General features: G+C 28.8%; 115 protein-coding genes (1 of these 115 running past the window's edge). 72 read left to right on the top strand and 43 right to left on the bottom strand.

The window, feature by feature from the left end:
* The 5 genes from Q0617_RS10425 to Q0617_RS10405 all read left to right on the top strand — a co-directional run.
* On the top strand, positions 1 to 220 hold the end of the coding sequence (locus Q0617_RS10425) for a phage replisome organizer N-terminal domain-containing protein (protein ID WP_298753194.1). Its footprint begins 533 nt before the window's first position; 220 of the gene's 753 nt are visible here — the last part of the coding sequence; the start codon falls outside the window, past its left edge; its stop codon occupies positions 218 to 220.
* A gap of 86 nt (positions 221 to 306) precedes the next feature.
* A complete protein-coding gene (locus Q0617_RS10420) occupies positions 307 to 1,764 on the top strand; it encodes a hypothetical protein (RefSeq protein WP_298753192.1) in 1,458 nt (485 codons plus the stop codon).
* A 224-nt stretch (positions 1,765 to 1,988) separates the two neighbouring features.
* Positions 1,989 to 4,148 carry a type I restriction-modification system subunit M gene (locus Q0617_RS10415; RefSeq protein ID WP_298753191.1) on the top strand — a complete coding sequence of 720 codons (2,160 nt, stop codon included), beginning with the start codon at positions 1,989 to 1,991 and terminating at the stop codon, positions 4,146 to 4,148.
* A gap of 1 nt (position 4,149) precedes the next feature.
* The gene (locus tag Q0617_RS10410) at positions 4,150 to 5,388 is read left to right on the top strand and encodes an AAA family ATPase (RefSeq protein ID WP_298753190.1); all 1,239 of its coding nucleotides are present in this window, start codon (positions 4,150 to 4,152) and stop codon (positions 5,386 to 5,388) included.
* Positions 5,375 to 8,509, top strand: coding sequence for a type I restriction endonuclease subunit R (locus tag Q0617_RS10405; protein ID WP_298753188.1), 3,135 nt, complete (start codon positions 5,375 to 5,377; stop codon positions 8,507 to 8,509). The genes Q0617_RS10410 and Q0617_RS10405 overlap by 14 nt, the downstream gene beginning before the upstream one ends.
* Positions 8,510 to 8,530: 21 nt before the next feature.
* On the opposite strand, the gene Q0617_RS10400 is transcribed toward Q0617_RS10405, so the two are convergent.
* The 3 genes from Q0617_RS10400 to Q0617_RS10390 all read right to left on the bottom strand — a co-directional run bounded on the left by Q0617_RS10400 (position 8,531) and on the right by Q0617_RS10390 (position 11,210).
* Positions 8,531 to 9,121, bottom strand: coding sequence for a hypothetical protein (locus Q0617_RS10400; protein ID WP_298753187.1), 591 nt, complete (start codon positions 9,119 to 9,121; stop codon positions 8,531 to 8,533).
* 10 nt (positions 9,122 to 9,131) lie between these two features.
* Positions 9,132 to 10,313: a site-specific integrase gene (locus Q0617_RS10395; protein ID WP_298753186.1), complete on the bottom strand. Its 1,182-nt coding sequence runs from the start codon at positions 10,311 to 10,313 to the stop codon at positions 9,132 to 9,134.
* Between the two features lie 207 nt (positions 10,314 to 10,520).
* Positions 10,521 to 11,210, bottom strand: coding sequence for a response regulator (locus Q0617_RS10390; protein WP_298753184.1), 690 nt, complete (start codon positions 11,208 to 11,210; stop codon positions 10,521 to 10,523).
* A 90-nt stretch (positions 11,211 to 11,300) separates the two neighbouring features.
* On the opposite strand from Q0617_RS10390, the gene Q0617_RS10385 reads away from it, so the two are divergent.
* Genes Q0617_RS10385 through Q0617_RS10375 form a run of 3 tightly spaced genes read left to right on the top strand, consistent with a single transcriptional unit; the run spans position 11,301 to position 19,083 of the window.
* Complete coding sequence (locus Q0617_RS10385; RefSeq protein ID WP_298753182.1) at positions 11,301 to 13,181, top strand: 7TM diverse intracellular signaling domain-containing protein; 1,881 nt, start codon at positions 11,301 to 11,303, stop codon at positions 13,179 to 13,181.
* Positions 13,182 to 13,240: 59 nt separating this feature from the next.
* On the top strand, positions 13,241 to 17,419 hold the full coding sequence (locus Q0617_RS10380; protein WP_298753180.1) for a GLUG motif-containing protein: 4,179 nt from the start codon (positions 13,241 to 13,243) through the stop codon (positions 17,417 to 17,419).
* Entirely contained in the window at positions 17,416 to 19,083 is a 1,668-nt protein-coding gene (locus tag Q0617_RS10375; RefSeq protein ID WP_298753178.1) for a ShlB/FhaC/HecB family hemolysin secretion/activation protein, read from the top strand. The genes Q0617_RS10380 and Q0617_RS10375 overlap by 4 nt, the downstream gene beginning before the upstream one ends.
* A gap of 62 nt (positions 19,084 to 19,145) precedes the next feature.
* On the opposite strand, the gene Q0617_RS10370 is transcribed toward Q0617_RS10375, so the two are convergent.
* From Q0617_RS10370 to Q0617_RS10360, 3 genes are read right to left on the bottom strand one after another with little or no spacing between them, the layout of a single operon-like run.
* Positions 19,146 to 19,727: a hypothetical protein gene (locus Q0617_RS10370; RefSeq protein ID WP_298753176.1), complete on the bottom strand. Its 582-nt coding sequence runs from the start codon at positions 19,725 to 19,727 to the stop codon at positions 19,146 to 19,148.
* Positions 19,724 to 21,523, bottom strand: coding sequence for a sensor histidine kinase (locus tag Q0617_RS10365; protein WP_298753175.1), 1,800 nt, complete (start codon positions 21,521 to 21,523; stop codon positions 19,724 to 19,726). The genes Q0617_RS10370 and Q0617_RS10365 overlap by 4 nt, the downstream gene beginning before the upstream one ends.
* Positions 21,516 to 22,172, bottom strand: a complete 657-nt coding sequence (locus Q0617_RS10360; protein WP_298753172.1) for a response regulator transcription factor — start codon at positions 22,170 to 22,172, stop codon at positions 21,516 to 21,518. Before Q0617_RS10360 ends, Q0617_RS10365 begins: the two co-directional genes overlap by 8 nt.
* A 206-nt stretch (positions 22,173 to 22,378) precedes the next feature.
* Here Q0617_RS10360 and Q0617_RS10355 point away from each other — a divergent pair, with 206 nt between their 5' ends.
* The 4 genes from Q0617_RS10355 to Q0617_RS10340 all read left to right on the top strand — a co-directional run bounded on the left by Q0617_RS10355 (position 22,379) and on the right by Q0617_RS10340 (position 26,325).
* Complete coding sequence (locus Q0617_RS10355) at positions 22,379 to 24,760, top strand: cytochrome C (protein ID WP_298753170.1); 2,382 nt, start codon at positions 22,379 to 22,381, stop codon at positions 24,758 to 24,760.
* Between the two features lie 108 nt (positions 24,761 to 24,868).
* Positions 24,869 to 25,510, top strand: coding sequence for a thioredoxin fold domain-containing protein (locus tag Q0617_RS10350; RefSeq protein ID WP_298753168.1), 642 nt, complete (start codon positions 24,869 to 24,871; stop codon positions 25,508 to 25,510).
* The gene (locus Q0617_RS10345) at positions 25,510 to 25,983 is read left to right on the top strand and encodes a thioredoxin fold domain-containing protein (RefSeq protein WP_298753166.1); all 474 of its coding nucleotides are present in this window, start codon (positions 25,510 to 25,512) and stop codon (positions 25,981 to 25,983) included. The genes Q0617_RS10350 and Q0617_RS10345 overlap by 1 nt, the downstream gene beginning before the upstream one ends.
* Entirely contained in the window at positions 25,984 to 26,325 is a 342-nt protein-coding gene (locus Q0617_RS10340) for a hypothetical protein (protein ID WP_298753164.1), read from the top strand.
* 21 nt (positions 26,326 to 26,346) lie between these two features.
* On the opposite strand, the gene Q0617_RS10335 is transcribed toward Q0617_RS10340, so the two are convergent.
* Genes Q0617_RS10335 through abc-f form a run of 3 tightly spaced genes read right to left on the bottom strand, consistent with a single transcriptional unit; the run spans position 26,347 to position 30,066 of the window.
* Positions 26,347 to 27,603, bottom strand: coding sequence for a GGDEF domain-containing protein (locus Q0617_RS10335; RefSeq protein ID WP_298753163.1), 1,257 nt, complete (start codon positions 27,601 to 27,603; stop codon positions 26,347 to 26,349).
* Between the two features lie 16 nt (positions 27,604 to 27,619).
* Positions 27,620 to 28,063 (bottom strand): GatB/YqeY domain-containing protein, encoded by a 444-nt coding sequence (locus Q0617_RS10330; RefSeq protein ID WP_298753161.1) that lies wholly within the window; start codon positions 28,061 to 28,063, stop codon positions 27,620 to 27,622.
* 44 nt (positions 28,064 to 28,107) lie between these two features.
* Positions 28,108 to 30,066 carry a ribosomal protection-like ABC-F family protein gene (abc-f, locus tag Q0617_RS10325; RefSeq protein ID WP_298753159.1) on the bottom strand — a complete coding sequence of 653 codons (1,959 nt, stop codon included), beginning with the start codon at positions 30,064 to 30,066 and terminating at the stop codon, positions 28,108 to 28,110.
* 134 nt (positions 30,067 to 30,200) lie between these two features.
* Here abc-f and Q0617_RS10320 point away from each other — a divergent pair, with 134 nt between their 5' ends.
* The gene (locus Q0617_RS10320) at positions 30,201 to 30,722 is read left to right on the top strand and encodes a hypothetical protein (protein WP_298753158.1); all 522 of its coding nucleotides are present in this window, start codon (positions 30,201 to 30,203) and stop codon (positions 30,720 to 30,722) included.
* A gap of 558 nt (positions 30,723 to 31,280) precedes the next feature.
* Here the strand turns inward: Q0617_RS10320 and Q0617_RS10315 are convergent.
* From Q0617_RS10315 to Q0617_RS10300, 4 genes are read right to left on the bottom strand one after another with little or no spacing between them, the layout of a single operon-like run.
* The gene (locus tag Q0617_RS10315) at positions 31,281 to 31,433 is read right to left on the bottom strand and encodes a hypothetical protein (protein ID WP_298753157.1); all 153 of its coding nucleotides are present in this window, start codon (positions 31,431 to 31,433) and stop codon (positions 31,281 to 31,283) included.
* 59 nt (positions 31,434 to 31,492) lie between these two features.
* Positions 31,493 to 33,736 (bottom strand): adenylate/guanylate cyclase domain-containing protein, encoded by a 2,244-nt coding sequence (locus Q0617_RS10310; RefSeq protein ID WP_298753156.1) that lies wholly within the window; start codon positions 33,734 to 33,736, stop codon positions 31,493 to 31,495.
* 13 nt (positions 33,737 to 33,749) lie between these two features.
* A complete protein-coding gene (locus tag Q0617_RS10305; protein ID WP_298753155.1) occupies positions 33,750 to 34,646 on the bottom strand; it encodes a cation diffusion facilitator family transporter in 897 nt (298 codons plus the stop codon).
* A gap of 3 nt (positions 34,647 to 34,649) precedes the next feature.
* Positions 34,650 to 35,822, bottom strand: a complete 1,173-nt coding sequence (locus Q0617_RS10300; RefSeq protein ID WP_298753153.1) for a pyridoxal phosphate-dependent aminotransferase — start codon at positions 35,820 to 35,822, stop codon at positions 34,650 to 34,652.
* A gap of 79 nt (positions 35,823 to 35,901) precedes the next feature.
* Here Q0617_RS10300 and Q0617_RS10295 point away from each other — a divergent pair, with 79 nt between their 5' ends.
* Positions 35,902 to 36,489 carry a SprT family zinc-dependent metalloprotease gene (locus Q0617_RS10295; RefSeq protein ID WP_298753152.1) on the top strand — a complete coding sequence of 196 codons (588 nt, stop codon included), beginning with the start codon at positions 35,902 to 35,904 and terminating at the stop codon, positions 36,487 to 36,489.
* Here Q0617_RS10295 and Q0617_RS10290 read toward each other — a convergent pair.
* Complete coding sequence (locus Q0617_RS10290; RefSeq protein ID WP_298753150.1) at positions 36,476 to 36,862, bottom strand: DUF721 domain-containing protein; 387 nt, start codon at positions 36,860 to 36,862, stop codon at positions 36,476 to 36,478. The genes Q0617_RS10295 and Q0617_RS10290 overlap by 14 nt on opposite strands.
* On the opposite strand from Q0617_RS10290, the gene Q0617_RS10285 reads away from it, so the two are divergent.
* The 14 genes from Q0617_RS10285 (at position 36,863) to Q0617_RS10220 (ending at position 48,722) form a co-directional block, all read left to right on the top strand.
* Entirely contained in the window at positions 36,863 to 36,991 is a 129-nt protein-coding gene (locus Q0617_RS10285) for a hypothetical protein (RefSeq protein WP_298753148.1), read from the top strand.
* Complete coding sequence (gene nadB / locus Q0617_RS10280) at positions 36,988 to 38,439, top strand: L-aspartate oxidase (protein WP_298753146.1); 1,452 nt, start codon at positions 36,988 to 36,990, stop codon at positions 38,437 to 38,439. The genes Q0617_RS10285 and nadB overlap by 4 nt, the downstream gene beginning before the upstream one ends.
* Complete coding sequence (gene nhaD / locus Q0617_RS10275) at positions 38,439 to 39,830, top strand: sodium:proton antiporter NhaD (protein ID WP_298753144.1); 1,392 nt, start codon at positions 38,439 to 38,441, stop codon at positions 39,828 to 39,830. The genes nadB and nhaD overlap by 1 nt, the downstream gene beginning before the upstream one ends.
* 84 nt (positions 39,831 to 39,914) lie before the next feature.
* Entirely contained in the window at positions 39,915 to 40,112 is a 198-nt protein-coding gene (locus Q0617_RS10270) for a hypothetical protein (protein WP_298753143.1), read from the top strand.
* A gap of 91 nt (positions 40,113 to 40,203) precedes the next feature.
* Positions 40,204 to 41,739 (top strand): glutamine-hydrolyzing GMP synthase, encoded by a 1,536-nt coding sequence (gene guaA / locus Q0617_RS10265; protein WP_298753142.1) that lies wholly within the window; start codon positions 40,204 to 40,206, stop codon positions 41,737 to 41,739.
* A 169-nt stretch (positions 41,740 to 41,908) separates the two neighbouring features.
* Entirely contained in the window at positions 41,909 to 42,505 is a 597-nt protein-coding gene (locus Q0617_RS10260) for a hypothetical protein (RefSeq protein ID WP_298753140.1), read from the top strand.
* Between the two features lie 434 nt (positions 42,506 to 42,939).
* The gene (locus tag Q0617_RS10255) at positions 42,940 to 43,767 is read left to right on the top strand and encodes a transporter substrate-binding domain-containing protein (RefSeq protein WP_298753137.1); all 828 of its coding nucleotides are present in this window, start codon (positions 42,940 to 42,942) and stop codon (positions 43,765 to 43,767) included.
* A 15-nt stretch (positions 43,768 to 43,782) separates the two neighbouring features.
* A complete protein-coding gene (locus Q0617_RS10250; protein ID WP_298753135.1) occupies positions 43,783 to 45,027 on the top strand; it encodes a GGDEF domain-containing protein in 1,245 nt (414 codons plus the stop codon).
* 119 nt (positions 45,028 to 45,146) lie between these two features.
* Positions 45,147 to 45,383: a CopG family transcriptional regulator gene (locus Q0617_RS10245; RefSeq protein WP_298753133.1), complete on the top strand. Its 237-nt coding sequence runs from the start codon at positions 45,147 to 45,149 to the stop codon at positions 45,381 to 45,383.
* Positions 45,376 to 45,645, top strand: coding sequence for a type II toxin-antitoxin system RelE/ParE family toxin (locus Q0617_RS10240; RefSeq protein ID WP_298753131.1), 270 nt, complete (start codon positions 45,376 to 45,378; stop codon positions 45,643 to 45,645). The genes Q0617_RS10245 and Q0617_RS10240 overlap by 8 nt, the downstream gene beginning before the upstream one ends.
* 154 nt (positions 45,646 to 45,799) lie before the next feature.
* Positions 45,800 to 46,048 carry a ribbon-helix-helix protein, CopG family gene (locus Q0617_RS10235; RefSeq protein ID WP_298753129.1) on the top strand — a complete coding sequence of 83 codons (249 nt, stop codon included), beginning with the start codon at positions 45,800 to 45,802 and terminating at the stop codon, positions 46,046 to 46,048.
* A gap of 365 nt (positions 46,049 to 46,413) precedes the next feature.
* On the top strand, positions 46,414 to 47,274 hold the full coding sequence (locus tag Q0617_RS10230) for a DMT family transporter (protein ID WP_298753128.1): 861 nt from the start codon (positions 46,414 to 46,416) through the stop codon (positions 47,272 to 47,274).
* A gap of 212 nt (positions 47,275 to 47,486) precedes the next feature.
* Positions 47,487 to 47,834 (top strand): DCC1-like thiol-disulfide oxidoreductase family protein, encoded by a 348-nt coding sequence (locus tag Q0617_RS10225; protein ID WP_298753126.1) that lies wholly within the window; start codon positions 47,487 to 47,489, stop codon positions 47,832 to 47,834.
* Between the two features lie 72 nt (positions 47,835 to 47,906).
* Positions 47,907 to 48,722 (top strand): DUF1853 family protein, encoded by an 816-nt coding sequence (locus tag Q0617_RS10220; protein WP_298753124.1) that lies wholly within the window; start codon positions 47,907 to 47,909, stop codon positions 48,720 to 48,722.
* Between the two features lie 54 nt (positions 48,723 to 48,776).
* Here Q0617_RS10220 and Q0617_RS10215 read toward each other — a convergent pair whose 3' ends face one another.
* Positions 48,777 to 49,253 (bottom strand): hypothetical protein, encoded by a 477-nt coding sequence (locus Q0617_RS10215; RefSeq protein WP_298753121.1) that lies wholly within the window; start codon positions 49,251 to 49,253, stop codon positions 48,777 to 48,779.
* A 223-nt stretch (positions 49,254 to 49,476) separates the two neighbouring features.
* Here Q0617_RS10215 and Q0617_RS10210 point away from each other — a divergent pair, with 223 nt between their 5' ends.
* From Q0617_RS10210 to Q0617_RS10200, 3 genes are all read left to right on the top strand, one after another.
* A complete protein-coding gene (locus tag Q0617_RS10210; RefSeq protein ID WP_298753119.1) occupies positions 49,477 to 50,805 on the top strand; it encodes a sulfite oxidase in 1,329 nt (442 codons plus the stop codon).
* A gap of 10 nt (positions 50,806 to 50,815) precedes the next feature.
* On the top strand, positions 50,816 to 51,175 hold the full coding sequence (locus Q0617_RS10205) for a cytochrome C (protein ID WP_298753116.1): 360 nt from the start codon (positions 50,816 to 50,818) through the stop codon (positions 51,173 to 51,175).
* A 136-nt stretch (positions 51,176 to 51,311) separates the two neighbouring features.
* Positions 51,312 to 51,659, top strand: a complete 348-nt coding sequence (locus Q0617_RS10200; RefSeq protein WP_298753114.1) for a hypothetical protein — start codon at positions 51,312 to 51,314, stop codon at positions 51,657 to 51,659.
* Positions 51,660 to 51,674: 15 nt separating this feature from the next.
* Here Q0617_RS10200 and Q0617_RS10195 read toward each other — a convergent pair whose 3' ends face one another.
* Positions 51,675 to 52,733, bottom strand: coding sequence for a CNNM domain-containing protein (locus Q0617_RS10195; protein ID WP_298753112.1), 1,059 nt, complete (start codon positions 52,731 to 52,733; stop codon positions 51,675 to 51,677).
* A gap of 201 nt (positions 52,734 to 52,934) precedes the next feature.
* Here Q0617_RS10195 and Q0617_RS10190 point away from each other — a divergent pair, with 201 nt between their 5' ends.
* Positions 52,935 to 53,081, top strand: coding sequence for a hypothetical protein (locus Q0617_RS10190; RefSeq protein ID WP_298753111.1), 147 nt, complete (start codon positions 52,935 to 52,937; stop codon positions 53,079 to 53,081).
* A gap of 152 nt (positions 53,082 to 53,233) precedes the next feature.
* On the top strand, positions 53,234 to 54,313 hold the full coding sequence (locus Q0617_RS10185; protein WP_298753110.1) for a methyltransferase: 1,080 nt from the start codon (positions 53,234 to 53,236) through the stop codon (positions 54,311 to 54,313).
* A 48-nt stretch (positions 54,314 to 54,361) separates the two neighbouring features.
* On the opposite strand, the gene Q0617_RS10180 is transcribed toward Q0617_RS10185, so the two are convergent.
* A complete protein-coding gene (locus Q0617_RS10180) occupies positions 54,362 to 54,580 on the bottom strand; it encodes a cold-shock protein (protein ID WP_298753109.1) in 219 nt (72 codons plus the stop codon).
* 294 nt (positions 54,581 to 54,874) lie between these two features.
* On the opposite strand from Q0617_RS10180, the gene Q0617_RS10175 reads away from it, so the two are divergent.
* From Q0617_RS10175 to Q0617_RS10150, 6 genes are all read left to right on the top strand, one after another.
* Positions 54,875 to 55,564: an adenosylcobinamide amidohydrolase gene (locus Q0617_RS10175; protein ID WP_298753107.1), complete on the top strand. Its 690-nt coding sequence runs from the start codon at positions 54,875 to 54,877 to the stop codon at positions 55,562 to 55,564.
* 26 nt (positions 55,565 to 55,590) lie between these two features.
* Positions 55,591 to 56,157, top strand: a complete 567-nt coding sequence (locus Q0617_RS10170; RefSeq protein WP_298753106.1) for a pentapeptide repeat-containing protein — start codon at positions 55,591 to 55,593, stop codon at positions 56,155 to 56,157.
* A gap of 99 nt (positions 56,158 to 56,256) precedes the next feature.
* Positions 56,257 to 57,492, top strand: coding sequence for a permease (locus Q0617_RS10165; protein ID WP_298753105.1), 1,236 nt, complete (start codon positions 56,257 to 56,259; stop codon positions 57,490 to 57,492).
* A 134-nt stretch (positions 57,493 to 57,626) separates the two neighbouring features.
* Positions 57,627 to 57,830 (top strand): DUF3185 family protein, encoded by a 204-nt coding sequence (locus Q0617_RS10160; RefSeq protein WP_298753104.1) that lies wholly within the window; start codon positions 57,627 to 57,629, stop codon positions 57,828 to 57,830.
* Between the two features lie 11 nt (positions 57,831 to 57,841).
* Entirely contained in the window at positions 57,842 to 58,093 is a 252-nt protein-coding gene (locus Q0617_RS10155) for a GlsB/YeaQ/YmgE family stress response membrane protein (protein WP_298753102.1), read from the top strand.
* Positions 58,094 to 58,321: 228 nt separating this feature from the next.
* On the top strand, positions 58,322 to 58,609 hold the full coding sequence (locus tag Q0617_RS10150) for a ferritin-like domain-containing protein (RefSeq protein ID WP_298753101.1): 288 nt from the start codon (positions 58,322 to 58,324) through the stop codon (positions 58,607 to 58,609).
* A 72-nt stretch (positions 58,610 to 58,681) separates the two neighbouring features.
* Here the strand turns inward: Q0617_RS10150 and Q0617_RS10145 are convergent, their stop codons facing one another.
* Entirely contained in the window at positions 58,682 to 60,055 is a 1,374-nt protein-coding gene (locus tag Q0617_RS10145) for an NAD(P)/FAD-dependent oxidoreductase (protein ID WP_298753097.1), read from the bottom strand.
* 144 nt (positions 60,056 to 60,199) lie between these two features.
* Between Q0617_RS10145 and Q0617_RS10140 the strand changes: the two genes are divergently transcribed.
* Positions 60,200 to 60,889 (top strand): EAL domain-containing protein, encoded by a 690-nt coding sequence (locus tag Q0617_RS10140; RefSeq protein ID WP_298753094.1) that lies wholly within the window; start codon positions 60,200 to 60,202, stop codon positions 60,887 to 60,889.
* 117 nt (positions 60,890 to 61,006) lie between these two features.
* Positions 61,007 to 61,687, top strand: coding sequence for a superoxide dismutase (locus Q0617_RS10135; RefSeq protein WP_298753093.1), 681 nt, complete (start codon positions 61,007 to 61,009; stop codon positions 61,685 to 61,687).
* Positions 61,688 to 61,731: 44 nt separating this feature from the next.
* Here the strand turns inward: Q0617_RS10135 and Q0617_RS10130 are convergent, their stop codons facing one another.
* Together Q0617_RS10130 and Q0617_RS10125 are read right to left on the bottom strand one after the other, a co-directional pair.
* Positions 61,732 to 62,334, bottom strand: a complete 603-nt coding sequence (locus tag Q0617_RS10130) for an HD domain-containing phosphohydrolase (protein ID WP_298753091.1) — start codon at positions 62,332 to 62,334, stop codon at positions 61,732 to 61,734.
* 17 nt (positions 62,335 to 62,351) lie between these two features.
* Complete coding sequence (locus tag Q0617_RS10125; protein WP_298753089.1) at positions 62,352 to 62,744, bottom strand: hypothetical protein; 393 nt, start codon at positions 62,742 to 62,744, stop codon at positions 62,352 to 62,354.
* Positions 62,745 to 62,857: 113 nt separating this feature from the next.
* Between Q0617_RS10125 and Q0617_RS10120 the strand changes: the two genes are divergently transcribed.
* The 8 genes from Q0617_RS10120 (at position 62,858) to Q0617_RS10085 (ending at position 69,311) form a co-directional block, all read left to right on the top strand.
* Positions 62,858 to 63,742 (top strand): EamA family transporter, encoded by an 885-nt coding sequence (locus Q0617_RS10120; protein WP_298753087.1) that lies wholly within the window; start codon positions 62,858 to 62,860, stop codon positions 63,740 to 63,742.
* Between the two features lie 74 nt (positions 63,743 to 63,816).
* Positions 63,817 to 64,770 (top strand): hypothetical protein, encoded by a 954-nt coding sequence (locus tag Q0617_RS10115; RefSeq protein WP_298753085.1) that lies wholly within the window; start codon positions 63,817 to 63,819, stop codon positions 64,768 to 64,770.
* A 68-nt stretch (positions 64,771 to 64,838) separates the two neighbouring features.
* Positions 64,839 to 65,126, top strand: a complete 288-nt coding sequence (locus tag Q0617_RS10110; RefSeq protein ID WP_298753083.1) for a hypothetical protein — start codon at positions 64,839 to 64,841, stop codon at positions 65,124 to 65,126.
* Between the two features lie 162 nt (positions 65,127 to 65,288).
* Positions 65,289 to 65,567, top strand: coding sequence for an RNA-binding protein (locus Q0617_RS10105; RefSeq protein ID WP_298753081.1), 279 nt, complete (start codon positions 65,289 to 65,291; stop codon positions 65,565 to 65,567).
* A 93-nt stretch (positions 65,568 to 65,660) separates the two neighbouring features.
* Positions 65,661 to 66,578, top strand: coding sequence for a class I SAM-dependent methyltransferase (locus Q0617_RS10100; protein WP_298753078.1), 918 nt, complete (start codon positions 65,661 to 65,663; stop codon positions 66,576 to 66,578).
* Complete coding sequence (locus Q0617_RS10095) at positions 66,575 to 66,796, top strand: cysteine-rich CWC family protein (protein WP_298753076.1); 222 nt, start codon at positions 66,575 to 66,577, stop codon at positions 66,794 to 66,796. The genes Q0617_RS10100 and Q0617_RS10095 overlap by 4 nt, the downstream gene beginning before the upstream one ends.
* 80 nt (positions 66,797 to 66,876) lie before the next feature.
* On the top strand, positions 66,877 to 68,115 hold the full coding sequence (locus Q0617_RS10090; RefSeq protein ID WP_298753074.1) for an OFA family MFS transporter: 1,239 nt from the start codon (positions 66,877 to 66,879) through the stop codon (positions 68,113 to 68,115).
* A gap of 71 nt (positions 68,116 to 68,186) precedes the next feature.
* Positions 68,187 to 69,311 carry a hypothetical protein gene (locus Q0617_RS10085; protein WP_298753073.1) on the top strand — a complete coding sequence of 375 codons (1,125 nt, stop codon included), beginning with the start codon at positions 68,187 to 68,189 and terminating at the stop codon, positions 69,309 to 69,311.
* A gap of 1 nt (position 69,312) precedes the next feature.
* On the opposite strand, the gene Q0617_RS10080 is transcribed toward Q0617_RS10085, so the two are convergent.
* Entirely contained in the window at positions 69,313 to 69,939 is a 627-nt protein-coding gene (locus Q0617_RS10080; protein ID WP_298753072.1) for a tRNA-uridine aminocarboxypropyltransferase, read from the bottom strand.
* Between the two features lie 137 nt (positions 69,940 to 70,076).
* Here Q0617_RS10080 and Q0617_RS10075 point away from each other — a divergent pair, with 137 nt between their 5' ends.
* The gene (locus Q0617_RS10075) at positions 70,077 to 70,775 is read left to right on the top strand and encodes a hydrogenase-4 component G (protein ID WP_298753071.1); all 699 of its coding nucleotides are present in this window, start codon (positions 70,077 to 70,079) and stop codon (positions 70,773 to 70,775) included.
* On the opposite strand, the gene Q0617_RS10070 is transcribed toward Q0617_RS10075, so the two are convergent.
* Positions 70,772 to 71,833, bottom strand: a complete 1,062-nt coding sequence (locus Q0617_RS10070) for a CNNM domain-containing protein (RefSeq protein WP_298753070.1) — start codon at positions 71,831 to 71,833, stop codon at positions 70,772 to 70,774. The genes Q0617_RS10075 and Q0617_RS10070 overlap by 4 nt on opposite strands.
* A 189-nt stretch (positions 71,834 to 72,022) precedes the next feature.
* Between Q0617_RS10070 and Q0617_RS10065 the strand changes: the two genes are divergently transcribed.
* Positions 72,023 to 72,382 (top strand): flagellin, encoded by a 360-nt coding sequence (locus Q0617_RS10065; protein WP_298753069.1) that lies wholly within the window; start codon positions 72,023 to 72,025, stop codon positions 72,380 to 72,382.
* Here Q0617_RS10065 and Q0617_RS10060 read toward each other — a convergent pair.
* From Q0617_RS10060 to Q0617_RS10045, 4 genes are read right to left on the bottom strand one after another with little or no spacing between them, the layout of a single operon-like run.
* Positions 72,375 to 72,680, bottom strand: coding sequence for a DUF309 domain-containing protein (locus Q0617_RS10060; RefSeq protein WP_298753067.1), 306 nt, complete (start codon positions 72,678 to 72,680; stop codon positions 72,375 to 72,377). The genes Q0617_RS10065 and Q0617_RS10060 overlap by 8 nt on opposite strands.
* Complete coding sequence (gene uvrA, locus Q0617_RS10055) at positions 72,677 to 75,490, bottom strand: excinuclease ABC subunit UvrA (protein ID WP_298753065.1); 2,814 nt, start codon at positions 75,488 to 75,490, stop codon at positions 72,677 to 72,679. Before uvrA ends, Q0617_RS10060 begins: the two co-directional genes overlap by 4 nt.
* A gap of 43 nt (positions 75,491 to 75,533) precedes the next feature.
* Positions 75,534 to 77,066 carry a PAS domain-containing sensor histidine kinase gene (locus Q0617_RS10050; protein WP_298753063.1) on the bottom strand — a complete coding sequence of 511 codons (1,533 nt, stop codon included), beginning with the start codon at positions 77,064 to 77,066 and terminating at the stop codon, positions 75,534 to 75,536.
* A complete protein-coding gene (locus Q0617_RS10045; protein WP_298753061.1) occupies positions 77,044 to 79,008 on the bottom strand; it encodes a mechanosensitive ion channel family protein in 1,965 nt (654 codons plus the stop codon). Before Q0617_RS10045 ends, Q0617_RS10050 begins: the two co-directional genes overlap by 23 nt.
* A 99-nt stretch (positions 79,009 to 79,107) precedes the next feature.
* Between Q0617_RS10045 and acnA the strand changes: the two genes are divergently transcribed.
* Both acnA and Q0617_RS10035 read left to right on the top strand, forming a co-directional pair.
* Entirely contained in the window at positions 79,108 to 81,594 is a 2,487-nt protein-coding gene (acnA, locus tag Q0617_RS10040) for an aconitate hydratase AcnA (protein ID WP_298753059.1), read from the top strand.
* 68 nt (positions 81,595 to 81,662) lie between these two features.
* Positions 81,663 to 82,892 (top strand): DEAD/DEAH box helicase, encoded by a 1,230-nt coding sequence (locus tag Q0617_RS10035; protein WP_298753057.1) that lies wholly within the window; start codon positions 81,663 to 81,665, stop codon positions 82,890 to 82,892.
* Here the strand turns inward: Q0617_RS10035 and Q0617_RS10030 are convergent.
* Genes Q0617_RS10030 through Q0617_RS10000 form a run of 7 tightly spaced genes read right to left on the bottom strand, consistent with a single transcriptional unit; the run spans position 82,885 to position 89,004 of the window.
* On the bottom strand, positions 82,885 to 83,619 hold the full coding sequence (locus Q0617_RS10030) for a sulfite exporter TauE/SafE family protein (RefSeq protein WP_298753055.1): 735 nt from the start codon (positions 83,617 to 83,619) through the stop codon (positions 82,885 to 82,887). The genes Q0617_RS10035 and Q0617_RS10030 overlap by 8 nt on opposite strands.
* Positions 83,619 to 84,383, bottom strand: a complete 765-nt coding sequence (gene cysE, locus Q0617_RS10025; protein ID WP_298753054.1) for a serine O-acetyltransferase — start codon at positions 84,381 to 84,383, stop codon at positions 83,619 to 83,621. Before cysE ends, Q0617_RS10030 begins: the two co-directional genes overlap by 1 nt.
* Positions 84,376 to 86,184, bottom strand: coding sequence for a biosynthetic arginine decarboxylase (speA, locus tag Q0617_RS10020; protein WP_298753349.1), 1,809 nt, complete (start codon positions 86,182 to 86,184; stop codon positions 84,376 to 84,378). Before speA ends, cysE begins: the two co-directional genes overlap by 8 nt.
* Positions 86,184 to 87,407 carry a histidine--tRNA ligase gene (hisS, locus tag Q0617_RS10015; RefSeq protein ID WP_298753052.1) on the bottom strand — a complete coding sequence of 408 codons (1,224 nt, stop codon included), beginning with the start codon at positions 87,405 to 87,407 and terminating at the stop codon, positions 86,184 to 86,186. Before hisS ends, speA begins: the two co-directional genes overlap by 1 nt.
* Positions 87,400 to 87,966 carry a dTMP kinase gene (gene tmk / locus Q0617_RS10010; RefSeq protein WP_298753049.1) on the bottom strand — a complete coding sequence of 189 codons (567 nt, stop codon included), beginning with the start codon at positions 87,964 to 87,966 and terminating at the stop codon, positions 87,400 to 87,402. Before tmk ends, hisS begins: the two co-directional genes overlap by 8 nt.
* The gene (coaD, locus tag Q0617_RS10005; protein WP_298753047.1) at positions 87,957 to 88,451 is read right to left on the bottom strand and encodes a pantetheine-phosphate adenylyltransferase; all 495 of its coding nucleotides are present in this window, start codon (positions 88,449 to 88,451) and stop codon (positions 87,957 to 87,959) included. Before coaD ends, tmk begins: the two co-directional genes overlap by 10 nt.
* Complete coding sequence (locus Q0617_RS10000) at positions 88,444 to 89,004, bottom strand: UbiX family flavin prenyltransferase (RefSeq protein WP_298753046.1); 561 nt, start codon at positions 89,002 to 89,004, stop codon at positions 88,444 to 88,446. The genes coaD and Q0617_RS10000 overlap by 8 nt, the downstream gene beginning before the upstream one ends.
* A 237-nt stretch (positions 89,005 to 89,241) precedes the next feature.
* On the opposite strand from Q0617_RS10000, the gene Q0617_RS09995 reads away from it, so the two are divergent.
* From Q0617_RS09995 to Q0617_RS09925, 15 genes are all read left to right on the top strand, one after another.
* Positions 89,242 to 89,883, top strand: a complete 642-nt coding sequence (locus Q0617_RS09995; RefSeq protein ID WP_298753045.1) for a recombinase family protein — start codon at positions 89,242 to 89,244, stop codon at positions 89,881 to 89,883.
* An 82-nt stretch (positions 89,884 to 89,965) separates the two neighbouring features.
* Positions 89,966 to 90,598 (top strand): hypothetical protein, encoded by a 633-nt coding sequence (locus Q0617_RS09990; RefSeq protein ID WP_298753044.1) that lies wholly within the window; start codon positions 89,966 to 89,968, stop codon positions 90,596 to 90,598.
* A 104-nt stretch (positions 90,599 to 90,702) separates the two neighbouring features.
* The gene (rplI, locus tag Q0617_RS09985) at positions 90,703 to 91,149 is read left to right on the top strand and encodes a 50S ribosomal protein L9 (RefSeq protein WP_298753043.1); all 447 of its coding nucleotides are present in this window, start codon (positions 90,703 to 90,705) and stop codon (positions 91,147 to 91,149) included.
* Positions 91,150 to 91,152: 3 nt separating this feature from the next.
* Positions 91,153 to 91,689 carry an ATP-dependent protease subunit HslV gene (hslV, locus tag Q0617_RS09980; RefSeq protein ID WP_298753042.1) on the top strand — a complete coding sequence of 179 codons (537 nt, stop codon included), beginning with the start codon at positions 91,153 to 91,155 and terminating at the stop codon, positions 91,687 to 91,689.
* Positions 91,690 to 91,694: 5 nt separating this feature from the next.
* On the top strand, positions 91,695 to 93,023 hold the full coding sequence (gene hslU, locus Q0617_RS09975) for an ATP-dependent protease ATPase subunit HslU (protein WP_298753040.1): 1,329 nt from the start codon (positions 91,695 to 91,697) through the stop codon (positions 93,021 to 93,023).
* 56 nt (positions 93,024 to 93,079) lie between these two features.
* Positions 93,080 to 93,382 carry a hypothetical protein gene (locus Q0617_RS09970; protein WP_298753039.1) on the top strand — a complete coding sequence of 101 codons (303 nt, stop codon included), beginning with the start codon at positions 93,080 to 93,082 and terminating at the stop codon, positions 93,380 to 93,382.
* Positions 93,346 to 94,167, top strand: a complete 822-nt coding sequence (locus tag Q0617_RS09965) for a TatD family hydrolase (RefSeq protein WP_298753348.1) — start codon at positions 93,346 to 93,348, stop codon at positions 94,165 to 94,167. Before Q0617_RS09970 ends, Q0617_RS09965 begins: the two co-directional genes overlap by 37 nt.
* Before the next feature lie 37 nt (positions 94,168 to 94,204).
* Positions 94,205 to 95,581 carry a lytic transglycosylase domain-containing protein gene (locus Q0617_RS09960; RefSeq protein ID WP_298753038.1) on the top strand — a complete coding sequence of 459 codons (1,377 nt, stop codon included), beginning with the start codon at positions 94,205 to 94,207 and terminating at the stop codon, positions 95,579 to 95,581.
* A gap of 166 nt (positions 95,582 to 95,747) precedes the next feature.
* Positions 95,748 to 96,377: a septal ring lytic transglycosylase RlpA family protein gene (locus Q0617_RS09955; protein ID WP_298753036.1), complete on the top strand. Its 630-nt coding sequence runs from the start codon at positions 95,748 to 95,750 to the stop codon at positions 96,375 to 96,377.
* Between the two features lie 11 nt (positions 96,378 to 96,388).
* Positions 96,389 to 96,961, top strand: coding sequence for an imidazoleglycerol-phosphate dehydratase HisB (hisB, locus tag Q0617_RS09950; protein ID WP_298753034.1), 573 nt, complete (start codon positions 96,389 to 96,391; stop codon positions 96,959 to 96,961).
* Positions 96,958 to 97,455: an HAD hydrolase family protein gene (locus Q0617_RS09945; RefSeq protein WP_298753033.1), complete on the top strand. Its 498-nt coding sequence runs from the start codon at positions 96,958 to 96,960 to the stop codon at positions 97,453 to 97,455. Before hisB ends, Q0617_RS09945 begins: the two co-directional genes overlap by 4 nt.
* Entirely contained in the window at positions 97,446 to 97,979 is a 534-nt protein-coding gene (locus tag Q0617_RS09940; protein WP_298753032.1) for a hypothetical protein, read from the top strand. Before Q0617_RS09945 ends, Q0617_RS09940 begins: the two co-directional genes overlap by 10 nt.
* Positions 97,976 to 98,503: a lipopolysaccharide transport periplasmic protein LptA gene (lptA, locus tag Q0617_RS09935; protein WP_298753031.1), complete on the top strand. Its 528-nt coding sequence runs from the start codon at positions 97,976 to 97,978 to the stop codon at positions 98,501 to 98,503. Before Q0617_RS09940 ends, lptA begins: the two co-directional genes overlap by 4 nt.
* Positions 98,503 to 99,111, top strand: a complete 609-nt coding sequence (yihA, locus tag Q0617_RS09930; RefSeq protein WP_298753030.1) for a ribosome biogenesis GTP-binding protein YihA/YsxC — start codon at positions 98,503 to 98,505, stop codon at positions 99,109 to 99,111. Before lptA ends, yihA begins: the two co-directional genes overlap by 1 nt.
* A complete protein-coding gene (locus Q0617_RS09925; RefSeq protein WP_298753028.1) occupies positions 99,101 to 99,562 on the top strand; it encodes an N-acetyltransferase in 462 nt (153 codons plus the stop codon). Before yihA ends, Q0617_RS09925 begins: the two co-directional genes overlap by 11 nt.
* Positions 99,563 to 99,575: 13 nt before the next feature.
* On the opposite strand, the gene Q0617_RS09920 is transcribed toward Q0617_RS09925, so the two are convergent.
* The gene (locus Q0617_RS09920) at positions 99,576 to 100,997 is read right to left on the bottom strand and encodes a FecR family protein (protein WP_298753026.1); all 1,422 of its coding nucleotides are present in this window, start codon (positions 100,995 to 100,997) and stop codon (positions 99,576 to 99,578) included.
* 9 nt (positions 100,998 to 101,006) lie between these two features.
* Positions 101,007 to 102,320, bottom strand: coding sequence for a tetratricopeptide repeat protein (locus tag Q0617_RS09915; protein WP_298753025.1), 1,314 nt, complete (start codon positions 102,318 to 102,320; stop codon positions 101,007 to 101,009).
* 200 nt (positions 102,321 to 102,520) lie between these two features.
* On the opposite strand from Q0617_RS09915, the gene Q0617_RS09910 reads away from it, so the two are divergent.
* Positions 102,521 to 102,982, top strand: coding sequence for a cyclic nucleotide-binding domain-containing protein (locus Q0617_RS09910; protein ID WP_298753023.1), 462 nt, complete (start codon positions 102,521 to 102,523; stop codon positions 102,980 to 102,982).
* Between the two features lie 4 nt (positions 102,983 to 102,986).
* Here Q0617_RS09910 and Q0617_RS09905 read toward each other — a convergent pair whose 3' ends face one another.
* The 5 genes from Q0617_RS09905 to fliP all read right to left on the bottom strand — a co-directional run bounded on the left by Q0617_RS09905 (position 102,987) and on the right by fliP (position 109,244).
* Complete coding sequence (locus Q0617_RS09905; protein ID WP_298753022.1) at positions 102,987 to 104,651, bottom strand: efflux RND transporter permease subunit; 1,665 nt, start codon at positions 104,649 to 104,651, stop codon at positions 102,987 to 102,989.
* Between the two features lie 8 nt (positions 104,652 to 104,659).
* Positions 104,660 to 106,204, bottom strand: a complete 1,545-nt coding sequence (locus tag Q0617_RS09900; RefSeq protein WP_298753021.1) for an efflux RND transporter permease subunit — start codon at positions 106,202 to 106,204, stop codon at positions 104,660 to 104,662.
* On the bottom strand, positions 106,201 to 106,965 hold the full coding sequence (locus Q0617_RS09895) for an efflux RND transporter periplasmic adaptor subunit (RefSeq protein ID WP_298753019.1): 765 nt from the start codon (positions 106,963 to 106,965) through the stop codon (positions 106,201 to 106,203). The genes Q0617_RS09900 and Q0617_RS09895 overlap by 4 nt, the downstream gene beginning before the upstream one ends.
* Before the next feature lies 1 nt (position 106,966).
* Complete coding sequence (locus tag Q0617_RS09890; protein ID WP_298753017.1) at positions 106,967 to 108,316, bottom strand: TolC family protein; 1,350 nt, start codon at positions 108,314 to 108,316, stop codon at positions 106,967 to 106,969.
* Positions 108,317 to 108,515: 199 nt separating this feature from the next.
* Complete coding sequence (gene fliP, locus Q0617_RS09885) at positions 108,516 to 109,244, bottom strand: flagellar type III secretion system pore protein FliP (protein WP_298753015.1); 729 nt, start codon at positions 109,242 to 109,244, stop codon at positions 108,516 to 108,518.
* A 141-nt stretch (positions 109,245 to 109,385) separates the two neighbouring features.
* Between fliP and Q0617_RS09880 the strand changes: the two genes are divergently transcribed.
* The 3 genes from Q0617_RS09880 to Q0617_RS09870 all read left to right on the top strand — a co-directional run bounded on the left by Q0617_RS09880 (position 109,386) and on the right by Q0617_RS09870 (position 111,923).
* Positions 109,386 to 110,132 carry a transporter substrate-binding domain-containing protein gene (locus tag Q0617_RS09880; protein ID WP_298753014.1) on the top strand — a complete coding sequence of 249 codons (747 nt, stop codon included), beginning with the start codon at positions 109,386 to 109,388 and terminating at the stop codon, positions 110,130 to 110,132.
* Between the two features lie 135 nt (positions 110,133 to 110,267).
* Positions 110,268 to 110,651: a PAS domain-containing protein gene (locus tag Q0617_RS09875; protein ID WP_298753013.1), complete on the top strand. Its 384-nt coding sequence runs from the start codon at positions 110,268 to 110,270 to the stop codon at positions 110,649 to 110,651.
* Between the two features lie 15 nt (positions 110,652 to 110,666).
* Entirely contained in the window at positions 110,667 to 111,923 is a 1,257-nt protein-coding gene (locus tag Q0617_RS09870) for a methyl-accepting chemotaxis protein (protein WP_298753012.1), read from the top strand.
* A gap of 7 nt (positions 111,924 to 111,930) precedes the next feature.
* Here Q0617_RS09870 and mrdA read toward each other — a convergent pair whose 3' ends face one another.
* The 3 genes from mrdA to Q0617_RS09855 form a co-directional block, all read right to left on the bottom strand.
* On the bottom strand, positions 111,931 to 113,709 hold the full coding sequence (gene mrdA, locus Q0617_RS09865; RefSeq protein WP_298753011.1) for a penicillin-binding protein 2: 1,779 nt from the start codon (positions 113,707 to 113,709) through the stop codon (positions 111,931 to 111,933).
* A gap of 498 nt (positions 113,710 to 114,207) precedes the next feature.
* Entirely contained in the window at positions 114,208 to 114,486 is a 279-nt protein-coding gene (locus tag Q0617_RS09860) for an EscU/YscU/HrcU family type III secretion system export apparatus switch protein (RefSeq protein WP_298753010.1), read from the bottom strand.
* 1 nt (position 114,487) lies between these two features.
* Positions 114,488 to 115,343 (bottom strand): flagellar hook-length control protein FliK (locus Q0617_RS09855; protein ID WP_298753009.1); only part of this gene is annotated, 856 nt, incomplete at its 5' end.

Here is a 115,343-nt window from a genome sequence, read left to right as displayed (position 1 = left end):
ATTTATTAAACTACACTCTGGAAAATTTAAATTTAAAGTACCTTATCCCAATCCCATGAGCTTAAGTTTTATAGAAGGAACAGTTCTTCAATTAAAAGAGAATGGATATCTACACAATACTACAATAAAAAAAGATTTGAATAAAGAACAAGCATTTAATGTGTGGGATTACCTTTATGCTAATAGAGATTATCTCTTGACTCAATTATCAGAGAAATAAACTTACTAACCTCTCACTAAAGTGAAAGATTATTAAGTTCAAGGGGTACGTCGCCCCCCTTAAAAAACCCCAAAAGAAGGATTTGTTTGCAAAAGAAAAAAGTTCAAATCAGATTTCAAACTTCTTCATCTGCAATAGGAAATGTTAATCATGATTTTCGATTAAGCAAACCAAACTATCTTCGTGATGATATGTTTCACAATAAATGGGATAATTTATATTTTAACTTTAATCCACATGAGGTTAAAGGTTGTATTAAAAAATCATATTCTGAATATAACCAGTTGTATAAACAAAAGCATGGAAGAAACTTGCAAAAAGGTAAACAAAGTGATCTGTTAATTGGAGTAATAACTTTGAGTCCGATAGTTAATAGTTGGTTAAAAAAAGGACAAGTTTCAAAAAAAGAACTAGAAAAATGTTTCAATGAATCTATACCTAAAATTCAGGAAAAGATAAATGATATTTTAGGGAACAAATTAGAACTATTTTCATACGTGATTCACTATGATGAGAAAACACCACATCTTCATTTTTCTTTTTCTAATCATACAAGTTCAGGTGAGAGTGGCTTTTATAATATAAAGTTGTCAAAGCGATTAAACGAATTTCAAGATGTAGTAGCAGATGTTTTCAAAGAAATAGGTTTAGAGCGGGGTGATAGAAAATCTCTAACAAAACATATGTCTGTTCGACAGATGCATCAAAAAGAACTGACACAACTTCAAAAAAAAATTAAAACTTTACAATCAAGAAAAAAGATTTTAAAAAATGAGGTTGAAGATAAAAAGCAGTTAAAAGAAGAACTTGATGAGATTGATAACATTATTCGAGAAAAAAGAAATATTATAAAAGATTTAAAATTAAAAAAAGACAATTTAGAAAATGAGCTAACGGAGATTGATAATGAAAAACCGTTGCTACAAAAAAAAGGTACTAAAGTTTATCCAACTGATGAAATTATTGAGGAAGCAACTAAAAAGAAATTTGGTATAAAAACACTCGATGAAAATATTATTCGAAAATATTTTGATTTTTATAATGAACAAATAAGACAATATAACGACTTTAAAGATGAAGTTAATGGACTAAACCACCCTAGAGACTTATTAAGAATTAATAAAAAACTAGAAAAAGAAAATGAAAGTATAAAACAAAAACAATCTGATATTGAAAAAAATTATGTTACCAAAGAAACTTATCATAAATTACAACGAAACTATAATGATTTAGTTGAAAAATATAAAGAGTTAGATTTAAAGGAAAAACAATCACAAAGCTTTTTAGGTCTAAATCAACTTTTAAATGCTGATGTTCAAACTTTGAGAAATGAATTATTATTATATAAAGCAAAAAATAAATTATTAACTGAAAAGTTAGAGGTACTAAACAATATGCAGGATGAACACAAACGCATGGATAGTCTATTAACAAGATTATCTGATTATTTAAATTGTGATGATACATTATTAGATATTGAAAACAGTGTTAAACAAGTTTTAGAAATAAAAGATAATAAAACTAGTAGAAAGAGTAAACTATGATTTTAGTAGTAAAAGAGCTATTATCAATTTTCACTAAAAAGAAAACACTAAAAAATGATGAAGGTTTATATTTACTATAGTAGAAGATTAGTAAGTGTAACATAAATAGAGGTGAGTTTTAGAGGAGTGAATTTATGAAACCAAAAAATATTTTTAGATAACATCAGGATATTAGACAATATCTAGTAAAATAACATACTTAAAAATAATAAGGAATTATAACAATGACAAGTACACAACAACGAGCAGTATTACAGCGCCAAATATGGCAGATAGCAAATGATGTAAGAGGCTCTGTTGATGGATGGGACTTTAAACAATATGTATTGGGTACCTTATTTTATAGATTTATTAGTGAAAACTTTACAAGCTATATTGAGGGTGGTGATGAGAGTATTGATTATGCAAACCTTCCTGATGATGTAATTACACCAGAAATTAAGGATGATGCTATTAAAACAAAAGGTTACTTTATTTATCCTAGTCAACTTTTTGTAAATATTGTAAATAATTGTGATAAAAATTCTGACTTAAATACTGATTTAAAAGATATATTTATGAGCCTAGAAAATTCTGCTAATGGATATGACTCTGAAGACGATATAAAAGGGTTATTTACTGATTTTGATACAACAAGTAATAGACTGGGGAATACAGTAGCTGAAAAAAATAGTAGACTTTGTTCAGTTCTAAAAGGTGTGAATAGATTAAAACATGAAGATTATGATGATAGAGAGATAGATTTATTTGGAGATGCTTATGAATTCCTTATCTCAAATTATGCAGCTAATGCAGGTAAGTCTGGTGGGGAATTTTTTACACCTCAGAGTGTGTCAAAACTTTTATCAAAACTTGCAATGCATAGTCAAGATACAATAAATAAGATTTATGATCCTGCTGCAGGTTCTGGTTCATTATTACTTCAGGCAAAAAAACAGTTTAAGAATCATATTGTAGAAGATGGTTTTTTTGGACAAGAGATAAATCACACTACTTATAACCTTGCACGTATGAATATGTTTTTACATAACATAAACTATGATAAGTTTAATATAGCTCTTGGAAATACATTAACAAATCCATATTTTATGGATGATAAGCCTTTTGATGCTATCGTGTCTAATCCTCCATATTCTGTTAAATGGATTGGAAGTGATGACCCAACATTAATCAATGACGATAGATATGCACCAGCTGGTGTTTTAGCACCTAAGTCTAAAGCTGATTTTGCTTTTGTATTACATTGTCTTAACTATTTATCTCCTAAGGGAAAAGCTGCAATTGTTTGCTTCCCTGGTATTTTTCATAGAGCTGGAACAGAGCAAAAAATAAGAAAATATCTTATAGATGGAAACTATATTGAGAGTATTATATCCCTTGCACCCAATCTATTTTTTGGAACACCCATAGCTGTAAATATTTTAGTATTGGCAAAAAATAAAAAAGACACAAAGACACAGTTTATAGATGCAAGTGGTCTTTTTAAAAAAGAAATCAACAACAATATATTAACAGATAATGAAAACCTCAATAGTCTAGGTCATATTCAACAGATACTTGGAATGTTTGAATCTAAAGAAGAAATTGAATATTTAACTACAAATGTTGACATGCAATTAATATCTGAGAAAGATTATAATCTATCTGTTAGTTCATATGTAAAAGCAAAAGATACAAATAAAAAAATAGACATAGCTAAATTAAATCTTGAAATTCAAGAAACAGTTTTAAATATAGATAGGTTAAGAAATGAAATAAATAAGATAACTTTAAAAATAGGAAATATTGATAATAATACTGCATTAATAGAAAAACTACTTCAAGATGAGGAAGTTATATGGGAAAAATTAGGAGATATAGCAGAATATGAACAGCCGACTAAATATCTTGTTACATCAACAAATTATAATGACAAGTTTAAAACCCCTGTTTTAACAGCTGGTAAAACTTTTATTCTTGGCTATACAGATGAAATAGATGGAATATATAAAGCGTCAGAAAATCCTGTAATTATTTTTGATGATTTTACAACAGCAAATAAATGGGTTGATTTTGACTTTAAGGCTAAATCGTCAGCGATGAAAATGATTACATCAAAAAATGCATCAAAAGTTTCATTAAAATATGTTTACTATTGGTTAAATACCCTACCAAGTGATTTGACTGAAGGTGACCATAAACGACAATGGATTAGAAATTTCTCAAATAAGTCAATTCCTATTCCAGATATAGATATTCAAATTAAAATTGTTGAGATTTTAGATAAATTCATGGAACTGACTGATAAATTAAGTAAAGAACTAAAAAAAGAATTGGATATAAGGAATAAACAATATAGCCATTATGGTAGTTCACTTTTCCCTAAAAAAGATATAAAGGTATAAAATGGGAAAGATACTAGAAGAAATTGCTCAAGACCTTAAAGACTCTCAAAAAAAAGTACAACTAATCTATGCTTTTAATGGTACTGGTAAAACACGTTTATCACGTAAATTTAGATTATTAGTTGATCCAAAAGATACAGAGGCTGAACAAGAAGAATCAGGTATGAAAGTAATGTATTACAATGCTTTTACCGAAGACCTTTTTTATTGGGACAATGATTTAGATGCAGATACCAATCGAAAGCTGATAATACGCCCTAACAATTTTACAAAATTGGCATTGAAATTTTTGAAAGACCAAGGGTTAGATAATAATATCGTAACCAATTTTCAGCATTTTACCAGCGATTCTATAACACCTTTTTTTAATGAAGAGTATACTGCTCAAGATAAAAATGGAGAAGATATTGTTATTAAGGCATATTCAGAGGTAACATTTTCAATAACAAGTGGTGATGACCAAGGTTTGCCAAATATTAAAGTTTCTAAAGCAGAAGAAAGTAATTTTATATGGTGTGTATATTATAGTTTACTAGAAGAGGTAATTGAGACATTAAATGAAACGGATATAACTAATCGTTCAACAGATATATTTAATCAGTTAGAATATGTATTCATAGATGATCCAGTAAGTTCATTAGATGACAATCATCTCATAGAGTTAGCAGTTAATATTTCAAAATTGGTTAAAAACAGTAGGTCAAATCTTAAATTTATAATAACAACGCACAATCCATTATTTTATAATGTAATATCAAATGAACTTAATAATGGTATACGTAACGAACATTATGTCGAAGGTGAAACTAATGAAGGAATAGAAAAGTGGATTTATAAAGAAGATAAATCTATAAAGTACCGTTTTAATAAACACAGCGATGGTAAATTTAGTTTAACCATACTTGGTAGGAAAACTCCTTTTTCATATCATCTGGAACTTCTTTCAGAGATCAAGAAAGCTATTAGTGATAATCAAATAAAAAAGTATCATATTAGCTTTATGAGAAATATTTTAGAAAAAACTGCTACTTTTTTAGGGTATCCTAAATGGGAAAAATTACTACCTGAAAATGACCCTTTTGCTAACCGTATTTTAAATCTTTCTAGTCATTCTGCACATGCTGGTGAAGAGATTAGTGAAGTTCAAGAGAACGATAAAGAGAAGTTGATTGAATTAATTGAATTTTTAAAAACTGAATATAAATTTTTAGATCAAAGTGAATCAAATGACACAGCATAAAATAATAGCAGAATCAAACAACTTTATCGTTTTAGATAAATATACTAAAATAGATCAAGAGGGTAGCTCTTATCAAAATGAAGCTGACTTAGAAAATGAATTAATAAGTGATTTATCGAACCAAGGTTATGCTTTCTTACCTGAACTAAATAGTCCTGATAAAATGTTAGTAAACGTAAGAGAACAGCTACAAGAACTTAATAAAATGGAATTCTCTAATAATGAATGGAATCGTTTTGTAGAGGAATATTTAGATAACCCAAGTGATAATAGTATAGATAAAACTCGTAAAATACATGATGATTATATTTATGATTTTGTATTTGATGATGGGCGTATTAAAAATATATATTTACTAGATAAGTCAAGCATAGCAAGAAATAAAGTCCAAGTAATAAAACAATTTGCTCAAAAAGGAACTCAAGCAAATAGATATGATGTAACTATTTTAGTAAATGGTTTGCCTTTAGTTCAAATAGAACTTAAAAAAAGAGGAGTTGCCATAAGAGAAGCTTTCAATCAAGTACATAGATACTCAAAAGAGAGTTTTAATAGTGATAATTCACTTTTTAAATATTTACAAATTTTTGTTATTTCAAATGGTACAGATAGTAGGTATTTTGCAAATACGACTAAAAGAGATAAAAATAGTTTTGATTTTACTATGAATTGGGCAAAAAAAGACAATAAACTCATTAAAGATTTAAAAGATTTTACTGCAACTTTTTTACAAAAAAAGACTTTACTTGATATGCTTATCAATTATTGTGTATTTGATGTAAGTGATACACTACTTATAATGAGACCTTATCAAATTGCAGCAAGTGAGAGAATAATATGGAAAATTAAAGGTGCTTATGAAGCTAAAAAATGGAGTTCTTTAGAGGGGTTTGGTTATATCTGGCATACTACAGGGAGTGGAAAAACTCTTACAAGCTTTAAATCTGCAAGATTAGCAACACAGCTTGACTTTATAGAGAAAGTATTTTTTGTAGTAGATAGAAAAGATCTTGATTATCAAACAATGAAAGAGTACCAAAGGTTTTCACCTGATAGTGTAAACGGAAGTGAGAATACAGCAGGATTAAAAAGAAATATAGATAAAGAAGATAATAAAATAATTGTAACAACCATTCAAAAACTTAACAATCTTATAAAGAGTGAAAGTGATTTGGAGATTTATAATAAACAAGTTGTGTTTATCTTTGATGAAGCCCATAGAAGTCAATTTGGGGAAGCTCAAAAGAACTTAAAGAAGAAATTTAAAAAGTTTTATCAATTTGGATTTACAGGAACACCTATTATTGCAGGGAAAAATGCTTTAGGAAGTGAAAGCACTGCAAGTGTATTTGGAAGAGAATTACATTCTTATGTAATTACTGATGCTATACGAGATGAAAAAGTTTTAAAGTTTAAAGTAGATTATAATGATGTAAGACCACAGTTTAAAACTCTTGAAAATGAACAAGATGAACAAAAACTAAATAGTTTTGAAACTAAGCAATCATTTTTACATCCTGTAAGAATAAATGAAATAACTCAGTATATTTTAAATAATTTTAACTCAAAAACACATCGACTACAAGTAGGTGCAAATGGTTTTAATGCTATGTTTGCAGTAAGTAGTAAAGCAGCTGCAATGTTATATTATGAAGCTTTTAAAAACTTACAAAAGAAAAGTGAAAGACCTTTAAAAATCGCTACTATATTTTCATATTCTGCAAATGAAGAGCAAAATGCTATTGGAGAAATTGAAGATGAGAACTTTGAACCATCTGCAATGGATGCAAGTGCAAAAGAATTTTTAAGTATGGCTATTCATGACTATAATATAATGTTTGGAACAACTTATGGAGTTGAAAGTAAAGAGTTTCAAAATTACTATAAAGACCTTGCTAAAAGAGTAAAGGGTAAAGATAACAATGGAATTGCACTTAAAAAAGAAGAAAAGGTTGACTTACTAATTGTTGTAGGAATGTTTTTAACAGGTTTTGATGCACCTACATTAAATACATTATTTGTAGATAAAAATCTTAGGTATCATGGATTGATGCAAGCATATTCAAGAACAAATAGAATATATGATGCTACAAAAACCTTTGGTAATATAGTAACTTTTAGAAACTTAGAAGATGCAACAGTTGAAGCGATTACTCTTTTTGGTGATAACAATACTAAAAATGTTGTTTTAGAGAAAAGCTATGATGAATATATGGATGGGTTCACCGATCCAACATCGGGAGAAGCAAGACGTGGGTATTTGGATATTACTAAAGAATTAGAACAGAAATTTCCTAATCCTGATGAAATAGAAAGAGAAAAAGATAAAAAAGAGTTTGCTAAACTTTTTGGTGAGTACCTAAGAGCTGAGAGTGTACTACAAAACTATGATGAGTTTTCTGCATTAAAAGCATTACAAGATTTAGATGTAGATGATAATCAAGCAGTTGAAGAGTTTAAATCTAAACACTATTTAGATGATGAAAAATTTGAAAATCTGAAAAATGAGAAAATACCATCAGAGCGTTTAATTCAAGACTATAAATCAACTTACAATGATATACGAGAGTGGATAAGAACTCAAAAAGCTTCTAATGAAAAAGAAAGTTCTAATATTGATTGGAACGATATTGTATTTGAAGTTGATTTATTAAAATCTCAAGAGATAAATCTTGATTATATTTTGGAATTACTACATGACCATAATAAAAAAATTAAAAATAAAACAGCATTACTTGAAGAAGCAAAAAGAATGCTTCGTGCAAGTGTAGATAATCGAGCTAAAGAGAGTCTAATAGTAGATTTTATTAACCAAGCTAATTTAGATGAAATAGGTGATAGAGCTAATTTTATTGATAATTTTTATAAGTTTGCACAAGCTAAACAACAAAAAGAAGCTGATGAATTAATAGTTGAAGAAAACTTAAATGAAGAAGCAACAAAGAGATATATTATGACATCACTTAAGCGTGAATATGCAAGTGAGAATGGAACAGAGTTAAATTCAATATTACCTAAAATGAGTCCGTTAAATCCTCAATATTTAACTAAAAAACAAAGTGTATTTCAAAAAATAGCTTTATTTGTTGAGAAGTTTAAAGGAGTGGGTGGACAATTATAATTTAATTTTATAATAAAAAATTTACTGATAATAAATAACAACCTTAGAATTTTGAATGTATTCTGAGGTTGTTTCCCAAATAATCTCACAGTTATCACCAACAATATCATGTATCTTTTCCATAGGCTCATTTATTGAGAATATTGATAATTTAGGCTTAAGAATAAAATGTATGAAAATTGACTTTGTATTTTTTAGTTCATTGATATTTATTCTATTAATTGTACAAATGATTTTATTTATAGATTTAGTTCTATTAAATATATTATTGAAATCTATTTCAACATCACTTTTCTGATTCGTTAAATATGTGTAGTCAGTATCAATTTTAAATAGAGATATTAAATTGGTAAATACTTCTTTAGTATAAATTATATGTTCTATACTATTATCAATTTCTTTTTTATATTTCATATTTTTCTGCTTTGATTGTTTATCTTCTTGATAGAAACATTCAGTACATTTATAATCAAAACTATCTTTTAATACAACAGCTTTAATTTTACATTTAGGGCATGACCAGTTCATATATTTTGACTTTGATGCTTTTGTATAGATATCTTGAATTGTTCTTTCAAGGTTCATATTGTATTTATAGTCGTTATCGTACATATTTATATCCTTAAATAATTCTATCCAAAGCTTTAACTGCTCTAGAAGCTTGTTCTTTAGATTTAGTAACATACCTTTGTTCAGTGACAAGTATTGAACTGTGACCTAGCATTCTACTTACATCTGCAACAGCTACTTCATTTTGAAGAAGGGTAGTGGCTAACATATGTCTTATATCATGTAATCTAAGTCTTGGTTTTCCAAGTGTATTTAAGAGTCTTTGGAAATGCCATCTTGGAGTTTCTTTTGTATAGTTAAAAATTTTAATATCAAGAATATCATTTAATTCAATATGATTTAGTGTTGCTTGTTCTTTGATTGCATTTAATAATGTATCATCTAATTCAAATACTAACTCTTTTTTACCTTTTGCTCTACCTGCAGGAATTTTAAATGTTTTTGCAGATAGATTTAAATCTGAATATTTTAAATTTAATACTTCTGAAATTCTTCGACCAGTAAGTAGAAATAAAAAAATATTTCTTATTTCAGGAAATTGATAATATTCATTTCCATCTACATTTACTAAACTATAATGTCTCATTGCTTTTATTATAGTTCTTGTATCATCTAATGCAAGGGTATAATCAATTTTATTATCAACTTCAGGTATTTCTAGTAAAGACCAGTCTAAATTTAGTGGTTTTAAAAATGTTTTTAAATTTAGTGCTAAAAGTTTTACTGTTGCCGGTTGTCTTTTACCTATTAGTTTATTTACTTGCTTTTGCACATCATAAACAGTAATTGAATTATAAGGCTTATTATGAAGTTCTTTTGAATGAGTTAATAGATTTGTCGAATAATTTTGAATTGATGATTCTCGTAGAGATATGCTCTTTTGTTTTATGTATAATTTTGCTTGTTCTAAAAATGTATTTGATTCAATATTGTTTTCAGTATATTTTTCTCTAAGTGTACCTTTTGTTGCAAGTTTTTTCTTTAATGATTCTCTTGATGCAGATACTAAGTCAATTGATTTCTTAAACCCTATGTCTTTTGTATTGAAATAAAATACTTTTTTACTTGCTTTACCATTGATTTTAAGTCTTAGTTGAAGTTTATAATTACCATTAATATATTTATTTGCTTCAATAACTGATGTTATATCTTTTACAGCATCATTAGTGTCAACTGCAAGTGAAATACCAGTACAATTTGAGTTACTTAGTTTTACTCTAATATATTTTTCCAAAGGTACACCTTTTAATAAGTACACTTTAAAGTACACTTTTTTATATATAAATATATCAAAGTATATGAAAAATATTTTTAAATAATCCTTTAAATAGACAATCTTACGGTGTATATATCAAAATATATAAAGAGGTATATCCTTATCCAATATTATATAGAATTGGTCAAGAGAAATTAATGGAATCTAATAAGTAATAACTGAAATTTATTGTATATCAGGGGTATTTATCTTTAGAGTATAACCTACACCTTTTATAGTTTGAATATCTAGCTCTGGTACTTTTTTTCTTAGTCTAAAAAGTAATTGTCTTCTATTTTCATCATATGTTGTATTCTCATGCCATAATGTTAAATCTATATATTCATTGGATATTACACTGTTTTTATTTTGTATTAGTATATATAAAAATTGTTCTTCTTTTTTTGTTAGAGTTATCTCTTTATTATTTTTCAATAAAACTTTATTTTGCACATCATAAACATATTCATTATCAAGTTTAATTGATTCAATTTTATTATTAAGTCCAAAACGAAGAGAAGCTAGTTTTACTTCTCTAAGAAGGTGAGCATCCAAATATGGTTTTACTATATAACCTGTGAAATTGACGCTAGCAGCATCGGAGAGTGTTGTATCATCGTGGTATGATGTTAAAAATATAACTGGAACATTGAAGTTTTTTTGAATAAGTTTTGCTGTTTCAATACCATTTAGTTCACCTTTGATATTGATATCTGCGATGATAATATCAACATGCTCTTTAAACATTGCCTCTAAAGCATTTTCACTTCTACTTGCAATAGCAACTACATGGTATCCTGCCCATTCTAATGTTCTTTTCATCTTTTGTGCAGTTAAAGTTGTATCTTCTATGATTAATATGTTGATTTTTTTCATGTAAGTATTTTATCACTTCTGCGTTATATTTATCGTTATATTGTAAAAACATTACTTTTTTTATGTTAGAATTTTGAAAAAAAGAGTCTTATGCGTATTCCTATTATTTTATTAGTTTTTTTATATATAAATTTACAAGCAACTATTTTGGTCAATACACCAAATAATATAGACCTTCTCCCCAACTCCAAAATATACCATGATATTGGCAATCACGAAACCATAAACACTATTTTAAATAAAAATGATAAATTTATTACAACAAATAAAAAAGTTGTTGATTATTGTATTTTAGCTCCTGAAGGTGTATGGATAAAATTTCAACTTCATAATCCCACATCAAAATTGATAGAAAAGAAAATTAGTTTCGGAAATATCTTTTTAGAAGAAATTGAGCTTTATGAAATAAAAAACCAAAAAATAGTATCTAAAAAAACCACTGGATTTTATCGCCTTGGAAAATTTGATGGTAGTGTTAAGCTTAATGTTTCTACAACTATTGAGCCAAATAGTACACAAAATTACTATCTTCATGTAAAAAATGAAAAACTCTCTTTGTGGTTCAATCCAATACTTCATGAAACAAAAGAGTTCAGTAAAGAAGATACAGCTAAACAAGTAATTTGGGCACTCTTTTTTGGTGGGATATTATCTCTTGTTTTATATAATATCTTTTTATTCATATTTACAAAAGACAAAATCTATTTGTATTACTTTTTATATCTTATTGCTACACTTTTACAAAGCGAATTTTCTATATATATAAGACTTTATTTTTTTCCTATGGATGATATTGAATTTGTTAAAAAAAGTTTAAATTTTAATCTTTTTTATGCAAATATTTTTGTTACTTTTACCATGACACTTTTTATCAGACATTTTTTAAACACAAAACTTTATAAAAAGATTGATTTTTCTTTAAAACTACTTATATATATTATTCCTGTATATTTTGTTTTACAAATCTTTGACATTTTTACTATTCCACAGGTAATTCTTTTTCAGTTTGTTACTCCATATTATTTTTTATGGATTGGTTTTTATGCTTTATATAAGAAAAATCCTCAAGCAAAATTTTTCTTATTGGGCTGGAGTTTTGCTCTTTTAGCTTGGTTATCACTATTTTTCAAATTTTTGGGACTAATTCCTGAAGAGTATGTATTTACTTATACCTTTGAAACTCTTATTATGGCAGAGGTTATTTTATTTGCTATATCATTAGCGTATCGTATCAAAAGATTAGAGATGAAAAAAAACGATTTAACCAAGTCACTTTTAATACAACAACAAAATGAATCTAACCGTTTAGAAAAAATTGTAAACATCAGAACTCAAGAGTTAAATAACGAATTAAAACAAAATGAACTCCTGCTAAAAGAACTACATCATCGAGTAAAAAACAACATGCAATTTATCACTTCTCTCTACGCACTTAAACTCAATGATAACAATGATAAACATATCCAAGAAAAACTTTATGATGTAGAGAGAAAAATCCATGCTATGAGTATCGTACACCAGATGCTTTACAATCAAAAAAATCTTGTAAATATTGATGCAAAAGAGTATTTTGAAAAAGTTTTACAAAATATAAAAGATAGTTTCGAGCTAGAAAATATCACATTTGAACTTGATATAAACTCTTTTTTAGACACAGAAGAGGCTATTTATTGTGGTCTTATAGTAAATGAACTAGTTACAAATGCTATCAAGCATGCTTTTGATTCAAAAGGAGGAATCATAAAAATTTCACTAAATAATGTAGATAATGGAACCTTACTAGAAGTTTCAGATAATGGTATTGGAAAAACTCATAATACAAATGCAACCTTTGGTGAGATGATGGTAGAATCACTTGCAACTGAGCAACTAGAAGGAGATCTTCAAATAGTAGTTGATCATGGAACACATATTTCTTTATGGTTTAAAAATAAAATACAAAAAAGTAACGGTGAAAGTAACGATAGCTAAATATAATACTTGAATATAAGAAAGGAGAAAATAAATTCTCCGTATTCAAGGAAAATAAGATGAAAGCAAACCTAAATTATAGTTCCCGTTTTAGAATCCTAAAAGGTGGGAAAGTAAGTCTAGTAGTAAGTGCACTTCTAGGAGGTCTAACTCTAAGCTTTGCAGCTCCAAGTGGTGGAGTGGTAACTTCAGGCTCTGCTACTATTTCTCAAAATGGAAATACAACAAATATAAACCAATCCACCTCCAAAGCTAGTATAAACTGGAATAAGTTTAATATAGCTTCCCATGAAACAGTAAACTTCAATCAACCAAATGTAAATAGTATAACTCTCAATAGAGTAATAGGAAATGAAAGAAGTATCATAGATGGTGCTTTAAATGCCAATGGTCAAGTTTGGATATTAAACTCAAATGGTGTACTCTTTGGTAAAAATGCTTCAATTAACACTGCAGGACTATTAGCTACAACTAAAGATATCTCAGATACTAACTTTCAAAATGGAAACTATACTTTTACAGGAGATTCAACAGAATCTGTTATCAACCAAGGTACTATAAAAGTTAAAAATAATGGTTATGTAATCTTTGCTTCTAATGAAGCTAAAAATAGTGGAACTATAGAAGCAGTAAAAGGAAGAGTACAACTCACATCAGCAGATGAATATACTATAAATCTAAATGGTAACTCTTTAATAGATCTATCTGTAGATAAAGGAACTTTAGATGCCCTAGTAGAAAACTCAGGAACTATACTAGCAGATGGTGGAGAAGTATATCTAACTACCCATGCAGTAGATGAACTCTTGAGAGGTGTAGTAAATAATACAGGAATCATAGAAGCAAACTCACTAGATGGAATAAACGGACATGTGGAACTATATGCCCATGGGGGAACTGCAAATATAGCTGGAACTATAAAAGCTAAAGGTGGGTTTGTAGAGACTTCAGGAAAAGAGCTAAGTGTTGCATCTACAACTTTAGTAGAAGCTTCAAAATGGCTACTAGATCCTACAGATATTGTTATAGAATCAACAGGTGGAAGTGATATAACAGGAGCTAGTGTAAGTGCAACTGCTATAGAGTCTAACTTAGCTACAACAGATATAGAACTAAAAGCCGATAATGATATTACTGTAAATGAAAATATCACTTGGGGTGAAGCTACAAAGCTTACATTAAGTGCAGGTAATGAGATATATGTAAATGCTATTATTGAAAATACTAACGCTACTAATGGTGGAGTTTACTTTAATGCAGTTAATAGAAATGCAGCAATAAAGTTTGATGCAACAACTGGAAAAGTAATCATAAATAATATCAATCAACTCCAATGGATAAGTCAAGCTTTAAATGGTAGATATGAATTAGGTTCAAACATAGATGCTAGTGATACTACTACTTGGAATAGTGGAGCTGGATTTAAACAAATAGGAGATAACTCTACAGATAATATAGATACAAGATTTACAGGAGTCTTTGATGGTAAAGGTTATGTTATAGATGGCTTGTATATTAATAGAGGTGGTGAAGATTATGTAGGATTGTTTGGTCGTACTGGAGCAACTATATCAAATATAGGACTTACTAATGTAGATATTACAGGAAGGGATTATGTTGGAGGATTAGTTGGGTTCAATGATTCTTCTACCATCACAAACTCATATGCTACAGGAAAGGTAAGTGGAGATACTTTTGTTGGAGGATTAGTTGGAGTGCATTATTCTTCTACCATCACAAACTCATATGCAACAGCTACCGTAACTGGAGATACTCATGTTGGAGGATTAGTTGGATTGAATTATACTTCAACCATTACAAACTCATATTCTACAGGAGATGTAAGTGGAAATATTCATGTTGGAGGATTAGTTGGAGGGGATAATATTAGTAATTCGTCAATTACAAACTCATATGCTACAGGAAAAGTAACTGGAAATGGTAATGTTGGAGGATTAGTTGGAGACTATCATTCTTCAACTTCAACCATCACAAACTCATACTGGGATATAGACACCACAGGTCAAACAAATGGAGTAGGACTTGGAAGTTCAGCTGGGGCTACAGGAATCTATAGCTCAACAAATACGAAAAATGCTTTCGATGAAGCAACTTATGCAGGCTTTGACTTTACAAACACTTGGTTTATGATAGAGGGGGAGACAAGACCTTTTTTAAGAAGTGAATACTCTACTACTATCACAAATGACCATCAACTCCAACTTATGGCTATGGATTTAACAGCTGATTATGTTCTAGCAAATAATATAAAATACACAGGCGATATGTGGAGCTCTAAAGGGTTTGATTCTATAGGAGATAGTGCTACATACTTTCAAGGAAGCTTTGATGGTAAAGGTTATGTTATAGATGGTCTTTATATCAATAGAGGTAATGAAAATTATGTAGGGTTATTTGGGCAGAATTGGTCTTCAAAAAGTATCTCCAATTTAGGACTTACTAATGTAGATATTACTGGAAAGAATTATGTTGGAGGATTAGTTGGAGATTCTTTTAGATTAACAATTAACAATTCCTATGTCACAGGTACTATAAATGGACATGATAGTGTTGGGGGGTTAATTGGATATGGATATAATAATAATTCTATAACAAACTCCTATACTTCTGTGGATATTACTGGAAATGATGGTGTAGGTGGCTTATTGGGTGAAGCTCATACCAGTAGTATTTTTTCCATAAGTAATTCATATACTACTGGTACTATAAATGGACATGATAGTGTTGGAGGATTAGTGGGGATTTTAAATTCTGGCTCTATAAGTAACTCTTACTCAACAGCTTCTGTATTTGGAAGTGGAAATAGGATAGGTGGTTTAGTTGGATATGAATATGCTTCCACAATAAATAACTCCTACTCTTCAGGAGATGTTACTGGAAATGATCAAGTTGGAGGATTAGTTGGGGCTAGCCCTTCATCTGCAGGTCTAAATTTAAGTAATTCTTATGCTACAGGAGAGGTCTCAGGTAATACGAACGTAGGAGGATTAGTTGGTTCTCTGTATTATACTAGTACTATAACAAACTCATACTGGGATATAGACACCACAGGACAAACAAATGGCGTAGGAGGTGGAAGTTCAGCTGGAGCTACAGGAATCTACAGCTCAACAAATACAGTAAATGCTTTTGATAAAGATACCTATGCAGGCTTTGACTTTACAAATGATTGGATCATCTATGAAGGTCATACAAGACCACTTTTAAGAGCTTTTATGACAGAAATTACTGTAAAAGCAAATGATGCTACAAGAACTTATGATGGAACAACTTATAATGGAAGTGCAGGTGCAACTTACCCAAGTTCTTCTTATGATAGTTCTTTAGTAAATGGTACTTTAGTTTATAGTGGTACTGATTTAAAAAATGCAGGTACATCTACAATAGATATAGATGGTTTATACTCTTCTCAACAAGGGTATATTATAAACTATGATACAGGAACTTTAACTACAAATAAAAAAGATATCACAGTAACTGCAAACTCAAATACTACTACTTATAATGGAACTGTACACAACATAAGTGGATTTACCGCAAGTGGTTTAGTAGGTGGAGAAACTGTTGCTGTACTTGATGGAGTTACAGGAGATAGTGTAAGTGGTAAAAATGCAGGAACTTATAATACAAACCTAAGTGGTACAGATGAAAACTATAATTTAACTTTTCAAAATGGAAGTTTAGATATCAATAAAAGAGCCTTAACCTTAGAAGCAAAAAAAGATTATGATGGAACAGATAACCTCACAGGCTTTGTAAACTTTGGAAATCTTGTAGGAGCTGAGACATTAGAGTATACACAAGCAAAAGCTAATTCGAGTAATCCAATAGCAGATAACTTTATAAAAGAGATAACTTTACAAGATGGAGAAAATGGTGGACTAGCTAGTAACTATGAACTTCCTTCTTTGCTAGCATATTCAGCTAATAATAGTGTTCAAATAGGAGATATTCCTGTTGTTCAAACAACACCTGATTTAAGTACGATAGTTTCAAATATAGTAAATAAAACAGTACTGACAAATAAAGATATAGAAACATTACTAAAAAGTGGAATAGATATAAAAACAATCTTACAACAACTAGATACTAATGAACTAGCACTCATCCCCGGAATTGTAATGAAAGTATTAAATGGTGGGATAAATCTTCCCTTTGGAACTAAACAACAGTTTAATTTAAATCAAGAAAGTGAAGAAGAAGAAAATACAATATGAAAAAAACATCAATACTATTAGCGACAACATTAAGTCTGTATTCAGCACCTATACCAAATATCGGTGATGTTGTAAAAGAGGTAAAACCTCCAAAGATAGAAAAGAAAAAAGAGGTTCTACCTGTACTTCAACAAGAGAGTGATGAGTATAAAAAAAGTTTTGAAGATGGTAAAAAAGTATTTATCAAAAGTTATTCAATAAGTGGAAATACACAACTAAGCACTAAAAAACTACAGACTATTTTAAAGCCTTATGAATCAAAAGAGTTGAGTTTTAAAGAGATTCAAAAAATAGTTAATCTTATTACTAAAGCCTATAGAGATGAAGGCTATTTTATAGCAAGAGCTTATATACCTACTCAAGATTTACAAGCACAAGATGGAGTACTTAAAATAGCAATTATCGAAGGGAGCTATGGAGAGTTTAAACTAGAAAACAGTTCATTAGTCAAAGATTCTATCTTACAAGCCAAACTTGATGTTGCAAAAAACAAAGAAGCAATAGCTATAAAAGACTTACAAAGGGCATTGCTTTTAATCAATGATACTCCTGGGGTAAAAGTAAGTAGTACAAAAATTGCTGCTGGAAAAGAAGTGGGTACAAGTGACTTTATAATAGGAACACAAGCCACTGAACCATATAATGGTTATGTTATTGGGGATAATTATGGTTCAGATTATACAGGTAAACATAGAGTTATGGCAGGAGTTGATATCAACTCCCCTTTTAAAATAGGAGATAGAATCTCTTTATCTGCTTTGAGTTCTGAAAATATGGGTTTATTAAATGGAAGAGTAGGGTATGGATTTCCCATATATGAAAACGGATTGAGGGGAGAAGTAAGTTACTCTAAAACTACTTATGAATTGGGAGATAAATATGAAAACCTTGATGCTTTAGGAAGTGCTGATAGTTTTGTAGCTTTATTTACTTATCCGATTATTCGCTCAAACGGTGAGAATTTAAATACATACTTAAGAACATCATATAATAAAATGAATGATGAGATTAGAGCTACTTCATCAAATGTAAAAAAGAATACAGTAGTTTCTAAAGTTGGAGTTGACTATTTAAAAAACCATCTTATTTTTGGTAAATATTCACAAACAAAAATAGATACTTCTCTTAGTCTTGGTAGATTGAATTTTAATAATTCAGTTGATAAAGCAGATGATGAAGCAGGAGCAAATACAAATGGAGGATTCTCAAAAATAAATATTGAATTAGAAAACAATACTTTACTTAATGAGAAAATAAATTGGAAAAATAAACTTCAACTTCAATATGCTCTTGGAAATAAAAATCTAGATGGAAGTGAAGATTTGAGTTTAGGTGGTATCAATGGGGTAAAGGTATATCCTTCAGGAGAAGAGAGTGCTGAAAATGGATATATTTATAGCACTGAGTTAACTTATACTTTACCTTCATTTAATGACTTAAATTCAAAAATTGGAATGTTTTACGATGTGGGAAGAGTATATATGAGTAGAAACATCACAAATGATAAAAGTAGAACTTTGCAAGATATTGGACTAAGTTATAGTGCTTCTTATAAAAGTTTTTTTATGAATACTCACTTATCACATAAGCTTGGAGCTGCTAAAGTTACTAGCGAAAACGATTATAATACTAGATTTATGTTTCAACTTGGTATGAGTTTTTAATTTTTGTTTTGATATCTTGTTTATTAAAATTAAAACAATAGAAGGAAGAAAGCAGTTAACTCTTATTTAGAACACTCTATGAATTTATTTACTTGTTTAGTATAATCTTTTAACCAATATTTTATTATAGTTCCATCTAATTGTGTTGCATCACTTTTAACACCATAAATAAATACAGAAAAAGAGAAGTACTTTTTCTTGTATTTAAATAAAGTTTGTTCTGGTATAAGTTTCATCTCATAGCCATCTTCTATCCAGTCATTCCAAAAGCCTTCAAAATCATTATTAATCTCTTCGGCTATATTTATATAGTCGTATTTATATAAGTTTACAAAGGCAATACTTAACTCATCTATCTTGTTATTTTTTAATTTATATGAGAATAGTCCAGTTTTTTTTGGATAAATTTGCTCTTTATTTTTTATATACTCATTTAAATATAAATCTCCTATTTTCTCAAATCCTAATTCTTGTATCTTTTTTTTGTCATCTGAAAAAAGTTCTAGCTCTTTTAAGTTATTTTGGATAAGGTCTTGTAAATATGTGGGAGAGTTATAAAACTTTGAAGGATTGAAATAATCAGCACACCCATTTGCATATGAATATATATTTAATAAAATAAGTAATATTATGTATCTAATCATTTGCCATCTTTTTTAAGTAATATAGTAAAAATAGCGCCATTCTGACCATTTTCAAGTGTTAGTTTTCCATTCATTTTATCTTCAATTATTGCTTTTGAGATATATAGTCCAATACCTGTCCCTTTTGTCTCTTTTGTAGTGAAATATGGATTAAATATCTCTTCTTTTAAACAGCTAGCGACTCCTCCTGCATTGTCACTTACTTCTATTTTTATTTGTTCTTCTTTATTACAAATATTAATATTTATCTCGCCATCAAGTACTTTTTTATCATCAATTGCATCTTTTGCATTTATAATTAGATTCATCATCACTTGGGAAAACTCATTTTTATTTCCATTTATAATAACTTCTTTTTCACAATTTATATAGAGTTTGATATTGCTGTGTTCTAAAACTGCACCAATAATCTTTAATACATTTTCAATAGCATCTTTAACTCTAAATTTAGATTTTTCTACATCTTTTTTATAAAAATCTTTAAAGTTGTCAATTGTATTTGACATAAACTCTATTTGATAAAGTGAATTTTCCATTCCATCTTGAAACATCTTATCACTCATTTTGTTTTTACTTTTAAAAGCTTTTAGGTTCTGAAGGGTTAAGGATAATCTAGTTAATGGATGTCTCCATTGATGGGCAATATTTCCAATCATATCACCTAATTCAGCTAATTTACTCTGATTTTGTAACAATCTATCTTTTTTGGCAATTTCCAAAGTATTCATCATAACTTTTGTATCAAGACTTGTTGCTAACTCATGGAGTCTATTGGCTTGTAGAACAACCAACTCAAATATATTTTTTAATGCATTTGTAAATATTATTGTAAAAAATAAAGACATAATTATTGCAAAAAATAAAATAGTAAAAATCATCTTATTATTACTCTCTTTTACTTCTTGAATTGATTCTTCTTTTTCAAGCATTATCATTTTTATTATTTGATTATCTGAAATCAAAGGTTGAATAAAAATATTATCATGAAAAATAAAATTACCTTTTGTTGTATTTATACTTTGTATTAAGTCTAACTCAAAATCCTCTTTAATTGTTCTTTTTGTATCATAATTAGACCAATTATATTTACTATTTTTATGTCTAAAATAATAACCATCTTCATCTATTAAATAGATATCATATAAAGAAGATTTTGTAATAGCATCAAGTAACTCTTCCATAAAAATATTTATTATTAAAATCCCTTTGAATTTATTATTTATAATCATTGGAGTGGCAATTCTAACTACAGATTTAAAGGGTATTTCTATCTTTTGGTGTTCAATATTTAAATCTATTTTTGAAAACCAAGTATCCCCTTTTTTTAGTTTTGATACTTCTTTAAAGTAATATCTATTTGATTTATTTTGTAAAATTAAAGACTTATAAGGAATTTTTGAGTGCTTATCCCTATCAAATCTTAAAACTTCTAAACCATTTTCATCTATATAACGAATTTGCATATACTCTTTATTTGCTTCCATTATAGTAATTAGCAATAAATCAATATAATATTTATATTTACCCTTTTTTATATACTCTAGAAAATATTCGTTTTTTGCAATTGCTTGGATTTCATCTTCTCTTGAGTGAAAGAAGTTATAGAAAATATCTTTTTTTTCATTACTTTGTAGTTTTATTTCACGTTCAAATTTATTTGCAGCTAAGCCATCAGAAAAAAACATATGAATGGTTATGATTGAAGTAATTAAAATAATTGTAAAAACAATATATGAAATAAAAAGTTTTAGCCCAAAATTCTTATTTTTTTTTGATAATTCTTTAATTTCAATCATATTTTTCTATCTTATAACCTGAGTTTCTTATATTTATTATAAAATTTTCTTCAAGTTTTCCTCTTATTTTTTTTATTTTTGTTCTAAGTGTATTATCACATATGTCACTGCCGTCCCATACGTAGTATTTGATAATTTCTGGATTCATAATTGTTCCAATATTTTTTACTAAAATATATAATAACTCTTTTTCTTGTTGGCTCAAATCAACTGGATTGTTTTTAAAGAATAGTTGCATTGTATGAAGATTAAATTTATAGTTTTTTGTTAGTTTAATATCCTCTTCTCCCATAGTTTTATATAATATTTGATTTATTCTTAGCTCTAATTCTTCTAAAATAAAAGGCTTTCTAATATAGTCGTTACAACCAAGTGAATAAGCCTTTTGTACATGAGAAATATCATTTTGTGCAGTTATGTAAATTGCAGGTGTTTTAATACCATCTTCTCTAATATTTTTTAATGTTTCAAAACCATTTTTTTTAGGAGTGTTTATATCAAACAAAAAGATATCATAATTTTCTAAAATCGCATTTTCAAGTAGGGATTCTCCATCTAAATAATAATCAACTTTATTCCCATCTAACTCAAAATAATTTTTAATAGATTGACATATAAACTCATCATCTTCTAATAATAGTAGTTTCACTTTTATCCTTTTAGGTAAAAATCTTTTTATTGTTTCCAAATAATTATTATAATCTACTTTTATAAAAATGTTTTAATAAAGAATAAAATTTAATATTTAATAAAAAATTGTAGATTTTTAAATTAAGCACTTTACAAGCACTTTACTTAGTTAAGATTTTAAATAATTGAGTTAAATATTACTCAATAAATTTAAAAGGAGATATGATGAAAAGCTTAGTTCGTGTTCTTACTAAGACAGGATTGTTCATATGTTTCATTTCTTTCAATTCACTTTTTGCAGCTGAACATGCAAAAGGTATGGCGGAAATGGATGCTGTATCTGGCGGAGATTCTTGTATTAAATGTCATAAAGGCATTGAATCAATTAGAGATGAAAAATCAGATATGATGCAACAAATTGTAGCAATGGGGCAAAGTCTTGGAGATAGTGCTGGTTGTGTAGTTTGTCATGGTGGTAATCCAGAAAATGGGACTGTTAAAGGTGCCCATTCAGGTGCTCCAAAAGCTCATGCTGGTGGGTTAGCAGAGTTTGTAAGAGATCCAGGTTCTATTTGGATTGCAGATAGAACTTGTGGTGTTTGTCATGCTGATACAGTTGCAAATACTAAAAAAGCACTTATGGCAACTGAAGCTGGTAAGATTCAAGGTAATTTACACTCATGGGGTACTGAACCAACAAAAAAAGTTCAGTTTGCTAATTATGATGTAAAAGATGAAGATGGAAAAGAGCCTGTTTGGGGAACAAAAGTATATAAAGACTACATGGTTAAGATGATAGATAAATATCCTGACCAATTCCCAACAGAACTTAAACAGCTTCCATTACCTGCTTCTGGACCAGAAGATTTTGCAGGCAAATCTGAAGATGAAATAGCTTATATGGCTAGTATTACTTATCAAAGAGCAGATTGTCAAAGATGTCATATTGGTGTTAGAGGTAGAAAAGGTAGAGGTGACTGGAGAGGTATGGGATGTAGTGCCTGTCATATTCCTTATGCAAATGAAGGTATTTATGAAGGTAATGACCCAACAATAAATAAAAAAGAAAATGGTCATTTATTAGTACATATGATTCAAGGTACAAGAGAAGCTAAAGTTAAAACACCATCAGGTGCAGAATTTAGTGGTATTCATCCAGAAACTTGTAACTCTTGTCATAATAGAGGTAAAAGAATTGGTGTTTCTTATGTTGGTTTAATGGAACAACCATATGGTTCTCCTCTAACTGAGGGTGGAAAATCTCAAAGTAAAACACATGGTAAACGATATAAACACATAAAAGAAGACTTACACTTTGAAGCTGGAATGACTTGTCAAGATTGTCATACTTCAGTTGATATGCATGGTGATGGAACTCTATTTGGTACAACACTAGGTCAAGTTGAAATTGAGTGTTCAGATTGTCATGGTACAAATGATAAATATCCATGGGAATTAGAAATTGGTTATGGTGAAAAGTTTGATATTGCTACACCTGAAGGTAATAGAGGCTTATCAAATGAACTTCCTTTTTGGATGACAAGAGGTACTGTTTATGACAAAGAGGGTGGGTATTTATTATCTACACGTGGAAATCCACTTGGAAATGTTGTTAAAAAAGAGGGTGAAAATAAAGTTATCGCTCACTTAGCAAGTGGAAAAGATTTAGAAGTGCCTTTATTGAAATATAAAGCTGAAACAAAAACTTATAAATCTAAAGATGCACAAGTTGCAATGGGTGACGTAAAAGCACACATGGAAAACTTAGAGTGTTATTCTTGTCACTCAGATTGGGCTCCACAATGTTATGGATGTCATGTTAAAGTTGATTATACTCCTGGTAAATCATCTACTGACTGGATAGCATCAGGGTCAACAAACTTTTTAAATGGAGAGACAAGTGAGTCTGTCTTAGGAACAAAAGGTAAAAAACTATTTGGTAAACCTAGTGAAACTAGATCTTATCTAAGATGGGAAGACCCAATTTTAGGTATCAATGGTGAGGGACTTGTAACTCCTATCATTCCTGGTTGTCAAGTTACATATACTGTAATTGGACCTGATGGTAAAACCTTGATTCTTAATAAACAAGCAAGAGTTCCAGATGGACCAAATGGTTCAATGGTTTCAGGGACTGATATGTCACCTGTACAACCACATACTTCTGGAAGAAAAGCTAGAACTTGTGAATCTTGTCACTCAAATCCTAAAACATTAGGATATGGTATTCAAGATGGACAATTTATGCAAAAACAAGATAAAGATTTGTATATGGATTTACAAGATTTAAGAACAAAAGAGATTGTACCTAAAAGTAAAACTGTTCAAATGGAAGGTATTCCTGGTATGAATTATGACTGGTCTCAAGTAGTAACAAGAGATGGGAAACAATTACAGACAGTAGGAACACACTGGCCAGCATCAAGACCTCTTGATCAAGACCAAAGAGAGAGAATGGAAAAAACTGGACTTTGTATGGGATGTCACCAAAATATGTCTAATAAACAAATTTGGGATAAACTAAATACAGATAAAAAACTTAATGTAACAGAACACATTAATAAAATGCATGAAATAGCTAATAAAGCAGCAAAAGCTACTAAATAGTATTCATGGATAAGTAAGGAGAAGAGAGTTTATCTTTCTTCTCCCTGTAGTTAAACTTATATTAATTAAAGTACAATTAATATAAGTTTGATTAGAAAAAGGATTTAAATGAAAATAAGATTTTTAAATAAAGTTGTTATGAGTTCATTGTTTGCATCTGCTATTTTATTAACAGGTTGTAATGAAACAAGTACTGAGGCAGAAGTAGTAAAAGATACTAAAGATGTAGTTGTAAAAAAAGAAGAAACAAAAGTAACATATACAAAACATGATGAAGTTGTAAGTAGTACATTTAAGGATGTTGCAAAAATAGCTCCAGATGGAAAATATATGTTGATTATTTTTGGAACTAATACAGACCCTTATAGTGATAGATTAAAGGCTGATGTAAAAAGCTCTGATGAATTAACTAGTAAAATAAAAAATGATTTATCATCATATTATTTAAAAGCACATGAAAACTTAAGACATAAACTTTTTCATGAGGGTGAGTATATGGATGTTGATACAAAAACCATGATTTCTATTTATGGAGTTGATGTAACACCTACACTAATCTTTACAGATAAGCAAGCAAAAGCAATAATTGTAGTACCTGGATATATGCCTACAAAACAGTTTATTGAAACTATAAAATTTATAGAAAGTAAAAAGTGGGAAGGTAAAGATAGGAAAAATGGTGAAGTTTACCAAGCACTTAGAGACTTTTATATAGAAAATGGAATAGATGTTAAGAAAAAGGAAAACTAATGAAAAAACTTTTACTTATTGCATGTTTACTTTTAAGTTCTATTTTTGCAGAGGATATCTTAAAAACTGACAATAAATTAGTTGCAGAAGGCAAGGGTGTTATTTTTATATTTGAGAGTAATAGTTGTCCTTATTGTGAACTTTTAAAAAAAGATTTTAAAGAAAATACTCATATGCAAGAGTTGGCAAAAGAGTTTAATATCTATTTAATAAATAGAGAAAATGAAAAAGATTATATAGTAGGAAAAACACAAAGAAAAGAGACTACTACAACACTTAGAATGACATTTGCTGCAAAATCGACTCCCAATATAGTAATGTTTGATAAACATTGGAATAGAATATTTCAACTTCCAGGTTATGCACATCCTGCACAAATGATTACTTTTATGACTTTTATAAAAGGTTTACATAGTGGTAAATATAAAACAGATGAATGGCAAAAATATTTAAAAGATAACGGAGTTTCATAGGTGAAAAAAATAAGCCTACTACTTTTTCTTTTTATAAATAGTTTATTTGCAGAGATTGTATGGCTAGATGAAGCACATGTAAGACTAAACTGGGAAGAGGCTATGCAGTATTGTAAAAAACATAATGCAAAGCTACCTTCAAAAAAAGTTTTTACAGAACTTTGGATAAAAAACAACAGAGCTTCTGATATAGAAGGATTTAATCTCTCTGTTTCATACTGGACAAGTGATGAAGTAAAAGATAATAAATTGGCTGCATATCCTTTTTATTTTATGATAGGTAGAGATACTTGGTATTATAAAAATGATAGATATGGAGTAAGATGTATTCAGGAAAAATAGCTAAGAAAAAATACTAGAAGATTAAATAACTGTTTGATCTTCTAATATAATTTTATTTCTTCCACCATTTTTTGCTTCATATAAAAGGATATCTGCTTTTTGTAGTGCACTTTCATAAGTTTTATGGTCATTTCTAAGAACAACACCTGCTGAAAAAGTAACTTTTATTTTTTTATTTTTATAGTTAAAACTATTTTCATTTACAATTGCTTTGATTCTTTTTAGGTATTGTAAAACTTCTCTTCTAAGTTTATATTCAACTGTGGCTACAAACTCTTCACCACCATATCTAGCTAAGATATCATTTTCTCTAGTTTGACTTTTTAGTATTTTTGAGAAGGTTTTTAAAACAGTATCTCCACCATCATGTCCATAAGTATCATTAATATTTTTAAAATGGTCAAGGTCAAAGAAAACTATAGCGTATTGGATATTTTCTCTTTCAAAATTTTTGTCTATCATTTTGATTTCAGTATCATAAGCTCTTCTTGTAAGTAGTCCTGTCAAGTGGTCAATAACAGCCTCTTTTTTAGCTTCTATTAGTTGAGATTCTAAAACTTGTACTTTATTTTCTAATACTTTTACATGGTCTTCACCAGTAGACAGTTTTTTATTTACTTCATTCATCTCTGATTCAATATTTGTAGCTGCATTTATCAGTTTATTTTGTAGGGCCACTAACTCTGAAGCACTACTTTCTTTTAAATCTATTGATTCAAGTTCATCTTTGATATTTGTTACATTTGTTGAACTATTTTGGTTATTGTTAATTGCTTCTTTTAAATGCTTACCCATAAGAGTTACTAGTTTTGCAATATCAGCTGTTTTTTCTTTAAGGAGGTTTTGATCCGTTGCAAATCTATTTTCTAAAAGTTTTTGCATCTCTTTTTGAATATCTTCTTCAAAAATAAGTTCAGGAGAATCCCCAATTTTAATAGAGAAGTTTGTTAACTGTTCATCAAGGTGAATATTGATTGATGGTGATAAAGCTTGCTTGATAATAGAAGCTAAAGTTGAAACATTTTGTATATGAACTCTTTTTAAAAGTAGTCCAATTAACTCTTCAAAAGTTTCAACGTTGTTTGCTTTTAGCTCATCTTGTTCTGGGGGAGTTAATTTGCTAACTAACTCTTTAAATAAGTTACAATCGTCTATTTTTTCATTTTGACTTTTTGCTACATTGCAAAACTCTTTATTATATTCATTTGGAGTAGGTTGTACTTTTTTATCTTTTAGTACTTCTAATGTTTTTGCAGCAATCTTCTCAATATTTGTCATGAGTTTTCCTTATAATTTATGCTAAAAGCTTTTTTACCATTTCACTTATTCTTTTTCCATCAGCAACACCTGCAAACTTTTTACTTGCAGTTCCCATTACTTTTCCCATCTCTTTTATTGAAGTTGCTCCAACTTCTGATATAAGCTCTTTCATTCCAGCTTCTAACTCTGCATCACTTAATTGTTGTGGTAAATAAGCTTTGAAAATATCTATTTGCTCTTGCTCTACTGCAACTAGGTCATCTCTATTTGCATTCTTATATTGAATTGCTGCTTCTTCTCTTTGTTTTATACCTTTTTGAATAAGTTTAATAACATCTTCATCATTTAAATCTTTTCTTTCATCTACTTCAATTTGTTTGATCATTGTATTAATAGCTCTTATTGAATCTCTTTTTACAATCTCTTTTGATCTCATAGCATCTTTTAAATCTGACTTAAGTTGTTCTTTTAAACTCATATAACATTCCTTATAAAATTTATAATTTAAACTATTGTAGCAAACTAAGAGTTAAAACTCTCTATCATTTCTTCTAGTTCTAGGTACCTTTCCACTTTTTTCTCATAAATACTATTTGTCTCTTCTAACTCTTGAGAAATAGCGACAATACCTTTTTCTTCATAGCAAGAAGGAGTTGATAAGCATTTATTGATTTCTTCAATTTTTAGCTCTAACTCTTCAATCTCTTTTGGTAAGTTATCATAATCTCTTTGGTCTTTATAACTTAATTTTGTCTGTTTTTTAGGTGTAGAGTTTTTTGTTTGATTGTTTTCTACTTTAGTAAACTCTTTATCTAACTCACTTAAATCTTTTAGCTCTTTCTCTATTTCAAGGTATTCAGTATATGGCTGAAAAGATTCAAATATTTGTCCATCATGTCCTTTAAATACAAAAAGTTTTTTAGCAATTTTATCTACAAAATATCTATCATGAGATACAAATATAAGTGCCCCTTGGAAGTTTTGTAAATACTCTTCTAGGATATTAATAGTTGGAATATCTAAGTCATTTGTAGGCTCATCTAGAACCATACAGTCTATATCTTTAGTGAAAAGTAGGGCAAGGGCAACTCTGTTTTTTTCTCCACCACTTAGTACTCCAACTTTTTTATCTAAGTACTCCCTTGGAAATAAAAAGTTTTTTAAGTATCCATAAACATGTAGATTTCTTCCATCTGCTAAAACAACTCTATCTCCACCATTTGGACAAAAAGTTTCCATAAGATTTCTATTATCATCTAACATCTCTCTTTGTTGGTCAAAGTAGCCTATTTTGAAATCACCCTTTTTAAAGCTTCCACTATCAACTTGAAGTTTATCCATAAAGATTTTTAGCATAGTAGACTTTCCTGTACCATTTGGTCCTACTATTGCTATGGTGTCTTTTTGTAAGATTCTTGCTGTAAAGTCTTTTATTAGTAGTTTATTTCCAAGTGTTTTTGATATGTCATCTAGTTCAAAAAGCATTTTTCTTTTATTTTGTATTTTTGCTTCTTCACTACTATTAAATGCTTTTTGTTCCCTTTGAAGTTCTACACTCATCTTTTTGATAAGGGATGGATTTGATTTAGCTTTTTTCTTTAAATCAAAGTACTCTGATTTTCTTCTTTCATTTCTTTTTCTTCTTGCGCTTATTCCATGTTGCATCCAATAGGCTTCTCTTTTAACCATTCGAATTAGGTTGTGGTGCTCTTTTTCCATGTTTTCTAGGAGTTGTTGTTTTTGTTCTAGATAGCTTGTATATCCACCTTTGAACTTTCTTATTTCACCATTTTCTACTTCAACTATCTCCGTTGCAATATTATCTATAAAATATCTATCATGTGAGATAAAGATAAGTGTGAAGTTATTTTTGATAAGTAACTCTTCAAGAAACTCTACCATATATACATCAAGGTGATTGGTAGGCTCATCTAGTAGTAAAACATCAGGTTTTCGTAAAAGTAGTCCTGCAAGACTTACTCTTCGCTGTTCTCCTCCGCTTAAAAGATTTACATCTTTATGTTCAAACTCTTTTAGCTGAAACTCAATCAAAACTCTCTCAATAAGATTGTCCAAGTCCCAAGCATTGTGAAACTCTAAAAAAGTAGCTAGTTCACTTTGTCTATGCAAGAGTGTTTCATTTTCATAATCAGTTACAAGTTTTTGTGATATATCTTCATACTCATCTTTAGCACTTTTTACTTCTACAAGTTGTTCTTCAATGGCATCTCTTACCATCAAATCAGCTTTGAATTTTGGCTGTTGGGCTAGCATCTCTATTTTAAGAGACTTATCTATAGCCTTCTCTCCACTATCAACTTCTACTTCACCAGTGATGATTTTAAGAAGGGTTGATTTTCCTTGACCATTTTGTCCAATGACAGCGATTCTTTGTCCTTGGTTTAGTGTAAAGTTTACATTTTTAAGTATTACTTTGATGTCGTATTGTTTTGAGATGTTTTGTAAGTCTATTAGTGCCATATGAGTTTTGAAATCCTATATATTGTTTATTATTTAAGGTAGATATAGTATCTAAAAATCTGTTATATACTGCTTTTAGTTTTTATTGAGATATTGGTTATAATATTATTATGTAGAAATAGGAAATAATATTAATGAATAAATTGGTCTTTGATTCAAATATAATAGATTATTGTTGTGAGTTAAGTTTGAGAAAAAGTTTTTTTGAAAAGTTAGATATTGAAATTTGGGTTCCAACCTATGTGAAAAATGAGATATTTAATTCTAAAAAAGAAAAGCTTATAAATAAACTATTAGAAATAGAATTTAAAAAAATTGGTTTTTTTGGTTTTGCTGATAATCCAAATGCAGTAGGTTTTGGACAAGGTACTTTTTATTCAAAAGAATATGATGAATTTATAAATTATAGTGAAGAAAAGCATATAAATGACAGATTTATTGCTTTACTATCAAAAATAAATAATGCAATTTTTATAACAAGTGATAATAAAATATTTAAAGATGCTTGTATAAATAATGTAAGAGCTTTATTTATAACAAAAAACGAAAAATCTTATAATAAAGCAATACAATATAGCGAACATGTATATTTTAATTTAAATTGGACAAAACAAGAATTTAGAAAGTTAATAAATGAAGATTTGTTATTTAAGTAAATTTTTATAAACACCTAAAGGTCTTCGCATCTCTTACTTTGTGTGGACAAAGTAAGCAAAACCACCAACAGAGTTTCAAAGCCCTTTGGGTTCCCTCACTTATTATTTTTAATTTCTAGCTTGCGGAACTCACAAAAAAGAGTGAGTTTATCACTCTTTTTTATTTAAACAGTCCTCAGCTTTTTCCGAAATGAAAAATAAACGTTCGGCTTTTGCAAATGTTGGAATTAAAGGTGGGATAAGGACATTTGCATTTTTGATTTGATTAGTCTTTTTTCTTTTTCTTGTGTTACTTAGCTAATAATAGTTTGAACTTTTCTTCTTTCCAGACTTTGATGAAGCCGGAAGTTAGATGTTTATTTTCGGTTACGCCCGAAACTGTTTGAGCGTTAAGAAGAGTGCTAAATGCACTCTTTAGTGAGTTTTGCAGGGCAGGAAATAAATATATAACTGTAGGGGAGCTTCGCATTCATCAACTCGTCTGGTTGCTTTTTATCTTACTTTTTACAACTAAAAAGTAAGAAAGCGGAGACTGCTAAGTCTTCAAGAGGGGATTTCCTAATCAAACTTCTTAAAATCATCATCCTCACTACCATCTTTTTTTCTATGCTTATACTTCCACATAGTAATAAAGTATCTAACACTAACAAGACTTAAGAAAAAAGCTATTATAAACATAGCAAGATAGATTAATGCAAAAACTATTTCCATTTTTTATCCTTTCTATATCCTTTTTTCTTAGTATAACAAAAATTTTAAAAGATTGAAAATTATCCTTTTGTAGTGTGTATAAAGACTCCATTAAAATCTGTTGGAGGCTCTTCAATATAGTGTTCACATCTTTCTATATAAATATCATAAATATTTTTATTTGATTTATCTTCCCAGTTGTTCACATCTTTAAAAATCTCTAAAGCTTCTTTGAATTTTGCAGTTTTATAAAGCTCAATTGCTTTGTGATAAAGTTCAAGTTCGTCTTTAAGTCTTTGTTTTGATGTTTTGTAAAGCTTATGTTCACTTTCGTCCCTATCATAATCATGAATTTGCCATATTGCAATAGGTTCACTTTTCCCTTTTACAGTCACTAAATCTATAAATCGATATATATAACTACCTGTTAGTTGCTCTTTTGTAAAGCTTGAAATATTACATTTTGAGTTATAGTATTTACAAAGTGATTCAAGTCTTGCACCTAGGTTTACAGGGTCACCAATAACAGTATAATCACTTCTTTGGCTACTTCCCATCTCTCCTGCAACTGCAACACCAGTATTTAATCCTATACCAATCTCTATGGGGTCAACACCCATCTTATCACTCATTTTTACTGTGTTTTCAAATCTTGGGTCTTGTCTTACTTTTTTATTTAGTTCATCTATTAAATGAAGTTGATTTAGTGTTGCTACTACAGCTCTTTCTGCATGGTCAGGAACATTTCCAGGTGCATTCCAATATGCCATTATGGCATCCCCAATAAATTTATCAACTGTACCTTTTTCTTTTATGATTATATCAGTCATTGGGTCCATATATTCATTTAGAAACTCAATTAATACAGTTGCATTAGGCATAGACTCAGATATGTTTGTGAAGTTTCTTACATCACTAAAAAATACTGTAATCTCTTTTTGAGTAGCTGAAAATGTACTATTATCTGGGTCTAATAAAAGACTATCCATAACCTCTTTTGATACTTTAGAAGCAAATTTCTTTTTGATTGCTTCTTCTTGTTTAATCTCAAAAAAGTAATCAAGAAGTGTAGCAATAACAGCAGCTGCAACAATTGTAACCAATGGATAAAAGATATTAAAAACTAAGCCTTCAGTAAATAGAGCATAATAAACCCCATATAGTGTAGTTCCTAAAAATATCATAGTAATAACAGGATTGTACCAAAAAGGTGTAAAGGTGATAGCTAACATAACCACAATTGATAGGCCAAAAATAATTGCTAAGTTTGCACCATCAATCCATGATGCTTTATATATGAAGTCACCAGTTATGATATTGTCTATAACATTTGCGTGAACTTCAACCCCAGGATATACTGACTCAAAAGGAGTTGCTCTTAAGTCAAGTAGTCCAGCAGCAGAAGTTCCTACTAATCCAACTTTTCCTTCTATATATTCTTTGTTAAATTTATCATTATATATATCTAAAGCAGAAATATATTTAAAATTTTTCTCTTTTCCCCTAAAGTTTACTAATATCCTACCATGTCTATCTGTTGGAATAGTGATATTATTTAACTTTACATTTTTAACACCATATGGGTCATAATTAATATCAACTCTTTTTGTATCAGTGATAATTCTTAATACTTCTAAAGCTAAAGATGGATAGATAGCATCATCATATGAGATAATTAAAGGTACACTTCGTATAATCCCTGATTCATCTGGGATATTATTAAAAAAACCACTAGAGTATGCATTGTCTTGAACTATTGGGATATTTAAAATAGTACCTGTTGCAGTGATAAGATAGTTTTGTTCAGGGTTCTTATTTCTCTCTACAAATATAGCAGGAATAGAAGGAGCATTTTTACTTACGTGTTCATTATCTTTTTCTAGTTCAAACTGATAACCCAAGATTGTAGGTGTTGAGGCAACTGTTTTTGCAAATATTTCATCATAGTTTGGAATATTGTCCATTTTTACATTGTATTGATTAAAAATCTTATGGGGTGATGTTCTATCTTCTTCTGCGAAAACGACGTCAAATGCGATAAGTCCAATTTCTGCATTTGTAAGGTTTTCAAGTATTTTTGATATTTTATCCCTAGACCAAGGCCATTGACCTAAGGTTTGTAAAGATTTTTCATCAATATCAATTATAAAGACTGTTTCATTATTTGGTATTTCTCCTCTTATTTTAAAGAGTGTATCCCTTAAGTTACTATCAAAAGATTCAGGGAGTTGTGGAAAAAATATATAAGTAAAAGATAAAAATATTGAAAGTATTATAGATAGACCAGAGTATAAAAGTGTTTTTTTTATAAATTTATTTCTCATTATGTTTATTTACTTAATGTAAATCATGCTCCTCGTCATTTGACTCGAAGTCATCATAGGGATCCATATGAATATTGATTATCCAATTTTTCTCTTTGTCTATTTTCCTAATCTTATTCTCTATCTTATCTGAAATTTTATGAGCTTCCATTAATGTGATAAGACAATCAAAGACTAAATGCACTTCTACAAATATTCTATTTCCAACTTCTCTTGTTTTTAGTAGATGTAGATTATTTACTCTCTCTTCAGACATAAGTATTTTTTCTATTTGTTTTACTGTTGTTTGATCAACTGCTTTATCAAGTAAAACTAAAATACCATCTTGGATAAGTTCATAAGCAGAGTATATAATATATAATGAAATCCCTCCACCAATAATTACATCAATTATCTCATATCCTGTAAAGTTTACCAATAATAAAGAAGCCAATACGGCAACATTTGAGTATACATCTGTTTTATAGTGTAGGGCATCAGCTTTTATAACCATACTGTTTGTTTTTTTAGATACATAGTTTAGATATATTACTAAAGAAATAGTTATAACTAAAGAGATAATCATTACGGTCAATGACTCTTCAATATATCTTGAAACTTCTCCATTAATAGCTTTTTCAATTGCTTGATATAATAAAAAAAGTCCAGATAGGGTAATAATTGTACCTTCAATAACAGAAGCCAAGGCTTCAATTTTTCCTCTACCATAATTAAAATATTTATCAGCTGGTTTTTCTGCATTTGATATTGCAAAGTAGTTAAATACGGATACAAACATATCCAAAACTGAATCAACTGCAGAAGCTAAAACTGCAACTGACCCACTTGCAATTCCTACAACTAGTTTTATTAGTGTAAGAATTGCTGCAACGCTAGATGAGACAACCGTTGCTTTTTTTTGTAGAGTCATTTTTTAGTAGTTCTCGTTAACAAACTCTTCTATTCTAATAATACCTTTTAAAATAGAATCTAAATCTGTAGCAAAAGAGAATCTAAAATACCCTTCTGTACCAAATGCAAGACCTGGTACTACTGCTACACCTTTTTGAGATAATAAATCTGCACAGAATTTCATAGAATCAAATGTAAGGTCTTTTATATTTACAAAAAGATAAAAAGCACCATCTGGAACAACACAAGAGATCCCTTTGATAGCGTTAAATTTTTCAACTGCAATATCTCTTCTTTTTTCAAACTCTTTTCTCATGATTTCAATTGTATCATCTGCCTCACCTTCAAGTGCGCAAATAGCAGCGTATTGAGTGATTGAATTTACATTTGATGTAACTTGACCTTGAAGTTTAATCATAGCTTTTACTAAGTTTTTTTGAGGAGTTGCAAGATATCCAAATCTCCAACCTGTCATTGCTACTGCTTTACTTAGTCCATTGATAGTAACTGTTCTTTGGAACATATCTTCACTAACTTCAGCAGCTGCACAGAACTTTTTCCCATCGTACATAATTTTTTCATACATTTCATCAGAAAAAACTAAGATATCAGTTCCTTCTAATACTTTTCCAATAGCAGTTAATTCTTCTTTTGTATAAACTGCACCTGTTGGATTTGAAGGTGTATTTAAAAGTAAAACTTTTGTTCTATCAGTTATTGCTTCTTTCACTTGCTGTGCTGTCACTTTAAATGAAGTAGAATCATCTGTTTCAATAAAAACTGGAACACCATCTGAAAACTTTACTTGCTCAGGATATGTAACCCAATAAGGTGCTGGAATTATAACTTCATCACCTTCTTCAATTAGTACTTGAAAAAGATTAAATAAAGAGTGTTTTGCACCATTTGAAATTATAATTTCATCTAAATCATAATTTAGTCCATGATCCTTTTTTAGTTTATTAATAATTGCTTTTTTAGTTTCAGTGATACCTTCAACAGCGGTATACTTAGTATGTCCGTCTTGAATCGCTTTAATTGCCGCTTGCTTTACTATATCAGGCGTGTTAAAATCTGGTTCACCAGCACTAAAACTTAAAATGTCTTTACCTTGTGCTTTAAGTTCTCTTCCTAAAGCGGTAATAGCCATTGTAACCGACGGAGATAAGTTCTCCATTCTATTTGCAATTTTCATCATTTTCCTCAATGTAATTTTTATTATATTACAATATAATAGTATGCGGATTTTATCAAAAATATACTTAAGGATAATATTGAATTTTAAAGTTTTACTACATGAAAAAGAAGTAGATGCAAAATTAATAAACAAAAGAAATGTAAGACACTGCTATTTGAGAATAATTGAGAATAATTTTATTCAAATTACTGCAAATAAATATTTTTCTTTAGATGAGGCAAAAGATTTGATTTTCAGAAAAGAGGATTGGATATTAAAACATCTAAATAAAAAAAGTGCAACAATATCGCAAGATCAATTTTATTACTTAGGTGAGAAATTTGAAAAAAAAGATTTTGAGAATTTTGACTTGATAAAATTTTATAAAAATAAAGCTCCTTTAGTAATAAGTCCAATAGTTAATAATCAAGCAAAAATAATGCAACTTTTTCCAAAAGTAGTAAAATATAGAAACAACAAATCAAGGTGGGGTTCATGTTCCCATGACAACACAATAAATCTAAATCTAAATCTGCTTAAATTTCCAGCAAGTGTTATAGAGTATGTAGTTATTCATGAATTATCACATATAAAACACAAAAATCATTCTAAAAAGTTTTGGGATTTGGTTGAAATGTATTGTCCAGACTATAAAGAGTGTGAGAAAAAGCTTAAGAGTTTTTAATTACTTTTCTAATTTCTTCAAATTTATTTCGTAGTTTTTCATCTTTGCAAAAGTTTTCAAAGATACCATGAGCACGCTCTGTATAGAAATCTTTTTCTTCATTAACTTCTTCTTTTTTCTCAATAACATTAGTTACGAAAAATTTTATATCATTTACATTTGCAATATTTGCTTTTTTTAAAAGTGATTTTATCAAACTCTTGTTATACTCAAACTCCATTTTATAAACAGGATGCGTTAATACGAAAAAAAGAGTTTGGTTTTTTATATAACCAAATTTTATACCTTTTTTTAGTTTAAGAGGTAAGGCATTAATTAGTCTTTCTATAGTAATATTGGTATTAATTTTTTTAAATTCAGGATAATATTTCAAATGAGTAAGAATTTCGTTAGCATTTTTCATGCAGTGATTATAACACTATTTATATTAAGTTTTTCAGGGTGTGGTTATAAAGCGCCACCTGTCTATGTTGATGATACAAAAGAGGTATCATCTAAGTGATTTACGATTATGTCATTATAGGCTCTGGAATTGCTGGATTAAATGCAGCAAGACTTATTCCTAAAGATAAAAAAGTACTTCTATTGGCTAAAAAATCCCCTTGGGAGTGTAATACTTTTTGGGCACAAGGTGGAGTTGCCTTTGCTGTTGATAAAGAAGATATCCCTGTACATATTGAAGATACTTTAAATGCAGGTGTTCACCACAACAATATAAATGCAGTAAAACTTTTAAGTGAAAAATCAAACGAAGCAGTAAAAGATATTATAAATGCAGGATTAAAGTTTGATTTAAATGCAAAGGGTGAAATAGCTCTTACAAAAGAAGCAGCTCACAGTAGAAGTAGAATTATACATGCTGATGGTGATGCAACAGGTAGAATGATACACATGTTCTTAATCGAACAATTCCCCCATGAACTCGTTACAAATGTTGTTGTAAGTGATTTACTTATCAAAGATGATGTTTGTTATGGTGTTCAATATTTTGTTAATGAAACAGAAGAGAAAGTCGTATATGCTCACAACACTATTATTGCAAGTGGAGGAGTTGGTTCTTTATATAAATATCATACAAACTCTACTTCAATCTCTGGCGAACTTCAAGGTATTTGCTTAGAAAAAGGAATATCTTTAAAAGATATGGAGATGCTTCAGTTTCATCCCACTGTTGTAAGAGGAACCCACTTTGCTAGAAAGCCACTTTTAAGTGAGGCTTTAAGAGGTGAGGGTGCTTTTATAGTTGATGATGATGATAGAAGATTTTTATTTGATTATCACGAAGATGGAGAGTTAGCCCCTAGAGATATTGTAAGTCGAGCAATATTTGATTATGCTACAAAAACTGGTAAGGGTGTCTTTTTATCATTTAAAAACTTTGAAAAAGAGTTTTTCAAAAAAAGATTTCCTAACATCTATGCAAACCTAAAAGACCTAGGATTTGAACTACCTTTTGAAAACGTACCTATTTCTCCAGCTTTTCACTACACCATGGGTGGAATACCTACAAACTTAGATGCACAAGTAGAAGGTATGAAAAATTTATATGCAATAGGTGAGTGTGCTTGTACTGGAGTCCATGGAGCAAATAGACTTGCTTCAAACTCTTTATTAGAAGGTATAGTATTTTCAAAAATTGCAGTTGAACATAGTCTGAAGAGTCATTTTGAGATAAATCAAAGCAATTATAACAAAGAGATATCTAAACATATAAGAAATAAAAACATTGATAAAGATATAAAAAATATATTAAGAAAACTTATGTGGGAAAATGCTTCAATAGTAAGAAACGAGTTGAATTTGCGTACAGCATTGACACAAATCGAAACATTTTTAAAAGAAGATGTTGGCAGATTATTGTTTTTAAGATTGCTTACGGCAAAATCTATTTTGACTAGCGCTATTGAACGTAAAAGTTCACTAGGTGCTCATTTTATCAAGGAGAATTAATGCTAAAAAGTTTAGTATCATTACTTTTAGTTTCAGTTGCTGCTTTCGCATCAAGTGGAGGAGGAGAAGCTCACGCTAATCCTGACTTAACTATGACGTGGGTAGGAATTTCATGTTTATTAATATTTATTGTTGGTTATTATTTTGTTGCTGCAGAAGAAAAATATGCAATTGATAAGGCAAAACCTGCGTTATTGATTGGTACATTAATGTTTATGTTAGTTGCTGTATATTATGCAATGAATGGCTTAGATATGAACTCTGTTCATACGCAAGCACAACATCTTATTTTAGAAATTGCAGAAATCTTCTTCTTCTTATTTGTTGCTATGACTTATATTGAGTCATTGATTCATATGGGAGTATTTGATAGATTAAAATATAATCTAATTTCAAAAGGTTTTACTTATAGAAAACTTTTCTGGGTAACTGGATTTATCGCATTTTTCCTTTCACCTATAGCAGACAACTTAACAACTGCTCTAATTTTATCAACAGTATTAATCACTATTGAAAAGACAAGAAAAGACTTCTTAGTTCCAGGTGCAATCAATATTGTTGTTGCTGCAAATGCAGGTGGTGCATGGTCTCCATTTGGTGATATTACTACACTTATGGCATGGACAGCAGGAAAAGGTTCTTTTACAGACTTTATGTTCTTATTCCCATCTTCAATTCTTGGTTATTTAATAACTGCAATTTTATTAGCTAAGTTTGTTCCTGATGAAGTTCCAGCTTTTGATGCTTCAAAAGAGAAAAAACCAGAAATGGCGGCAGGTTCAAAAGTAGTTATGGGACTTGGTGTATTTACAATTTTTTGTGCTGTAATGTCTCACCAAATTTTACATTTACCTGCAATGTGGGGTATGATGTTTGGTCTTTCATTACTTAAAATCTACTCTTATGGTTTAAAGAAAAAATATGGTTCTGATCATTTCAATATTTTCCACTCAATGGCAAAAATTGAAAACAACACGTTAATGTTCTTCTTTGGTATTTTAGCAGCAGTTGGAGCTTTATACTTTATTGGATGGTTAGCATTAGCCGCAGTAGTTTATGATCCAAACGTTTTAGGACCAACTTGGTCAAATATTGGTGTTGGTTTCTTATCTGCAATCGTTGATAATGTTCCTGTAATGTCAGCAGTTCTTAAAGCCTCTCCTGAAATGGGACTTGACCAATGGATGCTTGTAACTTTAACAGCTGGTGTTGGTGGTTCTCTTATTTCATTTGGTTCGGCAGCTGGTGTTGGTGTTATGGGTAAACTTCACGGTATATATACGTTTGGTGCTCATATGAAATATTCTTGGACTATTTTAATAGGATATATCGTATCAGTTTCTGTTTGGTATTTACAATATGAAGTAATAGGTTTTTATCACGCTGGATAAAAATTTAGCATAAGTGATTAAATAAAAAAGGCTATTAAGATTTTACTTAATAGCCTTTTTTTATTCTATATTTGAGGAGTTATAGTGTTTTCTTGGATTTTTAAAACTTCTAAAAAAGATAAATTTAAAAGAGCTAGAACTTACGTATGTAAACATTGTAAACATACTTGTGAAGGTTGTGAAGCGATGTTTTGTTATTCATGTTATAGCAATCCTGGAAACCCCTGTCCCAAATGTGGAAAAACAAATCTTCAAGAAACAGAAGATGAAAAAACCACTTAACCAATTTTTTACAACTATTTAGATAAAATCCCTGATTAAAAATTGTAATATGCAAACACAAAAAAGTGTGAAATAAGAAGGAAAATAATAAATGAAACATGTACCCATTGTTGTATTAGATTTTGGTAGTCAATATACTCAAATCATTGCAAGAAAACTTAGAGAGTCTGGTGTTTATTCAGAAATTGTACCATATAGCGAAAGTATCGAAGATATAAAGGCTAGAACGCCAAAAGGTATAATCTTAAGTGGAGGGCCAGCTTCTGTTTATGCTAAAGACTCATATCATCCAGATGAGGCAATCTTTGAACTTGGATTACCGATTTTAGGTATTTGTTATGGTATGCAACTTATTTCTCAACACTTTGGTGGAAGTGTAATACCTGCTGATCATCATGAATATGGAAAAGCAAAATTAAGTTTTGCAAAACAAAGTGATATATTTAGAGATACAACAGATGGACAAACTGTATGGATGAGTCATGGTGATAGAGTTGAAAAAATCCCAGAAGGATTTGAAAAAATCGCGACAAGTGAAAACTCACCATATGCAGCTATCGCTGATTTGGATAGATTGGTTTATGCTTTTCAGTTTCATCCAGAAGTTTATCACTCACAAGAGGGTGCAAAACTACTTAAAAATTTTGCAAAATATATTTGTGGTTGTGAAAGTACATGGAACATGGGATCTTTTGCAAAAGAACAAATCAAAAAAATCCAAGACCAGGTTGGAGATAAAAAAGTTCTTTGTGGAGTATCAGGAGGAGTTGACTCTTCTGTAGTAGCAACACTTTTAGCAGAAGCAATTGGTACTCAAGTTATCCCTGTATTTGTTGATAATGGACTTTTAAGAGCAAACGAAAGAGAACAAGTGGAAGCTATGTTTGCAACTCGTGGTGTACCTTTAATCACAGTAGATGCAAGTGAGCAGTTCTTAAGTAAACTAGCAGGTGTAACAGACCCAGAAACAAAAAGAAAAATCATCGGTGAAACATTTATCCAAGTATTTGATGAAGAAGCAAAAAAACACGATGGAATAGAGTTCTTGGCACAAGGTACACTTTATACAGATGTTATTGAATCAGTATCAGTAAAAGGTCCTTCAAAAACTATCAAATCTCACCACAACGTAGGTGGACTTCCTGATTGGATGACATTTGATTTAATTGAGCCATTAAGAGAAATCTTTAAAGATGAAGTAAGACTTTTAGGACTTGAACTTGGACTTCCAAAAGATATGATTGGAAGACATCCATTCCCTGGACCTGGACTTGCTATTAGAGTTATGGGAGATGTAAATAAACCTGACTTAGAGATTCTTAGACGTGCAGATACTATTATGCTAGATGTTTTACATGCAACTGGATTATATGACAAAACATGGCAAGCATTTACAGTACTATTAAACGTAAAATCAGTAGGAGTTATGGGTGATAACAGAACTTATGACAACACTGTTTGTGTAAGAATAGTAGAAGCAACAGATGGTATGACTGCAACATTTGCACATATTCCTCATGATATTTTAGAGACGATAAGTAGAAGAATTATTAATGAGGTTGATGGAATCAACCGTGTAGTATATGACATCAGCTCAAAACCGCCAGCAACAATCGAGTGGGAATAATTTTTTTGCCGTAATTTCGGCGCATCTTTCCGCGAATATGAACTTCGATGTACGAGTAGTACACCTTCGTTCATCTTCGCAAAATCTACACCAAACTTCCGACAAAATTTTAAAATAATTTAATTTTAGTATAAAATATGATAAATCTTTATTTTTTAGGAGAATAGAAATGACTAATGATTTAGATAAATATTTGAATTTGCTGTCTGAGATTAAAGGCAGAACAATTGTTATAGGGAATTTAGATATTCAAGGTTCTAAAAGAGTTCATGATGTTCATATTGAGTTTGTATGTTTACAAATTAGAAAAATTCTTGAATTGATTGCCTTTGGGTCTCTAGTTTCAAATATCAAAATTTACTCAAAAGAATATGAAAAATTTTCAAAATTTTGGAATGCAGAACTTATGTTAAAAGATATGGGAAAAATAAACATAAATTTTTATCCAAAACCTCTAGTGCAAAAGAAAAGTGAAATAGAAGGAGTAGAAAATGATTTAAGTTCATTAAGTGAGGATAAATATTTAACAATTAATGAGTTTGTCAAAGTTTATAAGAAATGTGGCGCTATTTTACATTCTGATAATCCGTATGGTTCTCAAATAGATTATATTTATTATAGAAGAAATATACCAATATGGTTAGAAAAAATAAGAATGTTATTAAATACTCATGAAATTCAATTAATAGATGATGATACTTTATATTTAATGCAAATGGGTTCGAGGAAGCAATCTCCATCATGTACACGATTTGAGAAGGTATAGTTTTAATTAATTTAGATTCTTCTGATAAGATATACCTTATTAATAAGTAATTCTAAAACTTTAAATAGAAAAAGTTCACCTAATCTCATAATAAAATAATAATGCAAATGAAAGCTAATATTAGCGATAGCAATTAAAACAGATTTTTTGGTTACTTATTTCATCGTTGGAAAAAGTAACAAAGCGTGACCCTGTAAGGGCACAAGAGAGATTATTTCTAATAGTTTTTTTGCTATAATAAACTCCTATCTTAAATAAAAATAAAAACCAACAAAATGTTGTTTTATTACTATTTTAAACAAATAAATATACATTATGTCGACTAGTTTTCTTAAGAATGATATTTTATCAAAACTACTTTAAGCTTAAAGCACAGATAAAAGAAATAAAAGACATAATAATAAATGTTAAAAAGATGAAATATAATTTAAAAATTGAAGAGTAACTCAAATAATTTACTAAGGAGAGAATGGATGAAAGGTTTTAAAAAATCAGCAGGTATAGTAGTATTTAGCTTGAGCATACTTTTCCCACTACATTTGTTTTCAGATACGTTAAAAATAGCTACAGATGAATGGTGTCCTTATGATTGTTTACCAGGACAAAATGATGGGAAAGTTGGTTATTTAGGTGATTTATTAGTTGAAACTATGAAAGCAAGAGGTCATAAAGTTGAGTTTGTAGAAGTTAATTATACCCGTGGTTTAGAATTGGTTCGAGAAGGAAAATTGGATGGTACTATGGCTTGTTTTAGAGAAGAAGCACCTGATTTTATTTTTCCAGATTTTCCACTTGGAAAAAGCAACAGCACCTTTTTTACCCTTAAATACTCTTCTTGGAAGTATTCAGGAACTCAGTCACTTAAACAAGCTAAGATGATCGGTGTGATTGATGGTTATGACTATGTTGATCCAACTGTGATGGAGTATCTTAATGCAAAACCAAATAATGTTTTAGCAATGAAGGGTGAAAAGCCATTGGAAAGATTGTTGGAGATGTTAATTAGTGGTCGGATAACTACTATTATTGAAGATAAAAGTGTTTTGGAATATAAAATCACTCAAATGGGTAAAGTAGATTTAGTAAAAGTCTCTGGAGTAACGGACTCAGTGATTGATGTTTTTGCTAGTTTCTCACCAAAAAAAAAGAACTCAAAAGAGTATGCTAAAATTCTCTCAGAAGAAACTATAAAAATGCGAAAAGATGGACGTCTGCAACTTCTTTTGGATAAGTATGGAATTAAAGACTGGCAGTCTAAGTAAAAGGTTTATTATTTAATGATTATCTCTCCATTCAAACGTTTTCGTCAAAGCATTGCTTTACACCTATTAACTACGATTTTTAGCGTTTATTTTTTAGTTGCAGTGGTGGTAACAGTTGTTCAACTTTATAAAGAGTATGAAGATACTAAAGCTAAATTTTATAAGGAAATTCAAACCTTGCCAGCTACTTTTAATCGAGGTATAGTTGACTCAGTTTGGACTTACAATAAAGAATTGTTGCAATCTATTTTATTAGGTATGCACAATTTACCAATAGTAGTGGGGATTAAAGTTGAATCGATTGATCATAAAATGGATTTACAAATTGGAGCAGTGCTTAACGAAAAAAATGAGATAACTTATTATGATTCTTCTGGAAAAGTAACCCAGCAAAAAGAGTTTGGTTTGGGTACTGATACATTATTTAAGCATGAATTTCCTATGGATTATCAAGGAGTAGCTTTTGATCATAAAGTACCTTTAGGCCAAGTTACATTATACTCCAATAATCAACTGGTATTTGATCGGGTTAAATATGGTTTTCTTCTTATTTTAATTAATTCCATCATCAAAACAATTGCACTTTGGTTTATTATCTATTATTTTATAAAAAAATATCTAGGACAACCTTTGGAGGAGTTTACGACTAAAATACGTAATCAAGATGTGCAGTCTCCTCAAGCGATTGATTTAAACCTTCCCTGGACAGATACAAATGAACTGGTAATATTGAAAGATAGTTATAACCAGATGATTCAGGGTTTAAATAAACACAAAATCCTTAGCATTACAGATAAGCTCACAGGACTTTTTAACAGACTAAAACTTGATGAAGCACTCAATGATGAATTTAACCGCAGTAATCGCTTCAATAGAACTTTCGGTATCATTATTTTAGATATTGATTATTTCAAAAGAGTCAATGATACCTACGGTCATCAAGTTGGTGATCAAGCACTTATTCAATTTGCCAAAATACTTAAAGAAAATATACGTAAAATTGATATTTTAGGGCGCTGGGGTGGTGAAGAGTTTATGATAATATGTTCAGAAGCTGATTTTCAGGGAACTATCAAACTAGCCCAATCACTTCGTGAAATAATTAGTAAATATGATTTTCCAACCATTGGGAATCTTAGTGCAAGCTTTGGAGTATCTATTTATGATGGTGATGAAAATATAGATAAAGTTATCGCACGTGCTGATAATGCTTTATATAAAGCAAAAGCAAACGGTAGAAATAGAGTTGAAAGTAAGTAATAGTTAAAAAATATGATGAAAAGGGGACAGTCCCCTTTTTTCCTTTTTTCTTTTTTCCAATTGACAAAATGAATATATTTGAATACAATAGTATTAATAAATATTCAAAAGGATATATTATGAAAACAGTAACTATGCGAGTAGATGATTCCATCTATGATATGATAAAACTTGCAGCTGATGGTCAAAAAAGAAATCTTTCAAACTTTATAGAATTTGCAACAATCCAATATTTAACATCATCACAATTTGTAGAAAATGATGAGATGGCTGAAATTATGGATGATAAAGAACTAGTTCAAAACCTTATGAACGGTTTAGATGACTTTAAAAATGGTGATTACACCATTGTCTAAGTATCAAATTGCTGAGACTAAAACTTTTGAAAAAGTTAAGAAAAAGATAGATAAAAAGCTCTATTCAAAAATTAAAAACTTTGTTTATCCTCAACTTAGAGAAAACCCTTTTTATGGAACAAATATCAAAAAGTTAAAAGATAATCTTGAAGGCTATTATAGATATAGGATTGGGAATTATAGACTTTTTTATCTTATCGAAGATGATAAGCTGATTATTGCTGTTGTTGATTTTAAACACAGACAAGAAGCTTATGCTTAACACATAACAAATATGAGCAATAAGGGTCATGTGATAACGATAACATTTGGAACTATTCCCAGAGGTTAAATCTCCACTTTAAATTTTGTTAGTTATCATATAAATAAAATATGTATTATAATACATCTATACATCACTATGTAAAGGAGTATTTATGCATAGACTAAATTTAACTATTGATGAAGAATTATATGAACAAGTAAGAGCAGTGAGTTTTATTGAAAAAAAATCGATTTCTCAGATGATTAGGGAGAGTCTTAGTGAATATATTGAAAAGAATGCTAAAACTAAACAACAAGCAAATTTAATCCTTGAAGCTGACGATGAAAAAGAGATTTTATCAATATTAGCAAATGAAGAATTTACTTCAAATGAAGATTTTAAAAGTAAATTTAACTTATGATACAATCCCACAAGTATGAGGACAAAATATCATATTCAAAAACTTTTGAAAAGAAGTTTTCAAAATATGACAGAAAACTTCAAGAAAAGATTTTCTAAACTTACCTGATGGAGATGTTAAAAGATTAACAGGTAATGACATACCTCCCATTTATAGAATAAGAGTATCAATGTATGGAATACTTTTTTATATGAATGAAGAAGAGATACAGATTTTAAAAGTTGATAGCAGAGGCGATATTTACAAGTAGAAACTACAAAACTAAAACTACACCAAAACTACTTTCCTGCGTTTGAATCTCCAATAAATAAATAAATAAGTTGGCACATATTTATTTAAATTAAACCTACAAAAGGACATCAATAATGTCAGAAAAACTAAAATCTATGGATAGAGGTGCTTTGTTTATGCTCATCAGTGCTTTGCTGGGAGCGCTTAATGGAGCAGTTGCTAAACTGCTTTCACAAAGCATAGACCCTCTTGAAATTGTATTTTATAGAAATTTATTGGGATTTATAATCATTCTTTTAACCCTTAAAAAGTTCTCAGTTACAATAGATACTTCAAAACTACATTTGCTTTTTTTAAGAGGATTTTTTGGAGCAGTTGCTATGGTGCTATTTTTTTATACTATTGCCACTATACCTTTAGGAGAAGCTGTTGTTTTAAATAAAACTTCGCCTTTTTTTGTAACGATACTCGCATACTATTTAATGAAAGAAACCATTAGCTTACGTACCTTTTTTGCACTTATTATTGGATTTTTAGGGGTGATATTTATCATGAAACCATTTGGTATAGAAATTTCTTTGGAGCATATTTTAGGAGTGTTAGGTGGGTTTTTCGCTGCAGCTGCTTATGCCACGATTAAAAGAATCAAAGACATATATGATGCCCGAGTTATCATGCTTTCTTTTATGGGAGTAGGTATGATTATACCACTTATACTTTCTATTTTTACACCTTTGGTAACTTTACAACTCTATACTAATCCAATGATTTGGTTACTGTTGGGTCTTATGGCAGTTATTTCTACGACTTCACAATGGTTTCTAACTCGAGCATATAGTATAAGTAAGGCAAGTATCATTGGAGTGGTGAGTTATGCCAATATTCCTTTTGCTATTGGATTTGGTGTGATGCTAGGGGACCTTATGCCAGATATGTATACTTTTATAGGAATTGTACTTATTGTTGTTGGTGGTATTTTAGTTAGTAGAAAATAGTCTAATATAGAAGATTACACAGGGGTTTAGGATTGGCTCTTAGAGTAAAGTCTCATTTTACTCTAAGTTTGAAGAATTAGATTTTTAAACAATAGATAAACTTTGCAAAGTATATAATAAATACAAAAATAAAAATAAAAGTGATAGTTATAATAGACGTCTTTTTATTCATTCCTTAGTGTAAATATCTTTTTTATATTGTATAATCAAATATGAATATAGAACTATTTTATGATAAAGAGTGTCCTTTTTGTAAGGCCTATGCAAACTATATAAAAATAAAACAGAAGTGTAATCTAATCCTTATAAATGCCCGTGAGAACAAAGAGGCTATAAAAGAGTTTGAGAACTTAGGATTTAATATAAACGATGGTTTTATTATAAGAGTAGATGAAGATAAGATTTATCAAGGCTCTGATGCAATTATTTTTCTAAATGAAGTTTCAAAAAATAGAATATATTTTAAAAATAATAAATTTTTTAGAAACTTTGTATATCCTTTTGTTAAATATATAAGAAAAATAGTTCTTTTCTGTTTAGGAAAAAATAGCAATTTTTGATGTAAAATTATGCTGAGAGAATCAGACTTTGGAGTGAACCTCCACTTTATACTATTTTGAGTATTATATTAAATGAATAATTTAAAAATTCAATTTTTAGGCTTTATGAATACCCCTTCTTTATTTAAAGAACTCTATGGTCTAACTCAAATACAACTAGATATAGATGAAGTAAAAGAGTTTGATTTTACTCAACTAAATATCACTTCTAGACTTACTTTAGGAAGTAGGATAGAGCGTTTTTTTGAGTTCTATATAAAACAGTCAAAAAACTATGAACTGATAAAAAATAATATTCAAATTATACATAATAAACAAACCCTTGGTGAGATAGATTTTCTTATTTATGATAAAAAGGCAGAAGAATACTTACATGTTGAGCATGTATACAAGTTTTATTTATATGATGATTCTATTTCAAATGAGATTGATAGGTATATCGGTCCAAATAGAAATGATACCTTTGTAAAAAAGCTAGAAAAACTAAAAAACAAACAACTTCCTTTATTATATAAAAATGAAACTAGGGAGTATTTAGATGGCATGGATATAAACTCTTTCAAACAAAAGATTTGTTTAAAAGGAAATATCTATGTTCCAATGCATTTAGTTGGTTGTGATATACCTATACTAAATAACTCTTGTGTAAGAGGTTTTTATATTAATCGTGAAGAATTTATAAAAAAAAAGCATTTTAAAGAGTTTGAATACTTTTTACCTGCAAGGAATGATTGGGTTTGTGATTGTAATACAAATGAAACATGGAGAAGTTTTGATGAAGTAATAGATGAAATTGAACTATTACTAAATCAACAGAAATCACCACTTGTTTGGTTGAAAAATACAAAAGAAAATAAAACCCAAAGCTTTTTTATAACTTGGTGGTAATTAAAATTAAATCCAAGAATAGAGTTATCAATTTAATTTAAAATGATAAAATATTTAGATGTTCTCTTCTTTGATCTCTTCAATTTGGTTTAAAACTTCAGAGTTAAGTTCCAAAGTTAAATAATGATCTATCAAACTAGAATCTGCACCTGTTAGTGTTGGGTCTGCTCCAAGGATTTTAAGTACAGCATATGATGCATGTGGCGAGTCTTCTTTTTTGATTAAAAATTTTTCGATTAACAAATCCATCTCTAAAGTCTCTAAATGTTTTGCCATAGTACTATAAATATATGCAAAAACAATGATTCCCATAAAGTTGGTTGTTGGTTTAAATACTCTAGGATCATTAACAATGGTATGAAGTTTTATTTTCCCTAAAATCTCTAAAGCATCAGCATCTTTAGAAGCATTGACTTTATATCCTTTTTCTGTAATTTTTATATCACCTTCAGCTAAAGACGTGTCAAGTTTTACCTCTACTTCAACATTTATACCAAAGGTAACTTTATAACTATCTATAAAATCTTGCATATCTACTCCAGTTTGTTATTTATTTTATTATTTTGTTTATGCAATTATAATACCACAAACTTTTAGAGGTAGTGTAGCTTGTCATACTGAGTTTATTTTATAATAAAATAAAACATTTTTTTCTCTTAGTAGTAAGAACTAACTTCATATTTTACTTGACAAATAATATATAATTTTATAATATTATTGTGAATAAGTGCAAAATATCAAAAAGGAGTAACTTATGAAAAAGATAGAAAAAGAATTAGAAGTAGGTCTACACCAAGCATATGAAAATGATCCAATTAAAGCGGACATGGATGTTTTTGATAGAGAGGTAGACCCTAAATCAAGAAGAGGTTTTTTAAAGAAAAGTTCTCTGCTTGCCATGGCGGCAGTAGTTGGTTCAAATATTCCTTTTGCAAGTAAGATGCCAGGTGGTTTAATCCCCGCAGCTTTAGCAGATACGAATGAGCCTTTTAGTATTCCTGGAAAAGATGGTTTGGTTTATCTTAATGACCGACCAGTAAATGCGGAAACACCACCTCATTTACTTGATGATAAGTTTACTCCAGGTAAACACTTTTTTATTCGTAACAATGGTATTCCTCCAAAAATGAAAGATATTGATTTTGACACTTGGACTTTAGAAATAGCAGGTGAGAGTTGTCTTAATCCTCAAACTTTTACACTGCCTGAATTAAAAGCAAAGTTCAAACACTACACATATGCTATACAGCTAGAGTGTGGAGGTAATGGAAGAAGTGAATACAATCCTCCTGCAAAAGGTAATCAATGGACAACAGGTGCAGTAGGTTGTGGAAGATGGACAGGAATACGTTTACGTGATGTACTTCAAGCAGTAGGTATTAAAGATGATGCTGTATATATAGGATATTATGGGAAAGATACACATCTAAGTGGTGATCCAAGTAAAGATCCTATTTCAAGAGGTGTTCCTATGGATAAAGCTCTAAAAGATGAGACACTAATAGCATGGGAGTATGAAGGAGAAGATATACCTTACTACAATGGATATCCGCTTCGTTTAGTTGCAGGTGGTTGGCCTGGCTCAACAAGTGGTAAGTGGCTTTCAAAAATAGTCATAAGAAACAAAGTCCATGATGGTACTAAAATGGGAGGACAATCATATAGAGTTCCTTGTAATCCTGTAGCTCCAGGTACAAAGGTACCAGATGAAGATATGTGTATCATTGAATCAATGCCTGTCAAATCCTTAATCACATATCCAAAATCAGGAGTAACACATAAATTAGGTGAATCTTTTTCTTTTAGAGGAAAAGCATGGGCAGGTGAAGAAGAAGTAAAAGAGATGGATATCTCTATAGATTTTGGTGCCACATGGCAAAAAGCAAATCTAAAAAAACCAGTAAATCGTTTAGCATGGCAAGAGTGGGAAGCTAGTGTAAAATTTCCTAAAAAAGGTTATTATGAAGTTTGGGCAAGAGCAACTGATTCAAATGGTGAAGCACAACCTACAATTGTGCCCGGATGGAATCCTAGAGGTTATTTAAATAACTCTTGTCATCGTATAGCCATACAAGTCGTATAAGGGAGATACTATGAAAAGATTTCTTCTAACAATAGCACTCATGTTAAGTTTGGGTGCAAGTTACCTTGGTGCAGCAGAGAAAGAGATTGATTCTAAAACGGGATTAATAATAGCACCTGGATTTGAAGAAGTTAAGACAACTTGTACTGTTTGTCACTCTGCAAAGTTTATAACGGCACAAAGAGGAGATAGACAAACATGGCTTTCTATTATAAGATGGATGCAAGATACTCAAGGACTATGGGAGTTTTCACCAAAACTTGAAGATACTATTTTAGATTATCTTTCAAAGAATTATTCTCCAGAAGAAGAAACAGGACGGGCAAATCTCAATTCTTCTGATATGCCACCAAATCCTTATGAAAAATAAGTAGCCTAGCGGCGACTTATTTTTCAAGATAAACATTATATACTCAGATTTACAAAGAGTAAATATGAGTGAAAAAGTAAAAGCAATATTACACCCCTTCCAAATGAGTATTCAGATTTTAAGGACATAAAGAACAATGAAAATATCTTACCATCGTCGGCGTAAAATTAAAACTAGAAGAATAGCATTGCGAGATTTGATTTTGCGTGGTATTGAAGATCCCAAAGATTTGGCAAAAGAGTTAAAAGTTACGGTTCCTACTATAAAAAGAGATTTGGAAGCACTTGAAACTATGAGTGAGGAAGATTTTACTTTTGAGACTAGACAAACCTCTCAAGAGATACTTGATAAAAAAGATACTATATTAAGAATGCTAGATGATGAAGAGTATTATACTGACAGTGGCGATATAAATATATCAAAAATAACAGCAGAATTAAAGACGAGTAGGGCAACTGTTATGTCTGTTTTAAATGGAGAGTAATAAATAAAAATATTTTTAATGATTTTGTTGCTGTAAAATCTTTTTACGTAATAATTTCATTTTTACTTTTGCCACTTCTCTTAAATCAACTTCATGATCTAATTCATCTACTATTTCAACACCTAACAGTGTCTCAATCGCATCCTCTAAAGTCACCACACCTTTTGTCTGTTCATAGTTGTCTGTAACTATAAAAAGATGTTCATTTCGAGATAAAAAGAGATTTAGGAGTTTGGATATAGGAATATTTTCATTGATTTTATAAACAGGCTTTATAATATCTTCTTTATTTTCTAAGTTATTACTTATATACTCATAAAAATACTCTTTTGAAATAATTAGTCCAATAATATTGTCAATCTCCCCTTCATATATAGGAATACGAGAATAAGCCTTTATCTTTTCAAAATTTATAGTACTGTTTTTTTTATCAAATGAGTTTAATAGTTCCTCTTTACTCAAAGAAACCATAACACTTCTTGGGGTGTGTATCTCTTCTACTTTTATCTCATCTAAATTTAAGAGGTTTTCAATCATATCACTTTCTGAATCTTTAAGTGCACCATTTGCTTGTGCAATACTAGCAGCAGCTGCAACTTCTTCTCTAGAGATTGAGCCTTTATCATCTTTACTTATAAAAATGGTGATTTTATTCATAGTTACAACTAAAGGATAAGTTATAAAAACAAGCCAAGAAATAACATGAGTGGAAACTCCACTAAGACTTTTCCAATAATTTGCTCCCAAGGTTTTAGGAATAATTTCACTAAATACTAAAATCAAAATAGTCAAAACAGCAGAGATATAAAACATAAACTCTTCACCAAAGAGTTTTACAGCTTCGCTACCTACACCTGCTGCACCTAAAGTATGGGCAAAGGTATTTAAAGTAAGAATAGCACCAATTGAGATATTGATTTGCTCTTTTTGATTAAACATCAAGTTGCCAAGTTTTTCATTCTTACTTTTTACAACTTCAATATGTGAAGCTGTTATGCTTAAAAGCACCGCTTCTAATATGGAGCAGACAAAAGAAACACCCACTGCAATAGAAAAATAGATAAATATCAACATTATATTCCCTCTTAAAAACTTTATATTATTATATAGGAGTTTATTAAACTTTTTATTAAAAAGAAAAATTTAAAAAAGAAGATTTTCTATCCCACTTAATCAAATATACAGAAGAATGTGTTAAGATAGGTTATTGACACAGTATCAATAATTAGCATTTTTATGTGAAAAATATACCAAATATAAAAAAGAGGATAGCAAATGGCTAAAGTAAATTATAACTATGAAAAGCGAGCTCGAGAGCTAGAAAAACAGAAAAAGAAAGAAGAAAAACGTAAGAAAAAAGAAGCCTTAAAAAGTACAGAGACTAATGAAGAGACTTCTAGTTCAAGCGATGAAGAAATCTAAAAAGAACCCTTCTTTGACTATTTAATTATATTTTCAATATAGAACTTAGATTAATAGTCATATTCTTTACTCAAAACCATCAATATCTAAATCCAAACAACAATAAAGCCTTTATATACTAAACTGCCATACAATATTAAGGGCATAATTATATGAATAAAGATTTATTGACTATCCAAGCTGATAGACCAGATATTATAACTTCAGAGATTGAAGCTATACATTTCTATCGTAAAATGGATACAAAAGCAACTGTAGAAGAGATGATTGCAGGGAAATATGTTCTTGTTGAAGAGTATTATAGCAATGGCTTAGAGGTTTTATCTGAACTAAAAAAGAAACTTTTACGAAAATATAAAGACAAAAGTTTTCAAGGTCAACGTGACTATCGAAGTGCATTTAGAGAAGCTTCACATAGATTATTATTAAAAGTAAAAGATAATAAACTTCTAGTTAAAAAAGCTCCAACAATTGGTTGGTTAGAGTTGTTATACACTGATGTTTCTGAGTTTTATGTAAGCTTTCCTGATGTTCAAGGGATGAATAGCTCATGGCAGTGGTATCAAAAAGGAATTGAAGTTAAAACTTTAGATATAAAGCTTCATCCTTTTTATGGGACATATTTTCCTACTAGATTTGACCATTTAAAACTTTTTGATAAATGGTTAAAAAAATATGAGGGTTCAAAACAGCAGGTTATAGAAATTGGAGTAGGAAGTGGTGTTTTATCATTTCAGTTAATCCAAAATGGTTTTGAAAATATCTTTGCAACAGATACAAATAAAAATGCAATCATTGGTGTTGCCCAAGAAAGTAAAAGATTAGGTTATGAAGAGAATATTAGACTTAATCATGGTGATTTATTTGAAAATTGTGATATCAAAGCTGATTTGATTGTTTTTAATCCTCCATGGTTACTTGCAAAACACAAATTAGAAGAGGGGATTGATAAAGCCATATATTTTGAAGAAGAACTTTTTCCAAGGTTTTTTGAAGAAGCATTAAAGCATCTTAATCCTGAGGGGAAAATAGTTTTGATATTTTCAAACTTAGCACAAGTAGTAGATGAAGAGAGTACTCATCCTATAATAGAAGAACTACGTAATAATAATCGTTTTAGAAAAGAGTTACATCTTAGACGGGATGTGAGAGCTTCATCTAAAAGAACAAAGCGTACTGATTCAAGAGAGAATGAAAAAGTTGAATTATGGGTTTTAGCACCTAAAAAATAGTTGCATACTTGAAGATTTATAAGCGGCAAAACCGCTTATAATATAAGGTTATTGTGCAGTAACGTTTTCTGCTTGAAGACCTTTTTCACCTTGAGTAACCTCGAAAGTAACTTTTTGACCATCTTCTAATGAAACTCTGCTGTATCCATTACTGTTAATGTTTCTATAGTGTACGAATACATCTTTTCCACCATTTTCTTGTTCGATAAATCCAAAACCTTTTTCACTGTTAAACCATTTAACTGATCCATTTACTAATTCTGCCATTGTAATTCCTTTTGTTGATACACAATATTATTGTGTTATATAAAATCTAATCATGAAGCTATCTTGTGGTGTGATTTTACTGTCAACTGTAGGTTATCAATATAAAGCATGCCATAGATGAAATTCGAAATCATCTTTCAATGGTTCAGTGTATCTAAAATAAAATTAAAAAGCTTAAAGTTCAAAATAAAGGAGAACTTTCATTCTATTTATAAAGCAGAATTTTCTTAAAATGCAAAGAAAAAAAGATAGTAAGAAGTTTTGAATTGCTAGTGAAAATAAAGGGTAAAATTTATGTCTCAAATCAAGTTGATAACTCATCCTGATTATCTTGTCCTTATTCCACCAACTAATTGTCGAGTATTAAGTTCAGCAGTGTTGAATGGTGGTTTGTGTGATGTAGGCTCTTTTTTGAATCTAAAGGTAGATAAAGAAATATCTATGCCATTGTTAGCACCTGAGGAGACTTTGAGTAATAAAGCTACTGAACTAGCCTTGCCTCAGCCAACTACCGCCATGATGACTGCAGCGTCAATGAAATCTTTAGGTCACAGCATAGAAAACTCTCAGGGACTAAGCGTAGAGTGTTGGGTTACAAGTGGGCTTAGTAATGTACGGCGAGTAGGTGATATAGCTGATGAAAAAAGCTCTCCAGGTACTATAAATATTTGGCTGTATGTCAACCAACCTTTGAGTGATGCTGCAATGGCTGAAGCTCTAATTATGCTCACAGAGAGTAAGGTTACAGCAGTACATGATGCAGGTATTCTTAGTCCTATTTCTAATTTACTAGCTAGTGGAACAGGCACTGATAGTCATGCTGTTTTTTCTCCTTATGGCAATAGGGCATTTGATTACTGTGGTAAACATACATTGTTGGGAGAATTAATTGGTCGTGTTGTGATAAAAGCATGTTCAAGCAGTCTTAATAAATCTATGAATGACAAATCCTATGTATTTGCAACTCCAAGTCTATCTAAATAGTAAAATTAGAGTAAAAAAGAAGTAAAATGTTTAATGCAAATGATTACTGGGAAGAAGAGTTCATAGAGTATGATGATAAAAAATTTGACTCTATTTATTTTGATAATTGTACTTTTACAAAATGTGATTTTTCTAAAAGCCATATGCAAGGATGTAAGTTTACAGAGTGTACTTTTATCTCTTGTGACTTGTCTTTAAGTACACTGAAAAATTGTGTTTTCAATGACGTAACTTTTGAAAACTCAAAACTTCTTGGTATATCTTGGAGCTCTTGCGAAGAGCCTTTTGATGTAGTGTTTGATTCTTGTAATATTTCCCAAAACTCTTTTCATCTTTTGGATTTGAGACAAATGAAATTTATAAACTCTTTGATAAAAGACGCAGGCTTTGAAGAGTGTAATCTTGAACGTGCACTTTTTGATAATTGCAATCTTGAACAAACAGTATTTTTAAGTAATAATCTAAAAAAATCAAATTTTGAAACTTCAAAGAACTATCTAATAGACCCAAAATATAACGATATAGAAAAAGCACAATTCTCTCTTCCTGAGGCATTAAGTTTTTTAAATTTACTTCCTATTAAGTTAAAATAAATAAAATAAAACAATCAAGAAAATATAAATAAGTTTAATCAATTCAAAATATCAATATGTAGTTTTAAATATCAATATTGATAAATAAAGGAGAAGATTATGGATTATTTTCTGCAATCTTGGTCACAAGCAGCCATGACAAGTCTTGGCTTTTTCTGGATGGCTCTTTGGGCTTTTGCTTTTGGGTATCTTATTTCCAGTTTAATTCAAGTATTAGTCACTGAAAAACGTATGCAAGAGAAGATGGGTAAGGAAGGATTCAAAAGTGTAGCCTTGGGTACATTTTTTGGATTTATTTCCAGTTCTTGTAGTTTTGCAGCACTCTCAACAACCCGCGCCATTTTTCAAAGGGGTGCAGGGTTTATTCCTTCTATTGCCTTTTTATTAGCTTCCACAAATCTTGTTATTGAATTAGGGATTGTTATTGGTATATTTCTAGGTTGGCAATTTATTGTAGGAGAGTATATCGGTGGTATTTTACTTATTGCTTTTGCTTGGCTTTTTGTGAAGCTAACCAATCCAAAAAAACTTATAGAAAATGCAAGAGAACATCTATCAAATGATGAAGAAGGTGATGCCCCAGAGACTTCAAACTGGAAGAAGAAAATCACTTCACAAGAAGGCTGGCAACAAATTGGCATGAAATATGTTATGGAATGGCAAATGGTTTGGAAAGATGTTCTTATTGGTTTTACAGTTGCTGGGATTATCTCTGCTTTTGTTCCAAAAGAATTTTTTGAAACACTTTTTATAGGTTCAGGAACAGCAAATGCAGGAGAGTTAAGTTTTTTTGAAGTTCTTTTTCAAACATTGATTGGACCAATTGCAGCATTTCTGACGTTTATAGGTTCAATGGGAAATATTCCTTTAGCTGCTCTTTTATTTGATCATGGTGTTAGTTTTGCTGGTGTTATGGCATTTATATTTTCTGATTTAGTGGTATTACCAATACTACGTATAAATGCACAATATTACGGTTGGAAAATGGCCTTGTATATTATGATACTTTTATTAAGTTGTTTGGTTGCTACTTCACTTGTATTGCATTATGGTTTTGCAGCTTTTGATATCTTGCCCAATTTTACTGGTGAAAATTCTATTATTAAACGTGATATGTTTAAGTTAGATTATGGATTTGTATTGAACATAATCTTTTTATTTGTAAGTGGGATTCTTGGTTTGCTATGGTGGAAAACCCGTACAATGAATCATGAAGGACATGAACACGGTAGTAATCAAGTTTCTAAAACAGAATGGTTATTGAGAATAATTTCTATTTTTGCAATTTTCTGGCTATTTGGTGGACTTATTCTTAAATTAATTGGTATAAATTAAGATTGAGGGCAATGTAGTATATGAGTTTTTTTTAGTCATTTAATTATAAAATAAGCTATAAATTTTTTCTAATGTATATTCACTAAATATTCAGATATTATAATTATAGCTTATGAATTTTCAAGGAGTGCAAGATGGTAATTAACAGGAAAATTACTGGTATAGTCTTATTGGTTTTAGGTATTGGACTTCTGATTTGGGGATATGAGTTATCTTCATCTATTCAATCAGAAATAACAGAAGTTGTAACTGGTGCAAATACAGATAGGGTTATGACTTTCTATATTGGTGGTGCCATTAGTTTTTTTGTTGGCATTTATCTTTTTATTAAAAATTAAAAGGAGATACTATGGATATAACAAGTTTAATTACAATGTTAGCTATTGGTGCGTTGGCTGGTTGGCTTGCAGGTAACATAATGAAGGGAAGAGGATTTGGACTTATAGGTAATATTATTGTAGGTATTGCTGGTTCGGTTTTAGGTGGTTTTGTCTTTAGCTTATTGAGTTTAACAACTGGAGGAATAATAGGTTTTATTATTACAGCTACCATTGGTGCAGTTATTTTGTTATTTTTTATTGGTTTGGTTAAAAAGGGATAAGTTAAGTATTGAAGAACTTCAAATTCTTGTTGTAATGAGAAATTTAAAGTAAAAGAAATTACACAATGAATTTTGGAAAGTAAAGATATTATTGTTTGTTATTGCTAAAATTAAGAAAATTTAGCATACTAACTTAAGTCTAATGATTAGTTCTTATGAATTAAGAAATTTTTTGCAGATTTTTTATAAGATAAAAATAGACACAAATTTTTCACTAGGAGGCTAAAAATGGCAAATGAAGGTTATCACGAACCCATAGATGAACTCAGTAATGAAACGAAAGATATGCATAGAGCTATAACTTCACTTATGGAAGAATTAGAGGCTGTTGATTGGTACAATCAAAGAGTGGATGCTTGTAAAGATGAGGAACTAAGAGCTATTTTAGCACATAATAGAGATGAAGAAAAAGAGCATGCTGCTATGGTATTAGAATGGATTCGCAGAAAAGATTCATCTTTTGATAAAGAGTTAAAAGATTATCTTTTTACAGAAAAGCCAATTGCACATAGTTGAAAGTATTTGCAATAAAAAAGTATAATTTGTAAATACTATAGGTATAAATATCTATAAAAAATAAAATCTTATCTAAGTATTAGAGGTATACTTCTCTACCTCTTTTACTGCTTTAACAGCTGCTGGAAGAAGGGATTCACTCATTGCTGGATGGATATAAAGCATCTTTTTTAGGTGTCTTATATCATTGTCTATTTGCATTACAGTTAAGACTTGATGTATCATTGTTGAACTCTCTGGTCCTATCATATGACAACCTAGTATTTCATAGTTTTTAGGATTGATTATAAACTTTGTAACTGGGTATTCTAGTCTTGTTGACATAGCTTTTGCACTTGCTAGCCAGTTTGTTGTAGTACTTACATATTCTATATTTTGTTTTTTTGCCTCTTGTTCTGTGATACCAACACTTGCAATTTCTGGTTCAGTATAAACTGCATGGGGCATATATTTGAAGTGTAAGGGTTCTTTACAATCTTCAAGTAAAATCTTACCTAAGTGATTTACTTCATAAGCAGCTGCATGTTGGAGCATATAAACTCCTGCTGCTTCACCTACTACATAAACACCTTTTGCTGTTGTTTCAAGAAATTCATCTCTTTTGATGTATCCTCTGTCATTAGTTTCTATAGAGGTATTTTCTAATTTTAGGCTTGGAGTATTTGATTCTCTTCCTATAGCATAAAGTAGGGCATCAGTTATGTGAGGTTTTTTTATGCCATCTTTATTTTCAAGTGTCATTAAAAACTGTTCATTTTTATAGTCTATATTTTCAGCTGTAGTTTCAAACTCTATATTTACTTTTTTGCTAAATTCACTTTTAAATATTTCTGAAATTTCATTATCTTCTTTTTTTAATATATCTTGACTTCTTGATAATAGTGTTGTTTTTATTCCTACAGCGCAAAAAAAGCTAGCTAATTCACAAGCAATAAAACCTGCACCTATTATAGTGATTGATTTTGGAATTTTACCCTTTAAAGGAAATATATCATCACTTGTCCATGCTTTTTCATGTCCTGGTTTTTTTGGTTTGGTGCCTGTTGCTATTACTATTTGAGGAGCTGTGAGTTTTTCATTATTTACTTCTATTACATTATTAGAAACAAAAGAACCTACGCCTTTAAATACTTGAACATTTTCATTAAATCTACTGTTATATTTTTCATCTACATTTGCAATATATTCATTTGTATCTTGAAATATTTTTTCTATATCTATTTTATTTATTGTTGAGTCTATAAAGTGTCTATTTGATTCTTTTATTACATTCGCCACGTGAGCATAACCAATAAGTAGTTTAGATGGTACACAGCCTCTATTTGGACAAGTTCCTCCAAGGGCTGACTTTTCTATAATGGCAACTTTTTTACCTGCTTTTCCAGCACTTACTGCTAGATTACTTGCTCTTCCTGCTCCAATTATTATTAAATCAAACTTTTTCATATCTTAGCCTTTACATTGTTATATTGTATGTAATATTTATTAATTCTTTGTTTAGTATATATAATTAAGTTCTAAAAGTAAATTAGTCAGCTTCGAATTTTTTGGATGTCACTAAATTGAAATTTTTATATAATAATCTTTGGTATGAAAAAACCAAATATAAAAGAGTTGATTACGCAATCGACTTATTCTACTATATATACTCCAATATTTAAAACCGGTACAAAAGATATTTTTGCTTATGAAGCTTTATCTAAATTTGTTTTACATGGTGAAGAGATTTCTTGTACAGAATTCTTTTCAAGACTACAATCCAATGAAAAACTATTTTTTCATCTAGAAAAAAAGAATAAACATCACCAAATAATTAATGCAGACAAATCAAAAAAACTAATTTTGTATTTTGATATAGCTGTTTTTAGTGAAAAAGAGTATAGGAAGTTTTGGAAGGAGTATTTAAGTGAATATAAACATAGAATTATTATTAATATTTTATATCAAGGTAGTTTGAGCGATGACAACTTAAAGATAAAAGAGAAGATGATTAAGTGGTTGATAAAACATGAGTTTGAATTTATTATTAATATCTTTGATGATTTTACATATGCAGTATCTTTCGATGAGATTGAAAAAGCTACTTATATAAGAATAAACAATTCAATATTGGAAAAAACTATAAGCAATAAATCTTATAAAAGTCTTCTAAGTTTTGTAATTAATTTTGCAAAAGATAATAATACTAAGTCAATTATAAAGCATATAAAAAGCAAAGAAGAGTTAATGCTTGCTGAAAACTTAACAGCAGAATATATGCAAGGTGATGTTTTTGATTAATTGTCTTTTAGGTTTTAAGAAAAGTAATTAAAAAATCTAGTTAGTTGAAAATAATAAACTTTTTCTTAATATGCTTGCTATATGATTTTCTTATAAAGACTATAGAAAGGATGTATTATGAAACATGAATTAATAAAACTACCTTATAGTTATGATGCTTTGGTTCCTTTTATGTCAAGGGAAACTTTAGAATACCATCATGATAAACATCATCAAACTTATGTCAATAAACTAAATGAGTTAGTTGTAGGAACTAAATATGAAAAAATGCATTTAGAAGATGTTATTTTACACTCAGATGGTGCAATTTTCAATAATGCTGCTCAAATATATAACCATGACTTATTTTTTAAAGGATTAAAAAAACAGTTTTCGCAGCCATCATCTAAATTAAATAATCTAATCATAGATACTTTTGGTTCTATTGATGCATTAAAAAAAGAGTTTATTTCTAAAGCAACAACACATTTTGGTTCAGGATGGGTTTGGCTGGTAATAGATGAAAATAAAGCCTTAAAAATTGTATCAACCTCAAATGCTTTAACTCCGTTGACAGAAGGGTTAAAACCTCTTATGGTTGTTGATGTTTGGGAACATGCTTATTATATTGATTATAGAAATGTCAGAGCTGAGTATTTAGAAAATTGGTGGAAGCTAATTGACTGGGATTTCGTATCTTCTAGATTATCAATAATTAATGAGTTAGGTGATCCGAATTCCATTAAAGATTGTAATGATAATAGTGATTTATGTAATTATGTTGAATCACTTATTGAAGAAGAGAGAGTTACTAGCTAAATATTATATAGACTTATTGCAGAATAATATTTAGAGATAGGTTTTCAATTGACTTTATATTTACTTATTTGAATAATATTTTTAAAAATTTCAAATATTTTTGGGTCATGTTTTATTCCATTTTCTTCTTCTAAAATTTTCATAATTTCAGCATGTAATCTTTTGTTATGATAAGGTCGTGGTGATGACATAGCATCATAGCTATCTGCAAGAGAAATTATTCTCGAATAAATAGGAATACTCTCACCTTTGAGTCTATCTGGATAACCATTACCATTATAATATTCATGATGATGTCGTACAGCCTTTGCTATAATATCACTATTTTCAAAGTCTAGAGTGTTTACTATCTTTTCACTATTTATAGCATGACTTTTCATTATTTCCCACTCTTCGTCATTAAAAGAGCTAGGTTTTAATAAAACATTATCAGGAATACCAATTTTTCCTATATCATGAAATGCTGCACTAATACGTAAAGTTTTTATTTGATTTATGTCTAATTTTAGAGCGATTCCTACTTCACTTGAAAGTTCTACTACTCGTTCAGAGTGTAATTGTGTATGTTCATCTTTTTGTCCTAATGCTAACAAAAGTGCTTTTGAACATTCACATACGACATTTTCTTCTTCTTTAAACATCTTCATAGAAAATCCTTTGATTTTTATTTTACTCTTTGTAATAGTTTATAATTTTTGTAGTAGTTGATTGTTTCCATTAAAAGTAGGGCAATTACACCCATAACCCAGTACATAAACCATTGTGAAATCATACCTATAAATCCATCTTCTGATATATAATCTACAATTTGAAAGATAAGAAAAAATAAAATAGTTGATTGTAAAGATGGTTTACTGTTTTGATTGAAATCTACTATTTCATAATCTTTTAGTTTAAATTTAAAATATAAAAATACAAAGCTAATAACAATAAGTCCTAAGATAAAAAGATATTCACTTTTTATTATTTCTATTGTTTTATTTTCTCCTAACACATATAAATAAACAGCAAAAATAGAAATAAGTGTTATGGCAAAAAGATTAAGTGGTTTATTCAAGATATTTCCTTATATTTTGTCAATTTTATCAAAAAATAGATATAAATTAACATAGGTTAATGAAAATAGATTTTTTTAGTAGTAGACTTACAAAATAATTATTAGGATATAAAGTGAATCTAAAAAGTGTAACATTAGCTTTATTAGTTGTTTTAATTTGGGGAGTTAATTTCTCAGTTATAAAGTTTGGACTTGAAGAGTTGCCTCCTATACTTTTTTCATCTTTGAGATTTTTTATAGTGGCTATTCCGGCTATATTTTTTATACCTTTTCCCAAAACATCTATTTGGAATGTATTAGGAGTAGGATTATTTTTAGGTGTTTTAAAATTCTCATTTTTATTTATTGCGATGAAAGCAGATGCAAGTGCTGGAATCTCCTCTTTACTATTACAAGCTCAAGTTATATTTACAATTATTCTTAGTGTAATCATTTTTAAAGAAAAGATTTCCACGTCACAGCTAATAGGTATGTTGATTGCCTTTACTGGTTTTGGATTTTTCTTTTTTAATGTAAATACTAATATTACGTTCTTAGGACTTATTTTAATACTTAGTGCTGCTATTTTTTGGTCTATTTCAAATATCATAATGAAGCAAATAAAAGGTGTGAATTTATTGCATTTTATGGTTTGGGTAAGTTTAATTCCTCCACTTCCTCTTTTTATACTTTCATATATATTTGAAACACATGAGCCTTTAACTCTATTATTTAACTCTAGCATTAAAACTTGGACTTCACTTGCATATACTGGGTATATTTCAACTTTAGTTGCTTTTGCTATTTGGGGATGGTTACTTAAAAACTATAACACTGCGCTTGTTACTCCCTTTGCATTGCTTATACCAGTTGTTGGAATTGTTAGTTCAAATATCTTACTTAATGAACAATTGACTAACATAGAGGCTATTGGTGGTATTTTAATATTGTCTGGATTATGTATTTCTATGTTGGGTAAAAAAATAGTTAATTTTTTAGAGAATAAAAAGAGTACATAATTGTCATATAAAACTAATAAAAGAAATTAATCTTTATTTATCTATAATATTTAAAACTATTTCATTGGAACAACATGATAAATAAGAGTTTAATCTTTTTGTTTATATTCTCATATCTTTTGATAACTCCTATAAAAGCGAAGATTGAACTAGATACTTCAAAGATAAAAAACTATTTTATTATAAAAGAGTTTTATTTAGAAGATAAGAATAGGTTTATGGCGATAAGGTCATATGAATACAATGCCAATAAATACTACTTAATCGTAAATTTAGATACTTTAAAAACTTCGATAGTAACAGAAAATAAAAAAAAGAGTTTTAAAAAAACTGCTGAAAAATCTCTTTTAAAAACTAACTATAATATTTTAAAAGAAAAAGCACTTAAGAACTCTAGACCTTTAGCAAATGCAGGAATAAATGATAGTTTTCATATAAATAAAAATGAGATATACCTTACAATTGATATGTGTCCATCTTCTAAGAAAGGTTATGAAAAAGAGCTTTTTGAGGAGTTTTTGAACTTAAATGAATCAAAGAAAAAAATACCAATAGCAATTGCTATTACTTATAGATGGGTAAAAGATCATAAAAAAGAGTTTTTCTCACTTATTCATAATCAAAATCTTGATATCACATGGATAAACCACTCAAAAAATCATTACTATAATCCAAAGGAAGAGTTATCAAAAAACTTTATGCTTAACAGTAAAACAAATTTAAATGAAGAAATTATAGAAGTGGAAAAAATGTTGATATTAAATAATCAAACTCCTTCTATGCTATTTAGACTACCAGGTTTAGTATCAAATAAAAAACTAATAAACTCTTTGGTTTATGATTTTTCACTTATACCACTTGGCACAAATAATTGGTTAGTAAAATCAAATAGAGAAATAAGCGATGGAGATATTATTTTAATACATGGAAATCTAAATGAAAAAGAGGGAGTTAAAAAATTGATTAATAAACAATACAATATAAAACGCTTTAAGTCTATATATAACTCTTTATTAACAGACAAATAAATATTAGAATTTTAAAATCTATTTTTAAGTGATAATAAATATAATAATAGAAAATAAAAAGGACCTTGATGAGTCAAAAGAATATAAAAGAAGAGTTTGCAAAAGTTATTTTAAAGGCTAAAGTAATTGCTGCACTGTTTTTTATTTTATTAGCACCTAGCATTGTAATTACTGTAAAAGGTTTAGATGAATTATTTGGATATAGCGAAGATGTTTGGTTTAATATCTCTGTTATTGGATTTGTTATTTATGGTATTTATTATTTATTTTTTTGGAAATGTCCAAAATGTGGAAATTTTCCAGGACGTGGTTGGTTTAGAAAGAATTGCGATAATTGCGCTGTTGAACTTAGTTAAAAACATATTAGTATTAAAAAAAATCCATAAAAGTTTCTAAAATTTAAATTTTTATTGTATAATTGTGTATATTTTTTAATGACTTTATACTAACAGTAAAATTTATGTTTTTAAGTATGTATAATAATCATTAGAATATACATATTTAAAGGAAAAGAAGAAATGCAAATTTATGTAGGTAACATGTCTTACGGTACAACAGAAGAGAGTTTAACTACTTTATTTTCTCAATATGGAGAAGTAAGTAGTGTAAAATTAATTACAGATAGAGATACAGGTAGAGCAAAAGGTTTTGGTTTTGTTTCTATGAATGATGATAGCGCAGCGTCAAAAGCTATTGAAGAACTAAATGGTAAAGAATTTGATGGTAGAACTTTAAGAATTAATGAAGCTAAACCAAAAGAAGAAAGACCAAGAAGAGAATTCAATAATAGTTATTAATCTAAAAACTTTTTAAAAGGGGTATTTACCCTTTTTAAATACAGACCTCTACTACAACTTCCTCCCCCAACTTTTTAAAATACAAAGGTAATTATGACTATTGATGAATTAAAAGAATTAATACTATTAAATTTAAAAGATGATTCAAAAGAGTTTAAAAGGGTTTTTCATGGTAGGGGAAACTATTATCAAAATTTCCATTATTTATGTGTTGATAGCTTAGATGATATATTGTTTGTAACTCTATTTGAAGCTGTGGATGAATCTTTAGAAAAAGATTTAAAAAGTATATTTGAGCAAATTTGTGAAAAAAAAGAGTTCCACTGCTTAGTTTTGCAAAAAAGATATCAAAAAGATAACTTTTGTGAAGTGTTAAAGGGAACTTTACCAAACAATTTACAAATAAAAGAAAATAACTTAAAATATAATATCAATTTTACAAATCAAAATATTGGCTTATTTCCAGATATGAAAGCAGGTAGAGAGTTTATATCTTCAATATCAAAAAATAAAAATATACTAAATCTTTTTTCCTATACTTGTGCTTTTTCAGTAGCAGCAATAGCATCAAATGCTTCACAAGTTGTAAATGTAGATATGTCAAAAGGTGCTTTGAGTGTAGGTAGAGAAAATCACAGAATTAATAATCTTGATACAAGTAAAGTAAAGTTCTTACCATATAATATTTTAAAATCATGGAGTAGAATTAAAAAATTTGCTCCCTATGATATTATAATTATAGATCCTCCCTCTTTTCAAAAGGGAAGTTTTGCTGCAAGTAAAGATTATGAAAAGATAATCAAAAGATTAAATGAGTTGGCAAGTCCAACTTGTACTGTTTTGTCATGCTTAAATGCTCCAGAACTGGATACAACTTTTATGAAAGATTTGTTTGCTAATTTGGCCCCTGAGTTTAAATATGAAAAAAGATTAGATAATTTAGAAACTTTTCCTACAAATAATGATGAGAAAACACTTAAAAATATGGTCTTTAAAAGGCAGATAATTTGACAAACCCAAAAATATGTCCTTTCTGTGGCGAAGATAACTTATGTGAAGCAAATATACCAAATAATAACTGCTGGTGCAATACTATTAAAGTGCCAATGGAACTTAGAGTCTTGATTCCTGAAGATAAAAGAATGAAATCTTGCATTTGTAAAAAGTGCATATTATCTTTTAAAGAAAATAGTAAACTATTTATTGAAAAGTATAATTTAACTAAATAGTTAAACTTAACTATAATTTTTTATTTTTAACTTATTTGCTTATAATAAAATTCAAAATCATATTAAAATTAGGAATTATAATGGCTGAAAAAAACCGTTGGCTTATGGCCTTATCTGCTGTAGGCGTTCATATTTGTATTGGTTCTGTATATGCCTGGAGTGTTTATGTAAAACCAATTCAAATGCAAATGTCTTGGAATCTTACTGATGTAACAATAGCTTTTAGTATAGCAATTTTCTTTTTGGGTTTATCTGCTGCACTTATGGGAAAATTTGTTGAAAAGAATGGTCCAAGGGTTTCAGCATTAATAGCCGCTGCTTTTTTTGGTATAGGAACGATGGGTTCAGGCCTTGCTATTATGATGGAGTCAAAACTTTTATTATATTTCTTTTATGGAGTTTTAGGTGGCTGTGGATTAGGAATAGGGTATATCTCACCTGTTTCAACTTTGGTTAAATGGTTTCCGGATAAAAGAGGTATGGCAACTGGACTTGCAATCATGGGCTTTGGTTTTGCTTCAGCTATTTGGGGTCCAACTATTAAAATCCTAATAGAAAAAGTTGGTATTTCAAATACCTTTTTTATACTTGGTTTTTTCTATTTTGTAATAATGTCTCTATCTGCTTTATATTTGCAAGCTCCTAATAAAGACTATATGCCTGAAAAGTTTAAGAAAAAACTACAAGAGGGTAAGAAAAAGATAAAAGAGGATTTAGCAAATTTAGGACTAAATGAAGCTGTTAAAACCCCTAGGTTTTATGGGCTTTGGTTGATGTTATTTATTAATGTTACTTGTGGAATAGCTATTATTGGTGTTGCATCTCCTTTATTACAAGAAGTTGTTGGTATATCAGCATTAGCTGCAGCTGCTGCTGTTGGGCTTATGGGTATATTCAATGGTGCAGGAAGAATTGTTTGGGCTTCCTTGTCTGATTATTTAACAAGACCAGTAGTTTATATAATTTTCTTCTTTACTCAAGCAATTGCTTTTTATATGTTACCTTCAATTACAGAGGTTATCATATTTCAATTTGTTTTATATTTTATTATGTCTTGTTATGGTGGTGGTTTTGCTTCAATTCCAGCATATATTGGAGATATCTTTGGAACAAAAGAATTGGGTGCTATTCATGGGTATATTTTAACTGCATGGGCGGCAGCTGGATTAGTAGGTCCTTTAATCATATCTATAGTAAAAGATATAACAGGTAGTTATTCTCAAACACTTTATGTTTTTGCAGGCTTTTTCTTGGTGGCGTTTGTTATATCCTTGGCAATGCTTTTAAATATAAATAAAATAAGAAAGAGTAAATATTAATAAATTATTTTTAATTTATAAAATAGAACTCTTTTGTTATAATAAAATTAAATAAAATAACAAGTGGTGTAGTGAGTCAATTTCTAATATCTGATGATGTAAAAAATTTAAATGTAACAAATATAAAAGATAATCTATTTAGCTATAAATATGATATAAAAAGATTAAGTGCATATTTTGAGAATCCTACTGAAGAGTTAGAGCACTTTTATAGTAGTTTTAAGGGTGAAGTTTATGAAAACATAATTTATGAACTTCTTTTAGAATATGCAAAAACTGCTTCTGAAATAAATAAGTTTATTTTAAAAGGTCCCCACCAAAAAAGAGATGTAAGTCAAAATAAGAGTGGACTTTTAATAGATAATAGTAATCAAATAGTTTATAAAGCCTCATACAAAGATATTAGTGAATTTGATGCACTCTTTTTTACAAAAAAAGAGATCTATTTTGTAGAGATGAGTACTTCTAAAAAGACTGCAAGTTTAAATAAAAGATTATTTAAAAAACAGGCTTTATTAAAAGTGCTTTTCCCTTATCTTGAAGTAAAAGCTTTGATTGTACTAACTAAAGGTTCAGTTGGATTAAACAACTTTCCTGATTATTGTACAATTTGGGTTACAAAAGATTTTGATGATGAGAATTTATTAAAAGAGTTAATCGCCAAAAAAAGAGAAAAAAAGATCACTTTTCCAAGTGAGAAAAAAGATGCAAAATATGTTGAAGCAAATACAATTCCCCACTCCAACTTTAAATACTTTCAAACACTAAAATGGATACTTTACACAGCAAGGTCAAATAAAAGATTTAGTGTAGACCTAGGCTTTTTTAATAGTAGGGATTTAAACTTATATTTTGATATATATACTAAGCTTTATGTAGGTTTTATCAAAATAGATGATTTTAGAAAACTTGTAGAAGATTATAATTTTGAAGTTAAAGATGACAAAGTAATAGTAAGTATTGAAAAAATTAATCAAAAGACTTATGGAGTAGTTTATTACCCTAAAAATAAAAATGGTCAATTAAAAAGAGTAAAGATAGATGAAAAGGGTATTAGTATAAAAGATAAAGAAGCAGAAGGCTTTACAAATGCAGAGATTAAATTCATGCTAAATGTTCTAGATGATAAGTTTATTCTTACTTTAAATGATATAAACCACATAAATAAAAACATATCTATTATAAAAACTCAATAACTCACTTATATCGAATACTTTTTTCTTTAGATTTTTTCATTTGAAATTCAACCATTTTATTAAATGGAGTTAAAAAATTATCAAGAGAGCTTTTATCTACATTTTCAATATTTTGTTTATTTAATAGTTTTAAAATAACTAACGTAGATTCAATAGTTGATAAACAATAATCAGAAGGCTGTTTTTTAAACTCATAGGCAGAACTACTTTCGTAATTAAAACTAATTTTGGGTAATGAGTTTAGATTTGTACTTGATTTTAGTATCTTTTTAGAACAAGCCCATGTAGAATCAATGAGAAAAATCACTTGTTGTTTTTTATTTTCAATATAATTATTATTTAAATTTATAGAATCTTTACCTGGATAAAGAATAAAACAATTTTTATTTGAATCATTAATGATAGAATTTATTTTATTATTTTGTGAAAAATCTATTCCTACAAAAATTTTACTATTTAAAAGTGATTGGTGGGTTATCTTTCCTGTATTATTTTTAGTTTTTTTATACTCTTTTGGATGCATCAAAAAAATAAACTCTGTTTTTGTATTAAAAGGCTTTATAAAACTACATACACAACTCTTTTTTGCTCTATTACATTCGTAACAATATTCTCTAATATTTTCCATTTCTTATTATATTGTAACTTTATTATAAAAGAATTAATAGAAATATAAGACTTTTATGATATACCACCATTATATTAAGCTAGTATTAAGAATTGTAAAGATAAGATTGTATTATTAAATAGTAATGGAGGTGTGTAATGAATAGTATTAACAGTGTTCAAATGAGCTCATTAGCAGCTTATAATTCTAATATTAATCAAAATATAGATAGTAATACTGATGCTAATATCAATAAAAACATACCAAAAGTTGAAAATAGTTCTGAAAATGATATAAATAATCAAGCAGTGAATGTATCCATTTCGATGCAAAGCATGCAGATTTATGTACAAGTTAGAAGCTTAGAGTTTGTGCAAACAAATACAGAAGCCCAAGACATGTTACATAGTATCTTTAACAACAAAGAGGTTTTCCATTTTTTAGATGGTAGAGAAGCTGCTAATGGCCTAAATTTAAAAGATATAGGTTATACAGGAAAACCAATTACACAATTAACTACAGATGAAGCTAAGGAATTAGTTTCAGATGAAGGTTTTTTTGGTGTAGAACAGACTTCAGAAAGAGTTTCAAATTTTGTGTTTGGTATTAGTAAAGATGATGTTGAGCTTTTAAAAGAATCAAGAAAAGGTCTTGTAAAAGGTTTTGAAGAAGCTGAAAAACTTTGGGGAGGAGAACTTCCTGAAATATCTTATTTGACACAAGAAAAAACTTTGGAAAAAGTAGATAAAAAAATCGCAGAACTATTAAATAAAGATAAAAAAGAAGAAGATGACTCTAGTGAGCTTGGCGATTCTCCAGCTGAAGCTTTAGAAGAAGAAGAGAAGAAAGAGAGCTAAATTAAATTAGCTCTTTTTTTTTCTCTCTCTTTTCTCTTGTTTTTCATTTTTGTAAGAGCAAGTTTTCTCATATCAGCAATTGTGTCTGACTCATCCATAATTTCTAATCCAAGTAGTGTTTCTATACAATCTTCAAGTGTAACTATACCTTCTGTTTGGTCATAATTATCAAGTACCACAAACATATGTTCTCTTTTTTTGATAAATGTATTTAAAACTTTTGAAACGGGAATATTCTCATTTAATGCAAATACAGGCGTCATAATAGTATCTATTGTAACTTCACTATCTTTAATGGCTTGTTTAAATAGCTTTTTAGTAAGAACTACTCCTACCATATTATCTATTGTACCATCATATATTGGAACTCTTGAAAATTTATAAGTTCTTTTGTCGTCTAAAATATCTTTGATTTTTGTATTTTTTTCAATTGCATACATAACTGACCGTGGTGTTAAAATTTCTTTAATTTTTATACTATGTATTGTAAGTGTATTTTCAATAATATCAGATTCTAAATCTCCAATAATACCTTCTTCTTCACTTAATAGTGTTGAGTGAATTAACTCTTCTCTTGAAATTGAATCACTTGAAAAACTACCATTTGAAATCTTTTTTGTTACAAATTGAGTAATCAATATAATTGGATAAGTTATAACAATAAAAAACCTAATAATAATTGCTGCAAGTGGCGCTAATTGTTTCCAATAAACTGCTCCAATCGTTTTAGGAATTATTTCTGCAACAAAAAGTATCATAAATGTTAGAAAAATTGAAACAACAATAATTAATGTTGAATCACCTTCAAATACTGACTCTGCCTGAACCCCAATAGCTGTTGCACCAAGTGTATTTGCAATAGTATTTAAGATTAAAATTGATGCTATTGATTTATCTATATCTTGTTTTAAGGTTTTTAAAAGTTTTCCAGCAGTTGGATTGTCTTTTTCTATGACAGAAATATAAGAAACATTTGTAGAAAGTAGAATTGACTCTAGAATCGAGCACAAAAACGAAACACCGATAACTATAACAAATAGAAATATTAGTAATTCCATATAATCCTACTCGTGTGTAAATTTAAGTTATTCCTCTGGGAAGTATCTTCCAAGATATTGCTCCTTTTTAATATAATTAACTTCGTATGATACCAAATTTTTTTTAAAAATAGTATATATTTGACAAAAATATCTAAAAAGATGTATAATAATGAATAAAGATATAAATCAATTTAAAAGGAGGTTATCATGGAATTTGGTCCTATACCACAATTGAATGAATTTCAGATGAATAGCGCTAGAGTGCGTGAAATTGTCAATGAAATCGATCCTAGCAAAAAAATTGATAATGATGCGAAACCTAAAGAGGTTTTAGAAGTACACAAAGAAAAAGTCAATGAACTTAAGCCTAAAGAAGAAGTTTCAAAAGGTGATTTTTCAACTTATAATGAAGTTACCTTAACTAATTTAAGTTTTGGTTACAACGCAGAATCAAAAGATTTTTTTGTTAAAGTGCAAAGGGGAGATTTTGAAGCTCAATATCCAACTGATGAGATGATGAGATTAAAAGCGCTAATGTTAAGTGCAAATGAAAATGAAGCTAGCTAGTTAAAGAGCTGTTTTTTAACTCTAATAATCTACTAGCTTCATAATATTTTGCATTACTATCTAATTTTTCTAAAAGATGATTATATTTTTTAAATACTTTCCAAACTTTTTCATAAGCTTCATGTCTATTCTTTCTAAAAAGAGCTAATGCTGTAGCTCCATTTATAAGTCCTTGAATAGCTTTAGCTTTACTTTTTTCTTCTATTTTTTTATAGTATCTCCACTCATCTTCTAAAAGTTCGTGTGCTTCTACAAATCTTTCCTCTTCAAGGGCTGATATAAACTCTTCTATACTCAAGAGTTAAGTTCTTTATCTAAATAATATCCAGTGTATGAACCTGATTTTTTATGATTTGATGCAATTTGTTCAGGAGTACCTATATCAACTATTTGTCCACCTTTACTTCCACCTTCTGGTCCCATATCTATAACCCAATCAGAATTTTTGATAATATCTAGATTGTGTTCGATTACAAGTACGGAGTTTCCTAAGTCAACAAGATGGTGTAATACTTTTGTCAATCTATCAACATCTGCAAAATGTAGCCCAGTTGTAGGTTCATCGAGTATATAAAGAGTATTTCCAGTATCTTTTTTACTTAACTCTTTACTTAGTTTTATTCTTTGTGCTTCTCCACCTGAAAGTGTAACTGCATTTTGTCCTAGAGTAATATATCCTAATCCTACATTTTGTAAGGTCTCTAGTTTTGCAAATATTTTAGGAACTTTTGCAAAAAATTGTATAGCTTCATCAACACTCATATTTAGTACATCAGAAATTGATTTTCCTTTATATAGAATTTCTAAGGTTTGAGCATTGTATCTTTTTCCATAACACTCATCACATTTAACCATAATATCTGGTAAGAAGTGCATTTCGATTTTTATTTCACCTTCACCTTGACACTTCTCACATCTTCCACCTTTTACATTAAAAGAGAATCTTCCTATTTGATAACCTCTAAGTTGTGCCTCTTTTGTTTTAGAAAATAGTGTTCTTATTTCATCCATTAGCCCTGTATAAGTTGCAGGATTACTTCTTGGGGTTCTTCCTATTGGAGATTGGTCAAGGTATATAACTTTATCAAGGTCTTCAAGCCCTTCAATAGTTACACCATCTACTTTATTTACTTTTCTTGCATGATTTAATAGCTCTTTTGCAACTGGAAGAAGAGTTTGTAAAATAAGTGAAGATTTACCACTTCCACTTACTCCTGTGATTGAACATAGGTTTTTTAGTGGGATTTGTACATCTAGGTTTTTTATATTATTTATTGTTACATTTTTTATCTCAATAAATTTCTCTTGGGGTCTATTATGTACATAATCAATTTTTTTCTTTCCAGTTATATATTGAGCTGTTAGGGTTTTTGCTTTCATCATCTGTTTTAATGTTCCTGCAAATACTATCTCTCCACCATATTTCCCTGCATTTGGACCAATATCAACTATATAGTCAGCTGCTTCTATTGTCTCTTTATCATGCTCAACTACTATTACAGTATTTCCTTTTTCTTGTAGGGCACGAAGTGTTTTAATTAGTTTATTTGTATCTCTTTCATGAAGTCCAATAGATGGCTCATCTAATACATACATAACTCCTGTAAGACCTGAACCTATTTGTGATGCAACTCTAATTCTTTGTGCTTCTCCCCCACTAATTGTTCTAGCATCTCTTCCTAAAGTTATATATCCTAGTCCCACATCATTTAAAAAGAAAATTCTCTCTTTTATCTCTTTTAATATAGGTGCTGAAATCATTTGTGATTGATTTGAAAAGTATTTGAAGTTTTTATCATCATGGAAAAATTTATATGCATCTTCTATTGGTAAAGTAATGATTTCTGAAATTGTTTTATTGGCAACTTTTACTGCTTGAGAAGAGGGTTTAAGTCTATTTCCACCACAATCACTACAAGACTTTTCAGTCATATATTCACCTAAATCTTTTTCATCTTTTATCATGTCATAGGCAATTTTAACTATACCTTCCCATTTTCTTGTAAGGGTATGTCTTTTCCAAGTAAATACAGCATCTTCAATACCACCATGAAGAATTGATTTTTTTTGATGTTCCTCTAAAGTATCAAAAGCAACTGAAGTATCAATACCTGCTGCTTCACAATGAGCTTTAAGCATCTTAAAATAATACCCTTTGTTAAATCCATAGATAACTCTAATAGCTCCTTCGTCAATACTAAGACTTTCATTGATTACTTTTTTCATATCTAAAGCATATCTAATACCTAAGCCATCACATGAGGTACAAGCACCTTTTGGAGAGTTAAAAGAAAAAGTTAAGGGTTCAAGTGGTTCAAAAGAGATTTTACAATCAAAACAAGCCATATGTTCAGAGTAGTGATTATGTTTTTCAACTCCTACTTCTTCATGATTCATAATCTCTATTTCAAGTTCTCCAAAACTCTCTTTTAAACCTTTCTCAACATCTTGGGCAATTCTATCTTTGTTTTCTTCTTTTACAACAACTCTATCAATTACTACTTTGATAGTATGCATTTTATTTTTTTCTAACTCTACTTCTTCATCAAGTCTAACCATAACTCCATCAATCATAGCTCTTACATAACCTTTACCTCTAAGACTCTCTAAAAGGTCAGCAAAAGAACCTTTTTTTCTATTTATCAAAGGTGCAAGTATTACTATCTTTGAATTTTCTGGCAAGTTTAAAACTTGTTCTATTACATCAGAAGCACTCATTTTAGAAATAGGTTTATTACATTTGTGACAGTGTTGTGTTCCAACTCTTGCATATAAAAGTCTAAAGTAATCATAAACTTCAGTAATAGTTCCAACCGTTGATCTTGGATTCTTAGAAGTTGTTTTTTGGTCAATTGCAATTGCAGGAGTTAATCCTTCAATTCTTTCAACATCAGGTTTTCCTACTTTATCTAAGAATTGTCTAGCATATGCAGAAAGAGACTCTATATATCTTCTTTGGCCTTCCGCATAAAGTGTATCAAAAGCTAATGTTGATTTACCACTTCCTGAAAGTCCCGTAAAAACTATAAGTTTGTTTTTTGGTATTTCTAAATTAATATTTTTTAAGTTGTTTTCTTTTGCATTATATATTTTTATCGAATCTGTCATTATTATTTATCCATTTTTGTAAATTAGTTATATTAAAAAGCTATTATAGTTGAAGCTTAATAATAAATTTTGAACCTGTGTATCTTTTTTTATTATATTCAAAGGTTACTTTTTCTACTTTAATATCACCTTCTAAGTGTTTTTGAACTATCTCTTGAACCATAAAAAGACCAATCCCTGTTCCATCACTTTTATATTTTGTTGTGAAGTATGGTTCGAAGATTCTATCTATAATTTCATCTTTAATACCTTTTGCATTATCTTTAATTTCTATATTTAAAAAATTATCTTTTTTATAACAATCTATAAAGATATATTTTTTATCAAACTCTTTTTCCTCAAAATTCTCATAAGCATCGATAGCATTATTTAAAATATTTAAAATAACATGAATAAGCTCATTTTCTAGTGATGTTATTTCTATATTATCTATATTTTTGATTAGTTTTATATTTTTACTTTTAAGTTGGGCTGATATTAACTTTAGTGCTTTTTCAAATGGATCTTTTATTTTAAAAACATTTTTTTCTTTTGTTTGCTTAAAAAAGTTTCTAAAATCATCAATAGTATTTGAAAGATGGTTTGATGTATCAACAATTACATCTATAAAATTTATTAGGTTTTCATCACTTAAAGTTCCAAACTCTTTTTGTACTTTAATTCCACTAGCTGACGTTGTTATTGCTGATAAGGGTTGTCTCCATTGATGCGCAATATTTTCAATCATTTCACCCATGGCTTCCATTTTTGACTTATGATACAAAAGTCTATCTTTCTCTTTTTTCTCTTCTTCAAGAGTTGTTATATCCGTAATATCAATTACAACACCAATAAGTCCTAAAACATCTCCCTTTATATCAAAATATGCAGACTTGTAAAATACAACATTGAATCTTTTATCTAAATCTTTATTATAAACTTCTGCTTGATATACTTGTGGGTTTTCTTCTAGATTAAATACTTTTTCATCTTGTTCATGGTAAAGTTTTGCAATATCAGATGGAGCAATATCAAAAACAGATTTGCCTATAATTGTATCCGCTTTTATACCAGTTAAATTTTCCCATGCTTTATTACAACCTAAATATTTACCTTTTTTGTCTTTATAAAAAATAGAAGTAGGGTTTTTATCAAGTAGAGTATTTAAAAATATTTTTTGATTTTCTAGCTTATGTATATTTAATTCTATCTCATTTTTTAGTTTTTGTTCTTTTTGAAGTTTCTCTGTAACATCTCTTGATATACAAATCATATAATCTATATCATCTTCACTATAGTGTTGTATATTTGATTCAAGGATAAACTTTTTTTTACTTTTTGAATAAAAGTTTGAATAAGTTGTTATCTTATCATGAATTAAAATTTCATTTAAACAATCTTTATCATCAATTGCTTCTCTTATATCATCTATAGCTAAAGTAGATAGCTCTTTCATTGTATATTCTAAAGTATCCAAAAATTTTTGATTTGCATATATAATATTTGATTCTTTCATATTATATATTGCAATTAAATCATTTGCATGATTTATAAGGTTAAAAAATAGTTTTGAACTAATCAATTGATTTTCTGTCAAAATCTTCTCTTTCTAAATGTATAGTTTGAGTAGGGAAAGCAAATGAACAAGAGTTTTTCTCTACTAATTGTGAAATTCTTACAATTACATCTTGTTTTGTCTCTAACCAGTCTTCCCAAACAGGGCTTCTACTAAAGCAATAAACTAAAATATTTATAGAACTATTTGCATATTCATCAATATAGACTAAAATATTGTTTTTAACACCTATTAAATCTTCTTTTTTTAATAAATATGGTTTTTTATCAATACTTGCTGATTTTGATGAGGCAATTGAGTCATGTTCTTGTAACATCTCTCTAATATCATTTACTAAGTTTTCAATATCACTCATTTTACTATTATATGTTATACCTATAGACATATTTATTCTTCTACCTATAATTCTTTTTGACCAGTTTAAAATAGGTATATTTGCCAATTGAGCATTTGGAATAGTAATCATTGCATTTGCAAAGGTTCTAATTCTAGTAGTTCTCATTCTAATATCAACTACAGTTCCTTCTACATTTCCAGCTTCTATCCAATCTCCTTGTGAAAATGAATTATCTGTAATAATATTTAATGAACCAAAAAAGTTAGATAGGGTATCTTTTGCTGCAAGTGCAACAGCTATACCACCAATACCAAGTGAAGCTATGATGGCTTTTATATCAAATCCTAATTGAACCAATAAAAATAGTGCTATAAATATTAGAATTATAATTTTTAAAATTCTTAGAATAAAGTCAACCATCTCTTTTCTCATATTTGGATAGTCACTAAATATTTTATCCGAAGATAGATTTATGTAGTTTGTTAAAATTCTATAAAACATATAAGAAGATAGTGCTAAATACACAGTGTTGAACCAGGGTATTAAGTGGTTAACTTTAGCGGCATCATCTAGGAGTAGAAAAAGTGATAATTGAAGTGAAAAAACATAAATAATTAAAGATAAATTAAATCTAAAACTAGAAGGAATAATCTCTATAATAGAGGTATTTAAAGCTTTTATATTTTTTGATAGTTTATGATTAAATAGTTCAGCTAAATATGGGAGTATCTTTCTATTAACAAGCATAAAAAGTACAAATATAGAAAGAAGAATTACTACTTTTCCTACAGAAATATGGAAATAGTAATTAAAAGTTTCAGAAATATTTTTAATATATTTATTTGAATCTATTGTTTTTATAATATATTTTAAACTTAGTTCATCAAGTATAAAATTACTTGGTCTAAAATCACTAATATTAGAGTTTAAATAGTTGTATACAAGTAGATCAGCATTTATTTGTGTTCGCAATGACTCAAAGGCATTATTAAACTCAAGAGTAAGAGGGTCTTTTTGTGTAGATATTTGATTATATGTTTTTTCAAAAAGTCTTAAATCTATTCTATTTAATTCTTCAATTTTACCTTCAAGTAGTGAGATAAAATACTTTTTATCTTTAAAAGAGTTTTTACCATCAATTATTGAGTTTATTGTTTTAGCAAACATCTTTTCGTTTTCTAAAAATGATATTTTTAAAAGGTCTCTTGAGACAGCTAAGTTATTGTCATATTTAGAGTTGACATTTATTTTGCTATTTAAAAATTTTATCTTTTTTTGATACGTCTTTTCATCAAAAGGGTAGGGCACTTCATTATTTATGTTATTAATGATTTTTCCCATTTCATCATCAATTATTTCAATTTGTTTATCTGCATCTATGTTTTTGTCTTTAATGAGTTTTATGATAAAACCTAAGTCATAGGCACTTATTTCTTCACTTCTTGTATTTAAGTCTGTTTCTTCAGTAACTTTATTTGCAGTATCACTATTATTAGTAGGTTGATTATTCTTATTTATTGAATTATTAACTACTAAGGCATTTCCAAAGAGATTTATTGATAGTAATAAAAGTATAAAAAATTTGAATAAAGTATTAGTAAAATTGTATCTTTTTCTATTGTTCATGAGATTCCCGTTTAAAAAAATAAAGTATATATTGTACCATAATTAAATATTAAAGAAGCATTTGGTATTTTACATATTAATAATTATAAGGTTAGTATAATGAATATTCAAAATAGTTTTGAAATAGAAAATGAAGTTTTTTATTATTATGATTTAGAAAAAGTTTTTTCATTATATGAAAGCTTAAGAGAACTCCCCCTTTGCTTAAAGATATTATTAGAAGAGAATTTAAGAAAAGCAAATAATGACGAAGAAATAGAGTATATCATTGATCTATTTTTAAATAGAAAAAATCTTAAAATAAATTTTTATCCCTCACGAATTGTCATGCAAAATTTTAGTGGAATTTCTTCACTTGTTGATTTAGCATCAATGAGAGATATAGTTGCTAGATATGAAGGTGATGTAAATAAAGTAAATCCTACAGTAATGATAGACATTATACTTGATGACTCTTTATGTGAGAATATTGAAACAAAAGAGAAGTATAAATTTATAAAATGGGCAAAAAGTAAATTTGAAAATGTTAGAGTAATCCCTCCTGGTTCACAACTTTGTCATCAAATAAATTTAGAGTACTTATCTACAATAATTCATCTAGAACAAAAGAATGGAAAAAATTATCTATTTCCTGAGACAATAGTAGGAACAAATAAAGATACTATAAGTATAAGTTCATTGGGTGTTTTAGCTTGTAAAATAGAAGGTGTTAAATCAGAGTCAACAATATTTGGTTTTCCCTTATCTTTTAATCTACCCAAAGTATTGGGAATAGAGATAAAAGGAAAAGTAAATAAGACTGTAACATCATCAGATTTAATTTCAAATTTAATAAATAGTTTAAAAGAGTATACACTATTTGAAAAAATTGTAGAGTTTTATGGGGAGGGTGTTTGTGAACTAACATTAGAAGATAGATTAACAATTTCAAATGTGGTTTATGAATATGGAGCAAAATCTTCTTTTTTCCCAATAGATAATAGAACCCTTCAGTATTATGATAACACTATGGATAATAGTGATTTTTCTAAACTCGTAAAAATATATTTAGAAAAACAGAGTCTATTTTCTAAAAGCGATGTTTTATCTTACGATGAGACTATTGAGATAAATTTAGATTTAATAGAAGCTAGCATATATGAATCTAAAAAATCAGATGATAAAATTAGTATCAATGAGTTAAAAAACTTTCCATTACAAAATAGTGGAATTAACCTAAATGATGGTGATATAGTATTATCAATAATATCTTCAAATTCAAATCCTTATTCTCTCATACATGTAGGACTTATAGCAAAAAAAGCTTATGAATTAGGTATAAGAGCCAATGAGAGTATTAAGAAACTATTATTTACAACTTCACCCTTAGAAAGAGTATATTTAGAAAAACTTGATTTATTGAAATATTTAGAAAAACTAGGTTTTAATATTGTTGAAAATGATTATAACTTTAATGATTTCAATAAAAATATAGAAGAAGATATAAAAAGCAATAACTTAAATGTAGTTTCGCTTTATTGTGCAGATGAAAGGTATGAAGAGAATATTCCCTCTTTTATTAAATCAAACTATTATATGTCAGCATCTTTGATAATAGTATATACTTTAGCTAAAACAATAAAATGTAATATTTTAGATGACTGTATTGACATAGTAGAAAATAAAGAAATAAAGCTTGATGATATCTGGCCAAGTAATGAATTAGTTGTTGAGTATTTAAATAAGTTAGACTATAGTTTATATAAAGAGATTTATAAAAATATTTTTCAAGGTAATAAATATTGGCAAGAACTAGAAGTACAAGACACACCCACTTATACTTGGGATAAAGACTCTACATATATACAGGCTTCAAACTTTTTTAATAATGAATATATAGAAAAAATAGAGATAAAAAATGCAGGAAGTTTAGTGATTTTAGGAAATAACATTAGTACAGATAAAATCTCACCTTCAGAACAAATAGCTCTATATTCAGTTGCATCAAACTACTTAGAAGAAATAGGAGTAAAGTCATATGATTATAACTCTTTTAAAAGTAGAGAGGGAAATAGTGAAATTATGCTTAGAAGTATTTTTGATAGTGCAAATTTAAAAAATGAAATGGTTTCAAAAGAGGGTGGATACACAAAAGATTTTGAAGAGGATGAAATTGTCTCAATTTATGAACTCTCTAAACGATTTAAACAAAGAAATAGACCTTTGGTAATATTTGCAGGAAAAGAATATGGAATTGGAGAGTCGAGGGATTGGGCTGTAAAAGGGATGAAACCTTTAGGGGTAAAGGCAATAGTTGCAAAGTCTTTTGACAAAGTTTATAGAGAAGATTTAATTGCCTTTGGAGTTTTGCCTTTGGAGTTTTTAGAAGATGAAGATTTTGAAGTGTTAAATTTAAGAGGTGATGAGGTTATTGATATAGTTTTAGATGAAAACATAGAAGTAAATGCTTTAGCTAACTTAACAATTACTTCAAATAGAGCAGTTATCGAGACTAAATTAAAAGTTAGATTAGATACTAATGAAGAAATAAAGTATTATAAAAATAGCGGTATCTTGTCTTATTTATTAAAAACTATGCTTTCATAGATAAATATAAGTCAAATAAAGCTAAATAATAATAAAGTACAAATAAATTATTAATAGGATTCTTATATATGTCATTTTCTAAATTAAATTTATCAGATAAGTTAAATATTTCACTTAAAGAGAATGAATATACCACTCCTACTGCTATTCAAGAAAAAGTTATTCCATTAGTCTTAGAACACAAAGATATTATGGCAAAAGCACAAACAGGAAGTGGTAAAACTGCAAGTTTTGTATTACCTATTTTAAATCTTTGGGCAAATAAGAGATATGAAGGAAAAGCAAAAATTAGATGTTTAGTATTAACACCCACAAGAGAATTAGCCCTACAAGTATGTGAATCTTTTAATCTTTTTAGTAAATATTTACATAAAAAGCCCAAGCTTGTAAGTGTAATTGGTGGAGAGAGTATCGGTGAGCAACTTTTAGATATACAAAAAGGGTGTGATATTGTAGTTGCAACAACTGGAAGATTACTTGATATCTTAAAGAAAAAACAGATAAATTTATCAACTCTTGAATTTTTAGTTTTAGATGAAGCAGATAAGATGCTTGATTTTGGCTTTGAAGAGGAGTTAGAGCTTTTATTAGACTCTTTACCAAAACAGCGCCAAAATCTTCTTTTTTCTGCAACTTATCCTCCTAAGATTTTAACTATTGCTTCAAAAATCACGCAAAATGCTATTGAGGTTTCTATTGAAAGTGAACAAACTACAGTAGAGACAATTAATCAAAGAGTAATAGAAGTAAACAAAGAGAATAGAAGTGCTTTGCTTAGACATCTAATAAAAGAAGAGAACTTTGAACAAGTCCTAGTTTTTATGGCAAATAAACGTTCTTGTGATAATTTGGCTTTTAAGTTTAGAAAATATGGATTTGAAGCAGAATCTTTTCATGGTGATTTAATACAAGAAGAGAGAAATGAAACTTTAGCGGATTTTAAAAATAAAAAAATAAAAGTTTTATTTGCCACAGATATAGCCGCACGGGGACTTCATATAGATAATATCTCTTGTGTAGTGAATTTTGATTTACCAAGAGCTGTGGCCGATTATATACATAGAATTGGAAGAACAGGAAGAGCTGGGAAGAGTGGAATTGCAGTCTCTTTTATCTGTCATGAAGATAAAGAACATTTCTCTTTGATTGAAAAAAGAAGTGATATAAAGCTAACAAGGGAACAAATTGTAGGGTTTGAATTAACAGGAGAACCTATAGAGAAAATAAAAGGACAAGCACCAATAAAAGGAAAAAGAAAAAGTAAAAAAGATAAATTAAGAGAGCAAAACTCTAAATAGTTTTATATATCATTATTAAAAAAGTTACTATATATAAAAATAAAACATATTTTTTATAAGATTTCATATTTATTTTGTTTTTCACTTTAATTCCCAAATAAACACCAAGTAGTGATGCAAGACCTACGGTAAAGCCTTCGCTATAAAGCATATGCCCACTGTAACTTAAAGATATAAATCCTGCACTAGAAGAAAACATTACAAAAAATAGTCCTAAAGTAGTAGCTTTTTTTAGGTTGTAATTCATAAATCCAACTAAAATTGGGGTTATCATAATAGAACCACCAACACCAATACTCATGGCAATCATACCTACAATTGCACCTATTAATATAAGTAGAAGTTTTGAATGTTTTTTTTCTTCTTTATTATGCTCAGCTGGTGTTATAAATAGTTTAATAATAGAGGCAAGTAGTATTACAATAAATACATATTGTAAAGTCTTATTTGATAAGGCAGTTAATATAAAACCAGATGATAATCCTCCTAAAAAGCCACCAATACCTATTAGTAAACCATCAATAAGAAGACCTGATTGTTTTTTACTATTTAAAAAAGATCCAAAAACTGAGCTAAATACCATCTGCATAACAGATATGGCAATAGCTTCTTTCATAATAAATCCTGCCATTAGAAGTATTGGAACAAGGAGCATACCTCCACCAACACCAAAAAAACCAGATACAAATCCAGTAATTAGTCCAAATAACAGGAGTTCATATATCATTATTTAATAGAGTTCATTGCAGTAATAAATTTTTTATAGATTGATTCTAACTCATGGTCTTCATTACTTAAATCAATTCCATCATATTTTCTAACAGCATGTTCTAACACAGCAACTCTTTTTAGTAAATATTCAAACATCTCTTTGTTGATATCTGGTAAATCTCCATGGTTAAGTCTTCCATTTTTATCATCTTTTTTGATGATTTTTGCAGGAACTCCTACTGCTGTAGAGTTTTTAGGCACATCACAAATTACTACTGAGTTTGCTCCAATTTTACTATTTTTTCCTATAGTTATATTTCCTAAAATCTTTGCACCACTTCCTATAACTGAGTTAGCTTTTATAGTAGGGTGTCTTTTCCCTTTATTTAAACTAACTCCACCTAAAGTAACACCTTGATAAATAAGAACATCATCTTCTAGTATTGCTGTTTCCCCAATAACTACACCAATTCCGTGGTCAATAAATACTCTTCTTCCAATAGTAGCTGCTGGATGAATATCCATATTACAAAGAAATTGTGTTATTCCCATAATAATTCTTGCAGTGATTTTAAAATTCTTCTTATATAATTTATTTGCAATCCTATGATTAATTACAGCCCAAACACCTGGGTAGTTGAAAAATAGTTCAATACTTGAATTTAAAGCAGGGTCATTTACCTTTGGAACTGAAAAGTCTTCTTTTATCTGTTGCCAAAGTGATATTTTTTCTTCTATTTCTACTTTATTATTTAATTCTGTATTTGTCTGATTATTCATAATAACTCCATATTGTTTTTAAGTAAGTATTTTCATTTAGATACTTTTTTAGATCCTTGTAAATTTCAGGGGCTAAGTTTTTACTTAAAATATTTTCTATCTCATTTGTATCATAATCAATATCATCAAGTACATCAATAGTTTTTTGTGATTCTAATATCTTTTCTAATACAACTTCTCCATCTTTAAAGACAATATTAACTTCTGTTGGGTGTGAAAATAGGTTGTGTTTCATTCCTAAAGTATCTTGATATGCACCAACATTAAAAAATGCTAAGAAATAATCTTCTTGATTTAAATTTATATCATGTAAATAAAGTGGTTTTTTAGCATCAAATGGAATTTCTCCATCACTATCACAAGTTATATCCCATAGTGAAGCACTTCTTGTTGGTTTTTCATTTAGATGTGTTATTGGCATTACTGGAAACTCTTGGTCAATACCCCAATAATCTGGTAGTGATTGAAAAAGTGAGAAGTTTAATAGATACTTTTCTTGAATATTCTCATCAAGTCTTTTTAACTCTCCATAATCATCAATTTCTAAAAGTGATATAGCCTTTTTAACTATTTGATGTGTTAGTATCTCCGCATTTGATCTATCTTGTAAATCAATATAACCTAAATCAAATAGTGTTAAAAGTGATTCCATATGATCCATACTATCGTGCATGTACTCATATGCAGTTTTCTTTTTTATATCTCTGTGTAAATAGAATAATTCTTGAATAAGTGGAGGGTTATTCTCTTTTAATTTTAAATGATGAAGTTCATATTCAGACGAAAAAAGTTCTAAAACAGGAGTAATAAGTACTGTTGATGCAGCTGAAATAAATCTTCCTGATTCTGTGAAAATATTTGGTTCTTCAACACCTTTTTGTTTTGCTATATCTTTTATTGTAAATATAACATCATTTGCAAACTCACTTAAAGAGTAAAACCTTGTTCTTTCATAGGCATTATATTCAACTGCTAATCCACCACCAATATTTATTGATGATAATTTTCTTGCACCAAGGTTTTTTAGTTCAGCATAGATGTGCCCTGATTCTCTAAGTGCTTTTTTAAGTGGTTTTATAGAGTTCATAGCAGAACCTATATGAAAGTGAATCATTGTAAGATAATCAACAATATCAGTCTCCTCCATTAGTTCATAGGCCTCAAGGATTTCAGTAGATGTAAGACCAAATTTTGAGTTAATACCCCCACTTTTTGCCCATAATCCACTACCACCGCTATGTAGTCTTACTCTTAATCCAATATTTGGACACTCTAGTTTAGTCTCTTTTAAAACAGCAATAATCATCTCTAGTTCATTTAAACCCTCAATGATAAGTGTAATATTGTGTCCCATTTTTTTAGCAATAAATCCAAGATGAATCATCTCTTTATCTTTAAATCCATTTACAGTAATTGGAGAGCCAAGATTATTGTAGGTCATTGCAATGACAAGTTCCGCTTTACTTCCAGCTTCTAATCCATAATTGAACTTTTTGCCTTCTTTTAAAAGAGGGTGTATAAAGTTTGGTAATTGATTCACTTTTAAAGGAAACACTGCATTAAATGTTCCTTTATAGTTGTACTCTTTAATACTTGCATTAAATACGTTATAGAGCGTATTAATCTGTTTTTTTGTTATATGTGGAAATCTTAAAAGCAAAGGACCTTTAAAGTCTTGCTTTCTAATATCTTTAACAATAGAGATTAACGATGGTTTACCATCAAAATTAACCTTAGCTAAGCCATCTTCAATTATAAAGTTATCATCACTCCAGATATCAATACCATAATCATTCACGATTAAAAATCCTCTAATTTTAAATTTTTTTCTTCTTGAGTATCTATGTTTTTAACATAAATTGTTCCATTTTTTAGTTCATCTTCACCAACTAGTGCAACAATATTTGCTCCATGTTTTTCTGCTATTTTAAAATGTTTACCAAAACTTCTTGAACTGTATTCCATAATAGTTTTTGTTGTTTTTCTTTTTTCAATGGCAATTTTTGATAATGTATTTAAAGCATCTTCACTCATTGCACCTAAGTAGATTGTATCACTTTTTGTCTCTTTTGGTTTTATTAATTCAAGTAATCTTTCTATTCCAATTGCAAATCCAATTCCAGGAGTTGCTCTTCCTCCTAAAAACTCTACAAGTCTGTCATATCTTCCACCACCAGCAATTGCACTTTGTGCACCAATTTCATTTGAAGTAAATTCAAAGGCAGTTTGAGAATAGTAATCTAAACCTCGAACCAAGTTTGAATCTATAACATAAGATATATTATTAAAATCTAAAATCTCTTTTAGTTTTTCAAAATCACTATCACACTTTTCACATAAATTATCTGTGATTTTTGGAGCATCTACTAAGAGTGATTGGCATTTCTCATTTTTACAATCTAATACTCTAATAGGATTTGTTTCTATTCTTCTATTACAGTCTTCACAAAGCTCAGTTCTTATATTGCTTAAAACTTTTACAAGGTTTTCTTTATATGTTGGCATACAAGTAGGGCAGCCAAGTGAATTTAACTGAAGAGTAAATCCAATTCCAAAGAAATCTAAAATCTCTTTTATCATCATAATTATATTTGCATCTTCATAAACTGAATCTATACCAAATACTTCACAACCAAATTGATGAAACTCTCTTAGTCTTCCTTTTTGTGGTCTTTCGTATCTGAACATAGGCCCGTAGTAGTACCATTTATATGTTCCACCAGCTCTATCAAACTTGTTTTGTACAAAACTTCTTACAACTCCAGCCGTTCCTTCAGGTCTTAGACATACGTCATTTTTACCTTTATCTTCAAACTGGTACATCTCTTTATTAACTATATCACTACTCTCTCCAACACTTCTTTTAAATAAAGCAGTCTCTTCTAAAATAGGAGTTTCTAAGTATGTAAACCCATAGTTTTTTGCTATTTTTGAAGCATTTTCTATAAAATATGTAAAAAGCTCACTATCTTTTCCTAAAATATCATTCATACCTCTTAGGCTTTGAATATTTTGTTTAGCCATTAATAAAATCCTCAATTTTCTTTGCAATCTCTTCTATACTTAAACTAGCATCTATAAAAATATAATTTAAATCCAACATTTCAATAGTTTTTTTCATTCTATTTTGAATATCAATTAAATAATCAATTCCCCTTGATTCTATGGAGTCATTTGATTTATTACCTAATCTATTTGTCAACTCTTCTTTACTTAATTCTAGTAAAATAGTATGAGTAGGCAGGGTGTTTTCTGTAGCTATTAAATTTAATGTTGTAACAATTTCAATAGGTAAATTTGAAGCATAAGCAATACCTGAAATAACAGACCTATCTGAAATAACCATTTTATCTTTATTGGGTTTTATTACCTCTTCAATATGCTCAGCTCTATCAGCCAAAAATAAAAACATCTCAGCAACTTTTGATTTTGCTTCACCATTGAGTGCCATTTCTCGCAGTTTTATACCTAGTTTTGTTGCACCGGGTTCTTTTGTAAAAATTGCATCAGAAAATTTTTGTGATAAAATATCAAGTTGTGTTGATTTTCCAGCTGTATCGATTCCTTCTATTACTACATACATTTTAAAACCTCTTTTGGAACTAAGTGCTCAAACTTACCTTTATATAATATGATTTCCCTAACAATTGTAGAACTTACAAAGGCATTTTCAAGTGTTGGCATAAGATATAAAGTCTCTATTTGTTTATTGATAGAAGCATTTGCATATCCCATTTGTAACTCATATTCAAAGTCACTAACGGCTCTTAAGCCTCTAATAATAGTTGTAATACTCAAGCTAGTAGCAAGGTCCACTAATAAAGTATCGAATCCAACAACCTTTACTCCTGTAATATCTTTTGTAGCTTCTTTAGCAAACTCAACCCTTTTGTCGTGGGAAAACATTGGTTTTTTTCTTTCACTTTTTGCAACAGCAATAATAACTTCATCAAAAATATTTGCTGCTCTTTTTATAATATCCATATGACCATTTGTAATAGGGTCAAAGGTCCCTGAATATATGGCACTTTTGTATGAAGATATTTGCTCTTTATTTTCTTTATTCATCATCTTTCCATCTTTTATATAAACTATTTTCTATTCCTAAACTGTCAAACCATTTTCCAATAATAAAGTTTTCCATTTCATCAATTGTACTGTTATTTGAGTAATAACCCAAAACTGGTGGTGAAATTGTAACACCCATTGATGATAACTTAGTCATATTTTCCAAAGCTATTAATGAAAAGGGCATTTCTCTTGGGGCTAATAAAACCTCTCTTTTTTCTTTTAAAGAGACTGAAAATGCACGGGTTATTAAATTGTCTGCAAAACCATAAGCACATTTTGCAAGTGTATTCATAGAACATGGAATAATTACCATTTTATCTATTTTAAATGAGCCAGATGCAATAGGCGCAGCAATGTCACTATTTTTAAAGATTGTAATATTTTTTTGATTATTTAAATTCTCTAATGCAGAAGAGTTTTCGTATTTTAAAGCAATCTTTGCACTCTTTGAGATAACAGCAAAAGCTTCTATATTTTCAGGTAATAGTTTTAAAAACTTTATTCCTAAGTTTACTCCACTAGCACCACTAATTGCAACAACTAATCTCACTATAGTTCCTTTTTTTGTTGTATAAAATAGTGATATTAGCTTAAAAAATCTTTATTTTCAAACAATGGCTCTTTATGTTTTTAAGTTTAATTTATAATAAAGCATAAGAATTGTAAAATTTAAGCTAATATTAATAAATGGAATGCTAACATTTTGTATTACTATAAATAAATATAAAGTTATCATTTTGTATAATAAATTTTATTTTAGTTATACTAATTGTCTAAAGGATAATCAATGTCAAAACTCTTCACATACTTAAGAATCAACAAAAATAATAGCTCATATACAAAGTTGCAAGAAGATGGAATAATTTCTTATGTCAAAGAACATAAGATGGAGATTTTTCACAATATTGAGGTTGAAATTAATGCTCCAGATGAAGAAAAAAATATTTTAGAACTTCTTAAATCTTGTCAAATGAACTCAACCCTATTGGTATATGATTTAAATGTTTTTGGTAGAACAGTAGAGAGAATTTTGGAGATGGTTAAGTTTTTACTAGATAGTAAAATACGAATACTTGTGATTAAACAAAACTTAGATTTAGTAAGTAATGATGATATGTTAACAAAAATGGTTCTTGGTATGATTTCTATGACAATATCTTTAGATAAAGATTTAATGAGTCTAAGAACAAAAGAGGCTTTAACTGCAAAAAAACTCAAAGGTGAAAGTTTAGGTAAACCAAAAGGAACTATCCAAAAATCAAAATTTGATAAGCAAAGAGATAAGATAGAAGAACTTTTAGGCGTAGGTTTATCTGTTAGAAAAATAGCAAAACTTTTAGGTTATAACAATCACATAGGCTTAAATAATTATGTTAAAAAAAGAAATATAAGAGAGCATAGTACTTCATTAGAAGAGTTAGCTAGTTAAACAATTCATTTACTTTTATTTATCTAATTTATTGACATTTAAATATAATTACCTTAAAATTAGATAAATAAAAGGATACGATATGATTTCGTCTGTTAGTTCAGGCATTGACTTTAATGCCATCTTAAGTGGTACTTCTGCAGTAGCAAGAAATTCACTCTCATATGAACAACAGCAAATTATTGATGATACTTTATTAAATTATGATTCAAATAGCTTATCTCAAAGGGATGCACAAGAAATTGTTGCTGCTTTTCAAGATGCAAATATTAGACCCTCTAAACAATTATCTGATGCTATGTCTTCATTAGGCTTTGATGCCAAAGAAGTAGGTGATTTAGCAGGTGTTGGTCCTGCTTCACAAAATGTAGCTGGGCATATTGGTAGAATGCCACCTCCACCACCTCCACAAAACTCAAGCGAAGATGAAGAAGAGGATGAAGAGTATTATAATACGGTTCAAACTTTAATGGACTCTTTATTTAATAATGAAAAAGATGAAACTACAAATTCACTTAATACTATATCTGATTACACAAGTAGAGTTTTAAATTTGAATGACGAATCAAAACAAGATCTTATAAATTTATTTGATAAATATAGCAGCAATGCTAGTGGATATTCACAAGATGAAGCTAACACTTTAGTGAAAAGCTATCTATCCGAGATGTTAAATGATTCAAAAAATTATAATCATTCCTCTTTTTATGCTTAAAAAGCCTTTCTTTTAATATAAAATATTTTTTATTTTATGCCTTTATATTGACTTCAAAAATATTATAGTAGAATACATGCTATTTAAGATATGGAGAATATATTATGAAAGTATTATTATTAAAAGATGTAAAAGGTACTGGTAAAGCTGGTGAAGTAAAAGAGGTTTCTGACGGATATGGAAAAAATTTTTTAATTGGAAAAGGTTTAGCACTACTTGCAACAAATGAAGTTTTAAATAAACATAAAGCTCAAATGAGAAGAGAAGCCCAAAAAGAAGCAGAAGAGATTGAAATAGCAAAAGAGACTGCAAAAAAACTAGATTCTCAAAAATTTACAATAAAACATAAAATCGGGGCAAATGGACACCTAATTGGTTCTGTTACTAATAAAGAGATTAGTGAAATACTGAAAGTACAAGCTGATATTGATTTAGATAAAAAGAATATTACTTTAAAATCAAAAGTTAAAACTGAAGGTATCTTTGAAGCAGATTGTAAATTGGGACATGGAATTCATGGAACAATTAAATTTGATGTAATAGCAGAATAAAAAATGTTTGATGCAACTACGATATTAGCTTATAGAGCAAAAGATAAAGCAGTAATTGGTGGTGATGGTCAAGTGACCTTTGGAAACACTGTTTTAAAAGGTAATGCTACAAAAATCAGAACACTATATAAAGATAAGATTTTAGCAGGATTTGCGGGAAGTACAGCTGATGCTTTTAATCTTTTTGATATGTTTGAAGTTCATTTAGAAAACACCAAAGGTGATTTATTAAAAGCTGTAATTGCTTTCTCTAAAGAGTGGAGAAAAGATAAAGTTTTAAGACGTCTAGAAGCTATGATGATAGTTTTAAATAAAGAGCATATTTTTATTTTATCAGGAACAGGCGATGTAGTTGAGCCAGAAGATGGAATGATAGCTTCAATAGGAAGTGGTGGTAATTTTGCTATTTCTGCTGCACGAGCTTTGGAAAAACACTCAAACTTAGACCCTGAAGAGTTAGTAAAAGAGTCACTAATGATTGCAGGGGAACTATGTATATATACAAATCAAAATATTAAATTATTAAAAATAGAGGATTAATACAAATGAATATGACTCCTAAAGAGATTGTAAAGTTTCTAGATGATTATGTTATTGGTCAAGATGATGCCAAAAAAACCATAGCATTAGCACTTAGAAATAGATATAGAAGAATGCAATTAGACCCAGAAATCCAAGAAGAAATTATGCCTAAAAATATTCTTATGATAGGTAATACTGGTGTTGGTAAAACTGAGATTGCAAGAAGATTAGCAAAAATGATGAGTCTTCCTTTTGTAAAAGTAGAAGCAAGTAAATATACTGAAGTTGGTTTTGTTGGACGGGATGTAGAGTCTATGATTAGAGATTTAGTTTTTGCTTCAATGGACTTAGTAACTAAAGAGTATGAAGAAAAAATACAAGATGGAATAGACCAAGAAGTAAATAAACAAATAATTGAAAAACTCGTACCTCCTCTACCAGAGAGTGCAAGTGAAAGTTCAAAAGAATCTTTTATCAAAACATTTAATAAAATGGAAGAAAAGTTATTAAAAGGTGAACTTGAAGATAAAATAATCGAAATAGAGCTTCCTAAAAAAGCCCATGTGGAAGTGATTGATTCTTCTCTTCCTTTAGATATGACATCTATGCAAGAGAGTTTAAGCAATATGTTAGGCTCACTAAATAAAGATAAAGTTAAAAAAGAAGTAAAAATAAAAGATGCTAGAAAACTTTTAAGAAGTGGAGCGAGTGAAAAACTAATAGATCAAGAGTCTATTAAACATGAAGCTTTAAGAAGAGTTGAAAATGGTGGAATAATTTTTATTGATGAAATAGATAAAATAGCTTCTGGAAAAAATAATCAAAATCAAGACCCAAGTAAAGAGGGTGTACAAAGAGACCTGTTACCAATAGTTGAAGGAAGTAATGTACAAACAAAATATGGACAAGTTAAAACTGACCATATCTTATTTATTGCAGCTGGGGCCTTTCATGTTAGTAAGCCAAGTGATTTGTTACCTGAATTACAAGGACGATTTCCACTTAGAGTTGAATTGAATCCTTTAGATGAAGAGGCTTTATATAAAATATTAACAAATACTAAAAACTCTTTATTAAAACAGTACAAAGCCTTGCTAAATGTTGAAGGTGTAACTTTAGAGTTTGAAGATAGTGCAATTCGTGCATTTGCGCACCTTTCTGTTGGTGCAAATGAAAAAGCTGAAGATATAGGTGCAAGAAGACTGCATACTGTTATTGAAAAAGTTCTTGAAGATATTAGCTTTGATGCTGATGAAAAAAGTGGTGAAACTATTGTAATAACAAAACAATTAGTGGAAGAAAAACTATCAGATATCGTAAAAGATGAAGATACTACAAGATACATATTGTAGTTTTTATTTTTTTTTAGATAAAATAACTTGAGTTAAGAAATTAAAAAGGCAAAACCATGAAAATAGTAACTTTTTGCAATATTGATACAAAATTATTAGACCCATCTTTTACAGTTGAAAACTATGAAGAGACATCAGGAGATGCAGATATTGCGCTAATTGATATTAATTCTATATTTGATTTTGAAGAGAATAAATCAGCTTCATGTAAAGAGAAGTTTGTTTCTATTGCAATTTTAGATGATGAAGATGATTATGATGCATTTAAAAATTTTGGAATTGATGCATGGATTAAACATGAAGATATATCTAAAATAAATGAATTAATTGCTGTATTGAAAAAAAGGTTTTTATCATAATTATTGATACCCACTGTCACTTAGACACCGAACAATACTATGATGATGTTGATGAAGTAATACTTCGTGCACTAGAAAATGGGATTAAAGGTTTTTTAATTCCAGGTGCAGACTTTGCAGACTTACCCCAAGCAATCAAATTAGCCCAAAAGTATAAAGAAGTTTTTTTCTCTGTTGGAATTCATCCTTACGATGCCTCTTCTTATGATGAAAATGTTATGAAAGAGTATGTAAACCATCCAAAATGTATTGCAATAGGTGAGTGTGGACTAGATTATTTTAGGCTACCAGAGAATGAAGATGAAAAACTTCAAGAAAAACAGCTGCAAAAAGAGGTTTTTATTTCTCAAGTTGAATTTGCTAAAAAAGTAAAAAAACCTTTAATAGTCCATGTTCGAGAAGCTTCAAATGACTCTAAAGAGATTTTAGAAAAATATGGGGCAAAAGATGTTGGTGGTGTTTTACATTGTTATAATGCAAGTGAACATTTATTAAGTTTAAGTGAACATAATTTTTATTTTGGAATAGGTGGAGTTTTAACTTTTAAAAATGCAAAAAAGCTTGTGGAAGTTTTACCTAAAATTCCTTTAGAAAAATTGTTAATTGAAACAGATGCTCCATATTTGACTCCACACCCAAATAGAGGGAAAAGAAACGAACCTTTATACACAAAATTTGTATCCCAAAAGATATCTGAACTACTAAATATCTCTGATGAAGAGGTACAAAATCTCACTACAAATAATGCAAAAAAACTATTTAAAGAGTTTTCTAGCATAATTTAGATAAAATCTCTACTATTTACATAAATAGGATAGATAATTGTTTAAAATTTTATTATTAATCGCCACTGTTTTTATAAGTGCAAATGCATCGCTAATAGGTAGTAATTTTTCTCAGCGGGATTTACAAATCTTAAAAGAACTAGATATTGACCCAGCTTACATCACAGATTACAAATTACAAAAGACATATAATAGGTATCTACAAAATATTCAACTCAAATACGTAAATAGATTTAATAGAGCATCTTTATTTGTTCCAAAAGTTAAAGAGATATTAAGAGAAGAGGGTTTACCTGAGACTTTCTTATATCTAGCAATGGCAGAATCTAGCTTTACCCTAGATGCAAAGTCACATGCAAGAGCAACTGGGATGTGGCAATTCATGTATGGTACTGCAAAAAATCTTGGACTTAAAAATGATATATATGTTGATGAAAGAATGGATATTGTTAAATCAACTTATGCTGCAACAAAACATTTAAAATATTTACATGGACAGTTTGGAAAGTGGTATTTAGCTGCTGTTGCTTATAACTGTGGTCAAGGAAGAGTAATTGAAGCAATTACAAGAGCTACTATTGATATGTATGAAGATGAAAATGGTAAAAATAATGATAAATCTCAACAAATAAAAAAATATAGAAGAACTATTAGTCTTTACCAACAAAAAAGAGTTAAATTTAGAGAATTAAATAACATATATAAAGAAATTTTAACATGGGATGTAAAACCAGATATTTATGAGCTTTTAATGGAGCAAAAAAAGATTAGAAGACAATATTTACCAGAAGAGAGTAGAGGATATATAAGAAAAATAATCTCACTTGCTATGATGAACAATCAAAGTTTTGTAACTGAAAATGATTATTCTCATATTAGAAATATTGGTGTTACTTCGCCTATTGCCACTGTTAAAGTAAAGGGTGGTTTGCATTTAAAAAATATTGCAAGTGCTATTGGTATGGAGTATAGAGATTTAAAAATGCTAAATAAACATATCGTACGAAATGTAATACCTACATATAATGAGGATTATGAAATTTATATTCCATATAGTAGATTATCTATATTTAATCAAAATAAAATGAATATAGAACCAACAAAATATAAAGTTCATATTGTAAAAAGAGGGGATAATTTATTTGATATTGGTAAAAAATATGGAATCTCATACAAAGCAATAAAAAGTTTTAATAAACTAAAAAGTAATAGATTAGCTTTAAAACAAAAATTAGTAATACCTTTTGTAGAAGGTACAGGCTTAAAGACAAAAAATTACTATGTGAAAAATGGAGATACTCTTTTATCAATTGCAAAAATGCATAGAATTGAGTTAGATAAACTAATGAATGATAATAACTTAAAAACTAGCCTTATTAAAAAAGGAGACAAACTTGTTATTACATATAGATAAACTTTTAAAATTAAGTATTGCACTTATAATAACATTTTTGTTTACTGGGTGTTTTTCCACTTCAAGTTACAAGTATAGCAATTATAATATATTTAAAAAGGATAGAAGTAGCATTCATGTTCCTGAAGAAAAAATCAGAAATTCTAAAGCGATGCACAGGGCAACAATGAGACCCTATAAAGTTTTTGGAAAGTGGTATTATCCTACATTGGCAAAGGTTGGAGATACTCATGAAGGGATTTCATCATGGTATGGACCAAACTTTCATGCAAAACCTACTTCAAATGGTGAGATTTATAATATGTATAAAGCAACAGCTGCACATAAAACTCTACCAATGAATACTATGTTAAAAGTTGAAAACCTAGAAAATGGAAAATCAACTATTGTAAGAGTAAATGATAGGGGACCTTTTGTAGGTACTAGAATTATTGACTTGTCAAATAAAGCTGCTAGAGATATAGATATGGTAGCAAAAGGGACGGCAAAGGTAAGAATCACAGTTTTAGGATTCCATGCTAAAATTGCCCAAACAAAAGAAGAGAAAGAAGAAGTTGCAAGTGTTGGGAAATACTATTTACAAGTAGGGGCATTTAGTAGATATGCTGGTGCTCAAATTACTCAAAATAAATTTAAAATGATATTAGATAGTAGATATGATGTTATAATTAAAAAAGGTATTTTAAATAATAAAGAAATAAATAGGGTTTGGATTAGTGGCTTTAGGTCAGAAGAAGAGATTAGAGACTTCAAAGAGAAAAATTCTTTAGCTAGTGCTATGGTAATCGCAGAGTAATAGGAAAAAATATGGCTGAAATAAAAAGAAAAACAAAAGAGACAGATATAAGTTGTAAAATAGATATTAATGGGTCTGGAAAGTCAAATATAAATACAGGTGTTGGATTTTTTGATCATATGCTAGAAGCACTATCTAAGCACAGTGGTATTGATATTGAGTTAATTTGCAAGGGTGACTTACATATTGATGCACATCATACAGTAGAAGATTGTGGTATTGTTTTAGGAAAGGCTTTAAAAGAGGATATTTTCCCAATACAAGCAGTTGAGCGATATGGAAATGCAACAGTAGTTATGGATGAAGCTTCATCAACTTGTGCCTTAGATTTATCAAATAGACCTTTTTTAGTTTATGAAGTAAATGTAAGCGGAAAAGTAGGGGATTTTGATGTTGAACTTGCAGAAGAGTTTTTCCATGCTTTAGTTATGAATGCTGGACTTACAACACACATAATTGTTCAGAGAGGAAGAAACAAACACCATATCTTAGAAGCTAGCTTTAAAGCCTTTGCTGTAGCTCTAAGACGTGCTTTAGTAAAAAATGAGAGATTAGGAATTCCTAGTACTAAAGGTGTTTTATGATAAAGCTAATTGTTCTTGATGTTGATGGAACATTAACTGATGGGAAAATTACATATACTAACAATGGTGATGAAATAAAATCTTTTGATGTTGCAGATGGTTTGGCTATTGCAGTATGGACAAAAACCTTTGGCAAAAAAGCAGCTATCATTACAGGTAGAAAATCTTCTTTAGTAGAAAAAAGAGCAAAAGAGTTAAATATAGAACACCTTTACCAAGGTGTTCACAATAAAGACGAAGTTTTAGAAGAGATTTTAAAAAAAGAAGCAATCTCTTGGCATGAAGTAGCTGCTATTGGTGATGATTTAAATGATTATAAGATGTTAAAAAAAGCAGGATTATCATTTACTCCACAAAATGGTTCAAAATATATAAAACAAATAGTAAATGTAGTTTGTGAACATAAAGGTGGAGAAGGTGCGGTAAGAGAGATGATGGAATACATCTTTAGAGAAGATGGTTTAGAAGAGGAATTTCTCAAACTATGGCAATAAATTATTTTACTTATGCAATATTAATTATATCTTTTATATCAGCAATAGTAGGAATAACTCCTAAAGAAAAAGATAAAAACAATGAAGAACAGCCTCAAATAGTATTTGAAGACTCTACTTTATATACTTTCAATGTGGATAACCTTGAAAGAATTGTAAATTCTAAAAGAGCTATGAAGTATAAAACAAAAGATATTATGTATGACGGAAAAATTATATTAAGACGAGCTGATAATGGAACAGATTATATTGAATCTGATATTATTATTAAAAGACTAGAACAGTATAAATTTTTAAACAATGTAAAATATAATAGAGAGAATAATATACTTTTAAATACTGATGAGCTTTTTTATGATGGGATTAAAAAAATTGCAACAAATACAATAGAGTTTGATGGTATCTATAATAATAGTACAATAAAAGGAAAAGCCCTGTATCTTGATACAAATAAGGCAGTTTTTAAGTCAAAAGATACACATTTTGAAGTTTTAATGAATAACAATAACAAAGGTAATAAATGAGATTTTTTTTAATAGTTAGTATATTTTGTAGTTTTTTATTTGCAGAAAAGCTAATAATAGATGCAAATAACTTTGAAGCTTATGATGAAAAAGGCTTATCAATTTTTACAGGTAATGTAAAAATGATAAAAGCAAAAGATGAATTAGAATCTGATAGACTAGATGTATACCTAAGTGAAAAAAAGCCAAATACTAAAAGAGAACCTTTAAAATATATAGCAACTGGAAATGTGAAATTTAAAGTAAAAACTGCTGATAAGTTATATGAAGGTAAAGGTGACAAAGTAGTCTATGAGCCTAAAAAGATGCAGTATGTTATTACTGGAAATGGATTTTTAAAAGAGGTAAGTGAAGATAAAAGACTTTTTGGGAATAAAATTGTAATTAACCAAGTAAGTGGTGAAGCAAAGGTTAGTGGAAGCGAAGATAAGCCAGTTAGATTTATAATTGATTTAGCCAATAGTAACACTACGAAAAAAGAAGTTAAACCTTCAAAAAATACGCAAAAAGTTGAGAGTAAATAATGAGAATAGTAGAAGCATCTTTTATGCAATCAGCTCAAAGTATAGCTGACTCTCCTGGTCCTGATGTAGCTGAGATAGCATTTTTAGGACGTAGTAACGTTGGTAAGAGTTCACTGCTTAATACACTTACAAATAGAAAAGGCTTGGCAAAATCATCTTCAACACCAGGGAAAACACAACTTATAAATTATTTTAATATTAAGTTTAAAACAGATGAAGATAATGACATGCCACCTGATTTATTTGCTAGATTTGTAGATTTACCAGGTTTTGGTTATGCAAGAGTTTCTAAAAGTATAAAAGCAGAGTGGAATAGAAATCTAACTGGTTATTTAGAAAAAAGAGCAAACCTACAGATGTTTATACATTTAATTGATGCTAGACATCCAGATTTAGAGATTGATAAAAACGTTGATGAATTTTTGCTAAAAATAAAAAGAGGTGACCAACTTATTGTTCATGCTTTTACAAAAACTGATAAGTTAAAACAAAATGACTTAGCAAAGTTAAAAAGAGAGTACCCAGATGGTATTTTTATCTCAAATCTTAAAAAAAGAGGTATATCAGACCTCCAAAATAAAATAACAGGATACTTATTTGGAAATTAGATTTTATAAACCAACTACAAAAGATATTCTTGCTATGCAGAGCCTTGTTAAAGGTGAAGTAGAAAAGGGTACTATTCTTCTTCGAACAGAAGATGAGATGGCTAATACCATACGTTCTTATACTGTAGTTGAAGTTGATGGAAAACTTGCTGGCTTTGCTGCTACGCATATCCATTCTATAAGACTTGCGGAAGTGAGAAGTTTAATAGTATCAAAAGATTTTAGAGGATTAAAACTAGGTAAACAATTAGTTGATGCCTGCATAAAAGAGGCAAAGTTTTATGGACTAGAACAGATTCTATCTTTAACTTATGAGCAAGGTTTTTTTGAAAGTTGTGGTTTTAGAGTTATAGAAAAAGACCAAATTCCAGAACACAAAATCTGGGCTGACTGTATACGATGTAAACATTTCCCAGTTTGTGATGAAGTGGCGATGGTGGTTGATCTTTAGCCACTACAACTTGTTATGGTGGAGGTCGAGTACCTTCTATAGCTTTAAATAAACCACTTCCTTTTATTACACCATCTTCAAAGTCAAATTTTCCACCTATAGCTTTTATAGAACCTTCTCCATAAAATGAACCATTTACATTTCCAGTTATACTGTTAGAATTATGAGTTAAATCAGATGAAGAGAAACCTGATGAATTTACTACTCCATTATTTCCAATATCTATGCCATAAGTAATAGTTTGTTGAGAATTATTAGTATATATTAAGTTCATACTTCCTGTAAAAGAGCCACTTCCTCCACCAAAATCAAATGCAAAATCTACTTCACTTGAATTAAGTATTGAGTACTTATGTGTGCCATCATATATATTTCCATGTATAACGTTACCATAAAAATTTACTGTATCATTTAACCCATTAATTACGCTATCTACAATACTTTTTGCAGTTTTTGTTCCTGCAATCCATCCTCCACTATTTCCATTCTTTGACCATTCTCCCCATACTAAATAATTACTATCAGTAAGCTGATCATAAAAATAATCTTCATTACTTAGTGTTGCATTAGTAATATCATTATCAAAAATCTTCATTTTTAAAGAACTACTCGTTATAGAAGTTGAAGAGCTATCAAAATCATTCATTCCGATCTCACCATTTTTAAATGATTCAAAATCTTCATTACTATCGTAAATTATTGTATTTACATATCCTAGAGTACTAAAATTAGATAAAGTAGAATGCTCTTTTTTAATAGGAGAAGTAGTAGGAATATCTGGTTTTGGAGGATTACTAGGTGGAGCATCATCTATAACCTTCGGCGCTTCAGGAGGAGTATTGTCATTATTTCCTCCACCATCTTGTTGTTCTATATTATCTAAAGTATCTTGTTTTAAAGGTTCAGGAGGAGTTGGAGCTTCTCCTTGTGGAGTTCTAGTAAGCTCTTGTTTTTCAACGTTTACCGTAACTCCATTAGCAGTAACACTAATAGCTCCATCAGTACAAGCAATAATTCTTTGATTACCAATAATAGTAGTTCCCCTAATACCAATAGAAGCAGATTTTGTTTTCAGTTTAAATCTCTCTTTATTTATCTTTCCAATTTTCCCAGTAATAGATTTAAATGAACCTTTCATAAAACCTATGTCTGCTTTAGAATCATTTGGTTTAGTTTCATCATAGGCATAATCAAAGATATTTAAAGTTGAATTTTGTCCAATAGTAATAATAGTGTTATCATCAAGTGTAACTTGAGCTTTAGAAGCTTTAGCAGAGTTTATTACATCATTTTTTTCTAGCTTTTCTCCAAGCTTTGCTAAGATAGTATTAGAATCTCTAGAGATTTTAACATCACCAACTAAGGCTGTTATTTGTCCTACACTAGCAAATAAGAAATTTGTTAGAATAAAAAGTAATAATAGTATTTTTTTCATGTTAAATCCTTAGAATGTATAAATCAATGAAGATTTTATAACATGTTTTTTATAGTCAAAAGGCGCTTGATTTGATATATTGTTTGTAGCTGTTCCCTTTAGTGCAAATATTAAGTTTTTTCTTAATGGTCTTGTAATACCTAAAGCAAAAGTGTTTATCTTGTCAACTCTTCTTGATAAGAAGTTAACATCTGTGTCTGTATAAATTACTTTTTTACTACCAAGTGTTGTAGTTAGATTAAGTTTATATGGAAGAGCTAAACTATTTTCTAAGCTTAGTTCATATGTTTCTTTACTTACATCTGTTCTTTGTTCATATATTTCTAACTCTTTAATATATGAAGTATTTAAAGTAAAAAGTCCATAATTTTCTGTTTTATATTTTAAAGCATCAATAAAATTAAATGCATAGGCATTTTTTTCTTTATCTGTTTCTTGGTCAAAAAGTTTTTTACTTATTTTAAGAGTAATATCATTTAAAGTTGTTTGAGTAAAGATATGAGAATTTGAAAGGATTAGATTATAGCTTTTTAAATAAGCTTTGTCATTATATCTTACATAATCCATTCCTATTCCAGTACTATATTTATTTGCTCCCTTATAAAAAGTTGGAGTAGAAGAGAAAGATATAACATCAATATTACTATCTTTTTTTGTATCGTAATCTTGAGTATAAATGACAAGGTTATTATTTAAAGAGAACTCTTCATCATATTTGTAAACGTGGTTTATAATAGCAATCGCATCATAAGTATAATCAGACTCTTCTTTTGCACTATTTGATAAAGTCACTGTTCCTAATTGTGGTGTAAAGACTGAATAATCACCTGGTGTTGCAGAGTTATTTGCATTTGAATCATAGCTCAAATCAAATACTAAAGCCCCGTTTATAAAGTGTTTTTGCATAGTTCGTTTTATGTAAGCTAGTCTTGCTTCAATACTCTTTCTTACATCTGCTGGAGTATTTGCATTTACTAAAACAGTGTTAAAGTCTTTTATAGCTTGTGCATAGTTTTTTAGCATAAGATTACTTTGTGCTACTTCAACTTTAACTCGTGAATTATTTGGTTCAACAAAAAGAATTCTTTCATAATAACTGATAGCTAAATCATATTCACCTTGTTCATAAGCACTTCTTCCAAGATAAAAATTTAGAGTTTGATTTCCTAAATCACTCTTTGAAAGAGAATGAAATATCTCATAGGCATCTTTATAGTTCTTCTCTTTGAATAATTTAATTGCTTGATCATAAGAGGTAAATGTTTCATTTGCCAATAAAAGGCTTGTAATAATTGATGTTGAAAGTAATATTTTTTTAATCATTTAGTCCTCATTAGTTAGTAAAAGTGACTTATTATAGTTAATATTAGCTTTACTTATATTTATGATTTTTATCATAAATAATTAAAAAATAATTAAAATAATTAATTAGAACTTTTATGTAGTTAAATAATAGTAAAAATGATTTTTTCAAGATAAAATTAAGTATAATTAAGAAACTATTCAATTTATCAGGAATTAATATGGATTCACCCCAAAAGAAAACACCTACTGCAATGGATAAATTACTTTTATTAAAGAGTCGTATACCTTTTTTCTCAGGCTTAAGTAATCAAAATATTGTAGAGTTTATTGAAAATGTTAGGATAGTACAGTTTAAGCCAAATGAAATAATATTTGAAGAGGGTGGCATTTTAAATAAAGATATATATTACTTACTTTCGGGTAGTTTAGATATTTTAAAAAAAGATGAACATACTAATAGAGAAAAAAAAATAACAACTATTGAAAGACAAACTCTTTTTGGTGAGATGAGAGCAGTTACCAATAAACCAAGAAGTACTACAGTAAAAACATCAAATGATGGTGCTTTGGTTATTATCTTTAATCTAAAAGTAACTCAAGATTCAGGTAAAGCATTATTTTATAAAAATATAATAGATGAACTATCTAAAAAAATTGTTGCAATGAATGAGATGAGTTAAAACCCTATAAAATATCTTTTATAGAGTTCTTAATTATTACTGGTACAAAAAACATAGATACCACATAAGATATAAGTGTTCCCCCAATAAGTGCCACACCAAGTCCTCCAAAAACAGCATCAGTAGCTAAAAGTGAAGATGCAAAGACCATTGTTAGAACTGTTAAAATAATAGGTTTTGATCTAGTAGCTGTTGCTTGTGCTATGGCTTTATTTATTTCCATCTTCTCTTCAACTATTAATTGCTTTGAAAAATCTATGATAAGTGTTGAGTTTCTTGAGTTTATTCCTATAAGTCCAATAAATCCAATAAGTGAAGTTGCTGTTAAATAAAAGGTATCACTTGTAAATATATCCATAATAAAGTGTGCAAAAATAACTCCTATAATAGATATAAAACTTGATAATACTATTCCACCTGATAGAGAAAAACTTTTATAATAAATAACCATTAAGAAAAATATCAAAACAAGTGCAATGATAAATGCTCCACCTAAGTCTATAAAAGTATCAATAGTAACTTTTAATTCACCTTCCCATATAAGTTTAAATGTCTCATTTGTTTTTTTATCTTTAAACTCTAGATTTAGCATATTTGTTTTTGTAATTATATACTCATTGGCCAATGTCTCTATCATCTCATTTCTAGCATCAAGTAGAGGGTAGATTTGACTCTCTTTATTTGTCTCTGCAATTACATTAATCATTTTTTCTAAATTTTTTGAGGTAATTATTGGTTCTTGTAAGGTTTTTTCAATTTTTACAAACTCTGATATAGATACTAAATCACCTCTTTGATTTATTACTTTTAGTGTTGATAGTTTACTTTTTAGTTCATCTTTTGAACTTTTTTCTAAAAGCCTACTATCATCAAGTCTTAAAAATATAGGTATTTGGTTTTCTGCTTTAGCTTCATTTACATATCCTATTTCCATACCTTCAAAGGCAAGATAGAGTATGTTTTTCACTTGTGATAGACTAACACCACTTTTTATAACTTTTGTGGAGTCAAGAACTAAAGAGTATTTATAAAATGGTTTTGTAGCTAAGGTATCTATATCTACTAAAGTTTTTTGATTTTTTAATATTTTTTCAATTTTAAGTGCAAATTCACGTCTTGCATCAAAACTACTTCCCCCATAAATCTCTGCAACTATTGAAGCTAACACAGGAGGTCCTGCTGGAAGTTCTATGAATTTGATATTTGCATTATAAACAGAACACTGTTTTTGAATACCATCTCGTAAATTACTTACCAAATTATAAGAGTGAATATCTCTAAAAGAAGCTTTTTTAATATTTACCATTATTTCCGCTTGATTTTCTTGGTTTTTTAAGGCACTTCCTTTTACCATTCCTGCAAAATCAAGGGGCTGACCCTCTCCTAAAAATACAGATATTGAGGTTATTAGGTCTATATTTTTTAGTTCATTTATTATGCATGTTGTTACTTCTTTAGTTTGTGATTTTGAAGAGCCATCTTTTAAATCAACATATATAGAAAAAGTATCTGAATCTTTTCCTGGAAGCATTTTTGCTTTTACAATTTCAGTAGGAAAAGTAGCAATACTTATTAGAAATAAGATTAAAGTTATGAGATAAACTAATCGTGACTTTTTCTTATCTTCTAAGATATTATAAATAAATTCTTCTAAGTTAAATTTTTTCATCTACTATCCTACAAAAATTTCTTAACTAAATATGGTGTGAAAATATATGCTATAAACAAAGACATAAATAGTGATATTGGCACAAATACCGGAAGAGGGTGCATAAATTGACCCATCATACCACCTACGAAAAACATAGGTATAAAAGTCATGATAATGGCTATTGTTGCTATGTTTGTAGGATTTCCTATCTCATTTGTAGCTTCAATTGCTACTTGTTCCAAGGATTTGTTTTTGTTTTTTTGCATGCTTCTGTGTCTATGGATATTTTCTATTACAATTATGGCAGCATCAACTAACATACCTAGGGATACTAAAAGAGCAAATAGTGTTATACGATTGATAGTTTCATTTAAGATATAGCCTACAAAAAGTGTAAGAGCCAGAATCATAGGAACCATAATAGATACTATTATTGCTTCTTTTAGTCCTAGTGAAAACACAAGTAGGAAAAATATAATAACTATAGAAATAACTAAGTTCATAATAAGTGAATTTACAGCATTATTTGCTGTAAATCCATCATCTCTTGTAATAACATAGCCTATATGCTCTTTTTCTAGCTGATTTTTTATGTTATCTAAGTAGCTAAAAATATTTTCATTTATAGTAACTGAATTTGCACCTTTAAGTTTAGAAACAGATAAGGTTATTTGCTCTTTTAGCTCTAGATCTTTTGTATATATAAATGCCTCTTTTGTATTTTGAATATCATAGCTTCTTTTTATATTTGCAATACTACTTAAATAAATAGGTGAGCCATATTTAGAAGTAATAATTATATTTTTTAAATTATCAACATCTTCTATGGCACTTTTAATTCCAAATATTAAAAGCTTTCCTGAAGTTGTTCTTCCTTTGATGTCTGGTGTTTCATAGGATAGACCCTTAATAGCCTCTGTAACTTGCCCTAGAGATAAGCCATATGCACTTAATCTATTTGCATCAATTAGGATATTGTATTGCTCTTTTTTCTCACCTTTTAAGTCAACAAGCGCTACATTTTCTAAACTATTTATCTCTTTTGCTAGTTTATTTATTTTAGAAAAAAGTTCTGTTTGAGAGATGTTTTTATCTTTTGCATAAAAGGCAATAGTAGCTATTGGAATATCTGTATCTATATCCATAGTCTTTATAATAGGTTGCATAGCACCTTTTGGCATCAAATCCATATTTCTCATTACTTGGTCATAAAGTTTTAAGTTAGATTCCTCTTTATCTTCTCCTATTAAATATCTAACTTGTACAATTCCCACAGAATCTTTTGCATATGAATAGATATCTTCTACACCTTTTATCTCTTTTATTTTTTTTTCAAGTGGATCTATAATGACTTGTTGTATTTCATCTGCTTTGGCACCAGGCATAGCAACAATTACTGCTCCCCCTGATACTTTTATTTGAGGATTTTCTTCCCTTGGTGTAAACACTAAAGCAAAATACCCCAAAAGCAAAATAGCAATGCCTATAATCATCGTAAGAGGATGATTTATAAATGTTCTTGCTAAATTGCCAGCAATATTAGGCTTATCTAATTTAAACTCTTCATTCATAGTTGCTCTTTAATTGAAACTAAAACATTAGCATACATACCAGGAAGAATTTTTTCATTACTTTCAAATGAGATTTTAAGAGTAAAACTATGTGTCATAGGATTAGCACTTGGTATTATTGATATTATTTTTCCTTTTGTTTTATAATCCAAAGAGTCAATAAATACATCAACTTCATCATTTAGATTTATATATTTTAAATCTGCTTCATTTATCTGTGTAACTATTTTAAGATTTGACAAATCAGAGATAATAATTGCTGGTATCCCTGGCATTGCCATCTCACCCACTTTAATTGACTTTTTGATTATTAGTCCATCATTTGGAGCTTTTACTTTTAAGTATTTATATTGATTTTTTAGCTCTTTTAATTTTGAATTTGCTATTTTTAAAGAGTTTGAAATAGTGTTATATTTTAGTTCTAATTGCTCTAAATCAAACTTTGAAACTAAAGCCTTTTCATAGAGTCTTTTATATCTTTCATAATTTAGTTTGACATTGTCGTATTGATTTTTATGAATATCAATATTCAATAAGGCTTGTTCTTTTTTATTATCAATTTCAATAGAATCTATCTCATAAAGTAGGGCACCTTTTTTTACTTTATCCCCTTCGTTTACTTTTATACTTTTTATGTACCCCATATTTCTGCTTGATATTATCTTTTCATTGTCAGAAATAACAGAGGCACTTAAGTTTAACTCTCTAGCTTGAATTGATGTGATTATAAATATTGTTAAAAAAAGTACAAATTTGTTCATATTATTCCTTTAATGATTTACCTATTGATAGTTTTAATTTTGCTTTTGTAAATGTAAGTTCAAACTTAGACATAATAGTTTCTGCTCTTGCTTTTTGTAGTGAGGCTTGCTGTATTAAAAGGTCCGTCATTTTGATTAGTTTATTTTTATACATCTCTTCTGATTTTAGTAAAATATCTTCAGCTAAAGTTTGTGCTTTGATTTTTTCACTTAAAATCTCTTTTTGCGATAAGTAGTTTAAATAGTTCTCTTTTACTTCTAGTTTTATAGCATCTTTAAATTGCTCTTTTTGAAGCATAAGTTTGTTGTACTTGATTCTACTTTGTTCTATTTTAGCTTCCCTTGTCATATCAAATATTTTCATATTTAATCCAACAGTTGCCATATAAAAATCTTGTGTGTTGTTGAAGTCTTTAAGTTTATCATTGCTATATCCATACTCAATATGTGCACCAATTTTTGGAAAATAGTCTGACTGTTTTATTTTGATATCTTTTTTTAATGATTGAGAGTTTAAATCTATATATTTAAAATCTTCTCTTTTGTTTATTGCTTCTTCTTGTATGAGTTCTAAGTTTATTTCACTAACGTTAACATCTTCGAAATTTTTGACTTCATTAATTTCAACACCAATTAAAAAACTTAAATATGAGTGTGAAAGTAGAACTCTATTTTCTGCCTCTTTTAGTTTTGAGTTAGTATTCAAATCTTCAACTTGTGCCTGATTTAAATCTATTTTAGTAACTAAGCCCTCTTTATACATCTCATTTGCAAAGTTTACAAAAGATGCTGTTGCTTTTTTTGTTTTTTTTACTGCATTTACATACTCTTTTGAAGCTACACAGGCATTATATGCTCTTAAAAGTTCAAGTGTTAATAGTTTTTCATCATATTCATATTTAACTTTGTTTGCTTGGATTTGTAAGTTTGCTATATCTTTTGCATTTGATAACTCAAAACCAGAGAATAGGGGGATGTCATATGTAAGTTTTGTCTCATAGTTTTCTATTGATTTTGGATAGTTTAAATCATGGGGTGCAGTATTTAAAGAAGAAGCACCTGAGTATGAACCCAATCCAAAATCAGCAAAGGTAGCTTTTCTAGAAGCAAGTTTTGAACTAAAAACATACCCTGCATGATTTGTGTTCATATAAGTCTCTTTGAAATTTAATGCTCCATAATTATTTGCAGATATTTCATCTAATATGGCATGGGATTGTTTTATGTCTAGTTTTTTTGATTTTAATTCTTTATTATTTTTAAGTAGTAAATCTAATGCCTCATCAAAACTAATCTCTTTTGAAAAAGTACAAATAGAAGTGATAAGTAAAAGTATTAATATATTTTGCATTTACAACCTTATTTTAAAAGCTTATTATATAGGGATAATAATTAAAATAATGTAAAATTGTTTTATTAGTTTTTCTTATATCAATATGTGGGGTAAATATACCTTTAAAGACTTTGATATAGTGCTTTATAAAGAAAAACTAATAACTATAATTTTGTAAAAAATGGAATTATTATAATTCCATTTTATAATTAAAAATTTATTTAAAGGATTGTGCGAGATTTCCGATGATTAATTGCCAACCATCGATGATAATAAAGAAGATAACTTTGATAGGTAAGGATATCATTACAGGAGGTAACATCATCATACCTAAACTCATAAGAATAGAGGCTACAATAATATCAATAACTAAAAAAGGTAAAAATATTAAAAAGCCTATTTCAAAGGCAGTTCTTAGCTCACTCACAATAAAAGCTGGCATTAGAAGAGTAAGAGAAACATCATCTATATTTTTAGGATTTTCCTCTTTTTTAATACGGTAAAAAAGTGCGATATCTGACTCTCTTGTATTTTTTATCATAAACTCTTTAAAAGGTTTTATACTTTTTTGAAAGCCCTCTTCATATCCGATTTTTTCTTCCATATAAGGTTTAACACCCTCGTTATAAGCGACCCTTGCATATGGTTCCATAATAAAAATTGTTAAAATCAATGCTAGAGAAATAACTATCTGGTTTGGTGGGGCTTGTTGTAAACCCATTGCTTGTCTTAATAGTGATAATACTATTATAAGTCTTGTGAAGCTAGTTACCATAAGAAGTAGTGTAGGAGCAAGGGCTAATATAATAAGTATAATGGCTATATTAATTGTTTTTACAAATTGTGCAGGTTGATCAATAGCTGCAATGGAGAGGTTTATTACTGGTAAGTCATCAGCTGCAAAAAGTGAAATAGAAAATATAATAAGCGCTAATATGATTCTCAAATAGTATCCTTAAAAATTGTAAAAAAGAATGATAACTAAAAAAAGTTTAAACTCTAAAGATAATTTAGCAAAAGTATATTATAATCTATTAAATTATTTTAAAGATATTCTGTTTTTAATCACAATTAAAAGGAATGATTCATGCATAGTTATATAATGAAGTTTATTATTATTTTTTTATTATTTACACAATTTTTATTTTCAAAAAGTTTAGAAAAAATTATTCTTGATGAATATATTCGAGTTGGTGTAAAATTTGAATATAAACCTTTTGCTTTTATTAATGAAGAGGGAAAAATTGATGGTTTTGAAATAGACTTAATAAAAAGTATGATGGATAGACTTAATATAAGAGTAAAGTTTATTGAAGTTAGCTCTAAAAATAAAGAGAAAATGTTATTAGATGACAAAATTGATATTTTGTTGGCTGGTATGATTCCTCAAGAGAATCAAAATAGTGGTATGTCTTTTTCTAAACCATATTTTTTTGACGAACAAATTGTTTTAGTCAATAATAAAGAAAAGATAAACAGTTTTTCCGATTTAAAAGGTAAATATGTAGGAGCCATAAAAGGATCAACTCATTTGGAGAATTTTTTAAAAATTCAGCCAGATGTTACAAGTATATCATTTACTCAGTATCCTCAGTTAATTAGTGCCTTAACACACAATAATATTGATGCAGTAACTGCTGATTCTTCTTGGGCAAAAGCACAGATGAAATTGCATGATGGGAAGTTCAAGATTTTAGATGATGTAATTAGTACTAATAAGTATGCAATTGCTTTGAAATCTGATAATGTAGATTTAAAAAAGACAATTAATTCTTTATTTGAAAAGATATCAAATGATAAAACCTATGAAAATATATATAAAAAATGGTTTTAATAATAAAATAATTAATTTTTTAAGAAAAAAATGTATTTTATTTAGATAAGATTTAGTAAACACAAACTTAAGTAACTATTATAATAAAAGATATTTTTTTTTACCTAAGAATCCATACTAAATAAGGAGCTTGTATTGTCAGAAGAGGTGAAATTATCAGCAGATACAATGATTGTATCAGAGACTGATGCTAAAGGAATCATACAATATGCAAATTCAGATTTTTGTAAAATTGCTGGCTATTCAAAAGAGGAGTTGATAGGTAAACCTCATAATTATGTAAGACATCCAGATATGCCAAAGGCTGCATTTGAAGATCTATGGAAAACAATCCAATCAGGGAATATCTGGAATGGAATAGTAAAAAACAAGACAAAAGATGGTGGATATTATTGGGTAAATGCTACAGCATATCCTTCTAAAAATAGTAATGGTGTATTACGATATATTTCAGTAAGAGTAAAACCTACAGATAAAGAGATAGAAAATGCTATTTCTTTATATAAAACTTTAGATTAGAAGAGGATAGATAATATGTTTTTTAGTGACCCAAGTGAAAATAGAATAATAGAGACCCTTGATAATATCGAAAAGTTTATAGATGGTGACATAAATTCTCTTCCAAAGATAGATTTTAAAGGAAAAGGTTTTAATCAAAAAATAGTAGAAAAAATATCTTCAATAAATGATAAGCTAAGTACGAAAAATCAAGATGAGCTTATAATTTATGGTGAATTAATGTTGATTGCTGAAAAGTTATCTGATGGGTTTATTGAAGATAAAATTTATTGTACAAATACATCAAATAAAAAGTTAAACTATATTGCAAAAACAGTTAATAATCTTGTTGATAATTTAAATTCTATTATGGGCTCAGATACTCATAAAATTGTTCATGTACTTGATAAATATGCAAAATTAGATTTTAGAGATAAAATAGAGGGAGAAGATGCAAAATTAACAAATGCATTAAATAATGTTACTGATTTGATTTCTAATATACTTTTTGAAAATAAAACAAATGGTTTAACTTTAGATTATACTTCTGACCAATTACTTGAATATGTTGAAAAACTAAATCAAAGTTCAAATAGTGCTGCTGCAAGTTTAGAAGAGACTGCTGCTGCAATTGAAGAGATTACAGGTAATATCAGAAATAACACAGAAACAATTGCTAAAATGGCACAATTCTCTGCCAATGTTACAGATTCTGTTAAAGATGGAGAAAACTTAGCTAATCAAACAACAATTGCAATGGATGATATAAATACACAAGTTACTTCGATAAATGAAGCAATTACTGTAATTGACCAAATAGCATTTCAAACAAACATTTTATCACTTAATGCAGCAGTTGAAGCTGCTACTGCAGGAGAAGCTGGTAAAGGTTTTGCAGTTGTTGCTCAAGAAGTTAGAAATTTAGCTAACAGAAGTGCAGATGCGGCAAAAGAGATTAAAAACTTAGTTGAAAGTGCTACTGCAAAAGCAAACCATGGAAAAAATATTGCAGATGAGATGATAGAGGGATATAAGAAGCTAAATGAAAACGTTAATTATACTATAGAGTTTATTGGTGATATTGATTCTGCATCAAAAGAGCAACTTTTAGGGATTGAACAAATTAATGATGCCGTAAATGCTTTAGATAAACAAACTCAAGAAAATGCAAATATTGCATCTCAAACCCAAGATGCAGCAACACTAACTGATAAAATTTCTAAACAAGTTGTTGTAAATGCAAACCAAAAAGAGTTCATAGGTAAAAATGAAGCAAAAATAAGAATAGATTAAAATTAGGTTATTTAATATAACCTAACTCTATTAACTTATTATATATTTTTGTAACAGCTGGTCCTGCTGTACTTCCACCATGTCCACCATGCTCCACTAAAATAGTAACAGAGTATTGTGGATCTTCATATGGTCCATAAGTTGTTAACCAAGCATGTGATCTTTTTAAATACTCTAGTTCACTCTCCAATGCTCTTTTCTTAACATCTTGTTCTATTCTTACAACTTGTGCAGTACCTGTCTTAGCTGCAATTTTAATTCTTGAATCAATACCTCTTAAATGCCAATATGCAGTACCATTTTTATGGTTTGCAACATCATACATACCTCTTTGGATTAATTTTAAATTCTCATCATCTATATCTACTTCTTCAGGCTCTTTATATGCATCTTTATAAAAATGAGGAGTAGGAAGTTTTTTAGTTGCTAAAAATGCTGTATATCTAGCTATTTGAATTGGAGTTACTAAAACAGACCCTTGTCCTATAGATGAAATTAATGTTTCTCCTGTAAACCAAGGTCTATTATATCTTCTTCTTTTCCAAGCTTCATTCGGATTTATACCTATGAATTCATACATTTGGTCTATTCCAGTTTTTTGACCTAAGCCAAACTTTTTCATTGTTTCACTAATTTTATTTATACCAATTTTTTGACTTGCCTTATAAAAAAAATCATCACAACTCTCTCTTATAGCTTTTCTAAAGTCAACAGTACCATGACCATCTTCTTTCCAGCATCTAAATTTTCTATTTGCAAATTCATGGCTTCCTGTACAATTTACTTTGAAGTTTTTGTTTATACCATTTTCTAGAAATGCTAAGGCAACTCCCATTTTCCATACACTTCCTGGAGGATACATCCCATTTGTTATTTTATTTGTAAAAGGTTTATCAATATTATTTTGTAAATCATCCCACTCTTTATATGAGATACCATTTACAAAAACATTATTATCAAACTCAGGAAAAGAAGCAGCTGCTAATATTTCACCGTTTTTTACATCCATAACAACAATAGCACCTGCTTTTTCATTAAAAATATCATGAATATATTTTTCTAGTTCTATATCAATAGTTATTTTTATATTATTATTGATTTTAACTTCTTTTTCTTTTAGTACTTCAAGCTCTTTATTTAAGGCATTTACTTTTACTTCTTTATAGCCAAGCTCCCCTTGTAGGATATCGTTGTAATATTTTTCTAGACCATTTTTTCCAATGATTCCACTATATTTAGAGATATGATTATTTTCAATATCTCTTCTTGAAGCTTTTCCTACATATCCAAGTATATGTGCAGCTACTTTTTTATATGGATAGTTTCTTTTTACAGCTGATTCTACTTTTAAATTATCTAAAGAGTTAAATACAGTATATTTATCAAAAAACTTTTCATAAGGTATATACTCAATAATCTTTACAAAGTCATGTTTATATGGGGAGTCTAGCTTATTATATTTTTTAATCAATTTCTCTTTTTCAAAATCTGGAAAATGTAAGATTATAGTATTGATTAACTCATCTAAAATATGTCTATTTTTATATGATCTTAAATGTGGTTTTATACTTAAAGAAAAACCTAAATCATTAATTGCAAGGGCAATATCATTTCTATCTTTTATAATCCCCCTTGAAGGAGCTTGATAAACTTTTTTGATATAGTTTTGTTTTGAAAGTTCTTCATAGTAAGTATTAGATTTTATACTTAAGTAGTAGAGCCTATATACTAAAAGTAAACAAACAACACCAATAAGAATAAGAATTAAATTAAGCCGTTTTTTCATAAGAATAGTCCATAAATTAAGAAATCAATCACAATATTTAATATAATATATCTTATTAAACTAAAATTTAAATCATTTGAAAACACCCATATTAAAATAACACCAATATAAAAAGTCAGTATATAAATATAATTGTTTAAATTGTGTAATGATATAACTCTATTTAAGTTTGGTAAGATAAAAGTATAAATAAATAGTGATAAAAAAGTAAAAGTAAAAGGTAAAAAGCCACTATTGTACTCAATGAATAAAAATATTATTATCAAATAGACCATAGAGTAGTAATATTTGTATTTAATAGACTTTAAAAAGGCTAAAAAAATAACTCCTGCAATTAATATCGGGAAAAAATGTACAGAAGAGATGATATTTACAAATATTGTAAATACTCCCAAAAAGAATATAAAATAAGGGTTGTGTAGTAGTATATTTTTCATTAAGTTAGTAGTCTTATTATTTTTTTGCAGATTATATTATAAATAGTCTTATACTCGTATATCATTGTTTTGGATTATTTTTTGATAAGTCATAAATAAAGGCAAAAACTTGGGCAACAGCTTTATACATATTATTAGGAATTTGTTGGTTTATATCCAATTTTGTTAAGAGCTCAACTAAATCTTCATCTTTTTTTATAGGTATGTTGTTCTCTTTTGCTATTTTAATTATATTTGAAGCTAGTTCCCCACTACCTTTTGCCACCATTGTTGGAGCATTATCTTCATTCATTTTATATTTTAGTGCTGCTGCTTTTAATATTTTTTTATCATTATCCATGTTAAACCTTGATATTTACACCAAAATCAAAATTATCATTTTGAGTATAAATATTTTCTTTACTATCCTCTTTTAATGTATATACATTTAGTCCAATTACGCTTATAGCAGTACCATTTAATTCACGTTTTAAAGCAGTGGCCTTTTGTCTAATAAGTTGTTTTGTATCATCTTTTTCTACAAAAATAGAGATATCTAACTTATCATCTTCATATAAATAAAGATGCAGATTTATTTTTCCTAAATCTTTAAGGGTTAAATCAATCAAACAATAAAACTTCTCTTCATCAATTTTTTTTATATCAATAGAACCATCTTCAAGTAAGTCCCATAAAAAAGGGATATAAACATTATTTGATGAATTTGCTATTGAATATAGTTGATGATAATCTATTTGTGTTAAAAGTTTATCAACTTGTTTTAATGTCTCAGCTGGATCACTCTCTTTAGAGCTTAATGCTTTGAGTTCTTCTTGTGCTTGGCTACCAATTTGGGTTTTGATTTGAGTTTGTACTTTTGATAAAAGAGTTTTAATATCATTAAATATAGGAGAATCACTTCTTATTGCTTGCATATTTGGTTGAATTGCTGTTTTAACATCTTGAGTAACAGGAGCTTTTAGCGAGGACTCTTTTGCTTTTGAAGTATCAAGATTTTTAAGTTGGCTTAATAGTTTATCTATTTGTTTTAATGTTTCATTATTATTTATAGTCTCTTTTGTGAGAGTTTGTGTTTGATTTTCTGTTTTAAGGTCTACTCTCATTTGTAAAAGTTGAGATGTAGATTGTGTTTGAACTCTTTCTTGTGTAACTTGAGCATTATTTTGTGCCACTTCTGCTTTTTGTGGAGTTTGTGTT

The sequence above is a fragment of the uncultured Arcobacter sp. genome, from assembly GCF_937982575.1.
Taxonomy (GTDB): domain Bacteria; phylum Campylobacterota; class Campylobacteria; order Campylobacterales; family Arcobacteraceae; genus Arcobacter.
Note: the sequence above shows the minus strand (reverse complement) of the source record. Positions and strands in the feature narration are given on the sequence as shown.

Bases quoted from the DNA above. Each gene is read 5' to 3' on its own strand.
- Q0617_RS10415 (WP_298753191.1), top strand. From the start codon at position 1,989: ATGACAAGTACACAACAACGAGCAGTATTACAGCGCCAAATATGGCAG.
- Q0617_RS10410 (WP_298753190.1), top strand. From the start codon at position 4,150: ATGGGAAAGATACTAGAAGAAATTGCTCAAGACCTTAAAGACTCTCAA.
- Q0617_RS10405 (WP_298753188.1), top strand. From the start codon at position 5,375: ATGACACAGCATAAAATAATAGCAGAATCAAACAACTTTATCGTTTTA.
- Q0617_RS10400 (WP_298753187.1), bottom strand. From the start codon at position 9,121: ATGTACGATAACGACTATAAATACAATATGAACCTTGAAAGAACAATT.
- Q0617_RS10390 (WP_298753184.1), bottom strand. From the start codon at position 11,210: ATGAAAAAAATCAACATATTAATCATAGAAGATACAACTTTAACTGCA.
- Q0617_RS10385 (WP_298753182.1), top strand. From the start codon at position 11,301: ATGCGTATTCCTATTATTTTATTAGTTTTTTTATATATAAATTTACAA.
- Q0617_RS10380 (WP_298753180.1), top strand. From the start codon at position 13,241: ATGAAAGCAAACCTAAATTATAGTTCCCGTTTTAGAATCCTAAAAGGT.
- Q0617_RS10375 (WP_298753178.1), top strand. From the start codon at position 17,416: ATGAAAAAAACATCAATACTATTAGCGACAACATTAAGTCTGTATTCA.
- Q0617_RS10370 (WP_298753176.1), bottom strand. From the start codon at position 19,727: ATGATTAGATACATAATATTACTTATTTTATTAAATATATATTCATAT.
- Q0617_RS10365 (WP_298753175.1), bottom strand. From the start codon at position 21,523: ATGATTGAAATTAAAGAATTATCAAAAAAAAATAAGAATTTTGGGCTA.
- Q0617_RS10355 (WP_298753170.1), top strand. From the start codon at position 22,379: ATGAAAAGCTTAGTTCGTGTTCTTACTAAGACAGGATTGTTCATATGT.
- Q0617_RS10350 (WP_298753168.1), top strand. From the start codon at position 24,869: ATGAAAATAAGATTTTTAAATAAAGTTGTTATGAGTTCATTGTTTGCA.
- Q0617_RS10345 (WP_298753166.1), top strand. From the start codon at position 25,510: ATGAAAAAACTTTTACTTATTGCATGTTTACTTTTAAGTTCTATTTTT.
- Q0617_RS10335 (WP_298753163.1), bottom strand. From the start codon at position 27,603: ATGACAAATATTGAGAAGATTGCTGCAAAAACATTAGAAGTACTAAAA.
- Q0617_RS10330 (WP_298753161.1), bottom strand. From the start codon at position 28,063: ATGAGTTTAAAAGAACAACTTAAGTCAGATTTAAAAGATGCTATGAGA.
- abc-f (WP_298753159.1), bottom strand. From the start codon at position 30,066: ATGGCACTAATAGACTTACAAAACATCTCAAAACAATACGACATCAAA.
- Q0617_RS10320 (WP_298753158.1), top strand. From the start codon at position 30,201: ATGAATAAATTGGTCTTTGATTCAAATATAATAGATTATTGTTGTGAG.
- Q0617_RS10315 (WP_298753157.1), bottom strand. From the start codon at position 31,433: ATGGAAATAGTTTTTGCATTAATCTATCTTGCTATGTTTATAATAGCT.
- Q0617_RS10310 (WP_298753156.1), bottom strand. From the start codon at position 33,736: ATGAGAAATAAATTTATAAAAAAAACACTTTTATACTCTGGTCTATCT.
- Q0617_RS10305 (WP_298753155.1), bottom strand. From the start codon at position 34,646: ATGACTCTACAAAAAAAAGCAACGGTTGTCTCATCTAGCGTTGCAGCA.
- Q0617_RS10300 (WP_298753153.1), bottom strand. From the start codon at position 35,822: ATGAAAATTGCAAATAGAATGGAGAACTTATCTCCGTCGGTTACAATG.
- Q0617_RS10285 (WP_298753148.1), top strand. From the start codon at position 36,863: ATGAGTAAGAATTTCGTTAGCATTTTTCATGCAGTGATTATAACACTA.
- nhaD (WP_298753144.1), top strand. From the start codon at position 38,439: ATGCTAAAAAGTTTAGTATCATTACTTTTAGTTTCAGTTGCTGCTTTC.
- guaA (WP_298753142.1), top strand. From the start codon at position 40,204: ATGAAACATGTACCCATTGTTGTATTAGATTTTGGTAGTCAATATACT.
- Q0617_RS10260 (WP_298753140.1), top strand. From the start codon at position 41,909: ATGACTAATGATTTAGATAAATATTTGAATTTGCTGTCTGAGATTAAA.
- Q0617_RS10250 (WP_298753135.1), top strand. From the start codon at position 43,783: ATGATTATCTCTCCATTCAAACGTTTTCGTCAAAGCATTGCTTTACAC.
- Q0617_RS10245 (WP_298753133.1), top strand. From the start codon at position 45,147: ATGAAAACAGTAACTATGCGAGTAGATGATTCCATCTATGATATGATA.
- Q0617_RS10235 (WP_298753129.1), top strand. From the start codon at position 45,800: ATGCATAGACTAAATTTAACTATTGATGAAGAATTATATGAACAAGTA.
- Q0617_RS10230 (WP_298753128.1), top strand. From the start codon at position 46,414: ATGTCAGAAAAACTAAAATCTATGGATAGAGGTGCTTTGTTTATGCTC.
- Q0617_RS10225 (WP_298753126.1), top strand. From the start codon at position 47,487: ATGAATATAGAACTATTTTATGATAAAGAGTGTCCTTTTTGTAAGGCC.
- Q0617_RS10220 (WP_298753124.1), top strand. From the start codon at position 47,907: ATGAATAATTTAAAAATTCAATTTTTAGGCTTTATGAATACCCCTTCT.
- Q0617_RS10215 (WP_298753121.1), bottom strand. From the start codon at position 49,253: ATGCAAGATTTTATAGATAGTTATAAAGTTACCTTTGGTATAAATGTT.
- Q0617_RS10210 (WP_298753119.1), top strand. From the start codon at position 49,477: ATGAAAAAGATAGAAAAAGAATTAGAAGTAGGTCTACACCAAGCATAT.
- Q0617_RS10205 (WP_298753116.1), top strand. From the start codon at position 50,816: ATGAAAAGATTTCTTCTAACAATAGCACTCATGTTAAGTTTGGGTGCA.
- Q0617_RS10200 (WP_298753114.1), top strand. From the start codon at position 51,312: ATGAAAATATCTTACCATCGTCGGCGTAAAATTAAAACTAGAAGAATA.
- Q0617_RS10195 (WP_298753112.1), bottom strand. From the start codon at position 52,733: ATGTTGATATTTATCTATTTTTCTATTGCAGTGGGTGTTTCTTTTGTC.
- Q0617_RS10190 (WP_298753111.1), top strand. From the start codon at position 52,935: ATGGCTAAAGTAAATTATAACTATGAAAAGCGAGCTCGAGAGCTAGAA.
- Q0617_RS10185 (WP_298753110.1), top strand. From the start codon at position 53,234: ATGAATAAAGATTTATTGACTATCCAAGCTGATAGACCAGATATTATA.
- Q0617_RS10180 (WP_298753109.1), bottom strand. From the start codon at position 54,580: ATGGCAGAATTAGTAAATGGATCAGTTAAATGGTTTAACAGTGAAAAA.
- Q0617_RS10175 (WP_298753107.1), top strand. From the start codon at position 54,875: ATGTCTCAAATCAAGTTGATAACTCATCCTGATTATCTTGTCCTTATT.
- Q0617_RS10170 (WP_298753106.1), top strand. From the start codon at position 55,591: ATGTTTAATGCAAATGATTACTGGGAAGAAGAGTTCATAGAGTATGAT.
- Q0617_RS10165 (WP_298753105.1), top strand. From the start codon at position 56,257: ATGGATTATTTTCTGCAATCTTGGTCACAAGCAGCCATGACAAGTCTT.
- Q0617_RS10160 (WP_298753104.1), top strand. From the start codon at position 57,627: ATGGTAATTAACAGGAAAATTACTGGTATAGTCTTATTGGTTTTAGGT.
- Q0617_RS10155 (WP_298753102.1), top strand. From the start codon at position 57,842: ATGGATATAACAAGTTTAATTACAATGTTAGCTATTGGTGCGTTGGCT.
- Q0617_RS10150 (WP_298753101.1), top strand. From the start codon at position 58,322: ATGGCAAATGAAGGTTATCACGAACCCATAGATGAACTCAGTAATGAA.
- Q0617_RS10145 (WP_298753097.1), bottom strand. From the start codon at position 60,055: ATGAAAAAGTTTGATTTAATAATAATTGGAGCAGGAAGAGCAAGTAAT.
- Q0617_RS10140 (WP_298753094.1), top strand. From the start codon at position 60,200: ATGAAAAAACCAAATATAAAAGAGTTGATTACGCAATCGACTTATTCT.
- Q0617_RS10135 (WP_298753093.1), top strand. From the start codon at position 61,007: ATGAAACATGAATTAATAAAACTACCTTATAGTTATGATGCTTTGGTT.
- Q0617_RS10130 (WP_298753091.1), bottom strand. From the start codon at position 62,334: ATGAAGATGTTTAAAGAAGAAGAAAATGTCGTATGTGAATGTTCAAAA.
- Q0617_RS10115 (WP_298753085.1), top strand. From the start codon at position 63,817: ATGATAAATAAGAGTTTAATCTTTTTGTTTATATTCTCATATCTTTTG.
- Q0617_RS10110 (WP_298753083.1), top strand. From the start codon at position 64,839: ATGAGTCAAAAGAATATAAAAGAAGAGTTTGCAAAAGTTATTTTAAAG.
- Q0617_RS10105 (WP_298753081.1), top strand. From the start codon at position 65,289: ATGCAAATTTATGTAGGTAACATGTCTTACGGTACAACAGAAGAGAGT.
- Q0617_RS10100 (WP_298753078.1), top strand. From the start codon at position 65,661: ATGACTATTGATGAATTAAAAGAATTAATACTATTAAATTTAAAAGAT.
- Q0617_RS10090 (WP_298753074.1), top strand. From the start codon at position 66,877: ATGGCTGAAAAAAACCGTTGGCTTATGGCCTTATCTGCTGTAGGCGTT.
- Q0617_RS10080 (WP_298753072.1), bottom strand. From the start codon at position 69,939: ATGGAAAATATTAGAGAATATTGTTACGAATGTAATAGAGCAAAAAAG.
- Q0617_RS10075 (WP_298753071.1), top strand. From the start codon at position 70,077: ATGAATAGTATTAACAGTGTTCAAATGAGCTCATTAGCAGCTTATAAT.
- Q0617_RS10070 (WP_298753070.1), bottom strand. From the start codon at position 71,833: ATGGAATTACTAATATTTCTATTTGTTATAGTTATCGGTGTTTCGTTT.
- Q0617_RS10065 (WP_298753069.1), top strand. From the start codon at position 72,023: ATGGAATTTGGTCCTATACCACAATTGAATGAATTTCAGATGAATAGC.
- uvrA (WP_298753065.1), bottom strand. From the start codon at position 75,490: ATGACAGATTCGATAAAAATATATAATGCAAAAGAAAACAACTTAAAA.
- Q0617_RS10045 (WP_298753061.1), bottom strand. From the start codon at position 79,008: ATGAACAATAGAAAAAGATACAATTTTACTAATACTTTATTCAAATTT.
- acnA (WP_298753059.1), top strand. From the start codon at position 79,108: ATGAATATTCAAAATAGTTTTGAAATAGAAAATGAAGTTTTTTATTAT.
- Q0617_RS10035 (WP_298753057.1), top strand. From the start codon at position 81,663: ATGTCATTTTCTAAATTAAATTTATCAGATAAGTTAAATATTTCACTT.
- Q0617_RS10030 (WP_298753055.1), bottom strand. From the start codon at position 83,619: ATGATATATGAACTCCTGTTATTTGGACTAATTACTGGATTTGTATCT.
- cysE (WP_298753054.1), bottom strand. From the start codon at position 84,383: ATGAATAATCAGACAAATACAGAATTAAATAATAAAGTAGAAATAGAA.
- hisS (WP_298753052.1), bottom strand. From the start codon at position 87,407: ATGGCTAAACAAAATATTCAAAGCCTAAGAGGTATGAATGATATTTTA.
- tmk (WP_298753049.1), bottom strand. From the start codon at position 87,966: ATGTATGTAGTAATAGAAGGAATCGATACAGCTGGAAAATCAACACAA.
- coaD (WP_298753047.1), bottom strand. From the start codon at position 88,451: ATGAATAAAGAAAATAAAGAGCAAATATCTTCATACAAAAGTGCCATA.
- Q0617_RS09995 (WP_298753045.1), top strand. From the start codon at position 89,242: ATGTCAAAACTCTTCACATACTTAAGAATCAACAAAAATAATAGCTCA.
- Q0617_RS09990 (WP_298753044.1), top strand. From the start codon at position 89,966: ATGATTTCGTCTGTTAGTTCAGGCATTGACTTTAATGCCATCTTAAGT.
- rplI (WP_298753043.1), top strand. From the start codon at position 90,703: ATGAAAGTATTATTATTAAAAGATGTAAAAGGTACTGGTAAAGCTGGT.
- hslV (WP_298753042.1), top strand. From the start codon at position 91,153: ATGTTTGATGCAACTACGATATTAGCTTATAGAGCAAAAGATAAAGCA.
- hslU (WP_298753040.1), top strand. From the start codon at position 91,695: ATGAATATGACTCCTAAAGAGATTGTAAAGTTTCTAGATGATTATGTT.
- Q0617_RS09970 (WP_298753039.1), top strand. From the start codon at position 93,080: ATGAAAATAGTAACTTTTTGCAATATTGATACAAAATTATTAGACCCA.
- Q0617_RS09955 (WP_298753036.1), top strand. From the start codon at position 95,748: ATGAGACCCTATAAAGTTTTTGGAAAGTGGTATTATCCTACATTGGCA.
- hisB (WP_298753034.1), top strand. From the start codon at position 96,389: ATGGCTGAAATAAAAAGAAAAACAAAAGAGACAGATATAAGTTGTAAA.
- Q0617_RS09945 (WP_298753033.1), top strand. From the start codon at position 96,958: ATGATAAAGCTAATTGTTCTTGATGTTGATGGAACATTAACTGATGGG.
- Q0617_RS09940 (WP_298753032.1), top strand. From the start codon at position 97,446: ATGGCAATAAATTATTTTACTTATGCAATATTAATTATATCTTTTATA.
- lptA (WP_298753031.1), top strand. From the start codon at position 97,976: ATGAGATTTTTTTTAATAGTTAGTATATTTTGTAGTTTTTTATTTGCA.
- yihA (WP_298753030.1), top strand. From the start codon at position 98,503: ATGAGAATAGTAGAAGCATCTTTTATGCAATCAGCTCAAAGTATAGCT.
- Q0617_RS09920 (WP_298753026.1), bottom strand. From the start codon at position 100,997: ATGAAAAAAATACTATTATTACTTTTTATTCTAACAAATTTCTTATTT.
- Q0617_RS09915 (WP_298753025.1), bottom strand. From the start codon at position 102,320: ATGATTAAAAAAATATTACTTTCAACATCAATTATTACAAGCCTTTTA.
- Q0617_RS09910 (WP_298753023.1), top strand. From the start codon at position 102,521: ATGGATTCACCCCAAAAGAAAACACCTACTGCAATGGATAAATTACTT.
- Q0617_RS09905 (WP_298753022.1), bottom strand. From the start codon at position 104,651: ATGAAAAAATTTAACTTAGAAGAATTTATTTATAATATCTTAGAAGAT.
- Q0617_RS09900 (WP_298753021.1), bottom strand. From the start codon at position 106,204: ATGAATGAAGAGTTTAAATTAGATAAGCCTAATATTGCTGGCAATTTA.
- Q0617_RS09895 (WP_298753019.1), bottom strand. From the start codon at position 106,965: ATGAACAAATTTGTACTTTTTTTAACAATATTTATAATCACATCAATT.
- Q0617_RS09890 (WP_298753017.1), bottom strand. From the start codon at position 108,316: ATGCAAAATATATTAATACTTTTACTTATCACTTCTATTTGTACTTTT.
- Q0617_RS09880 (WP_298753014.1), top strand. From the start codon at position 109,386: ATGCATAGTTATATAATGAAGTTTATTATTATTTTTTTATTATTTACA.
- Q0617_RS09870 (WP_298753012.1), top strand. From the start codon at position 110,667: ATGTTTTTTAGTGACCCAAGTGAAAATAGAATAATAGAGACCCTTGAT.
- mrdA (WP_298753011.1), bottom strand. From the start codon at position 113,709: ATGAAAAAACGGCTTAATTTAATTCTTATTCTTATTGGTGTTGTTTGT.
- Q0617_RS09860 (WP_298753010.1), bottom strand. From the start codon at position 114,486: ATGGATAATGATAAAAAAATATTAAAAGCAGCAGCACTAAAATATAAA.